The 81,260-nt window shown below is 44.5% G+C and carries 70 protein-coding genes; 29 read left to right on the forward strand and 41 right to left on the reverse strand.

Annotation, left to right across the window (positions count from 1 at the left end; genetic code table 11):
* Positions 1-43: 43 nt before the first annotated feature.
* From AC5WJX_RS15305 to AC5WJX_RS15315, 3 genes are all read right to left on the reverse strand, one after another.
* Positions 44-1,240, reverse strand: coding sequence for an endo-1,4-beta-xylanase (locus AC5WJX_RS15305; RefSeq protein WP_494482823.1), 1,197 nt, complete (start codon positions 1,238-1,240; stop codon positions 44-46).
* Between the two features lie 639 nt (positions 1,241-1,879).
* Positions 1,880-2,350, reverse strand: a complete 471-nt coding sequence (locus tag AC5WJX_RS15310; protein ID WP_494485213.1) for a GNAT family N-acetyltransferase — start codon at positions 2,348-2,350, stop codon at positions 1,880-1,882.
* Between the two features lie 25 nt (positions 2,351-2,375).
* Entirely contained in the window at positions 2,376-3,368 is a 993-nt protein-coding gene (locus AC5WJX_RS15315) for a peptidoglycan DD-metalloendopeptidase family protein (RefSeq protein ID WP_494485214.1), read from the reverse strand.
* A gap of 97 nt (positions 3,369-3,465) precedes the next feature.
* Between AC5WJX_RS15315 and AC5WJX_RS15320 the strand changes: the two genes are divergently transcribed.
* Complete coding sequence (locus AC5WJX_RS15320; protein WP_494485215.1) at positions 3,466-4,200, forward strand: DUF72 domain-containing protein; 735 nt, start codon at positions 3,466-3,468, stop codon at positions 4,198-4,200.
* 40 nt (positions 4,201-4,240) lie between these two features.
* Positions 4,241-5,152 (forward strand): YihY/virulence factor BrkB family protein, encoded by a 912-nt coding sequence (locus AC5WJX_RS15325; protein ID WP_494485216.1) that lies wholly within the window; start codon positions 4,241-4,243, stop codon positions 5,150-5,152.
* A gap of 72 nt (positions 5,153-5,224) precedes the next feature.
* On the opposite strand, the gene AC5WJX_RS15330 is transcribed toward AC5WJX_RS15325, so the two are convergent.
* Positions 5,225-5,818 (reverse strand): porin family protein, encoded by a 594-nt coding sequence (locus AC5WJX_RS15330; RefSeq protein ID WP_440431015.1) that lies wholly within the window; start codon positions 5,816-5,818, stop codon positions 5,225-5,227.
* A 296-nt stretch (positions 5,819-6,114) separates the two neighbouring features.
* On the opposite strand from AC5WJX_RS15330, the gene AC5WJX_RS15335 reads away from it, so the two are divergent.
* A complete protein-coding gene (locus AC5WJX_RS15335; protein ID WP_440431017.1) occupies positions 6,115-7,194 on the forward strand; it encodes a tetratricopeptide repeat protein in 1,080 nt (359 codons plus the stop codon).
* A gap of 5 nt (positions 7,195-7,199) precedes the next feature.
* Here the strand turns inward: AC5WJX_RS15335 and AC5WJX_RS15340 are convergent, their stop codons facing one another.
* The 3 genes from AC5WJX_RS15340 to AC5WJX_RS15350 are packed head-to-tail and all read right to left on the reverse strand — an operon-like array spanning position 7,200 to position 10,311.
* Positions 7,200-7,784, reverse strand: a complete 585-nt coding sequence (locus AC5WJX_RS15340; RefSeq protein WP_494485217.1) for a riboflavin synthase — start codon at positions 7,782-7,784, stop codon at positions 7,200-7,202.
* 1 nt (position 7,785) lies between these two features.
* On the reverse strand, positions 7,786-9,267 hold the full coding sequence (accC, locus tag AC5WJX_RS15345; RefSeq protein ID WP_494485218.1) for an acetyl-CoA carboxylase biotin carboxylase subunit: 1,482 nt from the start codon (positions 9,265-9,267) through the stop codon (positions 7,786-7,788).
* Positions 9,268-9,282: 15 nt separating this feature from the next.
* Positions 9,283-10,311: a threonine aldolase family protein gene (locus tag AC5WJX_RS15350; protein ID WP_494485219.1), complete on the reverse strand. Its 1,029-nt coding sequence runs from the start codon at positions 10,309-10,311 to the stop codon at positions 9,283-9,285.
* A gap of 439 nt (positions 10,312-10,750) precedes the next feature.
* On the opposite strand from AC5WJX_RS15350, the gene AC5WJX_RS15355 reads away from it, so the two are divergent.
* The gene (locus tag AC5WJX_RS15355; protein WP_494485220.1) at positions 10,751-11,617 is read left to right on the forward strand and encodes an N-acetylglucosamine kinase; all 867 of its coding nucleotides are present in this window, start codon (positions 10,751-10,753) and stop codon (positions 11,615-11,617) included.
* 140 nt (positions 11,618-11,757) lie between these two features.
* On the opposite strand, the gene AC5WJX_RS15360 is transcribed toward AC5WJX_RS15355, so the two are convergent.
* Entirely contained in the window at positions 11,758-12,447 is a 690-nt protein-coding gene (locus AC5WJX_RS15360; protein WP_440431024.1) for an NUDIX hydrolase, read from the reverse strand.
* Positions 12,448-12,835: 388 nt separating this feature from the next.
* On the opposite strand from AC5WJX_RS15360, the gene pfkA reads away from it, so the two are divergent.
* From pfkA to gap, 3 genes are read left to right on the forward strand one after another with little or no spacing between them, the layout of a single operon-like run.
* Complete coding sequence (gene pfkA / locus AC5WJX_RS15365) at positions 12,836-13,822, forward strand: 6-phosphofructokinase (protein WP_440431026.1); 987 nt, start codon at positions 12,836-12,838, stop codon at positions 13,820-13,822.
* Position 13,823: 1 nt separating this feature from the next.
* Positions 13,824-14,666 carry a hypothetical protein gene (locus AC5WJX_RS15370; RefSeq protein ID WP_440431028.1) on the forward strand — a complete coding sequence of 281 codons (843 nt, stop codon included), beginning with the start codon at positions 13,824-13,826 and terminating at the stop codon, positions 14,664-14,666.
* Between the two features lie 4 nt (positions 14,667-14,670).
* The gene (gene gap, locus AC5WJX_RS15375) at positions 14,671-15,669 is read left to right on the forward strand and encodes a type I glyceraldehyde-3-phosphate dehydrogenase (RefSeq protein WP_440431030.1); all 999 of its coding nucleotides are present in this window, start codon (positions 14,671-14,673) and stop codon (positions 15,667-15,669) included.
* 47 nt (positions 15,670-15,716) lie between these two features.
* Here gap and glgB read toward each other — a convergent pair whose 3' ends face one another.
* Together glgB and AC5WJX_RS15385 are read right to left on the reverse strand one after the other, a co-directional pair.
* Positions 15,717-17,699, reverse strand: coding sequence for a 1,4-alpha-glucan branching protein GlgB (gene glgB, locus AC5WJX_RS15380; protein ID WP_494485221.1), 1,983 nt, complete (start codon positions 17,697-17,699; stop codon positions 15,717-15,719).
* A 190-nt stretch (positions 17,700-17,889) separates the two neighbouring features.
* Positions 17,890-20,766, reverse strand: a complete 2,877-nt coding sequence (locus tag AC5WJX_RS15385) for a TonB-dependent receptor domain-containing protein (protein WP_494485222.1) — start codon at positions 20,764-20,766, stop codon at positions 17,890-17,892.
* Between the two features lie 328 nt (positions 20,767-21,094).
* Between AC5WJX_RS15385 and AC5WJX_RS15390 the strand changes: the two genes are divergently transcribed.
* From AC5WJX_RS15390 to AC5WJX_RS15400, 3 genes are read left to right on the forward strand one after another with little or no spacing between them, the layout of a single operon-like run.
* Entirely contained in the window at positions 21,095-23,527 is a 2,433-nt protein-coding gene (locus AC5WJX_RS15390) for a penicillin acylase family protein (protein WP_494485223.1), read from the forward strand.
* Position 23,528: 1 nt separating this feature from the next.
* Complete coding sequence (locus AC5WJX_RS15395) at positions 23,529-23,879, forward strand: hypothetical protein (RefSeq protein ID WP_494485224.1); 351 nt, start codon at positions 23,529-23,531, stop codon at positions 23,877-23,879.
* A 29-nt stretch (positions 23,880-23,908) separates the two neighbouring features.
* A complete protein-coding gene (locus AC5WJX_RS15400) occupies positions 23,909-24,892 on the forward strand; it encodes a LuxE/PaaK family acyltransferase (RefSeq protein ID WP_494485225.1) in 984 nt (327 codons plus the stop codon).
* Between the two features lie 101 nt (positions 24,893-24,993).
* On the opposite strand, the gene tyrS is transcribed toward AC5WJX_RS15400, so the two are convergent.
* The gene (gene tyrS, locus AC5WJX_RS15405; RefSeq protein WP_494485226.1) at positions 24,994-26,289 is read right to left on the reverse strand and encodes a tyrosine--tRNA ligase; all 1,296 of its coding nucleotides are present in this window, start codon (positions 26,287-26,289) and stop codon (positions 24,994-24,996) included.
* Between the two features lie 61 nt (positions 26,290-26,350).
* On the opposite strand from tyrS, the gene AC5WJX_RS15410 reads away from it, so the two are divergent.
* From AC5WJX_RS15410 to dapA, 3 genes are read left to right on the forward strand one after another with little or no spacing between them, the layout of a single operon-like run.
* A complete protein-coding gene (locus AC5WJX_RS15410; protein ID WP_494485227.1) occupies positions 26,351-27,037 on the forward strand; it encodes an ACP phosphodiesterase in 687 nt (228 codons plus the stop codon).
* A gap of 22 nt (positions 27,038-27,059) precedes the next feature.
* Complete coding sequence (gene ligA / locus AC5WJX_RS15415; protein ID WP_494485228.1) at positions 27,060-29,072, forward strand: NAD-dependent DNA ligase LigA; 2,013 nt, start codon at positions 27,060-27,062, stop codon at positions 29,070-29,072.
* Between the two features lie 5 nt (positions 29,073-29,077).
* Complete coding sequence (dapA, locus tag AC5WJX_RS15420) at positions 29,078-29,959, forward strand: 4-hydroxy-tetrahydrodipicolinate synthase (RefSeq protein WP_494485229.1); 882 nt, start codon at positions 29,078-29,080, stop codon at positions 29,957-29,959.
* Between the two features lie 93 nt (positions 29,960-30,052).
* Here the strand turns inward: dapA and AC5WJX_RS15425 are convergent, their stop codons facing one another.
* The 21 genes from AC5WJX_RS15425 to AC5WJX_RS15525 form a co-directional block, all read right to left on the reverse strand.
* Positions 30,053-31,294 (reverse strand): aminotransferase class I/II-fold pyridoxal phosphate-dependent enzyme, encoded by a 1,242-nt coding sequence (locus AC5WJX_RS15425; protein ID WP_494485230.1) that lies wholly within the window; start codon positions 31,292-31,294, stop codon positions 30,053-30,055.
* A gap of 163 nt (positions 31,295-31,457) precedes the next feature.
* A complete protein-coding gene (ftsZ, locus tag AC5WJX_RS15430; protein ID WP_494485231.1) occupies positions 31,458-33,092 on the reverse strand; it encodes a cell division protein FtsZ in 1,635 nt (544 codons plus the stop codon).
* Between the two features lie 128 nt (positions 33,093-33,220).
* Positions 33,221-34,582 (reverse strand): cell division protein FtsA, encoded by a 1,362-nt coding sequence (gene ftsA / locus AC5WJX_RS15435; protein WP_440431053.1) that lies wholly within the window; start codon positions 34,580-34,582, stop codon positions 33,221-33,223.
* A gap of 51 nt (positions 34,583-34,633) precedes the next feature.
* Positions 34,634-35,533, reverse strand: a complete 900-nt coding sequence (locus tag AC5WJX_RS15440; RefSeq protein WP_440431055.1) for a cell division protein FtsQ/DivIB — start codon at positions 35,531-35,533, stop codon at positions 34,634-34,636.
* Positions 35,526-36,878 carry a UDP-N-acetylmuramate--L-alanine ligase gene (gene murC / locus AC5WJX_RS15445; protein ID WP_494485232.1) on the reverse strand — a complete coding sequence of 451 codons (1,353 nt, stop codon included), beginning with the start codon at positions 36,876-36,878 and terminating at the stop codon, positions 35,526-35,528. Before murC ends, AC5WJX_RS15440 begins: the two co-directional genes overlap by 8 nt.
* Positions 36,879-37,988: an undecaprenyldiphospho-muramoylpentapeptide beta-N-acetylglucosaminyltransferase gene (gene murG, locus AC5WJX_RS15450; protein ID WP_494485233.1), complete on the reverse strand. Its 1,110-nt coding sequence runs from the start codon at positions 37,986-37,988 to the stop codon at positions 36,879-36,881. It abuts the gene before it with no gap.
* A 10-nt stretch (positions 37,989-37,998) separates the two neighbouring features.
* Positions 37,999-39,159 carry an FtsW/RodA/SpoVE family cell cycle protein gene (locus AC5WJX_RS15455; RefSeq protein WP_440431060.1) on the reverse strand — a complete coding sequence of 387 codons (1,161 nt, stop codon included), beginning with the start codon at positions 39,157-39,159 and terminating at the stop codon, positions 37,999-38,001.
* A 2-nt stretch (positions 39,160-39,161) separates the two neighbouring features.
* On the reverse strand, positions 39,162-40,505 hold the full coding sequence (gene murD, locus AC5WJX_RS15460; protein WP_494485234.1) for a UDP-N-acetylmuramoyl-L-alanine--D-glutamate ligase: 1,344 nt from the start codon (positions 40,503-40,505) through the stop codon (positions 39,162-39,164).
* Positions 40,505-41,752: a phospho-N-acetylmuramoyl-pentapeptide-transferase gene (gene mraY, locus AC5WJX_RS15465; protein WP_494485235.1), complete on the reverse strand. Its 1,248-nt coding sequence runs from the start codon at positions 41,750-41,752 to the stop codon at positions 40,505-40,507. The genes murD and mraY overlap by 1 nt, the downstream gene beginning before the upstream one ends.
* Positions 41,752-43,209, reverse strand: a complete 1,458-nt coding sequence (locus AC5WJX_RS15470; RefSeq protein ID WP_494485236.1) for a UDP-N-acetylmuramoyl-L-alanyl-D-glutamate--2,6-diaminopimelate ligase — start codon at positions 43,207-43,209, stop codon at positions 41,752-41,754. Before AC5WJX_RS15470 ends, mraY begins: the two co-directional genes overlap by 1 nt.
* 1 nt (position 43,210) lies before the next feature.
* Positions 43,211-45,307: a penicillin-binding protein gene (locus AC5WJX_RS15475; RefSeq protein WP_494485237.1), complete on the reverse strand. Its 2,097-nt coding sequence runs from the start codon at positions 45,305-45,307 to the stop codon at positions 43,211-43,213.
* A complete protein-coding gene (locus AC5WJX_RS15480; protein ID WP_440431070.1) occupies positions 45,297-45,731 on the reverse strand; it encodes an FtsL-like putative cell division protein in 435 nt (144 codons plus the stop codon). Before AC5WJX_RS15480 ends, AC5WJX_RS15475 begins: the two co-directional genes overlap by 11 nt.
* Complete coding sequence (gene rsmH, locus AC5WJX_RS15485) at positions 45,728-46,633, reverse strand: 16S rRNA (cytosine(1402)-N(4))-methyltransferase RsmH (RefSeq protein ID WP_494485238.1); 906 nt, start codon at positions 46,631-46,633, stop codon at positions 45,728-45,730. The genes AC5WJX_RS15480 and rsmH overlap by 4 nt, the downstream gene beginning before the upstream one ends.
* Positions 46,623-47,096, reverse strand: coding sequence for a division/cell wall cluster transcriptional repressor MraZ (mraZ, locus tag AC5WJX_RS15490; protein ID WP_494485239.1), 474 nt, complete (start codon positions 47,094-47,096; stop codon positions 46,623-46,625). Before mraZ ends, rsmH begins: the two co-directional genes overlap by 11 nt.
* 168 nt (positions 47,097-47,264) lie before the next feature.
* Positions 47,265-48,455, reverse strand: coding sequence for a sensor histidine kinase (locus AC5WJX_RS15495; RefSeq protein WP_494485240.1), 1,191 nt, complete (start codon positions 48,453-48,455; stop codon positions 47,265-47,267).
* Complete coding sequence (locus AC5WJX_RS15500; protein WP_494485241.1) at positions 48,452-49,465, reverse strand: PP2C family protein-serine/threonine phosphatase; 1,014 nt, start codon at positions 49,463-49,465, stop codon at positions 48,452-48,454. Before AC5WJX_RS15500 ends, AC5WJX_RS15495 begins: the two co-directional genes overlap by 4 nt.
* Positions 49,458-49,892 (reverse strand): anti-sigma regulatory factor, encoded by a 435-nt coding sequence (locus AC5WJX_RS15505; RefSeq protein ID WP_494485242.1) that lies wholly within the window; start codon positions 49,890-49,892, stop codon positions 49,458-49,460. Before AC5WJX_RS15505 ends, AC5WJX_RS15500 begins: the two co-directional genes overlap by 8 nt.
* On the reverse strand, positions 49,852-50,271 hold the full coding sequence (locus tag AC5WJX_RS15510; RefSeq protein WP_440431081.1) for an STAS domain-containing protein: 420 nt from the start codon (positions 50,269-50,271) through the stop codon (positions 49,852-49,854). Before AC5WJX_RS15510 ends, AC5WJX_RS15505 begins: the two co-directional genes overlap by 41 nt.
* 6 nt (positions 50,272-50,277) lie before the next feature.
* Positions 50,278-51,141, reverse strand: a complete 864-nt coding sequence (locus AC5WJX_RS15515) for an STAS domain-containing protein (protein WP_494485243.1) — start codon at positions 51,139-51,141, stop codon at positions 50,278-50,280.
* Between the two features lie 55 nt (positions 51,142-51,196).
* On the reverse strand, positions 51,197-52,105 hold the full coding sequence (locus AC5WJX_RS15520; protein ID WP_494485244.1) for a TIM barrel protein: 909 nt from the start codon (positions 52,103-52,105) through the stop codon (positions 51,197-51,199).
* A 242-nt stretch (positions 52,106-52,347) separates the two neighbouring features.
* Positions 52,348-52,794 (reverse strand): thiol-disulfide oxidoreductase DCC family protein, encoded by a 447-nt coding sequence (locus tag AC5WJX_RS15525; RefSeq protein WP_494485245.1) that lies wholly within the window; start codon positions 52,792-52,794, stop codon positions 52,348-52,350.
* Positions 52,795-52,827: 33 nt separating this feature from the next.
* Here AC5WJX_RS15525 and pyrR point away from each other — a divergent pair, with 33 nt between their 5' ends.
* The 12 genes from pyrR (at position 52,828) to AC5WJX_RS15585 (ending at position 69,493) form a co-directional block, all read left to right on the forward strand.
* Positions 52,828-53,376 (forward strand): bifunctional pyr operon transcriptional regulator/uracil phosphoribosyltransferase PyrR, encoded by a 549-nt coding sequence (pyrR, locus tag AC5WJX_RS15530; protein ID WP_440431089.1) that lies wholly within the window; start codon positions 52,828-52,830, stop codon positions 53,374-53,376.
* Positions 53,377-53,379: 3 nt separating this feature from the next.
* Positions 53,380-54,312 carry an aspartate carbamoyltransferase catalytic subunit gene (locus AC5WJX_RS15535; RefSeq protein ID WP_440431091.1) on the forward strand — a complete coding sequence of 311 codons (933 nt, stop codon included), beginning with the start codon at positions 53,380-53,382 and terminating at the stop codon, positions 54,310-54,312.
* Between the two features lie 131 nt (positions 54,313-54,443).
* A complete protein-coding gene (locus AC5WJX_RS15540) occupies positions 54,444-57,461 on the forward strand; it encodes a tetratricopeptide repeat protein (RefSeq protein ID WP_494485246.1) in 3,018 nt (1,005 codons plus the stop codon).
* Positions 57,462-57,472: 11 nt separating this feature from the next.
* A complete protein-coding gene (locus tag AC5WJX_RS15545; protein ID WP_494485247.1) occupies positions 57,473-59,182 on the forward strand; it encodes a porin family protein in 1,710 nt (569 codons plus the stop codon).
* A 53-nt stretch (positions 59,183-59,235) separates the two neighbouring features.
* Complete coding sequence (locus AC5WJX_RS15550) at positions 59,236-60,507, forward strand: hypothetical protein (protein WP_494485248.1); 1,272 nt, start codon at positions 59,236-59,238, stop codon at positions 60,505-60,507.
* 1 nt (position 60,508) lies between these two features.
* The gene (locus AC5WJX_RS15555; RefSeq protein WP_440431098.1) at positions 60,509-61,219 is read left to right on the forward strand and encodes a MotA/TolQ/ExbB proton channel family protein; all 711 of its coding nucleotides are present in this window, start codon (positions 60,509-60,511) and stop codon (positions 61,217-61,219) included.
* Positions 61,219-61,620 (forward strand): ExbD/TolR family protein, encoded by a 402-nt coding sequence (locus AC5WJX_RS15560; protein ID WP_440431100.1) that lies wholly within the window; start codon positions 61,219-61,221, stop codon positions 61,618-61,620. The genes AC5WJX_RS15555 and AC5WJX_RS15560 overlap by 1 nt, the downstream gene beginning before the upstream one ends.
* Entirely contained in the window at positions 61,620-62,435 is an 816-nt protein-coding gene (locus AC5WJX_RS15565; RefSeq protein ID WP_494485249.1) for an energy transducer TonB, read from the forward strand. The genes AC5WJX_RS15560 and AC5WJX_RS15565 overlap by 1 nt, the downstream gene beginning before the upstream one ends.
* Positions 62,436-62,462: 27 nt before the next feature.
* On the forward strand, positions 62,463-63,749 hold the full coding sequence (locus tag AC5WJX_RS15570) for a bifunctional folylpolyglutamate synthase/dihydrofolate synthase (protein WP_494485250.1): 1,287 nt from the start codon (positions 62,463-62,465) through the stop codon (positions 63,747-63,749).
* Positions 63,750-63,816: 67 nt separating this feature from the next.
* The gene (gene pafA / locus AC5WJX_RS15575; protein ID WP_494485251.1) at positions 63,817-65,487 is read left to right on the forward strand and encodes an alkaline phosphatase PafA; all 1,671 of its coding nucleotides are present in this window, start codon (positions 63,817-63,819) and stop codon (positions 65,485-65,487) included.
* Between the two features lie 104 nt (positions 65,488-65,591).
* A complete protein-coding gene (locus tag AC5WJX_RS15580; RefSeq protein ID WP_494485252.1) occupies positions 65,592-68,972 on the forward strand; it encodes a methylmalonyl-CoA mutase family protein in 3,381 nt (1,126 codons plus the stop codon).
* A gap of 56 nt (positions 68,973-69,028) precedes the next feature.
* Positions 69,029-69,493: a hypothetical protein gene (locus AC5WJX_RS15585; protein WP_494485253.1), complete on the forward strand. Its 465-nt coding sequence runs from the start codon at positions 69,029-69,031 to the stop codon at positions 69,491-69,493.
* 87 nt (positions 69,494-69,580) lie between these two features.
* On the opposite strand, the gene trxA is transcribed toward AC5WJX_RS15585, so the two are convergent.
* Entirely contained in the window at positions 69,581-69,877 is a 297-nt protein-coding gene (gene trxA, locus AC5WJX_RS15590) for a thioredoxin (RefSeq protein WP_440431111.1), read from the reverse strand.
* 77 nt (positions 69,878-69,954) lie between these two features.
* Between trxA and AC5WJX_RS15595 the strand changes: the two genes are divergently transcribed.
* On the forward strand, positions 69,955-71,142 hold the full coding sequence (locus AC5WJX_RS15595; RefSeq protein ID WP_494485254.1) for an aspartate aminotransferase family protein: 1,188 nt from the start codon (positions 69,955-69,957) through the stop codon (positions 71,140-71,142).
* On the opposite strand, the gene obgE is transcribed toward AC5WJX_RS15595, so the two are convergent.
* A complete protein-coding gene (gene obgE / locus AC5WJX_RS15600) occupies positions 71,139-72,137 on the reverse strand; it encodes a GTPase ObgE (protein ID WP_494485255.1) in 999 nt (332 codons plus the stop codon). The two genes, AC5WJX_RS15595 and obgE, sit on opposite strands and share 4 nt — an antisense overlap.
* Positions 72,138-72,276: 139 nt before the next feature.
* Positions 72,277-72,846 (reverse strand): adenylate kinase, encoded by a 570-nt coding sequence (locus AC5WJX_RS15605; protein ID WP_440431116.1) that lies wholly within the window; start codon positions 72,844-72,846, stop codon positions 72,277-72,279.
* A 421-nt stretch (positions 72,847-73,267) separates the two neighbouring features.
* Here AC5WJX_RS15605 and AC5WJX_RS15610 point away from each other — a divergent pair, with 421 nt between their 5' ends.
* The gene (locus AC5WJX_RS15610) at positions 73,268-73,657 is read left to right on the forward strand and encodes a hypothetical protein (protein ID WP_494485256.1); all 390 of its coding nucleotides are present in this window, start codon (positions 73,268-73,270) and stop codon (positions 73,655-73,657) included.
* Here AC5WJX_RS15610 and kduI read toward each other — a convergent pair.
* The 4 genes from kduI to AC5WJX_RS15630 form a co-directional block, all read right to left on the reverse strand.
* Positions 73,635-74,471: a 5-dehydro-4-deoxy-D-glucuronate isomerase gene (gene kduI / locus AC5WJX_RS15615; RefSeq protein ID WP_494485257.1), complete on the reverse strand. Its 837-nt coding sequence runs from the start codon at positions 74,469-74,471 to the stop codon at positions 73,635-73,637. The two genes, AC5WJX_RS15610 and kduI, sit on opposite strands and share 23 nt — an antisense overlap.
* Before the next feature lie 26 nt (positions 74,472-74,497).
* A complete protein-coding gene (locus AC5WJX_RS15620) occupies positions 74,498-75,685 on the reverse strand; it encodes a BT3233 family polysaccharide utilization protein (RefSeq protein ID WP_494485258.1) in 1,188 nt (395 codons plus the stop codon).
* The gene (locus AC5WJX_RS15625; protein WP_494485259.1) at positions 75,682-76,899 is read right to left on the reverse strand and encodes a glucuronyl hydrolase; all 1,218 of its coding nucleotides are present in this window, start codon (positions 76,897-76,899) and stop codon (positions 75,682-75,684) included. Before AC5WJX_RS15625 ends, AC5WJX_RS15620 begins: the two co-directional genes overlap by 4 nt.
* A gap of 67 nt (positions 76,900-76,966) precedes the next feature.
* Positions 76,967-77,761: a glycoside hydrolase family 16 protein gene (locus tag AC5WJX_RS15630; RefSeq protein ID WP_494485260.1), complete on the reverse strand. Its 795-nt coding sequence runs from the start codon at positions 77,759-77,761 to the stop codon at positions 76,967-76,969.
* Between the two features lie 447 nt (positions 77,762-78,208).
* Between AC5WJX_RS15630 and AC5WJX_RS15635 the strand changes: the two genes are divergently transcribed.
* Positions 78,209-78,511 (forward strand): hypothetical protein, encoded by a 303-nt coding sequence (locus AC5WJX_RS15635; RefSeq protein WP_494485261.1) that lies wholly within the window; start codon positions 78,209-78,211, stop codon positions 78,509-78,511.
* A 169-nt stretch (positions 78,512-78,680) separates the two neighbouring features.
* A complete protein-coding gene (locus tag AC5WJX_RS15640; RefSeq protein ID WP_494485262.1) occupies positions 78,681-79,433 on the forward strand; it encodes a DUF72 domain-containing protein in 753 nt (250 codons plus the stop codon).
* A 21-nt stretch (positions 79,434-79,454) separates the two neighbouring features.
* On the opposite strand, the gene AC5WJX_RS15645 is transcribed toward AC5WJX_RS15640, so the two are convergent.
* A complete protein-coding gene (locus AC5WJX_RS15645) occupies positions 79,455-80,267 on the reverse strand; it encodes a hypothetical protein (protein ID WP_494485263.1) in 813 nt (270 codons plus the stop codon).
* Between the two features lie 378 nt (positions 80,268-80,645).
* A partial coding sequence (locus AC5WJX_RS15650) for an ISAon1 family transposase (RefSeq protein WP_494485091.1) occupies positions 80,646-81,260 on the reverse strand: 615 nt, incomplete at its 5' end.

An 81,260-nucleotide genomic window follows, 5' to 3' on the forward strand; every position in this document is an offset into this window, starting at 1 on the left:
CGCTGAGCCACCTTCCCTATAAGCATTTATTAATGTTTTCTTTTTAGAATGAACCTGGATATCTGTTCAGACCTGCTTCAATGAAACCCCTGTAAGCCCATTTCGCTTTGTAGTCTTTTCCGAATAATAATGGATAGTCGTGATCAGCGTTTACATATCCTTTATTGAAATACGAAGTTTTATCTGATACACCCCAGGTGGTGATACCCCATTGTTGCGCTTTAGGAACAGTATTCAGGTAACCTGCAACAATCTCTTTGAACTTAGCGCCTTGTGCCCTTGCCATTGCATCGCTAAGCGGGAAGGTTTTCGGCATGCCATATTTCACAGAGATGTCCAACTCAGAAATATGTATCAATAATCCCTTATCTGCTGCCAATTTTAAATTGTTGTTTATAAGCTTGGTTTCCATCCGCAATACTGTGTGCAATTGAAAGCCCATACCATGAATGGTAACACCTTGTTTCCTGGCTTCATCTACAATATTCAAAAGCTCCTGCATTTTCTTGCCACCATACTCCTGGCCATAGTCATTCAAGAAAAGTTTGGCTTTTGGATCCGCTGCCTGAGCGTATTTGAAGGCTTTGATTACCCAGTCCTTACCAAGCTTACGGTACCAGATGCTGTTGGTATAAACACCACCTTCTTTAACTGGCTCATTTACAACATCCCAAGATTGTACACGACCTTTGAAGTGTGTCATAACAGTGGTGATGTGGTCCTTCATCAATTTCTCCCAAGCTGCTTTATCACCTTGAAAATTCTTAACCCATTGCGGTTCATTTCCATCATGTGCCCAAAGCAAGGTGTGGCCATGAACTTTCATGTTGTTCTTTTCTGCAAAGGCTACAATTGCGTCCGCTTTTGCAAAAGTATACTTGTCAATTGACGGGTGCACAGCACCCCATTTAAAGTTACTTTCAGAACTTAGTCTGGAGAAGTCTTTAACTAAGGTTTTAGCATACAAAGGATCATCAAGTAACTCTTTTACTACTGCCGCACCAATCGGAAACTTGAAGGTTCCTTTTAAAGTATGGTCTTTTAAGTGGTAGCTGCCTTTCTCTGCGGTTTCTCCCAGGTCATCTGTGGAAACTACGGTTTCACTTTGATTTACGGACTCCTGTGGTGCAAAATCCTCATCTGCGGATTTCTTACATGCGGTGAAAGTGGTTGCGAATAAAGCTAGTGCTAATGCTGCTGCTTTGAATTTGTTGTTTGTGATTGGGCTGGTAGACCTCATTTTGTGTGATTTTATAGGGTGATGTTTTTGTTGTTGTTTGACAATGCAATATTACGCAACATTTTGGGATTTATACCATATTTAAAAATATTTATACGGTATATACACCTTTTGGCTACGTATTTGATTACTGTAAGCCCCTAAAAAATACACTAAGCCCCCAGCATCCCCCACCAAAGCAGCACAAAACAACCAAATACCATCCATAAAAACCAATACTTATGGTTAAGCATCCTTAACTAAAAGCCGCCAGAATTATCATCCAACTAACTAAAAATTAATAGATTAACCAACACCCCGCCATAATCAAAAACTGAGGAGATTACAACCAGCACATATGCGGTTTAACGCAGACCTACACTATCATCCGGAGGAAAAAATTTAAAAATATTTTCACGAACCCAAGAAAACCAGCCAAAAACAGCCAAAAACGAGAAATTTCAACCCTACTTTAGCGCTGTCCAAAAGTAAATTCTGCGTGAAAAACGCGTAAAATGAGGAAAGTTGGGAAAATACTGCTCCGGTATGGGGATTTCTCGCGCAACGCAAATTGAGAATTCTATTCCACCCAAAGCCTGAAAGTACGGGCCACAAAAAATGCCGGCACAAAGCCGGCATCCAAATCCATGTGGTTAATTTCTACTGCTGATGAAGTGGATATTCCATTTTTACATTAGCACGTTCATAAACACCTGGCTCAAGTGGTACATCTACAAAACCTTGCTTCCTGTAAATGGAGATGGCCGTCTCCAGAATACTTGTTGTATAAAGCAATAAACGTTTAGCATTGATTTGCTTTGCTCTGGCAATAGCAGCTGCGCATAACTTTTTTCCTGCGCCAATTCCCTGGTATGCTTGATCAACAGACATCTTTGTCATCTCATAAACCCCAGGCTCAATAACCTTCAGGGCCACAGTACCAATTATCTTGTTATCATAACGCGCCAGCAAGATGATGCCGCCGGGTTTGAGGATAGCTTCTTCAGGTTGTTCCAGCACATAGCGGTCGATCGGCTCGAGGGTAAAATACATTTCGAGCCAGGCCTTATTAAGACGCTCAAAGCTTGTTTGATATTCAGCTTGGTATTCAATGATTTCTACGTTATTCATATACATAATTTTCAAGATCAGCCCATTACTTTACGGCGCTAATTTTATCCTTTTGAATCGGCGAGTAATCTTTCCTAACCGATCCATTTACTTTTATTGATTCGAAGTAAGCTTTAATCCCTGTACCAGAAAACAGATCGTTTGTATTCTGAATATGGAAGTGTAGGTGTGGCTCAGAAGAATGTCCAGAATTACCGCACAATCCCAGCAGGGTACCTGCGCTAACTTGCATGCCCTTTTTTACTTTGATAGAATGTTGCTTGAAATGCGCAAAGAAGAGGTATTCATCCTTCGAGGTTCTAAGCACCACCGTATTTCCGGTGATATCAAGTTTATTCATCTCTCCAGGTTTATTATCTATGACCCCGTCGATAACATCAATCACCTCCGCATCACAAGGCGCAAAAATTGGCTGACCAAATGCATAATAATCCGCATTGGTTTTCCCGGTTGATTTGAAGGATTTTCCTTTTGCATCAGTAATTACAAAATCGAAGGCATTCTTCTGTGCAGTATCCTCTACATGGTAGTTCAGTTCTTTCGTGTCCCCACCCCAAACAACGGTCCATTCTCCCTTAAATGGAAGATTCAGCGAGGTTGTTGTACGCTCAGGTTTAATCAGACTATCGTCTTCATATGGCTTAACAAAAAAACCGTTTATCCGGTGATTAGCATCCAGCGCGATATTCACGGCAAAAGTGCCTTTACCGAAAGATGTTTTATAGGAGGCATATGGTCCATCATATCTTTTAAAATCCATACGCCGGATGACTCCAGCCTGCGCTTTCAATGCGCCGAGAAATTCATGTGCTTTTTCCCTTGGTAATGCGGCCTGCATGTCCGGCGAAAGTAGATCGTAGATACTATCTATATGATTTCGGTTGAAGAAGTCTTTAAACCTGGAGGCGCTGTACTTGTTCTCAATCCGTTCCGCCTGGGCAAAAATCGACGATGAAAGTAACATCAACGCAAGAACGAACAAACATGCAGCCCTGAATCTTATTTTACTACGTTTCATATTCGCTATATATTGAAAAGCAATATTCGCCATTTTCCTCCTAAAACAGGTTAGGAAACTGCAAACATCAGCCCAGTGCTTCTTGTTTTTCTGTAAAATGCCCACGGTTATTACGCATATTGGCTGTTCGGGATTCCACTATAAACATTGGAGAGGCTCGTTCTACCCCGATAAACTCGCACAGAAATACTGGTTCAGCTACTATTGTGAACATTTCAACACCTTGGAACTTAACGTCACATTCTATCGCTTTCCCAGAGTTGAGAACTTGCAGCAATGGTACAACACAAGCCCACCAGGCTTTCAATTTGCGGTAAAAGCACCGAGAGCGATCACGCAGTTCAAAAAGTTCATTGGCACCCAGGGGATGCTCCAGGATTTTTATACCGCAGTGAAAGCGGGGCTTCAGGACAAATGCGCATGTTGCCTTTTCCAAATGCCGCCAAATTTTCAATATTCAGGAGAAAAGCTTCAAAGAATTATAAACAGCCTTGATCCTTGCATGAATAATGTGATGGAGTTCAGGCATCCGAGTTGGTGGAACGAAGAGGTATTTAAAGCGTTTGAAGCACACAACATAAGCTTCTGCGGCATGAGCCATCCCAACTTTCCGGCCGAGCTAATTAACACCTCAGCCCTACTATATTATCGTTTCCATGGAGATGAACAAGTTTACGCCAGCAGCTATACCGATGAAGCTTTAACGCGTTTCTCTAAGATTTTACTAAGCAACAAAAATGTAAAGCAAGCCTTCGTTTATTTCAATAATGACATCAATACCCACGCGGTTTACAATGCAAAGGAATTAAAAAGGATCTTAGGCTCGTTTTAAATTAATTAATTACATTCGAAAACAATTCTGGCCAAAATAGATGACGTTTACTTTCGTAAGAACATTTTTATTGCAATTCAAAGCAGCCTTCGATTTGCTACAGAAGAATGATCCGCTGCGACTTGCGGGAGCTACGGCCTTCTTCGCCAACTTTGCACTGCCCCCGATTTTGATTATCCTTATCCGGCTTTTCGGCTTCTTTATGGATCGAAAAACCTTTGCTCAACGGTTGTTTGAACGGCTGGAAAACATTCTGGATAAAAGTAGTATCGACCAAATCCGGAATACGCTTGAAAACATCAGAGCCGTGGACCAGAACTGGATCGCAACGCTGATTAGTTTTGTATTCTTCCTGTTTGTCGCCACCACCCTTTTTAGTGTGATTAAAGGTTCCATGGATCAGATATGGTCGATTGGAATAAAACCGCATTCCAGTTTTATGTTTAAGTTGAAGCTGCGTGCCCGGTCTATGGTTATCATCATCCTGGCAGGCTTCCTTTTTACGGTTGGTCTGCTTACAGATGGTATCCAGGCCTTCATCGGATCGTACCTGAATGACTCTTCGCCAAATTTTAGCCGCTATCTTAATGCGGCATTGAACCAGCTGGTGTTCATTGCAATCGTGTCGACCTGGTTCACGGTAATGTTTCGATTTTTAACGAATGGCCGCCCTACCTGGAAAGATTCCATGATTGGAGGACTACTCACCGGGGTGCTATTTACGCTCGGCAAGTATATCCTGAGAATAATGCTGCCGCTTAGCAATATTGGAAGCATTTATGGGACCTCCGGTTCCGTTATTTTAATTATGCTCTTTATTTTCTACTCATCAATGATCTTTTACTTTGGGGCATGCTTCGTAAGAGTACTGAGTATTGCCCACGAATCACCAATCAGACCAATAAAAGGCGCATTTATCTATGAACTTAAAGAAATTGAAAAATCTAATTAATTAGACCTGCAAAAGTTTAGACACAAAAAAAGAGGCTGTTAAATGCCTCTTTTTTTGTGTCGTACATTAAACTTAAAATAATCTATATGAAAGCCCAAGCGTAAACAAGCTCATTTTACTGTCTTGGTACCCTTCTTTTGCGACATCGCTCAAGCCTAGTTCGTAGCGAAGATCGGCACCTAATTTACCGACATCCAGACCAAGGCCGAATTGCCATGCGAAGTTTTGATCTTTGAAATTTCCATTAAAGATCTTACTTGTCGCTTGATTTGCAGACTGCGACTGATCCAACACAAATGAAACCATTGGTCCGGTTTGTAGGCGTACACCAACACCTGCCGCGCCGATCTTGGTTCCAATCAGAACGGGAACATCAATACTGGTAAAGCGAACCTCATTAACTTCTGTACCATCGGCACTCTTGAGATCGGCATTTTTACCAGCAACATATATCTCCGGTTGCGCATGAATACCACCAGCGCCAAATCTTGAATAAAGCCCTATGAAATATCCGGCTGTATTTTCACTGCTGAAAGTATTGTTTGTGCTAAAATTCGACAGGTTAGCACCACCGCGCAAACCCACCTGTACACTGGGCAATACCTGGCTAAAGGCTGCAGAACTAATTCCGATTAATACTGCTACTGATAATAATATTTTCTTCATATATGAACGTTTTGTTTGCGTGTAAAACTAAGATAATTTTCAGATTAAATGGACTTCTACCCTTTTGTGCATGCTTAGAAAAAATCATACCAAAAAGGGTGTGAGCTATAAATTGTGCCGCTTTCCCTGCCGCCATGTTCAACGGGACACACGTCCGTTAATATTCAGACCAGAAACGCTTTGTATTTCAAAGTATAACTAATATATTAGTTATATAATTAACATATGGCTCTATGAAATACATATGCACGCTTGTTCTGTTATTTTTTTGTTCCTCTTTCTCAATTGCACAAGCATTGAAAACTACCGAGCAGGAACAATTACTGGAATATTATCAGTCTCAACGGTATGACGAGGCTGCCAAATTGCTCAAACATGTATTTGGCGCGGATCCCGAGGACCTAAAAGCAACTGCAATGCTCGCCTATGCCAGTAATATGGCTGGTGACCTCAAGGTTGCCGAGGCGCAGTATATAAAGCTAAGCCAGGCGGATGCCAAAAACATAGCTGTACTATTTAGCCTCGCAAGCATTTACGCCAAGAGAGGAAATGAAGAAAAAGCCAGAGGATTTTACAGGCAGGTGCTGGCTGTAGACAGCAACAATTTCAGGGCACTTAAGCTGCTGGCGAACAGTTTAGATGACCCTATTGAAAAGATGCAATATCTTACCAAAGCCAATCAAATTAAGCCGACAGATGGCGATGTTGCCTATGAGCTGGCCACCGAATTGAGCAAACAAAAGCAACTAACCGTAGCATATCAGGTTCTGAAGCATGCATGGGAGGCAGACACGAGCAACTATCTGCTGCTAAAGGCCAGGCTTCCACTCTGTGTATCGTTAAAGAAATTGGACGAGGCGCAGGAAGCTGGAGAAATGTTGCTGCTAAATGGCGACAGTTCATCCTTCGTGATCAATAGCATGGGTAAACTCGCCATGGAAAAAAAGGACTTCAAAAAGGCAATTAGCCTATTTAAAGTACTGGAAAGAAGAGTTGAGGCTACTGAATCCAGTTTATACTACACCGCCATATGCTACGAAAAGTTAAATGACCTGAAGAATGCCCGTGCATATACGAATGCAACAATTGTAGCTTCTATTTCACCGAACACGGGAAGCTATTACGCTATGCTGGCGTATTTACAAGAGCGTTCCGGATTTTACAGATCCGCGCAGAGCGCCTATTTAAGAAGCCTTCAATATAGTCCAAGCAGCAATGTTTACTATAGCCTGGGCTTGCTTAATGACTTCAAAATCAAAAACAAAGCTGCAGCACTGCGCTACTACAAGAAATACATGGAAGGCAATCTGGATGAAAAGCAATCCACTGAAAACATTAGCTATGTTAAAGACAGAATTAAAGTACTAAGTAAATAATGCTGCTACTTATTTAATAGGCGGGCGACATATTTTCCGATAATATCAAATTCCAGGTTCACCGTAGAACCTACTTCAACCGAATTCAGGTTGGTATGTTCATGCGTATAAGGGATTATAAAAACAGAAAACTCATCAGCTGATGAGTTAACGACAGTTAAGCTAATGCCGTTTACACAGATGGAACCTTTTTCAACCGTCACATTGCCGCCCGCAGCATCATATTTGAAACGGTATTCCCAGCTACCCTCTAGTTCTTCTTTTTTCACACACACCGCTGTCTGATCAACATGGCCTTGCACGATATGGCCATCCAAACGGCCATTCATTTGCATGCAACGTTCCAGGTTAATTCTTGAACCAACTTCAAGCTCCCCAAGATTAGTTTTATCTAATGTCTCTTGAATAGCGGTCACGGTATGGGTATCAGCATCAAGAGCAACTACCGTAAGACACACACCATTGTGAGACACACTTTGATCTATTTTCAGTTCCTGGCCAATCTCGGAGGTTACGGTGAAGTGTACATTGTCCTGTTCCTTTCGCACGGCCTCGACGGTTCCAAGTGTTTCGATTATTCCTGTAAACATGTTATTTATATAATCTGTTTTTTCTCCAATGATTAGCAGATAAGCTTTCAACTGCAATTGAGGATGCTGTTTGTTTGTTTAATGCTTGTACTGCAATAACTGCAGCAATCAAGGCTTCATACTCGTCCATGGCTATTTCCGATTTGGGCTGGTAGTACTTGCTTACAAAATGTGTATCGAAATTTCCCGAACGAAATGCTTCGTGTAACATTACGAACTTACCGAAGCCAAGTGTAGTCTGTATCCCGGTAATCTCATATTCTGAGATTGCTCGAACCATCCGCTCGATCGCTTCTGTTCTTGTGGCGCCAAAGGTGATTAGCTTGGCAATCATCGGATCATAGTAGATGGGTATTTCCATACCTTGTTCAAATCCATCATCAACACGAACACCATTACCTTTCGGGGTTTTGTACGTTGCCAATGTACCAATATCAGGCAAAAAGTTATTCTCCGGGTCTTCAGCATACACCCGAAGTTCTATTGCATGTCCATTTATCTTCAGATCCTCCTGATTGAAACTTAGTGCTTCGGCCCTGGCGATCTTAATCTGTTCTTTAACAAGATCGAGCCCGGTGATCATCTCCGTAACCGGGTGTTCAACCTGCAGCCTTGTATTCATCTCCAGGAAAAAGAAGTCGAGGTTTTCATCAAGGATAAACTCCACTGTACCAGCGCCAACATAATTGACCGCCCGGGCAACATCCACGGCACACTTGCCCATCTTTGCACGGATTTCGGCCGTAAGCACCGATGAGGGGGCTTCTTCAATGACCTTCTGATGCCTCCGTTGGACGGAGCACTCACGTTCAAAAAGATGAACAATGTTGCCATGCATGTCCCCAAGCACCTGTATTTCAATGTGCCTTGGAGAGGAAACGTAACGCTCTATGAAAACGGCACCATCGCCGAAAGCCGATGTAGCTTCACTGACTGCAAGCTGCATCTGCTCCAGAAAATCCTCCACTTTATTGACTATACGCATTCCTTTACCGCCACCTCCAGCGGCCGCCTTGATCAGAATTGGAAATCCGACTTCCACTGCCCGATTTTTGGCTTCTTCCACGTCGGTGATTGCTTCCTCCGTACCGGGAACCATCGGGATGTTGTACTTCAACGCTGCAGCTTTTGCAGACAACTTGTTACCCATGACTTCCATAGCCTCTGGTGTAGGCCCGATGAACGTTATTCCGGCAGCAACCACCTGCCTTGCAAACTCTGCGTTTTCAGAAAGAAATCCATATCCGGGGTGGATTGCATCCGCACCGCTGACTTTACAGGCTTCAATAATTTTATGCGTAAGCAGATACGATTGATTAGAAGCTGCAGGGCCGATACAGATGGCTTCGTCCGCATATTGGACATGCAAAGCCGTCCGATCGGCTTCCGAATAAACAGCAACCGTGGCGATGCCCATTTCTTTCGCGGAACGCATGATCCTCAGGGCGATCTCACCCCTATTGGCAATCAGAATTTTCTTCATGAACAGGTTTCTTGTTTATGGATACAAATGTAACAGGATTTCAATTGCGCGGTCTACCATCTCAGACGAAATATCAAGATGCAGCACAAAGCGGATGGTATCTCTATTCGTCGTGTTGCACAAGATTCCTTTCTCCGTCAGTTTACGCACCACGTCGATTGCGGCATACTTGGGCTTAACCTGAAAAATAATGATGTTTGTTTCAACGGGCATGACAGCATTTACCCAGTTCAGTTCAGACAAGGTTTTCGCGATCGCTTTGGCCCTGGAATGGTCGGTTTTTAACCTATGCACATGATGGTCAAGGGCGTAAATCCCTGCAGCGGCTAAAAAGCCAGCCTGCCGCATTCCGCCGCCAAGGACCTTCCGGATTTTCTTTGCTTTATTAATCGTCTCCTTTGAGCCAAGTAGCACCGACCCGACTGGCGCGCCAAGGCCTTTCGACAAACAGATCGATATCCCATCAAAATACTGCCCATAGTCTTTTGCCTTGTCGCCAGTTGCAATCAACGCATTAAATAAGCGTGCACCATCCAGGTGCAGTTTTAGCCCCTTGATCTTACAAAGGTTGTGTATGGGTGCAATCTGATCCAATGTATAACATGCTCCGCCACCTTTGTTCACCGTGTTTTCAAGCACAACCAATGTAGAATTTGGATAGTGTATATTCTCCTCGTTGATTTCAGGTTCTATCAGGTCAGTAGTCAGTATACCGCGCTCGCCATGCAGGAGCCGTACGGAAGCAAGTGAGTTGTAGGCAATTCCGCCTCCCTCATAGCGGTACACGTGAGCGGTCTGGTCGCAAATGACCTCGTCCATTGGATTTGTGAAACATTTGATCGCGATCTGATTGGTCATGGTGCCTGAGGGACAGAATAGTCCAGCTTCCATATTAAACATCCGGCAGAGTTTAGCTTCTAGCGCATTCACTGTTTCATCTTCCTCAAAAACATCATCCCCCACCTTCGCCTGCATCATGGCTTCCCGCATTTCGGCTGTCGGCTTAGTAACGGTATCACTTCGGAAATCTATTTTGTTGATCATATCGTCTACTTGTTAAATAATTGATGTGGTTTATCACAAATATTGAAAATGTAACACTGCATTACATTAAGCATTTAAAATTTTACACTTCAATTTCTGAAGATCCATACACGCATGTGCCGGGGATTTCTGCATACAATGTATTACACCTGATTTATTTACAGCGCTATAGTACCTAAAAGCAGGCGCAATAGATGAGATAAAACGTAACAAAATGTGTCTCAATCGCCCCGTAAAATTTGGAAATGAGAATAACAAACGTAATTTTAGGGCCGAACCATCAATTATTTAATACTTTTTGGTCCTCCCTTAACCAAATCATAACCTACTTTTAACCTAATGTCTAACGTTTAGAAACACTGAAAAAAATAAATTATGAAAAAAACTAATCTCAACGAATTAAGAATTTCTACATTTATCCCGAAAAATTTAAATTAACATGATAGTTATTGCAGATGGAGGTTCCACCAAAACCAATTGGTGTTTAATTAACGAAGCCGGAAGAAAAATTCTATTTAATACAGAAGGGTACAATCCATATTTCTCCAATACAGAATATATAGTAGGTTCGCTAAAAGTAGGTTTACCTGACCATTTAGAAACCGAAAAACTTACTGAAGTTTACTATTATGGTGCCGGCTGTTCAACAGACGCGAACAAAAAAATAGTTGCTGACGCCATGCAACAAATCTTCCCAAATGCGGAGATCAATATCGGCCACGATCTGTTGGCTTCTTGCAGAGCACTATTGGGTGACGAAGCAGGATTTGCAGCAATCTTGGGTACAGGAACAAACACCTGCCTTTATGATGGTAAAGACATCTCTTTAAACATCGATTCGCTTGGATACTTCTTAGGTGATGAAGGTAGCGGATGTTTTATCGGCAAAAGAATACTTGCTGACTACATGAAAGGCTACATGCCAAAAGGATTGAGAGAAGCTTTCTATGATAATTTCGCATTAACTAACGAGGACATATTCGACAACATCTACAACAAACCACTTCCTAACCGTTTTTGTGCGAGCTTTAGCAAATTCTTGTACGATTTTAAAGACAGCTACGAAGAGTATACATTTGAAACCGTTAACTACGCATTCAGCGCATTTTTCGAAAACCTGGTAATTCACTATCCTAACTACAAAGACTATAAGTTAAACGTGATTGGATCTGTTGGTTACAGCTTTAGAGATATCTTAAGCGTTGTTGCAGACAAATATGAAATGGGTATCGGAAAAATCATTCGCTCCCCTATAGATGATTTGGTTGACTACCATTTAAGAACGTCAAAAATGACTAAATTGTAATTCCCAATTTGATATAACAAAAACGCCGGACATGAATCATGTCCGGCGTTTTTGTTATAAGTCGCGCAGTAACGGAGTTTAAAGTTTCTTAGCTACCAGGCTGTTGCCTCAAGTGCCTATATGCCGCCCTTACCAACTCGCTAAAAGGATATTTCTTTGCCGAAAAGCTTCGCATACTTTCGCTTGTCAAAGCGATATAAGGTAGCAGCTCTGAAAGAAACGCCCTTTTGCTTTTCCTCCAGATCTCTCAGCACACCAAAGCTCAACATTTTCTTCCTGAAGTTCCGTTTATCAAGCTTTTTTCCGAGGATTAACTCATAAACGTTTTGCAATTGCGTGAGGGTGAACTTTTCGGGCAGCAATTCGAATGCAATCGGCTGATGTTTAATCCGGCGTTTAATCTTTTCCAATCCTTTATCAAAAATCTGTTGGTGGTCGAACGCGAGTTTGGGAAGATCTTTAACATTCACCCAGTGGGCCTGTTTAGCATAAGTGCTTATTGGCTTAAGGGCCTTATCACCACCTAAGCGTAATAGTGCATAATAGGCAATACTAACCACCCTACCTTGCGGGTGACGGTCCGGATCACCGAAAGTATAATATTGTTCCATGTAGATATCACCCAGTCCCGTAAGTTCGTTCAAGATTCGGGATGCTGATTGATCAAGACTTTCGTTTGCTCTTACCAGGTTTCCAGGTAGTGCCCACCAATCTTTAAAGGGCTCTTCATTACGCTCAATTAACAGTATTTTCAGTTCACCACCATCAAATCCGAAAATCACGCAGTCAATCGAAAAGGTAGAATTAAATTGAGGTAGTTCTTCTTTCAAAATAAATAAGTTTGATCTTAACCTGAAATCCCGAAATTATATCCGGCAATTCAAATTAATTGAGTTTGTTAATATATAAAGTTAATTATTTCCGTTATAAACCAGGGTTAGTGTAAATAACACAGTAAATGTAAATATATTTTGCGCTTTGCCTAACAAAAAGTGTTTCCCGGAGTTCCATTTATCCCCACTCTATTCCCGTTTTTATAATATTTTTTACATCTTGCTCCTGATAGATTTACGCAGGAGATAAATAGTAGTGTATTTCACTAATGCAAATACCAAATTCAGACGATTTATTCTTTAAGTGCAAGTTCAAGTTAATGTAAAAAAAACAAGATAAATTACTTAGTGTAGTAAATACACGTTATATTCGTTTAATTAAAATATGAACCAAAATATAAATAATATTGCCGTACTAACCTCTGGAGGAGACGCTCCCGGTATGAATGCCTGTATAAGGGCAGTTGTTCGTACCGGTATATTCAACGGAGCTAACATGTTTGGTGTTAAACAGGGATATCAAGGACTTATTGATGATAACATCATTCCCATGGATGCCCGTTCCGTAAGCAATATCATCCATTTAGGTGGCACAATTCTTAAAACAGCACGTTGCAAACCTTTCATGACAGAAGAAGGCATGCAAACGGCATACAATAACTTAAAAGCACGTAATATCGACGGATTAGTTGTGATTGGGGGCGATGGAACCTTCACCGGAGCCAAGATTTTCTCTGAAAAATTTGGTGTAAAGGTGATGGGTGTTCCTGGAACAATTGACAATGACCTATTTGGATCTGACTTCACACTTGGATACGACACCGCTATGAATACGGTGATCGAAGCCATTGATAAGATACGGGATACTGCAGACGCACACGACCGGCTCTTTTTTATTGAAGTTATGGGCCGTGATTCTGGATGCATTGCACTAAGAAGCGGCATTGCTTCGGGTGCAGAAGCTGTACTGCTTCCTGAAAAACAAACCAGTATCGACGAGTTGGTAAATCAACTTGAAATTGGTGCTTTGACAAAGAAATCTTCCAGTATTGTAATCGTTGCCGAAGGTCATAAAGCTGGTGGCGCCTATGATATCGCCAAAAAAGTAAAGGAGCGCTTCAATCATTACGACACCAAAGTTACCATCCTTGGCCACTTACAACGTGGTGGTAGCCCGAGTAGTGCCGACCGGATCTTAGGCAGCCGACTAGGCTTTGCAGCGGTAAATGAACTCTTCAAAGGAACCACCGCAGCGATGGTTGGACTTCGCGGTAATGATGTAAAAGTGACTAGCCTTGACGAAGCACTTACCGAACATTCCTTTAAGCTTGAAGATGATCTGTTAGAAATGACTAAGGTATTATCGATCTGATATGGTAGCAGTGGTATACAGTGGCTCGAAAGCTGCACATTGGAAAATCGCCCGCGAGGGCAAGACAGTTGCAGAATGTACGATGCCCGGTATCAATCCATGCCATAACAATGAGAAGACGATCTTAGATGCCCTGAATAAAAAATCGATCCTCATAAATAATGCGGAACGCATCAAGAAGATCTATGTCTTTGCTTCTGGTGCAAGCAGCGAAGCACGTAGCAGGGAGCTTGCATTGATTCTTTCAAAGTTCTTCAAGTATAGTGAGATCACCGTTAAGGATGATCTGTATGGTGCTGCAGTTGCAGCATGCTATAACAACAGTGGAATCGTAGCGGTGCTCGGAAGCGGTTCAAATTGTGCCTATTTTAATGGAACTATTCCAAAACAAAACAATTTTGGATTAGGTTTTATCCTTGGTGACGAGGGCTCCTCGATCCATTTAGGCAAGACGCTGCTGAAAAAGTTTATCCAGGGCAAACTACCAAAGGACCTGCACAAAGCTTTTACGCAGAAGTCAAACTTAGACCGGCCACTGATTCTTGAAAAAATATATAGAAAGCCGATGCCCGAGCAATTCTTAAGCTCATTCTTCGACTTTTTTGTAGAACACAGGTCTCATCCTGCAATACAGGAAATGATCGATCAAGGATTTGATCAATTTATGAAGACCTACTTGTTACCTACAATAAAGGCATATCCTGAACAAGAAATACATTTTATTGGTAGTGTTGCCGGACAGTTTGAAGATCGCCTTCTAACCGTCGCAGAGAAACATAACATCAACATCACCACCATTATAAAAGAACCTATATATAATTTATTAAACTATTATTCAAATTAGTACAATGAGCAAAATTGGAATAAACGGCTTTGGTCGTATTGGCAGACTGGTTTTCAGGGCTGCACTTAAAAGAGGATTAGATGTTGTTGCGATAAACGATCTTGTAGAACCAACTTACATGGCTTATATGTTGAAATATGATTCAACACACGGCCGTTTTGATGGCACCATCGAGGTTGAAAACGGACACTTAGTGGTAAATGGTAAAACCATCCGTATCACTGCTGAAAAAGATCCTGCAAACCTTAAATGGGATGAAGTTGGTGTTGACGTAGTAATCGAGTCAACTGGTTTATTCTTAACGGAAGCTGATGCTAAGAAACACATCCAGGCAGGTGCTAAGAAAGTTGTTCTTTCTGCTCCAGCAAAAGATGATTCTATCCCAACTTACGTAATGGGCGTTAACCATGATAAATTAACTGCTGACCAGACGATTGTTTCCAATGCATCTTGTACAACAAACTGTCTTGCCCCAATCGCAAAGGTACTTAACGATAAGTTCGGTATTGTTGAAGGTTTAATGAGCACAGTTCACGCGGTAACTGCAACGCAGAAAACTGTTGACGGACCTTCTGCTAAAGACTGGAGAGGTGGTCGTGGTGCTTACTCTAACATCATTCCTTCTGCAACTGGCGCAGCTAAAGCGGTTACTAAAGTTATCCCTGAATTAAAAGGTAAACTTACTGGTATGGCTTTCCGTGTTCCTGTAGCTGACGTTTCTGTTGTGGATTTAACTGTACGTTTGGAAAAACCAGCTACTTATGAAGACATCAAAAATGCAATGAAAGAAGCTTCTGAAGGCTACTTGAAGGGTGTTCTTGGTTACACTGAAGATCAGGTTGTTTCATCTGATTTCATCGGTGATGAGCATGCATCTATTTTTGATGCTGATGCAGGTATCGCATTGAATGAAAACTTTGTAAAAGTTGTTTCATGGTATGATAACGAAATGGGCTATTCTGCTGCTTTAGCTAAATTCGTTGAGCACTATGCAACCATCTAAAATATAAATAACATGAAAAAGGGATGCTCGTAAGAACATCCCTTTTTTTATTTCGTTTGTTTAAGCACGATCGCTGTAAGCGGCGGAAGATCAATATAGATCGAATATGGTAGACCATAGCAGACATCTGCCGTCGGGAGATATGGAGTCGTCACCGTTCGGCCTGCCCCAAAAAACGTTTCATCATCGGTGTTAAACACCTGTTTCCACTTGGACTTGCCAGGCACACCAATCTTGTAATGATTTCTAGGCACCGGTGTCAGGTTGATTAGAACAACAAGGGTGTCCTTCTCTTTTTTACCTTTTCGCATATAGATGTACACCGAATGTTGTACATCATCCGCATTGATCCATTCAAAACCATCATAAGAGAAGCTCTTCTCGTATAGCGCCGGTTCCGATCTGTAAAAGGCATTTAAGGCTTTTACGGTACGCTGCATTCCGGCATGGGATTCATATTGCAACAGGTGCCAGTCCAAAGACTTTTTGAAGTTCCACTCACTATTTTGTGCGAATTCATTCCCCATGAACAACAGTTTTGTACCTGGCTGGGTAAACATATATAAGTACAATGCACGCAGGTTCGCAAACTTCTCCCATTCATTACCTGGCATCTTATAGATCATCGAAGATTTACCATGTACCACCTCATCATGTGAGAAGGGCAGCATAAAACGCTCGGTGAAGGCATAAGTAATGGAAAACGTAAGTCTATGGTGATGGTAGCTTCGATTGATGGGATCGAGTTTGAAATACTTCAGCGTATCGTTCATCCAGCCCATCATCCACTTCATGCCGAAGCCAAGGCCATTTTCAGAAACTGGCCGCGTCACACCTGGATAGGTGCTGCTTTCTTCAGCAATGGTTTGTACGCCCTCAAAATTCGAGTAAATTGCTTCATTCATATCCTGCAAGAACTGGATTGCCCCAAGGTTTTCGGGTCCCCCATGAATGTTGGTACCTGCATCTTCCGGCTTTCTCGAAAACGTATAGTACAACATTGATGCAACCGCATCCACCCGCAGCCCGTCGGCATGATACTGATCTATCCAAAACATCGCATTGCTGATCAGGAACGAGCGAACTTCATTACGATCATAATTGAAAATATAGGATTTCCAATCCGGATGAAAGCCCTTGCGCATGTCAGCATGTTCATAAAGATGGGTACCGTCGAACTTATACAGCCCATGGGCATCACCCGGAAAATGAGAAGGTACCCAATCCATGATCACTGCGATATTGGCTTTGTGCAGTGCTTCTATCAAATACATCAACTCCTCTGGCGTACCATGCATCGAACTTGCAGCATAATAACCTGTGATCTGATATCCCCAGGAGGGAAAATATGGATACTCCATTACGGGCATCAACTCAACATGAGTGAATCCCATTTCCAGAACATACGACACCAGGGTATCTGCAACTTCCTTATAGGTCAGAATCCTTGAAGGTTCAGAAGGATCGCGTTTCCAAGAGCCTAAATGCACCTCATAGACCGAAATAGGCTGATCAAGCGCATTGATTTTTACCCGCTTTTTCAACCAGTTTTTATCCTTCCACTTATAATTCGTATCCCAAACTACAGATGCCGTTCCAGGTGGAAGTTCCCAGCGCCTTGCGAAAGGATCTCCCTTTTCCAGCCAGTTTCCCTCGAAGCTATGAATCGCATACTTATACAAGCTGCCGTGCTTTACGCCTGGGATAAAACCCTCCCAGATCCCCGAAGCATCCCAACGTTTGTAGAGTTGATGACTGGTTTTGCTCCATTCATTAAATGTTCCCGCAACATTCACCTGTTTTGCATTGGGTGCCCAGACCGCAAAGTAGGTACCCTCGGTGCCATTTAACTTCAGGACCTGAGCACCCAACTTTTCATACAACCGAAAATGCTTGCCTGAAACAAACAGAGCCACATCAAAATCGGTAAATAAGCTGTGAACCCAAACGGTGTTATTGGCGCCAGCACCTTGCAGCGCCTGATTGAAGGATGTCTTTGTGGAAGATATATTAGTTTCTGAGCTATCCATTATGGTGTAATTACAAGTTTAGTGGTATACCAAAACTTCTAGAAGGTCTTTTGATTTCTAAAAAGAACAGGTTTCCCGCTGAACTAAGCTAAAGATCAACATTAAAATCAGTAAGATGGTTTTTGTCTAATAATTAAAAATAAAAAAGCCCGGAATAAATTCCAGGCTTCAAAGTAGATAAAATAAGCTTTTATGGGTTAAAGGTGATGGAGGTGTAGTAGACTGCACCAACTAATGGGTTTCCGAATGATGTACTATAATATTTGTTCAGCAGGTTCGATCCCCCAAATTTAAGGGTAGAGTTGATCGACGGAATTTTAAAGCTAACCTGCCCGTCAAGTGTACCAAATGCTGGTACATCGCCCGAGCCGAATGTAGAGTTCCAGGTAAATTTCTCCTGCCATCTGTATTGTAAGTTGAAACCTACATTTTTGATGATCTCACGATTACCAAATCCAAAATTGTATCGTAGTTCCGGTGTATTAAAGGTGTTGATGAAGTTGGCTGGAATATCGCTGATCTTGTTGTAAGAGACATTACCACTCAAATTGTATTTTCCTAGAATATAGTCCAGCCCGAACGCGCCGCCGTAAGTTTTCACATCTTCAGTCAGATTTACCGGCACATTGAATTTCACTGCCGTAGCCAAAGGATTCTGGTAAATTTCCACAGCACTGATGAAATCACTGTAAATGCTATAATAACCATAAGTATCTATCAACAGCTTAGAACCTAGAAGTCCTTTATAACCCAACTCATAGGATTGTACACTTTCTGGACGTACCCCCCTGGCATCAAAGGTATACGTTTCCAGCACACCGGGATTTGGTGTGCCTGCCGCAGCAGAGGCCAGCAAAGCCCGGTAACTTTCAGACGTTACTGCAGGGTTGCCAATCAGGTTATATTTGCTAAGCAGCTCCGGCAATCCACCGATCAGGCGTGTCGCTCCCCCACCTACAGCAAGGTCAATATACTGGTCTTGAGTGGTTGGGTTTCGATAACCGGTTTGGTAGGAAGCACGGATGTTATTATTTGGTGCAACTGTCAATACGCCGGTAATCCTTGGCGTAAAGCGTCCTTCGAAGTTCTGGCTTTTATCATACCGGCCAGCGAAAGTAAGTTTAAGCTTATCATTCAACAACTTCTTTCCAATTTGCCCAAACGCGCCATATTCCTCTATCGTGATGTCACGGGTGGCATCATCGAAGATGGTACCATCGGAATGTAGAAAATAGTTCCGGTAAGATGCGCCAACCTGAAATTCCACCACATTATTGAAGATGTTAGAAAAGTTGTACATACCTTCATAGTGGTACAGGTTGGTCTTATCATTAAACTTAGCGCCATTTTGAGGACCTATTGAGCGCTCGGTGATCGCGATCTTCGCACTTTCAAAACCCGGTGTACCAGGGATCAAACGGCCAACGTCAGCCTGTGAACGTGCAAATTGCTGTGCCGCAGCATCTGGCTGCCCCGCTGCGATCGCGCCAATATAGTTTCCGATGTACTGCGGAAACCAGGTGGTGGAAGGCTTCCATGCCTCATTGATGAACGTTCCAAGAATCGTTGCATTATAAGCGTCCCCAGATCGTTCCTGGGTCGTATATGCACGCAAAAAGAAGTCCGAACCCTTAAGTTCAAGCTTGAACTGCCCGATAGAGAAATTCCGTAACGAGTACCGGTCTGTTCCGGTATATACCGATGTTCCCGTTCCCCAGTTTACCTGTGCTACAGCTTCAAATTTGTCCGTGAAACGGTAATGCAAGGAAGTGTTTGCCTTCAATGATTTGGTATCATAGTCTACCAGGTCCTGCTCCGCATAACCGGTTCTGGAAACCGCTTGATTAGGAATCAGGTCATTCCTCAGTCCAAAGTAAAAAGGCAGGTAGTTTTGAATCGCAGGCCTTAAAGCTTCCGGCAAACTGCCCAGGAACTGCGCTTGTTGCCCTGGTGTAGCGTTCTGCGGTAATCGGGCATCCATGAGCTGTTTTATGTTTAGTGTTCCGCCAGTGGCTTGCAGTACACCTGCCACGGTTTGGTTTTCCACACTCCGGGCCACGTTGAGCATGTTCTGACTGATCTCATCACCATAAACATTCACCCCATCATAGTTGGGATCTGTATTCCGGTCACCGCCCTTAAGCTGCCGCGCTGTCCTGTCAAAGTTCCTGGTGTCTGTTGCGCCCCAATCTTTTGCCTGCAAAAATGAAAAAGCCGTCTTGATGCCGAACTTATTGTTCCAAGCTTTTGCCAAACGGACATCAAGCTGGTTGAACTGCTGTGTGCCCGTGTTATCATCGTTCACGTGATTGACGCCTGTCTTGAAAGCAAAGCTTGCTCCTTGATAATCAAAGGGATTTTTGGAGGTCATCAATAGCGTACCATTAATTCCGCCAGCCCCATATAAAGCTGAAGCCGCTCCCGGAAGCAGCTCTACATTGTCTACATCCAGTTCGGAAAGTCCTACAATGTTGCCTACAGAGAAGTTTAATCCTGGTGCCTGATTGTCCATTCCATCAACGAACTGGTTAAATCTGGTGTTACCATTAGAATTAAAACCTCTTGTGTTCACAGATTTAAAGGTTAAACTCTGGGCGCTCATCTCCACGCCCTTCAAGTTGGCCAAGGCATCATAGAATGTCGCTGCAGGCAAATCCCGCACTGCAGATGCGCTGATCCGTTCAATGGAAACTGGAGATTCCAGAATCCGCTCCGGTGTTCGGGACGCAGAGATCACAACTTCCTGTCCTAAAAATGTAGTCTCCTCCAATTCAACAGAAAGATTGGTACTCGAGCTGCTAACCTGCCGCTCTACTGTGCCATACCCCACATACGAGAATACTAATGTTGCCGGCGCCTGTCGGACATTTAGCGAGAATGACCCGTTTTGACCAGAGGCGGCCCCGCTGGCCGTACCTTTAACAGTAATGCTGACCCCCGCCAGTGGAGCCCTCGTCGATTTGTCCGTTACTGTACCACTTATCACAATGTCTTGAGCCTTTGCAAGCATAGCTGTGCCAAAGACCATTAAAAGCATACAGAATGCCCTGGTAATTTTCCTCGTCATACAATAGGTTATTTGGTTATATATCTAATATAAAAAACTTTCACACAATAAATATGTATTTTCCGGCTGTGCTACAATGTATTACCGCAGCCTATTCCTCCCGCCAAGCTTTTGTTAATGGAATATTCTACCACTTCAGAAAGGGCAAATCTACTAGTGATCTATGTACCAGCACTTTGGCACTCAAAACGGGCTCAACAATTAATTAAGCTGAAATATTTAATTCTTACGAAATTCAGGGCAGAGATTTTTGTTATCTTCTCACAATAATTTAAATTGCTGCACAAGCCACCTATGCCATCACCTTACCAGCTTAATCATTCAGCAGATGAATAAAATTAAAGCCCTGATCTGTTTGATCATTCCGATACTATTGATTTACTGTTTCAATACGAAATTCGGGGATCTCCCGCCCATTATCAGGTTCCTGGATCCATTCAAAGGCTTTTGGCAGAACGCGGAAAGCATGCGCGTCAGCCCCAGGCAAAAGCTCGTGCTTAAACATGCCACAGCTGACGTGGATATCATCTTTGATGATCGAATGATCCCACATATTTTCGCGCAGAATGAACATGACCTTTACTATGCGCAGGGCTATGTTACCGCCATGCATCGACTGTGGCAGATGGATTTTCAAACCAGGTATGCAGCCGGCCGTTTGTCTGAGGTGGTTGGAAAAAAAGCCATTGAACTGGACCGCTATCAGCGCCGTATGGGCATGGTCTATGGTGCAGAAAACTCACTTAAGGGCATGATGGAGGATCCAGTTTCTAAAAAGATGCTTCTAGCTTATACGGAAGGTATTAACGACTTTATTCATAATCTCTCCCAAAAGGATCTTCCTATAGAATACAAGATACTTGATTTTAAACCGGAAGACTGGACACCATTAAAATGCGCTTTGTTGCTCAAACAAATGTCGGCTGTCCTGGCCATGGGATCCGACGAATTCTATATGACCAACATCCTAAACAAGTTCGGACCTGAAGTTACGGCTAACCTGTTTCCTGATTACCCACACAAAGAAGATCCCATAATACCAGAAGGCACCAAATGGGACTTTAAGCCGCTACCTGTTCCATTGCCTCCAGGCAGCTTCAATCAGATGAGCAGCAGCAACATCAACACCACACGTCGTGTAGAAGGTATTGGCAGCAACAACTGGGCAGTTTCGGGGGAGAAGACTGTAAGTGGTAAACCTATTCTCGCCAATGATCCCCATTTGAATCTAACCCTGCCTTCCATCTGGTATCAGATACAACTTCATGCACCAGGAATCAATGTCTACGGCGTTTCACTGCCGGGTTCGCCAAGTGTAATTATAGGCTTCAACCAACAGATTGCCTGGGGTGTAACCAACGTTGCAGCAGATGTACTTGATTACTATCAAATTAAATTCAAGGATGACACACATCAACAATATTGGTATGATAATGCCTGGAAGAACACCAATAAACGCATTGAACAGATCAAGATACGCGGTGAAAAAACGACTACAGACACCGTGATCTATACTCACCATGGTCCGGTTGTATATTTTCAAAAGCCTGCACTAAGTCTGGCAAAGCCGGTTCCGGTCGGGAATGCATTGCGGTGGATTGCTCATGAACGTTCCAACGACCTCATGACTTTTTACCATTTGAACAGGGGAAAAAATTACGACGACTACCGTAAGGCACTTACCTATTACACCGCACCTGCACAGAACTTCATATTTGCTTCTGCAGATAACGACATTGCCATCACCGCGAACGGAAAGTTCCCGCTTAAATATAAGAACCAGGGAAAGTTCATTCTGGACGGCACTGATCCGAAAAATGACTGGCAAGGCTGGATCCCGGCAGCGCAAAATCCAACGGTGAAAAATCCGGAACGCCACTTTGTGAGCTCCGCTAATCAATCTTCCACAGATCCGAGCTACCCGTATTATATCAACTGGGAATTTTCACCCTATGAACGTGGAAAACGAATTAATGACAAGTTAGCTGCCATGGAGAACATCACTGTGGATAGTATGCGTATCATGCAAAGTGATTCTTATGGCATTTTCCCGGAGCATGTACTTCCTACCCTGCTCCCATTGGTTAACCGGGCAGAACTTAATGCGACACAAAAAGAAGCCTTGATCACCATTCGTAAATGGAACAGGTTCTATGATGCAAAGGGGATCGCACCTGGAATCTTCGACCTCTGGATGTTTAGATTGAACAAGTTGATCTGGGATGATGAGTTTGAAGTCGCTGAGGTACCTATGCGTCACCCTTCGCGCGACCGTACCGTTCAAATGATCACCAAAGAGCCGAACGCACCATGGTTCGACAATGTGAACACCCCTGAAAAAGAAAGCCTTAAAGATCTCGTAAACCAGTCCTTCAAATATGCATGCGATAGCCTGGAGCGCAGGTATGGAGTGATCGGAAAAAACTGGGCCTGGGCAAATGTCAAGCATAGCCATGTACCACACCTTGCCGCGATACCAGGCTTTGGCTCCAAAACTTTAATGATCGGCGGCTCAAAAAGTACAATCAACGCATTGAGCGAGTCAAACGGTCCCTCCTGGCGAATGGTGGTCGAGCTTGGTGATACCCCTAAAGGCCATGGCGTATTCCCCGGAGGCCAGTCCGGAAATCCTGGAAGTCCGTTTTACGACAACATGATCAGTACCTGGGCAGAAGGTAAACTGTATGACTTATACCTCATGAATAACACCGATGATCCTGCTGTTAAAGCACTTAAACGTTTAAAAATCTCAAAGAAATAAAATGGTATTCCTTATTGTTTTAATAGCCGCATTTCTGCTACAACTTATTTTACCCTGGTGGGTTATCGTCATCATCTCATTCCTAACCTGTGCGCTACTCGGAAAAACTGCGAAGATTGCCTTATGGTCGCCCTTCTTAGCGATACTCGTACTATGGACTGCAATGGCGCTTTATAGCAGCATCCCCAATCAGCACCTTATGGCGGGGCGGGTAGCAGAGATGCTTGGTGTGGACAGCTGGTTATTGGTCTTATTGATTACCGCTTTACTCGGCGGGTTTGTTGCCGGTGTTAGTGGATTTTGTGGTTATCACTTCCGAAAGGCCATGATCCGGGAAAAAAGCAATCGTTAATCTGTTAAATTGTTCCGTATTTTTGTACAGTGGAGAATATCAAAGAACAAATTTTCAACATCAGCACTCCAGCGGCATTTGAGGATACAGCCTTAACCATCTTCCGGTATCAAGCTGCAAATTGCGAAGTCTACAGGTCCTTTTTACACCATCTGAAAGTGCAACCTGACCAGGTTACAAGTACCGCAGAAATCCCTTATTTACCCATCGCGTTTTTTAAATCTCATGAGGTAAAAAGCGCAGCAACACCAGCACAAATTGTGTTCTCCAGTTCCGGAACTACCGGCCAAACACAAAGCAAACATATCGTCACGGATCTAACACTGTATGAAGAGAGCTTTAACCGAGCTTTCCAACACTTCTATGGTGATCCGGCCAACAGCTGTATTCTTGCGCTGCTACCATCATATCAGGAACGCGAAGGCTCTTCATTGATTTATATGGTCGACGCATTGATCGCGCAAAGCCAACATCCTAAAAGTGGCTATTTTCTGCATGACAATGAAGGTTTATATCAAACTTTGGTGGAGCTCAAGCAACAAGGACAACGAACCATCCTTATTGGCGTGACCTACGCCTTATTGGATTTCATAGAAGCATACAAGCTGGAGTTCCCCGAATTGATCGTCATGGAAACCGGTGGCATGAAAGGTAAACGAAAAGAAATGGTACGTGAGGAACTGCACGAACTGCTTACCTCTGGGTTTGGAGTCCCTGCTATTCATAGCGAATATGGCATGACTGAATTGTTGTCGCAAGGCTATTCCTCTGGTCATGGCATCTTTAATTGCCCAGCCTGGATGCGCATTGTACTTCGCGATACCAATGACCCACTTAGCTTGCTGAAAAACAAACAAACAGGCGGTATCAATGTCATTGACCTGGCTAACCTGCACTCCTGCAGTTTCATCGCTACACAAGATCTGGGCAAAATCCATCCCGATGGCTCTTTCGAAGTACTTGGGCGGTTTGACAATGCCGATATCCGGGGTTGTAACCTTCTTGTGCAATAAGCCATTAAGAAATCAAACATACCATAACAAGGGCTGTCAAAGAACAAAAAAAAAAACGCGGTAAGTAGATTACTGCGTTTTTTTATGATATATGGTAAAGATTAACCCTCCGCTGTGATTAGGAAGTAGTTCTTCTTGCCTTTTTGAACAATGATAAATTTATCATTCAACAGATCGGAAGTATTATACTGTTGACCAGCATCGGCTGGTTTAGCTTTATTAATGCTTAAGCCACCACCCTGAATCGTTTTTTTAACCTCGCCCTTGGAAGGGAATATGTTTGTTTTCTCTGCGAGTAAGGTACCAAGGTCTAGCCCTTGCTCCAACTCAGCCTTAGCAATGTTAAACTGTGGAACGCCATCGAAAATTTCCAGTACCTGTTCATCATTTAACGTTGCGAAAAAGTCAAGTGAGCCGTTACCAAATAAAAAGCCTGAAGTCTTAATTGCGGTCTCAAGTGCAGCCTCGGAGTGGGTACGCAGGGTAATGTCTTCGGCTAAAGCTTTTTGAAGAATCCTCATATGTGGTGCCTGATCGTGCTCCTGCTCCAAACGCTCAATTTCCTCCTTTGATTTTAATGTGAAAATGCGAATCCATTTCTTAACATCCTCATCAGAAGCATTTAACCAGAACTGGTAAAAACGGTAAGGCGACGTTTTCGAGGCATCCAACCACACAGCACCACTTTCAGTCTTTCCAAATTTGGTACCATCAGCTTTCTTAATCAGCTGTGTTGTCAAGGCATACGCAGTCCCATTGTCTTTGCGACGGATAAACTCGGTGCCAGTAACAATGTTTCCCCACTGGTCAGAACCGCCCATTTGAAGAATACAATTGTGGTTCTTCCACAAGTAATAGAAATCGTATCCCTGAATCAACTGGTAGCTGAATTCCGTAAAGGAAAGACCGGCACCAGCTTCGCCATTGAGACGCTTTTTGACGCTGTCTTTCGCCATCATGTAGTTAACCGTAATGTGTTTACCTACGTCACGGATGAAATCCAGAAAGCTAAAGTTCTTGAACCAATCGGCATTGTTCACCATTACCGCATCATTGCTCTCCTCGCCAAATACAAGAAATTTGCTCAACTGTACTTTAATCCCATTGAGGTTATGTTCAAGACTTTCTTCGGTAAGCAGGTTGCGCTCGGCAGATTTGCCCGAAGGATCGCCCACCATTCCGGTAGCACCGCCAACCAATGCATAAGGTTTATGCCCGGCACGCTGAAAATGAATCAGCGTCATAATCTGTGTTAAATGGCCAACATGGAGCGAATCTGCTGTCGGATCGAAGCCGATATAACCGGCACACATGCCTTCATTCAATTTCTCTTCAGTATTCGGCATGATGTCATGCAGCATACCCCTCCAGCGTAATTCTTCTACAAAATTGGTCATTATCATAACTTTTGCGGCAAATATAGGAAAAGCCTGCTTAAAAATTTTCTACTTTTAGGGGATGAACTTCCTCTCCCATTACTACTTCGAGCGCAATAACCCCGACCATTATGTGGTCATGGGTGTCGTGCTGCCCGATCTGGTCAAAAATGCGGATAAGTACTGGAACATTCATCCACAGAAAACGCCTGAATTATACCAGGATAAAACAGCGCTTCAATCCATTCTTCGGGGCTGGCAAAAACACCTTGAGGTGGATAACTACTTCCACACTTCCGAATTTTTCAAAACTGAAACGGCAAATCTGAAGAAGATCATCCTTCCTTGTGTCACTGCCGGTCCGGTAAAGCCGTTCTTCCTCGCACATATCGGTTTGGAGCTCATGCTTGACCATCTGCTTTTGCACTCCGGCATGATCAATATCGAAACCTTCTACCAACAACTGCAACAAGCAAATACCGCCCAGCTGGAGACATTTTTAAGAAAAGCGGAACTTCCTGACCATGCCATATTCGATGCTTTTCTCCATGACTTTCTGGATAGTCGCTACCTTTTCAGCTATCAAAAGCTCGCAAGTATCAGCTATGCATTAAACCGGATCTGTATGCGCGTTTGGAATAATCCATTCACAGAAGCACAGCTCGATTTACTCACGCATAAACTTGATGAATACTGCCCTGAACTCGAGTCAAGGTTTATAACCATCTTTAACGAACTGGAACAAAATCCGGCTATAAGCGCAATTTAAATAGTATTTGTATCTTCGTTGCATGTCCACAGCGAGCATTAAAAATACCATGGATGAACTGGTTAAGGAACTTAATCAGCACACTTACAACTACTATGTTCTGGCAATGCCCACCATTGCTGACTATGAATTCGATAAAAAGCTGGAAACACTGGCAAAGCTCGAAAAAGAACATCCAGAATTTGCAGACCCCAATTCACCTACCAAACGTGTAGGTGGTGACCTTACGAAGAACTTCGTTACGGTCAAACACAAGTGGCCAATGCTCTCGCTTGGAAATACCTATAACGAGCAGGACCTGCGTGATTTCGATGATCGCATCAGGAAAGCCTTGGGCGACGATTTCCAATATGTATGTGAACTGAAGTTCGATGGTCTTTCCATAAGTCTCACTTACGAGCATAATCAACTTGTAAGGGCCGTTACGCGTGGAGACGGCACGCAAGGTGATGATGTGACCATCAACGTAAAGACCATCAGGAATATACCACACCACCTTAAAAGCACCGATAATCCAGAGGTCTTCGAAATCCGTGGCGAGATCTTCATGCACCGTGCTGCTTTCGAACGGCTTAATAAGGAACGGGAGGAACTTGGCGAGGTAACATACGCCAATCCGAGAAATTTTGCAGCAGGCACCATAAAAATGCAGGACTCCGCAGAGGTCGCTAAAAGGCCGCTGGACGCTTTCTTCTATTCCCTAAACACAGATAGAACAATCTTCCAAACCCATTGGGAAAGCCTACAGGCGATAAAATCCTGGGGCTTCCATGTCAGTGAACATTCCAGGCTTGCCTCGAATATGAATGAGGTCCTCGAATTCATCAAACACTGGGAACAGGAGCGGTTTAAAATTGGCTACGACATTGATGGTATTGTCATCAAGGTAAACAGTTATGGGCAACAACAGGAGCTCGGCTTTACCGCAAAATCTCCACGTTGGGCAATATCATACAAGTACAAGGCCCAGGAAGTAGAGACGATACTGCAAAAAGTTACTTATCAGGTCGGCAGAACCGGCGCCGTAACCCCCGTTGCCAACCTCAAACCGGTGCAGCTAGCTGGGACAACGGTTAAACGTGCTACCCTACATAATGCAAATGAGATTGAGCGCCTTGACTTACATGAAGGCGATACGGTGTTTGTGGAAAAAGGCGGCGAGATCATCCCGAAGATCATCAATGTGAATCTTGAAAAACGTTCCCAGGAGGCACAACGAATCATCTACCCTACAGCCTGCCCGGAATGCGGAACCCCCTTGATCCGTAATGCCGGTGAAGTGGCGTTTTACTGCCCAAATGATGAGGGATGCCCTCCCCAGATCGTTGGTAAAATGCAGCACTTCATTGGGCGCAAAGCCATGAACATCGATGGCCTGGGCGATGAAACGATAGAAACCTTCTATCGCCAGGGTCTTGTTCGTCACATCAGTGATCTATACACGCTAAAAGACCGTGCAAGCGAACTTAAAAACCTGGATCGATTCGGAGAAAAGTCCATTGTAAACATGCTGAACGGCATTGAGAAGTCGAAAGAAATGCCCTTCGAGAAAGTACTCTTCGGACTTGGAATCCGCTATGTAGGCGAAACCGTTGCCCGTAAACTTGCCTTCGCAATTAAGAACATAGACCGGCTGATCAACGCCACCCTGGAGGAACTCACGGCGATTGATGAAATAGGCTTACGCATCGCAGAAAGCATCGTAGACTATTTCCGTAAACCAGAACATATGCGGCAAATCGCACTGCTGCGATCTCATGGACTGCAGTTTGAAGCCGCAGAAACAACAATAAAGCTGCAGAGCGATAAATTAACCGGAAAAACATTTGTAATTTCGGGCGTCTTTGAGGGTATTAGCAGAGACGAGTTGAAAGATCTTATTGAAGGTAATGGTGGTAAAATTCTAAGCAGCATCTCTGCAAAATTGAACTTCCTTGTCGCAGGCGACAATATGGGTCCTTCCAAACTGGAAAAAGCACAAAAATTAAAAATTCCGATGATCAGTCAGCAGGAATTACTAGAGATGTTGAAGTAAAAATAATGGAAAAATTTCATGGCACGGGTGTAGCACTGGTTACACCATTTAAAGAAGATGGATCGGTTGATTTTGAGGGCCTGAGGAGGCTCATCAATCACATGGTAGATGGCGGCGTGGATTACCTGGTTTCCCTCGGTACCACCGGCGAATCGTCGACCTTAAATAAAAAGGAAAAATCAGAAGTTTGGTCGTTTACCGCTGAGGTAAATAATGGCAGATTACCTTTGGTTGCGGGCATTGGTGGTAACGATACCGCGGCGGTTATCGAAAGCATTAAAGCTTTTGCACACGAAGGTTACGATGCCATTCTTTCAGCAAGTCCAAATTACAACAAACCTACTCAGGAAGGTATTTATCAGCATTATAAAGCCATCAGTGAAGCTGCGCAGCTTCCTATACTGCTTTACAACGTTCCGGGCAGAACAGCAAGCAACATGAGTCCTGAAACCACCTGCAGGCTGGCACACGATTTCAAGAACATCATTGGCACCAAAGAAGCTTCCGGAAGTTTTGATCAGTTCAATCAGATCCTTAGAGATAAACCCACAGATTTCATGTTAATCTCCGGAGATGATCCTGTTGCGCTGCCGATGATTTCCCTTGGAGCAGTTGGGGTAATATCCGTTGTCGGTAATGCATTACCTGCAGAACTGTCTGAGATGATCCGGCTGTCGCTAAAAGGCGAATTTAAAAAGGCGCTGCCAATGCATTTCAGTCTGATTGAATTTACCCGCTTGATTTTCGCCGAGGGAAATCCAGCAGGCGTTAAAGCTGCCTTGAAACACCTGGGCATCTGTGGCGATGCGGTTCGTTTACCACTGGTACATGCATCTGCAGATCTGGCGCAAAAGATTGCTACACAGATTGCCGGCATACGCGCTTAAGTCTTACAGGCCACAGTTGGCATTGCTGAAAAGCATTAAACATAGAAAAGGCCCTTCAGCTAAACTGAAGGGCCTTTTCTATGTTTAATTATATTATGCTTCTACAAATTTGTTGTCTTTGTAGTAACCACTTTTCAGTTTATCCGACACTTCACTGAAAGCATCCAGCGTCCGCTGAACGTCTTCAAGTGTATGAACCGCAGTTGGAATCAATCGAAGCTCGATCAGACCTTTAGGAATTACTGGATAAACAACGATTGAACAGAATATACCGTAATTCTCACGAAGGTCCATGGTTAAAGCTGTTGCTTCCTGTAATTCACCTTTCAGGAATACAGGGGTTACCATGGTATTGGTTATACCAAGATCGAATCCTCTTGTCCTCAATCCATTCTGAAGATTTGTCGCAATATTCCAAAGGTTCTCTCTTAGTTCATTGTTGTTCTTAAGAAGCTCCAGACGTTTAAGCAAGCCAATTACCATTGGCATAGGAAGCGCTTTCGCGAATGTTTGTGAACGCATGTTGTAACGCAGGAAGTTGGTGATTTCCTCAGTAGAGGCCACGAAAGCACCAATGCCAGCCATGGATTTCGCAAAAGTACCGAAATAAACATCCACACCTTCAATGCAGTCCTGCGCTTCGTGCGTTCCCGCACCGGTAGGACCCATTGTACCGAAACCATGTGCGTCATCAATCAGTAAACGGAAGTTAAACTGCTTTTTAAGTTCAATCAGTTCTTTCAGTTTACCTTGTGCACCAGACATACCGAATACACCTTCGGTGATAAGCAGGATACCACCACCACTCTGCTCAACCAACTTTGAAGCACGTGCAAGTTGTTTAGCGGCGCTATCAATATCATTGTGCTGGTAAACAAAGCGTTTACCCATATGTAATCTCAAGCCATCGATAATGCAGGCATGCGATTCACCATCATATACGATCACATCATTCCGGTCTACCAAGGCATCAATGATTGATACCATCCCCTGGTAACCATAGTTAAGCAGGAATGCATCAGGCTTACCTACAAAGGCAGCAAGCTCACGTTCCAGCTGCTCATGATACTTGGTGTTTCCAGACATCATTCTGGCACCCATTGGGTATGCCATACCGAAATCTGAAGCACCCTGTAAGTCAGCAGCCCTAACCTCCGGGTGGTTAGCCAATCCTAGGTAATTGTTCAAGCTCCAAACCAGGTGCTCCTTACCACGGAAAGTCATATGAGGCCCTAATTCTCCTTCTAATTTGGGGAAGGAGAAATATCCATGAGACCATTTCTGGTGCTGGCCAAGCGGCCCCATATGTTTTGTAATCTTTTCAAAAATATCCAATGTATTATGTTTTTAAGGTTATTCTATTGTCGCAAATTTAAGGTTTATAAGCCTTATTTACAACTATGTACTTTCAAGAGCGTCAGTACGATCAGCATTATATTTCAGCAAAAAAGCCTTAAAGGGTTTATTCCTTAAGGCTTTTTATGATGTTAACAATTATTTAATCCACATTGTCGTGCAAGAATGAATTATTCGGGCGAATTTCTGTCGATCCATCTTCATCGCTGCTTAGCGTAAATCTGGATACTTGAGACTCCGAAGAATGCTGTACCTGCTGCAATTGCATTTGTTTTCTTTTATATGCAGGCTCATTTTCTAGCTCCTGTAAACCGTTAGCGGTACGAAGTTTCATGCTCAGGTCCTTTAACCTTAAAATCCTTTCTTTGGATTTTCTAAGCTGATCTTCCATCGACTCATCGGTCTTATTGTCATCAGCTCCTGCCGGCTCAACTTCAGGTCTGCTGGTTTGTTGCTGGTTTGAATTAAAGTCTGCGACAGGCTTTTCAAAGGTGAAGTCTGTTTCAGCAACTTTCACTTCGAATTCGAAGCCTGGCTCAGGCTGTGCCTCATTAGGATAGATTTCCTCCTCAATTAAGGTGTGTTTGATCACATTAGAATCCTGATCATCTGCTCTTCTGTTTTTTGGTGCATTCATCATGTCGCCAAACATATCAGATTGTGCTTCCTTTGCTTTCATTACGGGCTCAGTGCTGCTATGTACCTGTGGCTTTGGTGCCATAAAGGTATTTACAGGCTCAATCGGTTTTACCAAAGGTGCTTCTTCAGGCGTTAACAAAGAGATCTTCTTAACGTTCTTTTTGTCCTGCGCCCGTTGTTCCGTGGTCTGAAAGCCAGTTGCGATGATCGTTACAGAAAGGCGATCTTCCAGGTTCTCATCGATACAGTTACCCCAGATCAAGTCTGCAGATAAACCTGCTTTGTCCTGAATGTAGTCTGTAATAATGGCAACTTCATCCATGGTAACCTCGTTCACACCAGAGCTGATGTTTAACAAAATGTACCTTGCACCTTCAATCTCGTTATCTTTCAACAATGGAGAAGCTAGTGCGCCTTCAACGGCAACCAAGGCACGGTTTTCACCGCTTGCCGAATAGCTACCCATAATAGAAACACCGCTGTCTTTCATCACGGTGCGTACATCTTTAAAGTCTACGTTGATATAACCAGGTACGGTGATGATCTCTGCAATTCCTTTTGCCGCGGTGGTTAAAATATCATCGGCCTGCGCAAATGCAGAACCAAGGGTCAGGTTACCAAAAATTTCTCTTAACCTGTCATTCGAAATTACCAGGTAAGAGTCTACATATTTCTTCAGCTCATCTAAACCATCTTCAGCTTGCATCTTCCTGCGCTTTCCTTCGAAGGAGAAAGGCGTTGTAATGATCGCTACGGTTAAGATATCAAGCTCTTTTGCAGCTTGTGCTATGATGGGACTTGCTCCGGTTCCGGTACCACCACCCATACCGGCAGTGATAAACAACATCTTTGTTGTGTTACCGAGCATAACTTTAATATCTTCTATATTCTCAATGGCAGAGTTCTTTCCTACCTCCGGAATTGAACCTGCGCCCATTCCTTCTGTTAAGCTCGCACCCAGTTGCACCTTGTTCGGGATCGGACTTGACTCCAAGGCTTGTGCATCTGTATTACAGATGATGAAATCAACACCTGTTATCCCCTGACGGTACATATGGTTTACCGCATTACCACCACCACCGCCGACACCAATAACCTTGATGATCGACGATTTATCTTTTAACATTTCGAATTGCATATCTTTCAGAATCAGTAGATTAAAAATAGGTTATACCTGTTCATCTCCAAATGTAATATTAACACTTTTTAACATACGTTTTCCACATGTGTTAATAATGTGGAAAACTATTTACATGTTGAAAATTATTAAGGTTTTATGTAATCCTCATCACTTACGTTCATATCGTCTTTGATGAAATCTTTTGTTTTTGCAAGTAATTTATCAAACAAACCACTTCCACTTTTCTTTGCTTTTTCCTTGCTTTCCTTCGGCTTTTCCACAAACACCCCAGGCTGCTTCATTTCCTCAACCAGCTCTTCTGCTTTTTGAATTCCCTTAATCAACAAACCAACACTGGTTGCATACATCGGACTCTTCAAATCGTCGTAAATAGACTTGGGCATGTCCTCATACTTCGCTAGGTGCTCATTAGGATACCCTACCCTGCAGTCCAGTCCGGTTACATATTCTACCAACTGTGGCAGGTGTTTCAATAAAGAACCCCCACCAGTGATCACAATACCGCCGATCAGTTTTTTCTCATACCCGGAAGATTTAATTTCATAGTAGATGTGCTCGATGATTTCTTCCATCCTCGCCTGAATTACATAGGCCAGATTTTTCACAGATATCTCTTTCGGCTCACGACCTCTCAATCCAGGTACGCAAATGATTTCGTTCTCTTTATTTTCTTCGGCCAGGGCAGAACCGAATCTTGTCTTCAACAACTCCGCCTGGTTGCGCATTACAGAACAACCTTCACGGATATCTTCTGTCACGCTGTTACCGCCAAATGGAATTACAGCAGTGTGACGGATAATTCCTTCGTGGAAAATAGCAATATCGGTTGTACCACCACCAATATCAACCAAGGCAATACCGGCTTCTTTTTCTTCTTCACTTAAAACCGATTCAGAGGAAGCCAGCGGCTCAAGAATTAACTCTTGTGTTTGTAGTCCTGCATTGCTTACACAACGCATAATGTTTTTTACAGCGGTAACCTGTCCGGAGATAATGTGGAAATTCGCTTCAAGACGTACCCCAGCCATACCAATCGGGTCTTTGATTCCTGGCTCGCTGTCTACGGTGAATTCCTGAGGCAACACATGGATGATTTCTTCTCCTGGGGGCATAACCAGTTTGAACATATCATCTATTAATTTGTCAATATCCTTCTTAGAAATCTCGTTGTTTAGCTCTCTTCTGGTCAAAATCCCACGGTGCTGCAGGCTTTTAATGTGCTGGCCCGCAATACCAACATTAACAACCCGAACTTCTACGTTAGACTGTCCACTGGCAATTTCCACGGCCTGCTGAATGCCCTGGACGGTTTTCTGAATATTGGATACTACACCACGGGTAACCCCCGCCGACTCTGCTTTGCCAATGCCGAGTACTTCTATTTTGTTGTGTTGCGTTCTGCGTCCAACAATGACACAGATCTTAGTGGTACCAATATCTAATCCAACAACAATAGGTGATTGAACCGTAAATTTTTCTTTGCCCATAACTATATCAATTTGCTGCGTTTTGTATTTTGTTTGTTTTTCTGGTATCTGTTAATTATTTCTGATCTGTTTAAGGATCTCATCCTTGACAATAGAATCCACAACCTTCCGATTGCTTTTAATACTGTCTACCGGGCTTTTAACCACTACCGGTGCGGCTCTATAAACGGAATCAACCTTGTTTCTTTCACAAACCACCTGGTTGGTGTATTTGATATTGATCGTTTTGTAAGCGTCCCAGCCAACTGTCGGCATGGCTTGCTTATAGAACTCCCGGAGGTTTCGCATTTTCACGTTCAGTGAATCTGCGTCGCCAAGTATTATACGCTGATTTCCAACCCTCGGAATCAGCTCAATGTCTTTATTTTCTGCAACATACAGCTGCTCAATTTGCGCGTCCCACAGCGTATCCGCACGGATAAACAACGCCGTTTCATACAGATCATTTGCAAGCGGATTGCGCAGGGTATCCAGTCGTCCATTGAAGAACTCCGAAATGTTTCCGTTTGCCACAAGAACATTCGCCGTGAAATTCGACGAGACCGGCATTTTCAAACCCTCACGGTCTACATAAAAGTCCTGTCCACCTGCGTTGATAATACGCAACACGGGCTCCCGCTGTTCAATTTCAATATGGATTACCCCATTCATATCACCAAAAACCTTCGCCGATGCGATGTATGGATTTGATTTGATATTCCGCTCAATGTCATCCAGGTTAATCTGCTCCATGGACTTCCCAATCAGGATGCCTTGGTTCTTCTTTAGAATGTCATCGATCTCTTCACGCTCAATGAAGTTGTCCGCACCAGGAATGAGGATCTTCACATTAGAACACTTCATGGTCTGTTTTTTCGTCTCCACGAAACTCATCAGCATCACAATACCCACCATAGAAACCACCCATGCTGTTGTTTTAAATACCAGTTTCCAGCGAATCCTCTTAAGCATGGTAAATGGCTTTTAAAGGTTCAACCAAGGTATCGATGTCGCCTGCACCTACGGTTACCAGCAAGGCAGGATATTTTGCTTCTATATAACCCAGTACCTGGGTTTTGTTCAGGATCTTCTTATCCTGTATCGTAACTTTATCCAACAGGAACTCCGCGCTGATGCCTGCAATTGGCAACTCCCGTGCAGGATAGATATCCAGTAACACCAGATCATCTACAGTACTCAGCACTTGTGCAAACGCTTCCGCGAAATCACGAGTGCGTGTAAATAGATGTGGCTGGAAAATCACAGTCAATTTCCTGCCTGGAAAAAGCTCGCGCACCGCGCTGAAACATGCTTTCAGCTCCTCAGGATGATGGGCATAATCATCGATATACACCTGATCCGCATTCCGTACCACGTATTCGAAACGGCGTTTAACCCCTGTGAAAAGTTCCAGTGCTTTCTTAATCTGATCTCCCGCTACGCCTACTTTTAATGCCACACTGATCGCGGCCAATGCGTTCTCAATATTATGCCGCCCAGGAAGTAACATCCGGATGCCCGATATTGATGCAGATCCATTTTCGTAGTCAAATACGAAGTGGCCTGCTTCTACGCGGATATTTGTCGCCGAAATGCCGCCCTCATGCCCGATGCCATAAGTATCCAAAGCTGTCAATGGTAGTCCTGCTTTCACATACAAGGTTCCCCCAGATTTCAGTTGACCAGCAAATAACCTGAATGATTCCTCCAATTGTGTTGCATCACCATAAATATCCAGGTGATCAGCATCCATGGACGTGATCACTGCAATGTCGGGATGAAGTGTTAAAAAAGATCTGTCATATTCATCTGCCTCCACGACAACAACGTTGTTCTCGCCCGCAATGAAATTGCTGTTATAGTTGCTGGCGATGCCACCAAGGAAGGCCGTACAATCATGGCCTGTTGCTTTCAGGAGATGCGCGATCATTGCAGAAGTCGTTGTTTTTCCATGCGTTCCCGCAACGGCAATGCAAAACTGGCCTGCACTGATAATACCCAATACTTCAGAACGTTTGTACAGCTTAATGCCTGCATGTCTGAAGTGATGCAAAATGGCACTATCCGCCGGAATAGCTGGCGTATATACAACAAGCGTACTTTCAGATGGCGCAACGAATTCCGGAGCAATACTTTCTGCACGGTCCTGATAGCTGATGGATATTCCCTCAGCTTCAAGTGCCGCACAAAGCGGTGTACGGGTTTTATCGTACCCGTTTACCAAACAACCACGCATCACAAAGTAGCGGGCCAGGGCACTCATTCCAATGCCGCCAACACCTACAAAGTAAACACGTCTAATTGCCTGCAACTCCATCTATAATGCCCTCCTGGTTAATTTTAAAACTTCGTTGGCGATGATCTCATCCGCATTCGGAAGCGCCATTTTTCCGATATTTTCTGAAAAAGCTTCGCATCTCGACTTGTCGTTTAAAAGATCCAGCGCAGCTTTCACCAGCGTATCCTCTGCCGAACGGTCAGCGATCATTAAAGCCGCATGGTTCTTCACCAGGGCCAGTGCATTCTTAGTTTGGTGGTCTTCAGCAACATTCGGAGAAGGCACCAGGATTACTGGCTTTTTAATCAGGCAAAGCTCCGCAATGGTCCCCGCTCCTGCACGTGAAATAATGACGTCAGCAGCAGCATATGCCAGGTCCATCCGGTTTAAGAATTCCAGAATGCGCACATTTGGATGCGGCTCCGCACCTAAACGTTCAATGATACCCTTATAATAATATTTACCAGTTTGCCAGATCAACTGCACATCCTGGTCTGTAATATCTTTTAAATGTTTTTCCAGGCTTTTGTTCAGCGTGCCTGCACCCAAACTACCTCCTGTTACCAGGATCGTTTTCTTCAGCGGATCAAGTTTCAGCAGCTCTGCACCAGCAAAGTGTTTGTTCTCAATGTCCACAACATCCTTGCGTACCGGGTTACCCGTCTTCAGGATGCGTGCTGCCGGAAAAAACTGATCCATCCCGTCAAAAGCAACACAGATCTTCGCAGCGTTCTTGCCCACCCTTTTATTGGTGACACCAGCATACGAGTTTTGCTCCTGAATCAGGTACGGCACATTCTTCCAGGATGCTGCAAGTAACAGCGGCCCCGAAGCGTAACCACCTACACCCACTGCGGCGTCTGGCTTGAAGTCCGTGATCAGCTTCAATGCCTTACGCATGCTGTCGAACATTTTATAGGGCAGCGCCAGGTTCTTTACGATGGAACCCCGCTGGATACCAGCGATGTTCAGCCCAATGATCTTGTACCCGGCGGCAGGGATCATGTCCATCTCCATCCTGCCCAATGCACCAACAAACAGGATCTCACAACCCGGCTCCAAACGCTTTAAAGCATTGGCAATGGATATCGCCGGAAATATGTGTCCGCCGGTACCGCCTCCTGATATGATAATTCTTGTTGGTCTCATTGTTATATCTTTATGCCATTGCTGGAATTTCACCAACGACAACTTTCTTATTATTTTCTTCTACGTCTCTACTTACACTCAGAATGATACCAAACGCAATACTGGTAAAGATCATAGAGGTTCCACCCATGCTCACCAATGGTAAAGGCACACCAGTAACCGGGCCTAAACCTACAGCTACAGCCATGTTTGCAAAAGCCTGGATGGTTAAACTAAAACTTAGTCCGGCAGCAAGCAAAGCGCCAAATGCTTTTGGACTCTGCGTTACGATCCGGACACATCGATAGAGCAACACAAGATAGAGTATAATGATGATCAAGCCACCAAAAAAACCATACTCTTCTACAATAATTGCAAAGATAAAATCCGAATACGGGTGCGGCAAGAAATTGCGCTCAATGCTGTTTCCAGGCCCTGTACCGAACACGCCACCTTTAGCAAGGGCCATCTTCGCGTGGTCTGCCTGATAGGTCTTGTCGGAATGCTGCAACTCCGGATGCAGGAAAGACTGGATCCTTGATTTATAGGTCTCCCTTCTTGGTCCAAGGAACACCACAAAGAGCAGTAATATCGCCCCACCTGCACAAACTATTCCAATCTGCTTAATGCTGATCCTGCCGATAATTAACAACAGAATACTCACGCCAAAAAGCATCAGCGCTGTAGACAAGTTCGCCAATGCAATAAGGATAAACACCACACATACAGAACCCATAATTGGCACAAAGGCCTTTTTTACATCCTTGATATTTTCCTGTTTCCTGGTCAGCATACGTGCGAGGAAAGTGATCAGCGCAAGCTTCGCCAAATCGGATGTCTGGAAGGTTAAACCAATAAATGGAATCTTAACCCAACGCGAGGCGTCGTTCAAACTGGTTCCAAACACCAGGGTATAAACCAGCAGTGGCACCGTGATGATCATCAGCACCTTCGAAATACCCGCATAATACTTATAATCCAGCAAATGCGAGATGTAGATCATCGCAATACCCATCACCACAAAGATGATGTGCTTGGTAAGCAGGATCTTTTCTACGGCTTTCCCTTGTTTATAGGCAAGTGTGCCCGTTGCACTGTATACTGCAAGGATCGAAATTAACGACAACAGGATAATGATCAGCCATATCCAGCGATCTCCCCTTGTTTTTTCCAATAGCGCACTTACCGACATATCTATAGTTCTTTTACAGCTTTTTTAAACTGGAGGCCACGGTCTTCGTAGCTGGTGAAAAGGTCGAAACTTGCACATGCAGGTGAAAGCAATACGGTATCACCTTTCTTTGCCAGATGATAAGCAACCTGTACCGCTTCATCTGCCGAAAAGGTGTTTACAATGATGTCCACATCATCTTCAAAAGCCTCATGAATGCGCTTGTTGTTTTTACCCAGGCAAACGATTGCTTTTACCTTGTCTTTCACCAGGTCCTTAAGCATTTCATAATCGTTTCCTTTGTCTACCCCGCCCATGATCAGCACCACGTCAGTACTTACACTCTCCAGTGCATACCAGGTTGAATTCACATTGGTCGCTTTAGAATCATTGATGTAAGTTACACCCGAGATCTTGGCAACAAACTCCATGCGGTGTTCAATATTCTTTATATCTCCCATCCCTTCACGAATGGTCGCGTTACGGATATCCAGCACTTTGGCAACAATACCCGAGGCCATTGAATTGTAGATATTGTGCTTGCCTTGTAAGGCTAACTCTGCTATAGACATAGTAAATTGATCTTTTGAGTTTATATTTATGTGGATTAGGTCGTCTTCTACCCAGGCACCTTCATCTACGTGATGGAGGATTGAAAATGGAAATTGCCTGGCCTGCAGCTTCATGGTCTGCAGCATTTTCATGGTTTCGGCATCATCAGCACAGTAAACGAAATAATCCGCTGCTGTTTGATTTTGTGTAATGCGCATTTTTGATGCTGCATAATTTGCCATTTTGTAATCATAGCGGTCCAGATGATCGGGTGTAATGTTTAACAGTACCGCGATATCTGCCTTAAACTCGAACATGCTGTCCAGCATGAAACTTGAAATTTCAAGCACATACCAGTCGTATTGATCTTCAGCGACCTGTGCAGCAAAGCTTTTTCCGATATTTCCTGCCAATGAAGCATTGATACCTGCTTTTTTCAGCAGATGGTAGATCAGCGTTGAAGTCGTTGTCTTGCCATTTGAACCTGTAATACAGATCGTTTTTGCTTTGGTATAACGTTTAGCGAATTCGATTTCCGAAATCACCGGCACGTTGGCAGCCAGCAAAGTCTTCACCATAGCCGCAGTCTCCGGTATACCAGGACTCTTAATCACTTCTGTCGCATTGGTGATCAAGTCACTGGTATGCTGACCTTCTTCAAAAGGCACATTCAATGCGGTTAATTTCTCTTTATAGCCGGGTGCTATCTTGCCCGCGTCTGAAACAAAGACCTCAAAGCCCTGTTTCTGCGCCAGCAATGCTGCACCGTATCCGCTTTCACCAGCACCTAGTATTACAATCCTGCCCTTTTCCATTATCTTACTTTTAAGGTGATGATTGTAATGATGGCCAGCAGTATTCCGATTACCCAAAAGCGAACAACGATCTTCGCTTCATGGTAGCCTTTTTTCTGATAATGGTGATGTAAAGGAGACATCAGTAAAATACGCCGTCCCTCACCAAAGCGTTTCTTGGTGTATTTGAAATAAGAAACCTGCAGCATAACCGAAAGTATCTCTACCAGGAACACGCCACAAAGTATTGGAATTAACAGTTCCTTCCTGATCATGATCGCAAAGGCTGCAATGATTCCACCGATCGCAAGACTGCCGGTATCGCCCATAAAAACCTGTGCAGGATAAGAGTTGTACCATAAAAAGCCGACACATGCACCCACAAAGGCGCCCGCAAAGATCATCAGCTCACCAGAATTTGGAATGTACATGATGTTGAGGTAGTCCGCAATGACGGTATTACCAGAGACGTAAGCCAGAATGCCCAGCGTGATCCCGATGATGGCTGAGGTACCCGTGGCGAGCCCATCGATCCCATCGGTGATGTTTGCGCCGTTGGAAACAGCGGTGATGATCACTACAACAAAAACCATAAACACCAGGAAAGCATACTTCTCATATCCTGGACCAATGAATTTCAGCACCTTGGCGTAATCAAACTCATTGTTCTTGTAAAAAGGGACATTCGTAATTGTAGTCTTGATATCCTGTGTATAGTAGTAGGTTTCACCTTTTTGCCTTAACACCATAGGTGCTTTAGATTTCGTGATGTTGGCCTCATCAACTTTCTGACGTGCTACAATGTTCGGGTGAAAGTACATGGTATAACCAATGATCAGTCCAAGACCTACCTGACCTACAATTTTGAAACGACCAGCAAGGCCTTCTTTATTTTTCTTAAAAACTTTGATGTAATCATCTAAAAAGCCAACTGCTCCCATCCAAACGGTGGTTACAATCATCAGAATGACATAGATGTTCGACAAATTCGCCAGCAATAATGTTGGCACCAGAATACCAAGCAGGATCATAATACCACCCATCGTTGGTGTACCCTGTTTTTGCATCTGGCCTTCGAGCCCAAGATTACGAACGGTTTCGCCAACCTGCATTTTTCGCAGATAGCTGATGATGGTATGTCCAAAAACAGTCGTGATGATCAAAGAAATGATGATCGCCAAGGAGGTACGGAAGGTGATGTACTGGAACAACCTTAATCCAGGAAAGTCATAATGTTCTCGCAGGTAATCAAATAGATAATATAACATTAGCTGATTAAGTTTAATTGTTCCGTTAAAATTTCCTTATCATCAAAATGATACCTCACGCCACTGATCTCCTGATATTTTTCATGTCCCTTTCCAGCAACTAAAATGATGTCTCCAGGCTTTGCCAGATGACATGCTGTTTTAATTGCTTCCTTCCTATCTGTTATGGTTAATGTTTTACGTTTATTGCTCGGTGAAACGCCAGCCTCCATATCGCGCAGTATGGCGTTTGGATCCTCGGTCCTTGGATTGTCGGACGTCAGGATCACCTTATCGCTCCAGTCGCAGGCTACCTGTGCCATCACCGGACGTTTTGAGGTGTCACGATCACCGCCGCAGCCAATTACAGTAATCACTTGCTCTGTGCCCTTGCGAATATTCGCGATCGTGCTTAATACATTCTGCACGGCATCTGGTGTATGCGCATAATCAACAATACCAATGATTTTTTGGTTATTTGCAACATAGTCAAAGCGACCTTCCGCGCCACTAAGCTCACTAAGCACCGTGAGCACCTGCATCTTGTCTTCACCCAGTAGTATGGCTGTTCCATATACCGCCAGTAAGTTATAAGCGTTAAAGGAGCCTACAAGTTTGAAGTATACTTCAAGCTGATCGATCTCAAGGTTCAGGCCACTGAAGCTGTTTTCAATGATCTTGGCTTTGAAGTCGGCCATCTGTTTAAGTGCATAGCTCTTCTTGGTCGCTTTCGTGTTCTGCAGCATCACCATACCGTTTTTATCGTCGGCATTGGTCAAGGCGAAGGCCGTTTTTGGCAAGCCATCAAAAAACGCTTTCTTTGCTTTGATGTAGTTGTCGAAGGTTTTATGGAAATCCAGGTGATCGTGTGTAATATTAGAGAACACCGCCCCTGCAAAGTGTAATCCTTCAATCCGGTGTTGCACCACCGCATGTGAACTTACCTCCATAAAGCAATAGACACAGCCGGCATCAACCATTTGCTTTAACAGCAAGTTTAGCGCAACCGGGTTTGGTGTGGTGTGCGTAGATGGAATAACTGTTTCTTTAATCTGGTTCTCTACAGTTGAGATCAGACCAACAGCATATCCAAGTTCCGTAAAAAGCTTGAATAATAAGGTTGCAATGGTCGTTTTGCCGTTTGTTCCGGTAATCCCAACCAGCTTCAGCTTGGAAGATGGATTGCCATAGAAATTGGCAGCCATAATCCCGAGCGCTACATTGGCGTTTTCCACCTGGATGTAGGTCACCTCCGGCGACTGTGCTTCCGGCATATCTTCACAGACAATCACCGATGCACCTGCAGCAATGGTCTGCCCGATGTACTGATGCCCATCGGCCAAGGTGCCTTTAATGGCAAAAAATACGGTTTCAGGCTGAACTTTTCTGGAATCAAATTCCAGTGCGGCAACCTCCCTGTTGGTTACACCAACAAGCATCTGTATCGTTACGCCATATAGGATATCCTGCAGCTGCATATTATTTCAATTCTATTTGTACGCCTAAGCCCTTGCTGATCTTTGAGCCCGGCGCTATCGACTGTTTTACTACTTTTCCACTACCTGTTACTTTCGCTTTAAGGCCTGCATTCCCCAAAAGGTATAATGCATCCTTTAAGCCCATGCCGGTAACATTCGGCATCACGCCCTTTACGGAAGTATATTCCTGGTAAACCAGGCCATTGCTGGTATCAATGCTGTTGAAGTAATCACCTTTGGCAGCATATAATGTTTTGATACCTAAAGACTGATAAACGGTTTTCACGGCTTTGCTTTTACCTGCTTTTGCTTCAGGTGCTTTGGTATTTCCCACCAGATGTTCGGTGTAGTTTTTGGCCAGGGACATATCAGAGGCGTAAATGCGGTCTGCGATTTCTTTGAATGGCGGGCCTGCTACCAGCGCCGCGTAATAAGCACCTTTAGGATCGTTGATCACCACAATTAGGGAATATTTTGGATTGTCTGCAGGAAAATAGCCACAGAAGGAACTTTGATACTGACGTTTAGCGCGGTATCCCTTGTTCCCATCCGCTACCTGGGCCGTACCCGTTTTCCCGGCGATCTTGAAATATTTAGAAGCCAGCGATTTTCCTGTACCCTGCGTAAATACACCTTCCAGCAGATCCTGCATCTTATCGATGGTTTCGTCCGAAGCAATTTTCTCGTTGATTACCCTTGCCTCAAATTGCTCTATTGGGTTGCCTAATTTACGGATCTCCTTAACAAAGATCGGTGCGATCAATTTACCATCGTTTGCAATGGCATTATAGAATGATAGCATGTGTAAAGGCGTTAACTGCATCTCATAGCCATATGCCATCTGCGGTAAAGTCAGGTTCTTATTCCAGCTTCTATTCTTTGGATTTTTAACTACCGGCTGTGCTTCACCTGGGATCTGCAGGTCAAGTTTCTCATTCAATCCCCAACGATACAGATGATCCGTGAACCTGGACTGATCATTACGGTAATGGGTATTTACCATTTGTGCAATCGCAGCATTGGAAGATTCTGTAAAAGCTTTCTTCACGGTTACAACACCGATGCTACCATGCGAATCTTTGATTGTCTTCCCTGGCACTCTGTAGTTATCCGTTGAAACCAACGTATTTGTATCAACCAGACCATCTTCCAGCAGCGCCATGTAAGAAGCAACTTTAAATGTTGATCCAGGATCCTGGTTACCTGCAATGGCGTAGTTAAACGTTTCTTTATATTCTCCTTTGGCAACCTTGGTGTAGTTGGCAATAGCACGAACCTCACCGGTTTTAACTTCCATCAGGATCACCGTACCATGGTGTGCATCACTTGCAATAAGCTGCTTCTCCAAGGCACTCTGACACAGATCCTGCATATTAATATCGATCGTGGAAATGATATCCGCCCCTTCTTTAGAAGCGATCTCGGCTTCTTCATTCACCGGCATCCATACACCACCCGCCGTACGCTGCACTAAACGCTTACCACTTTCACCATCGATGTATTTACCGTAGGCACCTTCCAGACCTACCCCATTCTGCACGTTTACATTCTTGTAACCAATAGTACGTTGAGCTAAAAATTGGAAAGGAAGAATGCGTTTATTCTTTTGAATGGCAATTAAGCCGCCGGAGTATTTCCCGATATTGAACAGCGGGAAGCTTCGCACAACTTTAAGGTCCTGGTAATTAACCTTACGTTTAAGCAACACATAGCGCGAGGAATCCTGTCTGGCACGGCGCAGCATTCGCGCGTATTCCTTAGGACTCTTATCCCTGAAGAAGCCCGACAAACGAATCGCCAGGGAATCTACCTTGCCGTAGAAAACCTCGTTATCACTGATGCCACCAGCAAACATATCCATACGGAGTTCATACTCCGGAACCGAAGTCGCCAGCAGGCTTCCATCGTTAGAATAAATATTTCCACGCGCAGGCTCTATATTGACATACTTTGTAGAGAGGCTATCGGCCATGGCACGCCATTTACTCCCCTCTACAAACTGTACATCGCAAAGTCTGATTAATACCGCCACGGCAAGCAGTACAATCAGGCCGAAAGCCAGATAAACACGTAGTAATATGTTCGCTCTAATGTTCATTGTTCTTCACAATAATTTTCTTTGGCGGTTCGGTTAAAGTCTTTACACCCAAAGTGTCTACCTTCTTTGCAACTTCGGTCAATTTACTCTTGAACATCAAGTCAGCCTTAAGCGACTTGTATTCCCAACTTAATTCTTTTACTTCTTTCTGCAGTTTGTCAATATTCCTGATGTTCTGCATCGCGATGTGACTGTTTCCAATGTATAACATCCCCAGAAAGGATAAAAACAACAAAAACGGCAACATCTCCGTTGCAGCTTCTTTACTCACACCACCCTCACTAAAAAGCTTCTTAAAAAATGTCTTTGCGCCCATTTTGGCTTCAGGCACATCTTTTACAGGCTTTGCTTTCTTTACCTTAACGATCGGTTCAGCCATCATTTCCGGCTCGTCGACCTCATATGTTCTGAATTGGTTACTCATATCTTTTCTCCAATCCTTAATTTTGCACTTCTTGAACGACTGTTATCCACCAGTTCATTTTCATCAGCGACAACAGCCTTTCGCGTTACCACATTAAAAGGCTTCAGCTGATTACCATAGAAATCTTTATCTACTTCTCCGCGAACCTTGCCTTTGGCAATGAAATTCTTTACAGGCCTGTCTTCCAGCGAGTGATAGGACATCACCACCAGGCGACCACCCGGATTCAACACTTCTGCTGTTTGCTCCAGGAAGCGCTCCAACACTTCAATCTCCTTGTTCACTTCAATACGAAGCGCCTGAAAAACCTGCGCCATATACTTGTGCTCCTTACCCTTTGGGATATGGGAAGCAATTGCGGACTTAAACTCGGCAAGCGTGTTGATCGGCTGCGACACACGTGCAGTAACAATTGCTTTCGCCAGTGATTTAGCATTCTTAACTTCACCGTAAATGCCGAAGATGCGATGTAATTGCTCTTCAGAATAGGTGTTTAAAACTGTCGCTGCAGTTAATTCACCTTGCTTATCCATACGCATATCCAGTGTCGACTCGAAGCGTGTGGAGAAACCACGCTCAGGCTCATTAAATTGGTGTGAGGACACGCCTAGATCAGCCAGGATGCCGTCTACTTTTTTAAATCCCAATAAACGAAGGTTGTTTTTAAGAAAAGCGAAGTTTTGATCTACGAAACGGAATCTCGGATCATCGATCTTGTTACGCTGTGCATCAGGATCCTGATCAAAAGCAATCAGGACACCTTTATCACCCAGGTGTTTTAAGATCTCACGGGAATGGCCGCCCCCACCGAAGGTTACATCAACATAAACACCGTCGGGTTTAATGTTTAAACCATCAATACAGGCCTGCAACAATACTGGTACGTGGTAATTAGTTTCCATGCTCCCCCTTGTTTTTATTTCCCATTACTTCTTCCGCTAAAAGTGCAAAGCTCTTCGGATCCTCGTCAAACAAAGCTTCGTAAGCCCCTTTGTTCCAAACTTCGATCTTATCCAGCTGACATGCTAAAACCAGTTCTGAGTTGCTGGAGATCCCAACAGCTTCCATCAACGATTTTGGAAGATTAATCCTTCCGGCAGCATCCATCAGCAATTCGGTCGCACCCCGGGTAAATAGTCGAATAAAGATCCGGTGTTTTTCTTCGTATTGATTAAGTTTGCTCAACTCTTCAATCTTCTGTTCCCAAACTTTCTTCGGATAAATAACCAGATGCTTTTCGAACCCACGGTTGATGACAAGTCCCTCTTGGTCAACATTTGGCAATTGCTTCTTCAGACCGGAAGGCACCATCAGGCGACCCTTCGCATCCAATTTACAATCATACTCTCCCAGCAGTTGAACCATTATAATATTTACACCTTTAATGTAGGGTAAAATTAACGACTTCTACCACTTTTTACCACTTTCTACCACAAAAAATTTATCAACATCGTAGGATACAGCAAAAAAGGGCCTGGCGGCCCTTTCTTAAGTGTTTTGTCGGTGGGAGATCAGTGCTTCTCCGATGTCTTTTTATGCGAAAGGTAACGAAATATGGAAGGTAGATCCTTCACCTGTGGTACTTTCTACCCAAATATCACCACCATGTGCGTCCACAATTTTAGCTGCGATATACATACCCATTCCAAGTCCGGAATGTTTGCTTAGCACTTCTGGTTCACGGTGAAATTTCTGGAAGATCTTCGTGATGCCGTCTGGCGAAATGCCGATACCCTCATCTTTGATAGAGAAGATCAACAGTTTGTTCTCATAATCATTTTTGGTACAAAGATGTATGCTCGTACCGGATTCGGAGTACTTTCCAGCATTGCTGAGTAAGTTACTCAGCACCTGCTCCATACGTAGCTGGTCAATCCGTATGGTATAGGTATCAGCACAATCGACCACAAGTGTATGGTGCGGAATCAAGTGCCGCAGATCTTCAATGGTTTGATGAAGATAGCTCACAAAATCCACTGGCATCATATTGTATTCCAACTGACCGATTTCAATTTTGGCGGAGTCCAGTAATTGCAAGGCAAGCGTAGATAATTTGACACACTGTGCATTCATTTTTTCTACTATGGACTGCGCTTGCTCCACCGTTTTCACTTTAGGTGAAAGCGCAAGCTGCCCATATGCTTTCAATATGGTGATTGGAGTTTTAAGCTCATGGCTAGCCATGGAAATGAACTCTGATTTAAGTTCATTCATCACCTTGGAAGCACGAAGTTCGGCCTCCTGAAGTTCAGCCTTCGCCGTAAGTTCATTCTTACTGATCTTCAGCACTTCATAAGGTGACACCGGACCGTTTTGCTCGAGCGCTTCCGCAATCTGCTGAATTTTAAGCTTGTTGAGGTTCAATGATTTTGGTAAGCCGATCGAAAATTCAATAATAATTTTTTCGGCAGTTTTATGGGTATCAAAGAAAGGCACCAGCTTTTTAGCATACATGAACAGGTCGGGATCTATAGGCGGTTCATCTGCCGGGTAACATATTTTACATATCAGCTTCTGACGGCGATCCTGCTCCACAATCCCAAGCTGTAACACACCATGGTCGGTGTGTTCGGTCATCACCCGTACAACCTCCGAAACCGCACTGGCAAAGGTGCTGCGGGTCGACAAATTAAGGTGTAGCAGCTCTGTTATTTTCAGAAACTTCTGACCAGATAATACCACATCCATCTCGTTTTCTAAGGTAACCTCTGCTAACCTGATCATACCTTATTTATTTTTATAATTACAACCGACATATCATCCGTATGCCGGGCAAAATCTTTATAAATAGCTGCTGCGATGATGATCGGATCGTAACGCTGTATGTGTGGATACTTCGTAATATCCCAGCGAGTTTTAATTCCGTCTGAACACATCACAATAAATTTGTAGTCCTTAGCTGGTATCTCATGGCTGGTCATGGTGTTTGGAATGTTATGGCCGATGATACCATTATAAGGCATAATATTTTTACACTCTGTATTGCCGACGATCTTTGATGCAATATTCCCAACACCAAGAATGCTATAAACATCCTTCTGTCCATCGTACACCAATAGGGTGCCTACCCCCCCTCTGGTTTTCTTCAGTGGTGGATGCATGTACCGGACAATATCTGCAGGATCATGTAAAGGACAAAGTTTAAATGCACTGAATGCTTCTTCTACAGCTTTGTTGGCTTCAGGTCCGTGTCCCAGGCCATCCATCAGCATCAGCTTGAAATAGCGTTCTGAAAACTTATACGTAAAACCATCACCGCTAACTTTCTCCGGCGGTTTTGGCACCACGATACCCCGAACCACAATCCGGCGGTTTTCTGTACGCGCATCCGTTTTATAGAGCCTGGATACCAGGATCGTCCCCCAGCCTTTCAGGGAGTAGATGCTGAAAAAGTCAGACATCCTTTTGATACTGCCCAATCCATGGCCTAGAGTACTGCCTGAAGATATACCATCAACCATCATAAGGGCCAGGTCATTGAACCCCGGTCCGCTGTCAATAGCGATGATCTCCATATACTGGTCATTACCCAGCCCCTGAACGGCACAGAGCACCTCTCCACCGTTGGTGTACTTGTCCAGGTTGGAGGTAATCTCTGCAACAATAAGATCCAGATGCGCAATTTTGATCTCTGAAAAATCAGCCTGTACTGCCTGTTTATGGATACCTTTTCTTAGCAGCGCATAAAAACTCCGGTCGGAAGCTTCATAACGTGTATAGTTCTTGTTAACCATTACACCATTTAATGATAGACACTTTGGTGCCTACGCCAACTGTCGATTCGATTTCAAATTCATTCACAAGCCGTTTGGTTCCGGGAAGGCCCAGCCCAAGGCTTTTACCAGTGGAGTAGCCGTCTTTCATGGCAAGCGCAATATCAGGAATACCCGGGCCTTTGTCGATAAACACCAGACGCACCCCGAATTGGTTTCTTTTGGAAACCCCTTCAATCAACACCTGACCACCACGACCATACTTGAGCATGTTACGCACCAGTTCACTTGCCGCAGTAATGAGTTTAGTTTGATTGACCAAGCCCATTTTTAGCTTTACAGCACATTCCTTAACACGGTTTCGAAAAGGCACAACATCGTGATCCTGCTGGATCAACATCGATTGTTTAGTAATCACGCTGATCATCGGGCTCATACTCATCCTCATCTTCGTTCGATGAATAGTCACTTAGATCTACTTTTGACTTCAGCAGTTCCATTCCACGTTCAACATTTAATGCCGTATGTACACCGGTCAGGGGCAAACCAAGCTCAATAAGCGTAATTGCTACCGCCGGCTGCATACCCACCACTACAGTTTCTGCATCCAAAATCTTCGACATACTGGCAATGTTTCCGATGATACGGCCCATGAAAGAGTCGACAATAGAAACAACAGAAATATCGATCAGCACACCTTTTGCATTGGTGTCGCTGATCGTTTTGATTAAATCAGCCTCTAGATTTAACGCCAGACGGTCATAAAGATCCACTTGAATGGTGACCAATAAAAATGGTCCCATTCTTAAAATTGGAATTTTCTCCATAGGGTATTATCGGTTTGCCGGAGTTTGTACTTTTTTAACTTCTAACTTCAGCGACTGAAAGGAGAACCTTAAAGCGTGCGCAAGAGAAGCTTTGGTGATGATGTTTGACAAATCAATACCCAGGTGGACAATTGTTTGTGCAATTTCCGGGCGGATACCACTGATCACGCACTCCGCACCCATCAGACGCGTTGCAGCAACGGTTTTCATCAAGTGTTGTGCAACCAGTGAATCTACCGCAGGGACACCTGAAATATCCAGAATAGCAATACTACTTCCGGTTTCAACAATTGCCTCTAACAGGTTTTCCATTACAACCTGTGTTCTGGCACTGTCTAACGTACCGATGATCGGCAAGGCAAGGATACCTTCCCAAACGCGGATTACCGGGGTAGAAATTTCTGAGATCTCATCTGTCTGTCTGATGATCACCTCTTCACGTCCGCGAATGAAAGTTTCAAAGGTTACAATATTGAAGCTGTCGAAAAGCGTATGCAGCTGTTTGCTTGCAGCATATAAGGTTGCTGGATCTGCAGTCAATTCAGCTTCAAGGACCTCCATAATGGCATTTTTCATACCGTTTACAAAAACACCAGTTTCTTTAGGACTGAAACCTAGCTTTGCACGGCTGATGGAAAGATCTGATAAAGCCTCAACCACTTCATCGAATTCTGGGGCGTCGCCATTACCGGCATTGTCCACATTTAAGTTTTTCAGGAAGGCTGACAACAATTCTTCAGCTTGTTCCCTAATCTCCTGACTACTAATCAAATCATCATTGTAAGTCATGATATTTGACTGGCTATCAATCCACTTTTCTAGTATAACACTGTGAGATTTTCTTAGAATCTCAATGAAATTTGCTCCCATTTAAATTATTTAATGCGCAAAGATAGCATAATGATCAACTTATCGACTCAGGTAATTACACCAGATTTGTCTGCATCCACTTTACGCTTGATGCGGGATCGTCAATGTTTTTGGCTCCATCCTGTTCAATGAAAGTATGTTGTACACCTGAAAGTGCCGATTGCTCGAATATGCGTTTAAAATCTACCTTACCCTGGCCTACTGGACATGGCTTTTTGCTGCTGCGATCGATATCTTTTACATGCCATAAAGGAAATCTGCCTGGATATTGTTTGAACATCTCTACCGGATCCATTCCCGCTTCTGTAGCCCAGGCCAGATCCACTTCCATAAACACCTGATCTTTATTCGTCTGACCTAATATATAATCGTATGCACTAACGCCATCTATTTTGTCAAATTCCGACTGGTGATTATGGTAAGCAAACTTCATCTTTTGTGCGGCAGACAGTTCCCCTACTTTGGCGAAGATCTCCGTAGTTCGTTTAATCTCATCCATATTCGACTCTGCCGAGCTGGAGCATATTACCCAGGAACAACCGCCTTCGGCAGAATCATCAACAATCTGCTGCAGATCATCACGAAGGTTTATGCGCCGGTTCGCTGTTCCGGTACTCGCGGCCTGGCGCGGCAGCCCCTGATAATGGTTCCCGATCCATTTCAGCCCATGATCATTCACGATTTTCGCGAACTCTTTTGGTTTGTGACCATAGTAAAGACTGTCGGGTGTGCCAGTCGCCGTTTCAAGTTCCTTTACCCCGATTGCAGCAATTTGCTTTAACACCTCAGCGGTGTTTGCATCCTTGGCATTAAAAAGAAAATTCAAGGTGTAGGTCTGCAGGCCTATAGGTGGATACTTTGATTTGGCAGCTGAAAAAATGTGCTTTGAACATCCGGAAGCAGATAGCAGTCCCATGCCCGCCAACGTCCCGCTGGCTTTTAAAAATGATCTTCTGTTAAACATATAGATTTTATTTGGTTAGGTATATAGCCCCTGAGGCTAAGCACAATTTAGCAAATAATCCAGCAACGTTTATGCAACAAAGCTGTTCAAATTTCGGCCCGGGGCTGCAGCAGATTTGGGGTCGAGCCGCCCTTAAGCCGCCCTTGAGCCGGCCTCGAGCCGGGGTTGACTCGCCTACTTACCGGATCAAGGGCGCTTAGACGCCGTTTATACCGGGGTTCAACAGGTCATCAGGAAACCTTTCAAAGGAATCTTTCCTGCAGCTCCGGTGCCGGGATCATGCAGCTGTCCTGCTTACCCCATACCCGGTAACGGTTCCTTGCCACCAGGTCATAGAGAAAGTCACGAATAAATGCAGGTACTATAATGAAGACGTACAATAATCGCCAGGCACCACTGAGCCGTTTCGCTATACGCAGCGCAGCAGTGGAGCGGCTATAGACCCGTCCATCTTCGAGCAGCAGGATGCTGTTGGAAGCCGCTGCATTAACAGGCTGATCTGCGAGCAACTGGCGTGCTGCATCACTCTGAAGCGCCGCCAGCTTAAACACCGCTGCTTTGTCGTGCTTCAGGATAAACTGCACTGCGGCATTGCAGAGGTTACAAACACCATCGAAAAATATCACCGGATGTGCCATACGCAAATGTACTAAATGACCGATATCTGGGCAGCGCGCTTTGTGCTTCATCCAATTTTTTTATATTTGCGCAACCCTAAGTCCATGCAAAAAAGAACACTGCTAGACGGCCCTAAGTTTCAGATCACAATCAAAAGGTTGTGCCATCAGCTTATTGAGAACCACACCGACTTTTCAAATACCGTATTAATAGGCATCCAACCCCGGGGCAGTTATTTCGCCGACCGGGTACAACAGGAGCTTTCGACCATTCTGCCGGACAGTAAAATTCTGAAAGGAAATCTGGATATCACCTTCTTTCGGGATGACTTCAGAAGGAAAGATGGCCTGGTGAATGCAAGTTCAAATACCATCAACTTCATTATTGAAGGCAAGAATGTGGTGCTGATTGATGATGTGCTCTGGACCGGACGTACCATCCGGGCGGCGCTTGATGCCTTACTTGCTTTTGGACGGCCCGCGAAAGTGGAACTTATGGTGCTTATAGACCGCAGGTTTTCAAGGCATGTGCCTGTAGAAGCCGATTATACCGGCCAGCAGGTAGACAGCGTAGATTCTCAGCTTGTAAGGGTAACCTGGAAAGAGACAGACGGAGAGGACAAAGTAATTTTATTATCAGACAGAAACAAATAAGAAATGGCAGCAGACAGACTATCAACCCGGCATCTTTTAGGTATTAAAGATATTAACCGGAATGATATTGAACTCATTTTCGAAACTGCAGATAATTTTAAAGGGGTAATTAATCGCCCCATCAAGAAAGTGCCTTCGCTGCGTGACATTACCATCGCCAACATCTTTTTTGAAAACTCTACCCGAACCAAACTTTCCTTTGAACTTGCTGAGAAAAGGCTTTCTGCTGATGTATTGAACTTCGCAGCATCCTCTTCTTCCGTTAGCAAGGGCGAAACATTGATCGATACCGTAAACAACATCCTGGCCATGAAAGTGGACATGGTAGTAATGCGTCATCCTTATGCCGGTGCCGGCGTGTTCCTGAGCAGACACATTAACGCACAGATCGTGAACGCCGGTGATGGCGCCCATGAACACCCAACACAAGCGCTGCTTGATGCTTTCTCCATCCGCGAGAAACTGGGCGACGTTGCAGGCAAGAAGGTTGTGATTGTAGGCGACATCCTGCACTCCCGGGTTGCAATCTCCAATATCCTGTGCTTACAGATGCTGGGCGCAGAAGTAATGGTATGTGGACCAACGACCTTAATTCCAAGACACATCCACGAACTGGGTGTAAAAGTGGAACATAACCTGATGAAAGCTTTGAACTGGTGTGATGTGGCCAACATGTTGCGCATCCAGTTGGAAAGACAGGACATTAAATACTTCCCCTCTCAACGCGAGTACGCCATGATGTACGGCTTGAACAAACAAATTCTCGACAGCCTGGACAAAGAAATCATTGTAATGCACCCCGGACCTATCAACCGCGGTGTGGAAATTACCAGTGATGTAGCCGACAGTAAGCAGTCGATCATTCTTGATCAGGTGGAAAACGGTGTAGCAGTTCGTATGGCTGTACTGTATCTGCTTGCTGCTCAGCGTGATTAATAATTACCTGTTTTCTTGCAATACCATGAATTGCAACTTTGCCGTTTAACAAGTTATCAACATATGTTTATTACAAATGTTAACAAACTTATTAGATATAACTATATTCGCAGCAACCATATTTGACCCCAATGCAGAAGAAATACCTCTTTATTCCGCTATTACTGGCTGGAAACCTTTCCGCCGGATATGCGCAAATCAGTAATATAGTAAACCTCAATAAAAATTACCAGACTGGCTTAGAGCTGCTTAATAACGAGAAATACGTTGCTGCCGCCCAACAATTCAGGTTGGTTGAACAGATCAGGCAGAAACCTGGTACCCAACAGGAAAGCAATGCGGAGCTCTCCCTGCTTCGTGAAAATGCCAAGTTTTATGCTGCCGTTTGTGCCCTGGAGCTGGGCAATGGCGATGCAGAAGCCTTGTTCCAGAACTTCATTAAGGACTACCCTTTGAATCCGAACACGAAGCTTGCCTACTTCCATGTTGGTAAGTCTTATTTCGATCAGAAGGAATATCAAAAAGCATTGGAATGGTTTGAGAAGACCGATCCTTCAACGCTTTCTGCGAAACAGCGATTGGAGTACCAGTTTAAACAGGGATACGCTTACTTCCAGCTGAACGACATTGAACGTGCAGAGCCACTTTTTGAAGCTGTTAAGAAAGAGGATTCTCCTTTCCAGGAAAGTGCGACCTATTATTTCGCGTACATCAACTACCTGAATAAGGAATATAAAACCGCACTCGCCAACTTTGAAAAACTAAGAGGCTCGCCAACGTATGAGTCCAGTTACCCATACTACATTACCTCCATGTATTATCTTGATGAAAGATATGATGATGTAATTTCTTATGCAGTTCCAATTTTGAAGTCGACCAAGCAGGAATATGAAACAGAGATGCTCAGCTTAATCGCGGCATCCTATTTCGCTAAAAATGACTACAAGAACGCAGAGATCTACTTCCGTGATTTCTATGCGAAAAATACCAATGGCGTTCAGAACAACTTGTTCATCTATCAGTATGGCTACACGCTTTACAAACTAAAGAAAAGCAAGGAAGCGATCTCGGTGCTGGAGAAGCTTACCAAAGATGATGTTTACCTGCAGAATGGTATGTACACCCTTGGTCAGCTGTTTATTGAACAAGGCAACAAAGAAAAAGCGAGAAGTGCTTTCTTCAGGGCTTCGCGACTGGAGTTTGACAAAGTGGTACAGGAAGATGCCTGGCTAAATTATGCCAAGTTGAGTTATGAGCTGACTTTTAACTCTCAGGCGATGGAATCCACCCAAAGCTTCCTGAAACAGTTTCCAAAATCAAGACGCATCAATGAGGCTAAGACCTTGCTTGGTGAAATCCTGCTAAGTAGCAAGAACTATCAGGCTGCAATAGATATCCTGGAACCTATTCCTAACAAAACACAGGAAGCCAGGGAAGCTTACCAGAAAGTTACCTATTTCAGAGGTCTGGAGTTTTACAACGAACGTGCATTTCCAAATGCCTTATCGATGTTCTTAAGGTCGCAGAACTTTAATGAAGATCCGGAGATCACCGCTTTAACGGCATACTGGATGGCTGAAGCGGGTTATGAGCTTCGGAAGTTCGGTGAATCGGTAAGAAACTTTGAAAAGTTCCTTGGGATGCCTGCAGCGAGCAAGACCAAAGTGTACAACTATGCGAATTACGCGCTTGCTTATGCGGCATTTGAAGATGAAAAATACAGCAAAGCAGCGACCTACTTCGAACGTTTCCTGAATGGTAATGATAAGGATCCGAAAACGGTGAATGATGCCAGGATCAGATTGGCTGATGCTTATTTTGTAAGTAAAAGCTATGAAAATGCATTGGCAAACTACAACCGTATCATTGCTGAAAAGAACACCGGTGAAGATTACGCCTTGTTTCAGCGTGGTATGATCCAGGGTTTACAAGGCCAGGATGATGCTAAAATTGCAACGATGCAGAGTTTGCTTGCGCAGTTTCCAGGGTCGAACTATGCAGATGATGCCGGATTCGAAATGGCTTACACCTATTTTAACAAAGGTGAGCTGGATAAATCCAAGAACGACTTAACTGCTTTAATCAGCAAATATCCAAACAGCAGTTATATTCCAAGAGCATTGGTGACCATTGGATTGGTTCAATACAACCAAAATCAGGATCAGGCTGCCGCGGAGACTTTCAAGAAGGTCATCAATGAATATGGCAGTACAGAAGAAGCAAAACAATCCTTAGAATCAATCAAGAACATCTATATCGACAAAGGTGATTCACAGGGTTTTATAGACTATGCAGCGACCACACCAATTGGAAATTACACCGTTGCGGAACAGGATAACATCGCATTCCAGGCGGCAAACGTTAGATACCTGAAAGGTGATGCACAAGGAACTGTTGAAGCGGTAAATGCTTATTTCGACAAGTTCCCTAAACCAATCCACGATAAAGAAGGACGCTTTATCCGCGCCGAGTCCCTTGTAAAGATCGGCAGAAGTGCAGATGCTATTCCGGATTATGAATATATCCTGAACGACTGGACCAGCGATTACACGGAGCGTTCTTTAATTAGTATTTCTGAGTTGTACCTGAAAGAGAAAAAATACAACGAGGCAATCGTTTATTTGAAACGACTGGAAACAACTGCAGATTACAGAGCGCATTATACCTACGCCATCAACAATCTGCTTAAAGCATACAGTGCTTTGAACATGCCAGATGATATCGTGAAATATGTACAGCTGATCAAAGAATCTGATAAGTCTTCTGAAGAAGAGAAAAACAGTGCAGACCTGTATGCAGGAAAGGCTTATTTAGCAAAAGCGGATACCACTTCGGCTGTAAAAGCATTCAGCAACGTGGTAGCCAAAACCAAGACTATTGCTGCCGCAGAATCTAAATACAACCTGGCAGCGATTCAATATGCCAAAGGTGACTACAAGACTTCATTGAAGACTTGCTTTGACCTGATCAACAACATGCCATCGTACGACTACTGGGTTGCAAAGTCCTTCCTTTTACTTGCCGACAACTATGTGGCAACGAAAGACAACCTGCAGGCAAAAAGTACCCTGTTAAGTTTGATCGACAACTATGAGGGTGACGATGAGATTGTACCTACGGCAAAAGAGAAATTGGCAAAAATTAAATAAGCACAGCGAAGATGAAATTCAACAAATTTATATATACAACCCTTGTTTTAGTTGGTTCTACCGGCTTGGCTGCTCAAGCTCAGGACGTAAAGAAAACGGAGAATACCGAGAAAACAGACGATAAGACCATAGCAGAGGAAATTGAAGTTGTAAGACCTTATAAGCCAATCCTGGCGGAAGCTGTTAAACTTAGAAGAAGCCCGGATTTGAATGATGTAGTGGATTATAAAGCTAAGTTCAACTATTCACTAACGGATAAAAAGCTGGAGTTAAACTCCGACATCAATAAACTGCAGGCACAACAGCTTGCAGCCGCTCGCGAAGAGGAGCTCATCAACAATTATGCAAAAGGCGGCTTTGGTAATGCAACCACCACCCTGCTGGAAGCGTACATTAACACCGGCAAGGATGAAGCTTTGCAGGCAGGTGGTTACTTCAGGCATTTCGGTCAGGAAGGTAAACTACCAGGACAGAAATTCAATCAGCAGGAACTTAGCGTATTTGGAAGAAGTATCACGGACCTTGCAACGTTTAGTGGCCGTGTAAACTATCAGCGCAATGGTCTTCGCTTTTACGGACAAGATCCATCGCAACCGGACTTCAACCTTGATCCTGCAAAGCAGGCTTTTAACTTTATCGAGGCAGAAGGTGAAGTGGTAAATCGCTACAGCACGGATGAGAATGCTTTAAGTTATGCCGCTAAAATCAATGGCTACCTTTGGGGTGATAAATATGATGCCAGGGAAAATGCGATCACCATTAATGGTTACCTGAATAAACGTATTCAAAGCTTCAATCTTGGGCTTGCCGCAGGACTTGATTTTGGATCGACCAAAAGTATAACGACTAAGATTTCGAACAACCTTTTACGTTTAAACCCATACATCCGTTTACAGGCGAGTGGCGTTAAGATCAATGCGGGGATTAACTTCGTACAGGAATTTGGCGAATTCTCTACCACCAGGATCTTCCCTTTGGTTACGGCAGATTTCACGCTGGTACCAGATTACCTGCAGATCTTTGGAGAACTTAAAGGTGACGTAAACCGTAACAGCATGAAAGCTTTTACCGATGAAAACCCCTTCCTGAACAGCGATATCCGTATTCAGAATACTATCGAGAAAATGAGTATCACTGCTGGGATTAAGGGAACAGGTGGTCCTGGTTTCGGTTACAAGATCAAAGCATACCACAAGAAGATCACCGATATGCCATTGTATGTAAACAACTTTGGCGCAGTAAACAGATTTGACGTGATCTACGATTTTGGCAACATGAAGCTGACCGGGATCAACGGTGAGATTACCGTACAAGTGAGCGATGCCTTGCGTTGGACCGGTGGCTTAACGATGGAACAGTACAAACCTGCTTCAGAAAGTGAAAGCTGGTTTAAGCCTCAGGCACGTTTAAGCTCTAACTTGCTGTTGAACGTCAATGAACAGCTAAGCTTTAACGCAGCCGTTTATATGCAGGGAGAAACCAAGGCTAAGGTTTATACCGCACAGCCAGTTCTTCCATATTCCGTCCCTGATCCTTCCATTGAGAACATCGTAACCATGAAAGGTTTTGTAGATCTTGGTCTGGGTGCCGACTATAAGATCAATAAGCAATTTGGCGCTTTCCTGAAGGTTAATAACCTGATGAATTCAAACAACCGCCGCTTTTTGTACTATGACAACATTGGTCTGAACGTATTTGGAGGTATCAGCTACTCATTCTAGTGCATTTCGCTTATTAATTGCTTACTATAGAATTATAATTTATTTTTACCCCGATGGAGATAGTAAAGTACGTAGCTGAGTTAATTCAGTTTCATAAAGAAGTCGGAATTGATGGCTTTGGAACCATTTATAAAAAGAAATCTCCAGGCAGATACGACAGCGTTAGCCGCTCTTTTCTGCCTCCCGGATCTACTACAGCTTTTAAAAAGGAAATCAGTGACTCCAGTTTGTTAATCAACGAGCTGGTGGCCAAAGAAAACGTAAGCCGGGAGGTTGCAGCAGATGCAATCAGCCGGTTTGCCATACTGCTGAGCCAGCAGCTGGCCGATCAGGGTTATGCGGACTTTGGACCTATCGGGGTGCTTCGCCAGGTGAACGGACAAACCGTACTGGAACAGCATGCAGACTTTAAACCAGGCCGCGAGTTCTTCGGTTTGCCAAAAATTGAAGAGCCTGTAGCGCAGGAACCAGTGGCTCAGGAGCCTGTAACGCAGGAGCCAGAGGTTAAACAACCTGAAGAAGCTGTTACTGTTATTCCGGTTACGCCTGTTATTCCGGTAACCATTCCAGTAAGCACGGTTGTGGAGGAAGAAGCACCTGCAAAGGAACAAGCGCAGGAACCTGTTGCAGAACCGATGACCAAACAGGAAGCGATCGTTACGGAGAATTTACTGGAAGAGGAAAATCCAGGCAAGGAAACCAATGAAGAGATCCTGAACGAAATCAGGCGCCCGATCATTGAGAACCGCATCAACTATACCATTAAAGAAGAACCACCTGCTGAAAGCGGCTCCTTGCTTACCAAGGTTGCGGTGATTTTGCTGGCGATTTTGTTGCTCAGCGTTGCCGCCTATTACCTGTATCCAAGAATATCCAGCTCTTTTACGGAAGAACCTACTGTTCCGACCGCTACGGTGGAAAAGCTTAGGGCTGACAGCCTGGCGCGTATTGCAAGGGATCAGAGCATCGTAGACTCCACGGCACAGGCCGACAGCCTTGCTGCAGCGCGCTTGAAAATGGAAAAAGCGCCTTCAGTTGATAGCCTGAAAACGGTTCAACCGGTAGCCAAGGCTGCTGCAGATACCGTGGTTACCTATGAAGTTATTGGCGCTTCCGTTTTGAATGAAAAGGAAGCGAGCTGGTTTATCGAGACTATGAAAAGGAGCGGAATCAAAGCTAAAGTGGTTCATAACGCACCTGGTAAGAGACTAAAAATGAGTATCGCCACGTTAAAGGACGAGCAAAGCGCTAAAGAGGCACGCGATAGATTGGGTGAAAAATTGAAAATTAAAGGCTTATACATTTACAAAAACAAACCACAATAATATGATCACATTGCTACAAGGTACCGTAGACACAGCAACACAACTAACTGATACCACAAGCCTGACCAATCAGGTGGTTGCAACACCGCCTCAGGAGATACATTTCATTGACCTGCTATTTCAGGGTGGATGGGTAATGATCCCACTTGCATTGCTTGCATTTTTAGGATTGGTAATTTTTATTGAACGTTACATCACCATCAGAAATGCTTCCAAAAGTGAAGCGAACCTGATGCTGCAGATCAAACAGTATATCCATGAAGGAAAGTTAGATCACGCCATAACAGTATGCAGAAATAATCGTTCTCCTTTAAGCAGAATGCTTGAAAAAGGGCTAAGAAGAATCGGTCGTCCGATTAAAGAGATTGAAGGTGCAATTGAGAACGTGGGTAAACTTGAGGTTTCCAAAATGGAGAAGAACATCAACATCCTTGGTATCGTTGCTGGTATTGCGCCGATGCTTGGATTCGTTGGAACGATCATCGGGGTAATCCAGATCTTCCATGATGTTTCCATCAAAGGAGCTATTGAGATTGGTACCATTTCAGGCGGTTTATACGTTAAGATGATCACTTCAGCCAGCGGTTTGGTGATCGGTATCGTAGCTTACGTGTTGTATCACATCCTGAACATGATGGTGGAACGTATTATCCTGCGTATGGAAACTGATTCCATCGAGTTTATTGACTTATTAGAAGAGCCAGGTAAATAATGAATTTACGTAAGAGAAATAAAGCCACGGTTGAAGTTCATACTTCTGCGCTGAATGACATCATGTTCTTCTTGCTGTTGTTCTTCCTGCTTGCTTCGGCGGTGGTTAACCCGCAAGTGGTGAAACTGCTGCTGCCAAGATCGGAGTCGGGCCAGCAGTCGAACGCACAAAAGACCATAACGGTGTCGATCAGTGAGAACCTGGAGTATTTTGTGGAGAAGAAGCAGGTTAACCTGGAGGGTTTACAGGCCGCAGTAGAAAGCTACCAACAGGCTTCGCCAGACTTAACCATCGTTTTATATGTAGCACGAGGTGTTTCTATTGAGAACACCATGCAGGTTTTTGATGTTGCAAATCAATTAAAGCTGAAAGTTGTTTTAGCTGTAGAACCTAAGAAATAATGATTTACCACGAGGAAGAAAATAATTACCCAAAAGCGCTGGCCATCTCTACCGGGATTATGGCGCTTTTCCTGGTATTAAGCTATTTCATAGCGATAGGGACCTTCGAGCCTCCGGTGGAAGCTGGAATGGGTGGTATTGTTGTAAACTACGGTACCTCTGTTGAAGGTATGGGTACGGACTATACGAGCCTTGAAGAGCCTTCGGCTGATCCTGATGCAAATAATGAACTCCCGGATAAGGTTGTTCCGGTACCACAAGAGCCAACCAAGAGTGTGGTGGAATCCAGTGCTAAAGACATCCAGACACAATCTACGGAAGAAGCAGTTGCGGTAAATACCAAAAAATCAACCAGCACACAAGCGCCCACAGCTGCTGCTGAAGAAAAGCCTGCCACGCCGACCATCAACCAGAATGCCTTATACAAAGGCAAGAAGAGCACCGGAACCGGCAAAGGTGATGGTACTGGTAGTACGCCGGGTAATCAGGGAAGCATCAATGGCGACCCACTATCCAACAACTACGGCGAAGGTGGTTCAGGCTTCGGCGATACGCCAATTGCATTAAGACGTTTTACCAACCTGGTAACGCCACAGGATGATGGTCAGAAGACCGGCAAAATCGCTGTACGGATTTCCATTAACCGTGAAGGTATTGTTATCAACGCTGTTCCGGGAGTGAAAGGCACCACCTTGAACGACCGTGAGCTTTGGCAGAAGTGTAAAGAAGCGGTAATGGGTGCACGCCTTAATCAAAGTGAAAATGCACCGGACGTTCAGGTGGGCGTGGTGATATTTAACTTCAAGGTGAAATAGGCTTTTTGCTTCATCATTAATAATTTCATGAACTACTCAGAGACACTGGATTTCCTATACAGTAAACTTCCGATGTTTACCAGGATTGGAGAGGCAGCGCTTAAAAAAGATTTAACCAATACCCTTGCACTTTGTGAAAGTCTGGGGAACCCTCAGGATACTTTCAAAAGCATACATGTTGCTGGTACGAACGGCAAAGGTTCGACCTCACACATGCTTGCTGCAATACTACAAAAAGCCGGCTACAAGACCGGCTTATACACCTCCCCTCACCTTAAAGATTTCCGTGAGCGTATCCGCATCAATGGGAAGATGGCGCCGAAAGCTTTCGTCACCGCCTTTGTAAAACAGCAAATGAAGGTGATTGAACGCGTGCAGCCATCATTCTTTGAAGTTACTGTGGCCATGGCATTTTCTTACTTCGCGATTGAAGAGGTTGATGTTGCGGTAGTTGAGGTGGGTTTGGGTGGCAGGCTCGACTCCACGAATATTATTCAGCCGGAACTATCGCTTATTACCAATATCAGTCTTGATCACATCAACATCCTTGGCGATACCCTTCCGAAGATCGCCTTTGAAAAGGCAGGGATCATTAAAGCTGGTGTGCCCGCGATTGTGGGTGAAGAAGCGGCGGAAACCAGGGCTGTATTTGTCGATAAAGCTGCTGAAGTGGGTACAAGCCTGCAGTTTGCATCACGCGAATACCAGGTTGAGGACCTGCGCAGCAAAGACAATAAACTTGTATTTTCCGTTCAGAAAAACGGGAAACTTCAGTATAAAGATCTTGAGTTGGATCTGAATGGAAGTTACCAGCAATACAACATCCCGGCGGTGCTCGCTGCCGTAGACCAGCTGAATGCCCGGGGCTTTAACATTGAACCTAAGCATGTTTATGATGCTTTGTGCCAGGTAAAAAAGCTTACAGGCTTGCAAGGCAGGTGGCAGACTTTGAGTTTTAATCCACGGGTGATCTGTGATACGGGGCATAATGTTGCCGGAATCACCGAGGTGCTGAAGAATATTCAGGCGACACCACACGCGCGGTTACATTTCGTGATCGGCATGGTAAAAGATAAAGACATCTCCAAAATCCTTGGGCTACTTCCAAAAGAAGCAAGCTATTATTTCAGCCAACCGAAACTGGAGCGTGCACTTCCTGTCGCTTCTTTACAGGAACAGGCGCAGGCACATGGGCTGCATGGCAGCGCGTTCCAAACCGTAACCGAGGCTTTGAGCGCGGCAAAACAGCATGCAGCAGTCGATGATCTTGTATTTGTTGGTGGAAGCACCTTTGTAATCGCCGAAGTTTTATAAATTCTTTACATTCCATATCTGTTATTAGGTCTGCATAGTTTATACCTTTAGGCATCCTAATTTAGATATGATGAGAAAGGTATACCTGATATTAACCGCGCTGCTATTGCTTAATCCAGCAGTGTATGCGCAGAAGAAGCATGCTAGTGCCACAGGAAAGAAAACGGGCAGTACGGTAATTGAAAGACCGAAGTTAGTTGTCGGACTAGTCGTAGATCAAATGCGCTGGGATTATCTCTACAGGTATTATGACCGTTATACCAAGGGCGGATTCAAGAGACTGGTAAACGAAGGTTTCTCTGCCGAAAACACCATGATCCCTTATCTACCCACCTATACTGCATGTGGACATGCCTCCATCTACACCGGATCTGTGCCTGCAATTAACGGCATCATCGGAAATAACTGGTACGACCCGGAACTACAACGTGATGTTTATTGCGCAGAAGATAAGTCTGTAAAATCTGTAGGTACTACTTCAAATGCTGGTGAGATGTCGCCAAAGAACATGCTGACTACCACCATCGCGGATGAACTCAGGCTGGCGACCAATTTCAAAAGTAAAGTTATTGGTATCTCGATGAAAGATCGTGGTTCCATCCTACCGGCTGGCCATTCGGCAAATGCAGCCTACTGGTACGATGGCTCCAATGGAAATTTCATCACCAGCACCTACTATATGCAGCAGTTGCCTGCCTGGGTAGAAGCCTATAACAATGCGAAACACCAGAACAGGTTCTACGAAAAAAACTGGGAGACTTTATACCCGATAGAGAGCTATACCCAGAGTACTTCAGATGATAATGCCTTTGAGGGCCGCTATAAAGGGGAAACCAATTCTGCCTTCCCGCACAAGCTAACAGACGCCATAAATAAAAACTACGACCTGGTAAGAAGTACACCTTTCGGTAATACGATGACCCTGGATATGGCAAAGCTGGCAATTGAACATGAGAAGCTGGGTCAGGCAGGCAACACAGACTTCCTTGCAGTGAGCTGTTCCTCAACAGATTATGTTGGCCACCAGTTTGGACCAAACTCAATCGAAGCGGAAGATACCTACCTGCGGTTGGACAAGGACTTAGAAGCTTTTTTCAATTACCTGGATAAAACGCTGGGTAAAGGAAATTACCTTTTCTTCCTTTCTGCCGATCATGGCGCAGCGCACGTTCCTAAATTCATGGAAGCAAACAAGTTACCAGCTGGCGTGGTTAGTAACCGGCAATTGGCTGCAGGCCTGAATAAAGTATTGGAACAGGAGTTCAAAATTCAGAAGAGTGTTTTGACTGTGATGAACAATCAGGTAATCTTCAACAAACCCGAAATTGAGAAAGCTGAGCTGGACTTTGAAGATATGAAGAGAACCACCATCAAGTTCCTTAAGCAACAAACAGGTATTTTAAACGCCGTTGATATCACTGAACTGAGTGAAGCCACTTTGCCGGCGCTACTTAAAGAGCGTATCGCAAATGGCTACAATGCACGCCGCAGCGGCGACATCTACTTCATTTTAAACCCTAACTGGTTTGACGGTGGAAGCACCGGAACCACACACGGCTCTTGGAATCCATATGATGCACATATCCCGGCTGTATTCATGGGTTGGAAGGTTAAACCCGGCAAGACAAACAAACCTCATCATATGACGGATATTGCACCTACCATTGCAGCAATGCTGCAAATTCAAATGCCAAATGGCACGGTGGGGCAGGCAATTACTGAACTTACAGACAATTAGTCTCTTCAGAAAACGATAAGGTAAATATCGCATCAAGCATAAAGCCGCAGAATCTGCGGCTTTATTTTTTTATTAACTTTACTGGCCAAATATAAATCTCCTTTATGGAACAAACTCAAATTTATAAACCACAAAATAAGATACGCTTTGTAACTGCAGCTGCTTTATTCGACGGGCACGATGCGACGATCAACATCATGCGCCGCATACTGCAGTCCTCTGGAGCCGAAGTGATCCACCTTGGTCACAACCGCTCCGTAGATGAAGTTGTTAACTGCGCCATCCAGGAAGATGTCCAGGGTATTGCCATGACCTCCTACCAGGGTGGACACCTTGAATACTTCAAATACATGTATGATCTATTGCAGGAACGCGGTGCCACACACATCAAGATCTTTGGCGGCGGCGGCGGTGTGATCCTGCCCCAGGAGATTGCTGAACTGGAGCAATATGGAATTACCAAGATTTATTCTCCAGATGATGGCCGTAAAATGGGCCTGCAGGGCATGATCAACCACATGCTCCAGGAAACGGACTTTGTCACTGCAAAAACGATCTCTAACGAACTGCAGGGCATACAAAGCAAAGATGTGAAAAGCATCGCCACAGCAATTACCGTTGCGGAGAATGATCCTGAAGCCACACAAGCCTTCGTGGATGAACTTAAAAAACTAAGTGCAGCTAAACAAGCACCTGTGTTGGGCATTACCGGTACGGGTGGCTCCGGTAAATCATCGCTGGTAGATGAGCTGGTGAGAAGATTCCTGCTGGAAGTAAAAGATAAAACCATCGCCATCATCTCTGTCGACCCTTCCAAGAGAAAGACTGGCGGCGCATTGCTGGGCGACCGGATTCGCATGAATGCGATTAATAACCCACGCGTGTACATGCGTTCTCTTGCAACCCGGCAGGCCAACCTGGCGCTTTCCAGAAATGTTCAGGAGAGCATTGATATCTGTAAAGCTGCTGGTTATGACCTGATCATCGTGGAAACCTCCGGAATTGGTCAGTCAGATACGGAGATCACAGAACACTGCGATGTGTCCTTGTATGTGATGACGCCGGAGTTTGGTGCGGCGACGCAGTTGGAAAAAATTGACATGCTGGACTTCGCAGACTTAGTCGCAATCAACAAGTTCGATAAAAGAGGCGCTTTGGATGCTTTGCGCGATGTTCGTAAGCAATACAAACGTAACCACAACCTCTTTGATGCAGCGGATGAAAGCATTCCGGTGTTTGGCACGATGGCCTCGCAGTACAATGATCCAGGCATGAACAACCTGTTCAGCGCACTCATGGAGAAGATCAAATCCGTTACCGGAATAGATTACGAAGCTCAGAACCTGACGACCTCCGCACAGTCGGAGAAGATATACATCATCCCACCAGACCGTACCCGTTACCTGGCGGAGATTGCCGAAGCCAGTGCCGCATACAATGAATGGGTACAACAGCAGAGCAACATCGCCAGAAAACTGTACCAGTTAAAAGGGGTAATGGATCTATCTGCCGAAGACATGCCCGCAGGCAGTGACAATCTGAGTGCGGGACTACAGGACGTCTACAACCACCTGGAAGAACAACTTGATGGCAGCTGCAAAAGGTTGCTTCGCGAATGGCCGGAGATGCAGCTGCAGTATAAGCAGGATGACTTCATCTACAAAGTTCGTGATAAAGAGATCAAACAGCCGCTGTTTTACACCTCGCTTTCAAACATCAAAGTACCGAAGGTTTCCTTACCAAGGTACAATGACTGGGGAGATATTCTGCGCTGGTTACTTACCGAGAATGTACCCGGTGCATTCCCTTATGCAGCTGGCGTGTTCCCGCTGAAACGTGAAGGTGAAGACCCAACGCGTATGTTTGCCGGTGAAGGTGGTCCGGAGCGAACCAATAAGCGCTTCCACTACGTGTCTTTAGGTCAACCTGCACACCGCTTGTCCACAGCCTTCGACTCGGTTACCTTGTACGGGGAAGATCCGCATATCCGCCCGGATATCTACGGCAAGATCGGTAACTCGGGCGTAAGTATCGCGACGCTTGATGATGCGAAGAAGCTCTACTCCGGTTTCGACCTTTGTAAGGCCTCTACATCAGTATCCATGACCATCAATGGGCCTGCACCAATGTTGCTCGGCTTCTTCATGAATGCCGCAATTGATCAGCAATGCGAAAAATACATCAAAGAAAATGGCCTGGAAGCAGAAGTTGAAGCCAAAATCAAGGAGATCTATGCAGCCAAAAACATGCAACGCCCGGTTTACCAGGGTGAACTGCCTAAAGGTAATGACGGACTTGGACTGATGCTCCTTGGTGTAACCGGTGATCAGGTGTTGCCTGCAGATGTATATGCGAAGATTAAGGCTTACGCCATCAGCACTGTACGCGGTACGGTACAGGCGGATATTCTGAAAGAAGATCAGGCGCAGAACACCTGCATCTTTTCTACCGAATTCGCTTTAAGGATGATGGGCGATATTCAAAAGTACTTCATCGATGAGCAGGTGCGTAATTTCTATTCCGTCTCCATCTCTGGTTACCACATCGCCGAGGCAGGCGCAAACCCGATCTCACAGCTTGCCTTTACCCTGAGCAACGGTTTTACCTTCGTGGAATATTACCTGAGCCGTGGCATGCATATCGATGATTTTGCTCCAAACCTATCCTTCTTCTTCTCTAATGGCACCGATCCGGAATATGCGGTGATTGGCCGGGTAGCAAGAAGGATCTGGGCTAAAGCCATCAAAAACAAATACAAGGGTAATGACCGCTCACAGAAGTTAAAGTACCACATTCAAACCTCAGGGCGGTCGCTGCATGCGCAGGAAATTGATTTTAACGATATCCGTACGACGCTACAAGCTTTGTATGCTATTTATGACAACTGTAATTCGCTGCATACCAATGCCTATGATGAAGCCATCACCACCCCTACCGAAGAATCTGTAAGAAGAGCGATGGCCATCCAGCTGATCATCAACCGGGAGCTTGGCCTGGCTAAAAACGAGAATCCATTACAAGGTGCATTCATCATCGAGGAATTAACAGACCTTGTTGAAGAAGCCGTGTTGATGGAATTCAAGCGGATCAACGACCGTGGTGGCGTGCTTGGCGCGATGGAAACCATGTATCAACGTGGTAAGATCCAGGAAGAAAGCCTGCATTATGAAACATTGAAACACAATGGCGACTACCCTATTGTGGGCGTAAATACCTTTCTGAACAAGAATGGCTCACCGACCATTGTACCCGCAGAAGTTATCCGTGCTACAGAATCGGAAAAGCAGTTCCAGATTGCCGCATTGGAAAACTTCCAGGCGCGCAATGCGGATCAGGCTGCAACACTTCTTCGTGAACTACAACTTAGCGCCATTGCGGGAAAGAACATCTTCGAAGCGTTGATGGAGGTATGTAAATACTGCTCGCTCGGCCAGATCTCACATGCCCTTTATGAGGTCGGCGGACAGTACCGCAGAAATATGTAACGCCATTATAACCATGCCTTTCAATCAAAAAGGCATGGTTATTGGTTTATAGGGGTATGAAGAAAATCATCTACCTATTACCTGTCGCACTATTCCTGAGTGCATTCTTTTACAGTTGCTCCCCAAAAACGTACACTACGGCCGCAGATACCGTAAACCTGAACAAGGAATACCGGGTGCTCTTGCGTGAGGTTGTTAACCTTCAAGGTGACATCAACAAGTTACGAAGCGATATTCCTGTTCTCGAGGCTAAAGCGCAAAAGGCGGAAGCGAAATCAAGGGAATCACTCGAAGAGAGCAGAAGACAGGCATCTACAGCCACCAGTGGCAATCTAAAGCAAATCCGAAAAGCAGAATCCAAAGCTGACGATGCACAGGATGACGCAGAGGATGCGAAAGAGGCAAACCAAAAGCTTGAAGATGCACAAAAGAAACTCGCTGATGCTCAAGCTGAGCTTGCCAAGAAGGAAAACCGGTTAAGAGATCTTGACAGGCAGAAACAAGCAATCCAAACAAATTAATTACTCCACTTACCTGAGGTTTTACAGGCTGGTTAAGCTTCCTCTGTCGACCCACATAGATATTCTGTTCCAGAAATAGCAGCAATATCAAAGTGCAGCGTCAATGACAGACTTCAGCTGGCTGGCCTGTACAACACCAGACTGCCGCCATTTAATTTCCCCGTTCTTAAACAGGATCAATGTAGGCACACCCTGAATACGGTACAGGTTGGATACGTCCGGGTTGCGGTCCACATCCACCTTCAATATGGTTGCGCTGTCGCCGATCATTCCCTTCAATTGCTGTAGTATTGGTGCCATCATCTTGCATGGGCCGCACCATTCCGCAGAAAAATCAACCAGTACAGGTTTCTCGGATTTTATGAGTTCATTGAATTTTGACATTAGGCAAAGTTTAATCTATGCGGATAACAAACCATAGTTTAAATAGTTTCCTAATTTTGTAGGCCTATTCCATACCCATGATCAGTAACAAACAGCTCTTTTTACTAAATACCGCACAAACCTCTACCACGCCCAAAATGCTTGAAATAGAGCGTGCCGAGGGCATTTACCTGTATGATTTCAATGGCAAAGCTTACATCGACCTGGTGTCAGGCTTTGCGGTAAGTAATATCGGGCACCGCCATCCACGTGTACTCGAGGCCATTCAGGCGCAGCTCAACAAATACCTGCACCTAACCGTGTATGGCGAGTACGTGCAAACACCGATGGTTAAATTTGCGGAGAAGCTCGTTTCTGTACTACCTTCCAGCCTGAACAACGTGTATTTTGTAAACTCCGGTGCGGAAGCTACCGAAGGCGCCTTAAAACTAGCGAAACGTTATACCGGCAGGACTAAGATCATCTCCTGCAAAAACGCTTACCACGGTAGTACGCACGGCGCTTTGAGCGTTATGGGTAATGAAGAATTTAAACAGAAATACCGCCCTTTATTACCTGATGTAAGCTTCATAAACTTCAATAACGAAGCAGACCTGGAGCAAATCACGGAAGAGACCGCCTGTGTGATCATGGAAACCTTACAGGGCGAAGCAGGTATTCGTGTTGCCGATCTGGCGTATATGCAAAAGCTTCGTCAGCGCTGCGATGAAATGGGTGCATTGCTCATCTTAGATGAGATACAGGCGGCATTTGGACGTACCGGAAAGCTCTTTGCTTTCGAGCATTACGGCATCGTGCCTGATGTGCTGCTTGTTGCCAAAGCATTAGGCGGCGGTATGCCGATCGGTGCATTTATCGCAGATAAAAAGGTGATGAGCGTGCTTGCGGAAAATCCAATCCTTGGCCATATTACTACCTTTGGTGGTCATCCGGTATCCTGCGCAGCAGGGCTTGCCAATTTAGAAGTGATCCTGGAAGAGCAACTGGTCGCCACCGTATTCGAGAAAGAAGCGTTGTTCCGGGAACTACTGGTACATCCGAAGATCAAAGAAATCCGGGGTATGGGATTGATGTTGGGCATGCAGCTCGACAGCTTTCAGCAGGTTGAGAAAGTTAGTCAGCTATGCGGTCATGAAGGTGTGGTGATCGACTGGTTCCTGCACTGTGAAACGGCGATGCGCATCGCACCGCCTTTAGTAATTACAGACGCTGAGATCAGGAAGGTGTGTAGAATTATCCTTGAGGCGCTAGATCAGCTAGATTAACCTTCAATGGCTCTCCAGAGCATATCTTTCAGTTCTGTAAGCCCCTTTTGTGCTACAGAAGAGATGAAAATGGATGGAATGTTTGCTGGTAAATCCGCTTTCATTTCATTCATCAACTCCTCGTCAAGCATGTCAGATTTTGTCACTGCAAGGATATGCGGCTTTTGCATCAACTCCGGATTATACGCCTTAAGTTCCCTTTTCAGGATTTCATATTCTTCTGTGATGCTTCTATTTGTATCGGCAGGCACCATGAACAACAACACGGAGTTTCGCTCAATGTGACGCAGGAAGCGGTATCCCAAACCTTTACCTTTAGAAGCCCCTTCAATAATTCCAGGAATATCTGCCATCACGAAGGACTTATCCCCACGATAAGAGACAATGCCCAGGTTTGGAACCAATGTGGTAAACGCATAGTCCGCGATCTCCGGCTTCGCCGCAGACACTACGGATAATAAGGTCGACTTACCCGCATTTGGAAAACCTACCAAACCGACATCTGCAAGAACTTTCAGTTCCAGCACCACCCAACGTTCAGTGCCGGCTTCACCTGGCTGTGCAAAACGTGGCGTCTGCAGCGTTGAAGACTTAAAGTGCCAGTTCCCCAGTCCCCCTCGTCCACCAGGGGTAAGGATCTTGGTCTCCCCTTCTGTGGTGATCTCGAAAAGCACTTCACCAGTTTCAGCATCTTTGGCAATGGTGCCCAGAGGCACTTCAAGCACCTCATCTTTACCAGATTTACCGGTAGAAGTTGAGCTGGATCCGCTCATACCATCTTCAGCGATGATGTGCTTACGGTATTTTAAGTGTAACAAGGTCCAGAACTGTGGATTTCCTTTCAGGATAATGTGTCCGCCGCGGCCACCATCACCACCATCAGGCCCTCCTGTGGAGGTCATCTTATCGCGGTGCAAATGTGCCGAGCCCGGTCCACCTTTACCTGAACGGCAGCATATTTTTACATAATCTACGAAATTGGAACCCTGTGACATATTTTTTGATATTTAATGGAAATGATGGCTTTTGAATAAAAGCCGTAACAACATGCGCTAATGCATATTTGCGCAAAGATAAGAAATGCAAATAGCGGGACGAATTAAATCTATCCCGCTATTTAAAGGTATTTTGTTATTAGTATTGATCTACAACCGCACTGATTTCATTGAAGATACCTTCGATGCTGCCAATACCATTGATTTTTGTTAGTTTTTTCTGCTCGTCGTAATAAGGCAGTACATGAACGATCTTGGTGAAATACTCTTCGATACGTTTTTGAATCTTATCCGCCTGGTCATCTACCCTGCCAGATTCCTTCTGACGTTGTGCAACCCGCTTCTTAAGCTCCTCCTGATCCACATCAAGGGCAATTACTGCTGCAATTGAAGTACCTTTTTTCGCCAGAAACTCATCCAAAGCAACCGCTTGTGGAATGGTACGCGGAAAACCATCGAAAATAAAACCTTTAGCGTCCGGAGTTTTGTTCACTTCTTCTTCCAGCATGTCAATGGTGATGCCATCTGGAACCAGCTGACCTTCTGCGATCAATGCGCTTACCTTTTGTCCTAAAGCCGTTTGATTTTTGATGTGTGATCTGAAAAGATCGCCTGTGGAGATGTGAATCAATTGATATTTTTCGATCAATTTTTCTGATTGGGTGCCTTTACCTGCACCCGGTGGGCCAAAGAGAACAAAATTTAGCATTCGGGTTGTCTTTTAAATTTAATTGCCTTTTTTGCCATTCTAGCAAGGCTTGTTCAATGTATTCTGATGGAACGCCTTAATGCATTAATAAGCACATCATTGCAAGATCCAGCAACGCTTGCAAATATATAATTAAAAATTTATTAACCTTATTTTTTTGAAAGTGGCACCACATGCGCAGGCTATTTACAAGAATTACAATTCTCATCTTGCACACTCATTTACAACACCTTACACACCAGCAACCTACACCGGTTACAGGTAAGAGACCTAAGTGTAACTTTTACACAACTGTGTTGTATTTAATGAAATATAGCCCCTCCTATGCGCTCTCCGCCGCTTAAGCCCGCCTTGCAAACACCAGAAAAAGCTTTTATGGTAAGGAATTTGATACCCAGGCCTTACATCAACGAACATTCCTATGCAAAATATAAAATCATTAGAAGAGGTGCTGAATACACCACAAAAGAAGCTTGCCTTCTATCAAAACCTGGTGTTAATCGCCGCAGCAGACAGGGTCCTGGAAAAAGACGAGAGCGAGCTCCTATTGTCGATCGGAAACCGCCTTGGTCTTACTTCAGATCAGGTTATGCCAATGGCAGATAACCTCGGAGTTTTAACTTTCGTTATTCCCGAAGACGGCCTGCAGAAGACCCTGGAGCTGCAAACCCTGGTGCAGATGATGACACAAGACGGTGAGATCCACGACAAGGAGTATGCGCTTTGCCTGGAATATGCGAATCGTGTAGGCTTAGGGAAGGCTGTTCTGGACGATATGATCAAACAGTTTACCGCAGCTCAGCCGGACTAACACCATCCATATCGCCATAGTCGAGATTTTCTCCGGCCATGCCCCAGATAAAACTGTAATTACTTGTACCTACGCCCGAATGTATTGACCATTCGGGCGAAATTATGGCCTGATGGTTCTGCAGGAACAGGTGTCTGGTTTCATCCGGCTGACCCATGAAATGACTGATGGTCTGTCCCGCTTCCAGATCAAAATAGAAATATGCTTCCATCCGGCGATTGTGTGTATGCGCAGGCATGGTATTCCAGACATTACCTGGATGTAGTTCAGTTAAACCCATCTGCAGCTGACAAGTTTCGACAATGCTGTTCACTATAAGTTTGTTCAATGTACGCCGGTTCGCATATTGCTGATCACCCAATTGGATCACTTCAGCGTCTGCCTTCCCAATTTTCTTTGTAGGATAAGCATGATGTGCAGGTGCCGAATTGATGTAGAAATAAGGTTGTTCCTCACCTGAACGCTCAAAGACCACTTCCTTTGCGCCCCTTCCAACATAGAGTGCCTCTTTTTTTGCCAGTTCATAACCGGTTCCATCTACCCTCACCGTTCCCGCTCCACCCACGTTGATGATCCCCAGCTCCCTCCGGTCCAGGAAGTTCGTAGCTTTCAGTTCATCAATGCTCTCCAGATTCAAAAACTTACTCACCGGAAGCACGCCACCTACAATTAACCTGTCGTACATGGTATAAACCAGATTTATGGTATCATATTCGAACAAGGTCGGGATCAGGAAATGCGCACGCAGTGCTTCTGTAGTATAGTTTTTTACGTCTGATGGATGATGTGCATACCGGATTTCTGATTTGGTCATAAGCTTCGATTGAAGGTTGTAAGGATTTATTTAATGGTAACAACTAAAGGATGTGCAACAATTTGCGCCTGTTTGCTCAGCATCTCGTCCCAGTCGGCGCCGGAACGTACCTGGCCACTTTTCTCCCAGGCGAAACCTGCATAATAGGTGATCTGCTTAGCCGGACGGGTTACAATCAAGAGATTACTTTGATCCGGTGTTTTAGATTGATGTGCAAATGCGCGCTCGATGATTGCGGGATCAAGGACAATGCCCTCCCCGAGAAAAACGCCATCGATCAGCTCCTGATGCCGGAAATAACCTGCCTGCTCATTCAGCTGTGCCTCACCTTCGTTCTTGTGCAAGGTTATGCCGAGCGTGTAATTTGGTATTTGCTGATCCGCCTGGAGCATGACTTCAAACTTCGAGAAGTTGCTGCCCAGGTCGAGCGAGATTCTTTTGGTTTCCCGAAGACCATACTTGCTCCATGGCGCATAAACCAGTTCAAATACAGTTCGCAAGGGCCCGACGGCTATGGTTTTGTAGCTGATGTAGTTCTTGGAAACATGCAGACTATCGTCCAACCAGATCCCCGAGCCACCAACGCCTCTGCTTGCACCTACGTGGTAGGGGTCATAACCTTCTCCTCGGTCGGTATGGTAAAAGGAAGGATCACTAAGGTAGCCTTTGTACCATTTATTGATGATGGGCTGGTCGGTTCTTTTCAGCCAGAGATCTACCCCGCTGGAAAGTGTACCATTCTCCCGTTTTTGTTCTGTTCGCTGTTGCGCATCTGGTCCATAAACGCGGAAAGCAACCTTATCGTTCTCCCAGGTATAATCGTCGGTACGTTCCGGCACAAAACGGGAATAGGTGCTGCTTTTGCTAACCGGAACCGGAAGTTCAGCGCCTAAAAAAATGATGTATTTAGAACTTGATCTGGCATTAAGTTCCGAAGGAAACAACAGCTCGTCGGCGGTGCCATTCTGATCGTTATCTACCCACTGCAGCGGCAGAAGTTTACCGGAACGTTTGTCTTTAACCCGGATATCCTGCTCGCCTCTGTTTCTCAGGTTAGCAGGGAGTTGTTCTTTCTTAATGGAAGTGATTTCTCTTCTTGGAAAATCAAGTGTATTCGTCACCCTGACCTGCGCCTGCTGCTTTATGGTTTTACACGAAAACAGCAGGGTGGCAAACATGCTAAACAACAAAATACCTGGCTTTACTTTATTCATCTGTTCTGCATCTTTTTATACCGCAACATGGCTTCCACAAGGTAATAATCACCATAACTCAAAGGCGTATCCACTTCTGTCTGATTCGGCATGTTGCCAACACCATGCATCAAAAGGAAACCACCGTTGGTTTTCGGTGAGGCCAGATAATGAGGCGTAAGTAAGTTGTTCAACATAAATTCTGCGTCTTTTCGATAACCTGCAGCCTTTGCATCCGAAGCAAGTGTACTCAGTTCAAATAATGCCGAGGCAATGATGGCAGCGGCCGAGGAATCGTGCAAGGCATTCGGGATATTGGGTGCATTGAAATCCCAGTAAGGAATTTTATCTTCCGGCAAGTTGGGATGGTTGAGCAGGAAATCGGCAATATGTTGTGCCTGCTGGAGATACTTTTTGTCTTTAGTTTCACGATACATCACCACATAGCCATATAGTCCCCATGCCTGGCCTCGCGCCCAGGCAGAGCTGTCTGCAGCACCCTGATTGGTAATCTGTTTAACTACCGCGCCGCTGTTTTTGTCGTAGATGACCACATGGAAAGAGCTGTAATCCTTCCGGAAATGGTTCTTCATGGTTGTGTTCGCATGGTCAACGGCAATCTTATAAAAACTGCTGTCCCCACTAAATTTGGTAGCCCAAAACAGCAACTCCAGGTTCATCATATTGTCTATGATCACCGGCATCTCATTGGCTCCTGCCTTGTTCCATGGTGCACTGTCCCAGGATTGGATGCTCTTAGCTTTAGCGTTATAGCGTGTCGACAAGGATTTTGCGCTGTTTAACAGGATGGTGTCGTACTCAGGTTTTGGTTCCAGACGGTTCGCATTACCGAAGCTACAGAACATCATAAATCCCAGGTCATGCGTGGACTTATTAAACTGCTCATTCTCCAGCCCGCCGAGCGCCACATTAGCCTGTTGTTTGAGTTCCGGGTTAGGGGCTGCTTCATCAAGATATAACAATGTACCCGGGTAAAAACCGCTGCACCACCAGCCAGAATCACTGGTTTCCAGGGAGTCCGTTTTTTCATGGTAGGTCTTTGGATAACGGCCGCTTGGCGTTCTACTGCCTAGATATGCATACTGGATCGCCCCAAGTTTAAGGCCGGCCTCAACTTTCTGGTCGAGATTATCAGCTTTCTCCTCTTTTTTAGGATCTGCACAAGAGATCAGATTAGCAGCCGCAAGGAGCATGAACAGGTACTTCATTTTCATCCGCATATATAAATTCCAGGTAGGTTTTAATTCTAAATTGATATGGTTTTCAGTATTGGCACCGGCGCTATTGTGCTGCTTTTACACGTTTGACCGTGATTTTTCTGGCGTAATAACTCGTTTCCTGTTCCGGCCCATTTGGCCCGGAAGATCCTTCCATTTGTAAGTTAACGATAAGCCAAAGCGGCTTGTTTGTAAAATTGCTGTCGTGCGAGCCCATCTTTTCACCATCAATATAGTAGGTGATCAACGTCTTTTCTTCATCTAAACGCTGTAGCACAGCCGCATAGGAATGCCATTGCTGATCAGCGTCGGGAATGCTTTTTTTGATGGTGGTGACGTCTTTGGGCGTTATGAAAGTATTCTGCCAGTTCACCTGATCACCTTTAAACTCCAGGATGTCGGTTTCTGGTGGCCAGCCATTAACCGCAGTTAACCAAAATGCTGGCCATGTCCCTGCGGCAATCGGCGCTTTAAACTCACCGGAAACAATGTACTCCGGATACGCCTTAGTGATGGCGATTTGATGTTTGGCATGCACCGCCCCAGCGTGGTAGTTGATCGGCAGATAGGGATCAAGCTTGCTTTTACCTTCGTTTTTACGCAGCCTGGTTGCTTTAAGTTCCAGGACGCCGTCTTTCAAAATGATTTGCTTTTTATACATCCTGGCGGAACCGTTATGATCGGTTCCCCAGGGATAGAAGTTATTCCAATGCTGTTCAAAAGCTTTGGCGCTGCCGAAAGAAGTTGAGTCTAGAATGGTCTCATATTTGGCAGATGCATGCTGTGCGGCATCACTGTGTTGAGCGATGGCAGCATGGCCACTGATTAACAAGAAGAACATGAGCTTTTTTATCCCCATACATATATTTGGTTATTTAACGGAATAATGCTTTACAATTGCAATATAAGGGTTTGAAGCACAGATTTATAAACCTCTGGCATCAAAATTTTGACGAAGTGCCTTCGAAAGTAAGATGTTTTTGAGAAAAAACTGGAAAATTGCTGTTAGTGTATAGGCAGACAAGGAATAAGAATTCCAGGTGTATAAGCAGTTCAGTATTAACAGATAAACAGGTATAGCTATACTAAATTAAGACAGCTTCGGATCAAACGCACATCAAACCCACATCAGACCCACATGAAACGCACATCAAAGGCACATCACAGGTGCGTTTCACCTGCATTTTATTTGCATTTAGTCTTTGATTGTTATGGCCTTCCATGGAAGCCTTCAAGCATGTGGCGGGTTTCTGGCTCAAGCCTGCTTTGGTGTCATTTTTGCTTTTCTGATACAAACTGATTTGACATGAAATTATTGAGTAGTTCATTAAGTAAACTTACTGGCGCAAAAGCGGAAGGCGCCGTAGCAACCGGCGCAAAGGCCATTGGTGCATCGGCGGTTGGCGCGACGGCAATTGGAGCTTCCGCATTGGGCGCATTTGCCATAGGTGCGGTTGCGATTGGCGCAGTCGCAATCGCCGGATTAATTGTGAAAAGGGCCATAGTCAAAGACCTTAGAATTGGTACACTCACCATTGATAAGCTCGTCATTAAAGAGGTGCAGCGGATCGAGGCTACAGACGATAAAGATGAGCCTAGCAACGTTTAGTTACGCACATAGACATCGTAAGCTGGAGGTTAACCGGTAACCTCGGTGTTGATTGTTGAAGCCGCTTATTGGATAGTATTTGGAGAATGAGTCTGTTTAATCAAGCCCCTAGCTCAATACGCCCTTGTAAAACACAACTTTTTGGTGTGCTAGCTGTTTATGGACAAGCATGAATGAAGCAAATTTTTATACTGGCACAAGCGGCTTATTGCTACCCGTGCCGAATAAGGAATACTATCCTGAGGAATTTAAATCCAAAAGCCGTCTTTGTTACTATGGTTCGTTGTTTAACAGCATAGAAAATAACAGCTCCTTTTATAAAGTTCCTATGGCATCTACCGTGGCTAAATGGGCTGCAGATACCCCTGAAAACTTCAAGTTCACTTTTAAGCTCTGGAGAGAGATCACCCATAGCAAAGGGCTGGCATTTCAGTCTGAGCATATCCATCATTTTTTTGAACGTATCGCGGCGGCAGGAGATAAAAAAGGTAGTTTGCTGATACAATTTCCCGGGAGTATTAAACCGATACACCTACGGGAACTGGAACAGTTGCTGTTGCAAGTCCGCCAGGCAGATCCGGAACAAGCCTGGAAAGTGGCTGTAGAATTCCGTCATCAGAGCTGGTATCAGACAGACACCTATGATATGCTGGATGCTTTTGACATGGGCCTGGTGCTGCATGATAAGCTTCAGGAAGGTACTGCGCTTACCGAATCGGCCAAGGATTTCATCTACCTCAGATTTCATGGCCCTGGGGGAAATTACCGCGGCAGTTACGACGAAGCATTTCTTGCGGAATACGCTTCTTACATTAAAGACTGGCTTGAAGAAGGCAAGACCGTATATGTCTATTTTAATAACACGATGGGTAGCGCCATTCAGAACCTGGAGCGTTTGCGGCAGTATGTAACTTCGGATTAGAGCGCTTTTAGCCTGCTCCTGCTACTTACCGGCCAAGCGGTATCGAATGTTCGCGATTGCCAAACCATCAGCTACGGGGAGTGTAGGACTACCGGTACTGAGGATTCTAATTAGTCTGAACGGTTTTGAAGCCTTAACTGCTACCAGACTTGCGCCTGAAGGGCTATGAGTTTCAACGCTTACACTGCCTTTGGTATCGTCATTCAGCCAATCCCCATAATCAACATAAAACCGGTGGGTTCCGATCTTGTTATTAGGCGCGATTTCGAAGCCAAACTCTGTACACGGCTTTGATAAGTAGATAATCATGGACTGAAAGTTCCAGAGGTGGGCATAGAATACATCCGGTTTTTCGTTTTCCACTGCTGGCGGAAATCCCCATTGGGCATTCCAGCCACTTGGACTTGAGGAGGCCAATTTAAGCATTCTAAGTTCCTCAAAACCGGCGGAAAAGAAGCCTATTCTTAGACTTCCGTTTTGCAACTTATGATAAGTCTTGTTGTTCTCTAGTTTAGAAACGTCAAACAAACACGTTTCAGTCAGATAAGAAGCCGTTGGGCTTTTTACAACCTCAAAGGGGTAATATGGAAGTTCTTCATCTGGTCCGTTGGGAAATTGCAGGTGCGGTGCGGTTGGGTAATTTAATCCACCGGTAGCGTCTATACCTGCGGGCGCTTCAGTATTCTCAGGCAAAATAAGATCCTGGTACTGAAATAACGATGATGTTTGAGCTACTTGATCAGCTTTTTCAGTGATGATTTCGTCCTTAGAACAGCTTGCAGTCACAGTTGCGACTACAGCTAAAATCGCAACATAAATATTCTTTCTATTCATAGATTTACATTGGTTTCTACTACTAAAATAATCGCTGACTGCCTGAATATTACCTCTCGTAATCAATTGTTGCCGAAATTGTGATTTTTGCCTAAAAGCGTGCAGAAAATCGGGAATTGGATGAACAACATCACCTCGGCATCGCCTGGATGTGAAGCTTTACAACTTGTTGCCAAATGGCTGCGTCTTTTAGCTGAAGGTGTGAAAGAAACCGTGAAACTAAATTGCTAACTTGGTGTTAATAGGTCAAATGGCAAACCATGAATTCGAACTTACATATTGACCTGATAGAATTCAAGGCCTGGTACCAGCATCGTATGGAGTTTATCGACAACCTTATCCTGGATCAAGTCTAAAAGTTGTGGAGTAAGGTTGTTGTTAAGCATAAAGTTGGGTAAGGCGATACAAGAAGAACTCAGTACTTCTTACTCCTCTAAACTGGCTTCTGAATGCCTTTATTTTGGCGTTGAATGACTCGGCTGAAGCATTCGTAGATCGACTATCAAAGTAGTTCAGGATGGTTTGATAATGATACTGAATGGATCTTGAAATCGTGTTAAAGGACTTAAAGCCCGATTGTCTTACTGCCTCATGCCATTTGGCGAGTCTTGCCAGACCGTAAAGTTTGTCGGTAGTTTTCTCAAAGATATTGCTTAAGTTCAGGCTTAAGTTATAAGCTTGCTTAAGTTTAGGATACTTCTCAAAGAGTAGATCAGCTCGTTCTTTCTGACTTGCAGACCAGGCTTCAGGTCTTCTGTACAATGCGTATCGACTCCGGGCTAGTAATTGCTTTAATGTATCACCGTTTGAGAGTACTTCTGCATGGAAGGGTTTCTTTGCTTTCCTAGCCTGGTCTATGGCCTCATTTTCTGCATCTAAGGCTTCCCAGCGGTATTTAATGCGCATCTCCTGCAGCGCTTCAGTTGCTAGTTTCTGAACATGGAACCTGTCAGTCACACGAACTGCTGAGCGGAAGCAACGCTTTGCAATGAG

It is taken from the genome of Pedobacter sp. NEAU-ZC8 (assembly GCF_059278965.1).

Coding starts and splice junctions, on each gene's coding strand:
- AC5WJX_RS15305 (WP_494482823.1), bottom strand. CDS start 1,240: ATGAGGTCTACCAGCCCAATCACAAACAACAAATTCAAAGCAGCAGCA.
- AC5WJX_RS15310 (WP_494485213.1), bottom strand. CDS start 2,350: ATGAATAACGTAGAAATCATTGAATACCAAGCTGAATATCAAACAAGC.
- AC5WJX_RS15315 (WP_494485214.1), bottom strand. CDS start 3,368: ATGAAACGTAGTAAAATAAGATTCAGGGCTGCATGTTTGTTCGTTCTT.
- AC5WJX_RS15320 (WP_494485215.1), top strand. CDS start 3,466: ATGCCCACGGTTATTACGCATATTGGCTGTTCGGGATTCCACTATAAA.
- AC5WJX_RS15325 (WP_494485216.1), top strand. CDS start 4,241: ATGACGTTTACTTTCGTAAGAACATTTTTATTGCAATTCAAAGCAGCC.
- AC5WJX_RS15330 (WP_440431015.1), bottom strand. CDS start 5,818: ATGAAGAAAATATTATTATCAGTAGCAGTATTAATCGGAATTAGTTCT.
- AC5WJX_RS15340 (WP_494485217.1), bottom strand. CDS start 7,784: ATGTTTACAGGAATAATCGAAACACTTGGAACCGTCGAGGCCGTGCGA.
- accC (WP_494485218.1), bottom strand. CDS start 9,267: ATGAAGAAAATTCTGATTGCCAATAGGGGTGAGATCGCCCTGAGGATC.
- AC5WJX_RS15350 (WP_494485219.1), bottom strand. CDS start 10,311: ATGATCAACAAAATAGATTTCCGAAGTGATACCGTTACTAAGCCGACA.
- AC5WJX_RS15355 (WP_494485220.1), top strand. CDS start 10,751: ATGATAGTTATTGCAGATGGAGGTTCCACCAAAACCAATTGGTGTTTA.
- pfkA (WP_440431026.1), top strand. CDS start 12,836: ATGAACCAAAATATAAATAATATTGCCGTACTAACCTCTGGAGGAGAC.
- AC5WJX_RS15370 (WP_440431028.1), top strand. CDS start 13,824: ATGGTAGCAGTGGTATACAGTGGCTCGAAAGCTGCACATTGGAAAATC.
- gap (WP_440431030.1), top strand. CDS start 14,671: ATGAGCAAAATTGGAATAAACGGCTTTGGTCGTATTGGCAGACTGGTT.
- glgB (WP_494485221.1), bottom strand. CDS start 17,699: ATGGATAGCTCAGAAACTAATATATCTTCCACAAAGACATCCTTCAAT.
- AC5WJX_RS15385 (WP_494485222.1), bottom strand. CDS start 20,766: ATGACGAGGAAAATTACCAGGGCATTCTGTATGCTTTTAATGGTCTTT.
- AC5WJX_RS15390 (WP_494485223.1), top strand. CDS start 21,095: ATGAATAAAATTAAAGCCCTGATCTGTTTGATCATTCCGATACTATTG.
- AC5WJX_RS15395 (WP_494485224.1), top strand. CDS start 23,529: ATGGTATTCCTTATTGTTTTAATAGCCGCATTTCTGCTACAACTTATT.
- tyrS (WP_494485226.1), bottom strand. CDS start 26,289: ATGACCAATTTTGTAGAAGAATTACGCTGGAGGGGTATGCTGCATGAC.
- AC5WJX_RS15410 (WP_494485227.1), top strand. CDS start 26,351: ATGAACTTCCTCTCCCATTACTACTTCGAGCGCAATAACCCCGACCAT.
- ligA (WP_494485228.1), top strand. CDS start 27,060: ATGTCCACAGCGAGCATTAAAAATACCATGGATGAACTGGTTAAGGAA.
- dapA (WP_494485229.1), top strand. CDS start 29,078: ATGGAAAAATTTCATGGCACGGGTGTAGCACTGGTTACACCATTTAAA.
- ftsZ (WP_494485231.1), bottom strand. CDS start 33,092: ATGCAATTCGAAATGTTAAAAGATAAATCGTCGATCATCAAGGTTATT.
- ftsA (WP_440431053.1), bottom strand. CDS start 34,582: ATGGGCAAAGAAAAATTTACGGTTCAATCACCTATTGTTGTTGGATTA.
- AC5WJX_RS15440 (WP_440431055.1), bottom strand. CDS start 35,533: ATGCTTAAGAGGATTCGCTGGAAACTGGTATTTAAAACAACAGCATGG.
- murC (WP_494485232.1), bottom strand. CDS start 36,878: ATGGAGTTGCAGGCAATTAGACGTGTTTACTTTGTAGGTGTTGGCGGC.
- murG (WP_494485233.1), bottom strand. CDS start 37,988: ATGAGACCAACAAGAATTATCATATCAGGAGGCGGTACCGGCGGACAC.
- AC5WJX_RS15455 (WP_440431060.1), bottom strand. CDS start 39,159: ATGTCGGTAAGTGCGCTATTGGAAAAAACAAGGGGAGATCGCTGGATA.
- murD (WP_494485234.1), bottom strand. CDS start 40,505: ATGGAAAAGGGCAGGATTGTAATACTAGGTGCTGGTGAAAGCGGATAC.
- mraY (WP_494485235.1), bottom strand. CDS start 41,752: ATGTTATATTATCTATTTGATTACCTGCGAGAACATTATGACTTTCCT.
- AC5WJX_RS15470 (WP_494485236.1), bottom strand. CDS start 43,209: ATGCAGCTGCAGGATATCCTATATGGCGTAACGATACAGATGCTTGTT.
- AC5WJX_RS15475 (WP_494485237.1), bottom strand. CDS start 45,307: ATGAACATTAGAGCGAACATATTACTACGTGTTTATCTGGCTTTCGGC.
- AC5WJX_RS15480 (WP_440431070.1), bottom strand. CDS start 45,731: ATGAGTAACCAATTCAGAACATATGAGGTCGACGAGCCGGAAATGATG.
- rsmH (WP_494485238.1), bottom strand. CDS start 46,633: ATGGAAACTAATTACCACGTACCAGTATTGTTGCAGGCCTGTATTGAT.
- mraZ (WP_494485239.1), bottom strand. CDS start 47,096: ATGGTTCAACTGCTGGGAGAGTATGATTGTAAATTGGATGCGAAGGGT.
- AC5WJX_RS15495 (WP_494485240.1), bottom strand. CDS start 48,455: ATGATCAGGTTAGCAGAGGTTACCTTAGAAAACGAGATGGATGTGGTA.
- AC5WJX_RS15500 (WP_494485241.1), bottom strand. CDS start 49,465: ATGGTTAACAAGAACTATACACGTTATGAAGCTTCCGACCGGAGTTTT.
- AC5WJX_RS15505 (WP_494485242.1), bottom strand. CDS start 49,892: ATGAGGATGAGTATGAGCCCGATGATCAGCGTGATTACTAAACAATCG.
- AC5WJX_RS15510 (WP_440431081.1), bottom strand. CDS start 50,271: ATGGAGAAAATTCCAATTTTAAGAATGGGACCATTTTTATTGGTCACC.
- AC5WJX_RS15515 (WP_494485243.1), bottom strand. CDS start 51,141: ATGGGAGCAAATTTCATTGAGATTCTAAGAAAATCTCACAGTGTTATA.
- AC5WJX_RS15520 (WP_494485244.1), bottom strand. CDS start 52,105: ATGTTTAACAGAAGATCATTTTTAAAAGCCAGCGGGACGTTGGCGGGC.
- AC5WJX_RS15525 (WP_494485245.1), bottom strand. CDS start 52,794: ATGAAGCACAAAGCGCGCTGCCCAGATATCGGTCATTTAGTACATTTG.
- pyrR (WP_440431089.1), top strand. CDS start 52,828: ATGCAAAAAAGAACACTGCTAGACGGCCCTAAGTTTCAGATCACAATC.
- AC5WJX_RS15535 (WP_440431091.1), top strand. CDS start 53,380: ATGGCAGCAGACAGACTATCAACCCGGCATCTTTTAGGTATTAAAGAT.
- AC5WJX_RS15540 (WP_494485246.1), top strand. CDS start 54,444: ATGCAGAAGAAATACCTCTTTATTCCGCTATTACTGGCTGGAAACCTT.
- AC5WJX_RS15545 (WP_494485247.1), top strand. CDS start 57,473: ATGAAATTCAACAAATTTATATATACAACCCTTGTTTTAGTTGGTTCT.
- AC5WJX_RS15550 (WP_494485248.1), top strand. CDS start 59,236: ATGGAGATAGTAAAGTACGTAGCTGAGTTAATTCAGTTTCATAAAGAA.
- AC5WJX_RS15555 (WP_440431098.1), top strand. CDS start 60,509: ATGATCACATTGCTACAAGGTACCGTAGACACAGCAACACAACTAACT.
- AC5WJX_RS15560 (WP_440431100.1), top strand. CDS start 61,219: ATGAATTTACGTAAGAGAAATAAAGCCACGGTTGAAGTTCATACTTCT.
- AC5WJX_RS15565 (WP_494485249.1), top strand. CDS start 61,620: ATGATTTACCACGAGGAAGAAAATAATTACCCAAAAGCGCTGGCCATC.
- AC5WJX_RS15570 (WP_494485250.1), top strand. CDS start 62,463: ATGAACTACTCAGAGACACTGGATTTCCTATACAGTAAACTTCCGATG.
- pafA (WP_494485251.1), top strand. CDS start 63,817: ATGATGAGAAAGGTATACCTGATATTAACCGCGCTGCTATTGCTTAAT.
- AC5WJX_RS15580 (WP_494485252.1), top strand. CDS start 65,592: ATGGAACAAACTCAAATTTATAAACCACAAAATAAGATACGCTTTGTA.
- AC5WJX_RS15585 (WP_494485253.1), top strand. CDS start 69,029: ATGAAGAAAATCATCTACCTATTACCTGTCGCACTATTCCTGAGTGCA.
- trxA (WP_440431111.1), bottom strand. CDS start 69,877: ATGTCAAAATTCAATGAACTCATAAAATCCGAGAAACCTGTACTGGTT.
- AC5WJX_RS15595 (WP_494485254.1), top strand. CDS start 69,955: ATGATCAGTAACAAACAGCTCTTTTTACTAAATACCGCACAAACCTCT.
- obgE (WP_494485255.1), bottom strand. CDS start 72,137: ATGTCACAGGGTTCCAATTTCGTAGATTATGTAAAAATATGCTGCCGT.
- AC5WJX_RS15605 (WP_440431116.1), bottom strand. CDS start 72,846: ATGCTAAATTTTGTTCTCTTTGGCCCACCGGGTGCAGGTAAAGGCACC.
- AC5WJX_RS15610 (WP_494485256.1), top strand. CDS start 73,268: ATGCAAAATATAAAATCATTAGAAGAGGTGCTGAATACACCACAAAAG.
- kduI (WP_494485257.1), bottom strand. CDS start 74,471: ATGACCAAATCAGAAATCCGGTATGCACATCATCCATCAGACGTAAAA.
- AC5WJX_RS15620 (WP_494485258.1), bottom strand. CDS start 75,685: ATGAATAAAGTAAAGCCAGGTATTTTGTTGTTTAGCATGTTTGCCACC.
- AC5WJX_RS15625 (WP_494485259.1), bottom strand. CDS start 76,899: ATGAAAATGAAGTACCTGTTCATGCTCCTTGCGGCTGCTAATCTGATC.
- AC5WJX_RS15630 (WP_494485260.1), bottom strand. CDS start 77,761: ATGGGGATAAAAAAGCTCATGTTCTTCTTGTTAATCAGTGGCCATGCT.
- AC5WJX_RS15635 (WP_494485261.1), top strand. CDS start 78,209: ATGAAATTATTGAGTAGTTCATTAAGTAAACTTACTGGCGCAAAAGCG.
- AC5WJX_RS15640 (WP_494485262.1), top strand. CDS start 78,681: ATGAATGAAGCAAATTTTTATACTGGCACAAGCGGCTTATTGCTACCC.
- AC5WJX_RS15645 (WP_494485263.1), bottom strand. CDS start 80,267: ATGAATAGAAAGAATATTTATGTTGCGATTTTAGCTGTAGTCGCAACT.